The 115,343-nt window shown below is 57.3% G+C and carries 104 protein-coding genes and 2 pseudogenes (2 of these 106 running past the window's edge); 42 read left to right on the plus strand and 64 right to left on the minus strand.

Features of this window, described 5'->3' with window-relative positions:
* Positions 1–424, plus strand: partial view of an anthranilate phosphoribosyltransferase gene (locus ACZF99_RS24965; protein WP_483607571.1) — the final stretch only. Its footprint begins 656 nt before the window's first position; 424 of the gene's 1,080 nt are visible here — the last part of the coding sequence; its start codon lies off the left edge, out of view; the stop codon is at positions 422–424.
* Positions 425–691: 267 nt separating this feature from the next.
* On the opposite strand, the gene ACZF99_RS24970 is transcribed toward ACZF99_RS24965, so the two are convergent.
* The 20 genes and pseudogenes from ACZF99_RS24970 to rlmN form a co-directional block, all read right to left on the minus strand.
* Positions 692–1,675 carry an aldo/keto reductase gene (locus ACZF99_RS24970; protein ID WP_483607572.1) on the minus strand — a complete coding sequence of 328 codons (984 nt, stop codon included), beginning with the start codon at positions 1,673–1,675 and terminating at the stop codon, positions 692–694.
* Between the two features lie 184 nt (positions 1,676–1,859).
* Positions 1,860–2,197, minus strand: a pseudogene (locus ACZF99_RS24975) (alpha-glucuronidase); the annotation flags it as partial.
* A 35-nt stretch (positions 2,198–2,232) separates the two neighbouring features.
* Complete coding sequence (locus ACZF99_RS24980) at positions 2,233–3,801, minus strand: glycoside hydrolase family 43 protein (protein WP_483607573.1); 1,569 nt, start codon at positions 3,799–3,801, stop codon at positions 2,233–2,235.
* Positions 3,801–4,760, minus strand: a complete 960-nt coding sequence (locus ACZF99_RS24985) for a carbohydrate ABC transporter permease (protein WP_483607574.1) — start codon at positions 4,758–4,760, stop codon at positions 3,801–3,803. Before ACZF99_RS24985 ends, ACZF99_RS24980 begins: the two co-directional genes overlap by 1 nt.
* A 2-nt stretch (positions 4,761–4,762) precedes the next feature.
* Complete coding sequence (locus ACZF99_RS24990; protein WP_483607575.1) at positions 4,763–5,728, minus strand: ABC transporter permease; 966 nt, start codon at positions 5,726–5,728, stop codon at positions 4,763–4,765.
* A gap of 85 nt (positions 5,729–5,813) precedes the next feature.
* Positions 5,814–7,514 (minus strand): type 2 periplasmic-binding domain-containing protein, encoded by a 1,701-nt coding sequence (locus ACZF99_RS24995; RefSeq protein ID WP_483607576.1) that lies wholly within the window; start codon positions 7,512–7,514, stop codon positions 5,814–5,816.
* Between the two features lie 128 nt (positions 7,515–7,642).
* A complete protein-coding gene (locus ACZF99_RS25000) occupies positions 7,643–9,172 on the minus strand; it encodes a response regulator (RefSeq protein ID WP_483607577.1) in 1,530 nt (509 codons plus the stop codon).
* Positions 9,169–10,986: a sensor histidine kinase gene (locus ACZF99_RS25005; RefSeq protein WP_483607578.1), complete on the minus strand. Its 1,818-nt coding sequence runs from the start codon at positions 10,984–10,986 to the stop codon at positions 9,169–9,171. The genes ACZF99_RS25000 and ACZF99_RS25005 overlap by 4 nt, the downstream gene beginning before the upstream one ends.
* An 18-nt stretch (positions 10,987–11,004) precedes the next feature.
* Positions 11,005–12,573 (minus strand): response regulator transcription factor, encoded by a 1,569-nt coding sequence (locus tag ACZF99_RS25010; RefSeq protein ID WP_483607579.1) that lies wholly within the window; start codon positions 12,571–12,573, stop codon positions 11,005–11,007.
* Between the two features lie 227 nt (positions 12,574–12,800).
* Positions 12,801–13,412, minus strand: coding sequence for a flavin reductase family protein (locus tag ACZF99_RS25015; RefSeq protein WP_483607580.1), 612 nt, complete (start codon positions 13,410–13,412; stop codon positions 12,801–12,803).
* A 22-nt stretch (positions 13,413–13,434) separates the two neighbouring features.
* Positions 13,435–14,058, minus strand: coding sequence for an alpha/beta hydrolase (locus ACZF99_RS25020; RefSeq protein ID WP_483607581.1), 624 nt, complete (start codon positions 14,056–14,058; stop codon positions 13,435–13,437).
* 29 nt (positions 14,059–14,087) lie between these two features.
* A pseudogene (locus ACZF99_RS25025) lies at positions 14,088–14,684 on the minus strand (VOC family protein); the annotation flags it as partial.
* A 4-nt stretch (positions 14,685–14,688) separates the two neighbouring features.
* Complete coding sequence (locus ACZF99_RS25030) at positions 14,689–15,327, minus strand: nitroreductase family protein (RefSeq protein WP_483607582.1); 639 nt, start codon at positions 15,325–15,327, stop codon at positions 14,689–14,691.
* A 249-nt stretch (positions 15,328–15,576) separates the two neighbouring features.
* Positions 15,577–16,023, minus strand: coding sequence for a MarR family winged helix-turn-helix transcriptional regulator (locus tag ACZF99_RS25035; protein ID WP_483607583.1), 447 nt, complete (start codon positions 16,021–16,023; stop codon positions 15,577–15,579).
* Between the two features lie 285 nt (positions 16,024–16,308).
* Positions 16,309–16,704, minus strand: a complete 396-nt coding sequence (locus ACZF99_RS25040; RefSeq protein ID WP_483607584.1) for a cytochrome-c oxidase — start codon at positions 16,702–16,704, stop codon at positions 16,309–16,311.
* Between the two features lie 75 nt (positions 16,705–16,779).
* On the minus strand, positions 16,780–19,104 hold the full coding sequence (locus ACZF99_RS25045) for an ATP-dependent DNA helicase (RefSeq protein ID WP_483612964.1): 2,325 nt from the start codon (positions 19,102–19,104) through the stop codon (positions 16,780–16,782).
* A 133-nt stretch (positions 19,105–19,237) separates the two neighbouring features.
* Complete coding sequence (locus ACZF99_RS25050; RefSeq protein ID WP_483607585.1) at positions 19,238–20,800, minus strand: FAD-dependent oxidoreductase; 1,563 nt, start codon at positions 20,798–20,800, stop codon at positions 19,238–19,240.
* 100 nt (positions 20,801–20,900) lie between these two features.
* Positions 20,901–21,593, minus strand: a complete 693-nt coding sequence (locus ACZF99_RS25055; protein ID WP_483607586.1) for a copper homeostasis protein CutC — start codon at positions 21,591–21,593, stop codon at positions 20,901–20,903.
* Between the two features lie 300 nt (positions 21,594–21,893).
* On the minus strand, positions 21,894–22,118 hold the full coding sequence (locus ACZF99_RS25060; RefSeq protein WP_483607587.1) for a hypothetical protein: 225 nt from the start codon (positions 22,116–22,118) through the stop codon (positions 21,894–21,896).
* A gap of 130 nt (positions 22,119–22,248) precedes the next feature.
* Positions 22,249–23,304, minus strand: coding sequence for a dual-specificity RNA methyltransferase RlmN (gene rlmN, locus ACZF99_RS25065; protein ID WP_483607588.1), 1,056 nt, complete (start codon positions 23,302–23,304; stop codon positions 22,249–22,251).
* 364 nt (positions 23,305–23,668) lie between these two features.
* Between rlmN and ACZF99_RS25070 the strand changes: the two genes are divergently transcribed.
* The 4 genes from ACZF99_RS25070 to ACZF99_RS25085 all read left to right on the plus strand — a co-directional run bounded on the left by ACZF99_RS25070 (position 23,669) and on the right by ACZF99_RS25085 (position 27,926).
* Complete coding sequence (locus ACZF99_RS25070) at positions 23,669–24,814, plus strand: MGDG synthase family glycosyltransferase (protein ID WP_483607589.1); 1,146 nt, start codon at positions 23,669–23,671, stop codon at positions 24,812–24,814.
* 54 nt (positions 24,815–24,868) lie between these two features.
* The gene (locus tag ACZF99_RS25075; protein WP_483607590.1) at positions 24,869–26,092 is read left to right on the plus strand and encodes an MFS transporter; all 1,224 of its coding nucleotides are present in this window, start codon (positions 24,869–24,871) and stop codon (positions 26,090–26,092) included.
* A gap of 63 nt (positions 26,093–26,155) precedes the next feature.
* Positions 26,156–26,695, plus strand: a complete 540-nt coding sequence (locus ACZF99_RS25080; RefSeq protein WP_483607591.1) for a phosphatase PAP2 family protein — start codon at positions 26,156–26,158, stop codon at positions 26,693–26,695.
* A 637-nt stretch (positions 26,696–27,332) separates the two neighbouring features.
* Entirely contained in the window at positions 27,333–27,926 is a 594-nt protein-coding gene (locus ACZF99_RS25085) for a YkoP family protein (protein ID WP_483607592.1), read from the plus strand.
* Positions 27,927–28,137: 211 nt separating this feature from the next.
* Here ACZF99_RS25085 and ACZF99_RS25090 read toward each other — a convergent pair whose 3' ends face one another.
* The 4 genes from ACZF99_RS25090 to ACZF99_RS25105 form a co-directional block, all read right to left on the minus strand.
* Complete coding sequence (locus ACZF99_RS25090) at positions 28,138–29,832, minus strand: methyl-accepting chemotaxis protein (protein WP_483607593.1); 1,695 nt, start codon at positions 29,830–29,832, stop codon at positions 28,138–28,140.
* A gap of 116 nt (positions 29,833–29,948) precedes the next feature.
* Positions 29,949–30,227, minus strand: a complete 279-nt coding sequence (locus ACZF99_RS25095) for a hypothetical protein (protein WP_483607594.1) — start codon at positions 30,225–30,227, stop codon at positions 29,949–29,951.
* A gap of 37 nt (positions 30,228–30,264) precedes the next feature.
* On the minus strand, positions 30,265–30,858 hold the full coding sequence (locus tag ACZF99_RS25100; RefSeq protein ID WP_483607595.1) for a class I SAM-dependent methyltransferase: 594 nt from the start codon (positions 30,856–30,858) through the stop codon (positions 30,265–30,267).
* A 69-nt stretch (positions 30,859–30,927) separates the two neighbouring features.
* A complete protein-coding gene (locus tag ACZF99_RS25105) occupies positions 30,928–32,559 on the minus strand; it encodes a bifunctional metallophosphatase/5'-nucleotidase (RefSeq protein WP_483607596.1) in 1,632 nt (543 codons plus the stop codon).
* A gap of 180 nt (positions 32,560–32,739) precedes the next feature.
* Here ACZF99_RS25105 and ACZF99_RS25110 point away from each other — a divergent pair, with 180 nt between their 5' ends.
* The 4 genes from ACZF99_RS25110 to phnE (ACZF99_RS25125) all read left to right on the plus strand — a co-directional run bounded on the left by ACZF99_RS25110 (position 32,740) and on the right by phnE (ACZF99_RS25125) (position 36,297).
* Complete coding sequence (locus ACZF99_RS25110; protein ID WP_483607597.1) at positions 32,740–33,753, plus strand: phosphate/phosphite/phosphonate ABC transporter substrate-binding protein; 1,014 nt, start codon at positions 32,740–32,742, stop codon at positions 33,751–33,753.
* A gap of 107 nt (positions 33,754–33,860) precedes the next feature.
* Complete coding sequence (gene phnC / locus ACZF99_RS25115) at positions 33,861–34,661, plus strand: phosphonate ABC transporter ATP-binding protein (RefSeq protein WP_483607598.1); 801 nt, start codon at positions 33,861–33,863, stop codon at positions 34,659–34,661.
* Positions 34,661–35,488 (plus strand): phosphonate ABC transporter, permease protein PhnE, encoded by an 828-nt coding sequence (phnE, locus tag ACZF99_RS25120; protein ID WP_483607599.1) that lies wholly within the window; start codon positions 34,661–34,663, stop codon positions 35,486–35,488. Before phnC ends, phnE (ACZF99_RS25120) begins: the two co-directional genes overlap by 1 nt.
* Entirely contained in the window at positions 35,485–36,297 is an 813-nt protein-coding gene (gene phnE / locus ACZF99_RS25125; protein ID WP_483607600.1) for a phosphonate ABC transporter, permease protein PhnE, read from the plus strand. The genes phnE (ACZF99_RS25120) and phnE (ACZF99_RS25125) overlap by 4 nt, the downstream gene beginning before the upstream one ends.
* A gap of 264 nt (positions 36,298–36,561) precedes the next feature.
* On the opposite strand, the gene ACZF99_RS25130 is transcribed toward phnE (ACZF99_RS25125), so the two are convergent.
* A complete protein-coding gene (locus ACZF99_RS25130; protein WP_483607601.1) occupies positions 36,562–36,747 on the minus strand; it encodes a hypothetical protein in 186 nt (61 codons plus the stop codon).
* 140 nt (positions 36,748–36,887) lie between these two features.
* Complete coding sequence (locus ACZF99_RS25135) at positions 36,888–37,382, minus strand: glutathione peroxidase (RefSeq protein ID WP_483607602.1); 495 nt, start codon at positions 37,380–37,382, stop codon at positions 36,888–36,890.
* A gap of 606 nt (positions 37,383–37,988) precedes the next feature.
* Between ACZF99_RS25135 and ACZF99_RS25140 the strand changes: the two genes are divergently transcribed.
* From ACZF99_RS25140 to ACZF99_RS25160, 5 genes are all read left to right on the plus strand, one after another.
* Positions 37,989–38,423 carry a MarR family winged helix-turn-helix transcriptional regulator gene (locus ACZF99_RS25140; RefSeq protein ID WP_483612966.1) on the plus strand — a complete coding sequence of 145 codons (435 nt, stop codon included), beginning with the start codon at positions 37,989–37,991 and terminating at the stop codon, positions 38,421–38,423.
* Between the two features lie 62 nt (positions 38,424–38,485).
* Entirely contained in the window at positions 38,486–38,668 is a 183-nt protein-coding gene (locus tag ACZF99_RS25145; protein ID WP_483607603.1) for a DUF2524 domain-containing protein, read from the plus strand.
* Positions 38,669–38,947: 279 nt separating this feature from the next.
* Complete coding sequence (locus ACZF99_RS25150) at positions 38,948–39,790, plus strand: helix-turn-helix domain-containing protein (RefSeq protein ID WP_483607604.1); 843 nt, start codon at positions 38,948–38,950, stop codon at positions 39,788–39,790.
* 92 nt (positions 39,791–39,882) lie between these two features.
* Complete coding sequence (locus ACZF99_RS25155; protein ID WP_483607605.1) at positions 39,883–40,890, plus strand: ABC transporter substrate-binding protein; 1,008 nt, start codon at positions 39,883–39,885, stop codon at positions 40,888–40,890.
* A gap of 185 nt (positions 40,891–41,075) precedes the next feature.
* Positions 41,076–42,284, plus strand: coding sequence for an MFS transporter (locus tag ACZF99_RS25160; protein ID WP_483612968.1), 1,209 nt, complete (start codon positions 41,076–41,078; stop codon positions 42,282–42,284).
* Positions 42,285–42,310: 26 nt separating this feature from the next.
* Here ACZF99_RS25160 and ACZF99_RS25165 read toward each other — a convergent pair whose 3' ends face one another.
* From ACZF99_RS25165 to ACZF99_RS25200, 8 genes are all read right to left on the minus strand, one after another.
* Positions 42,311–43,270, minus strand: coding sequence for an ion channel (locus ACZF99_RS25165; protein ID WP_483607606.1), 960 nt, complete (start codon positions 43,268–43,270; stop codon positions 42,311–42,313).
* Positions 43,271–43,366: 96 nt separating this feature from the next.
* On the minus strand, positions 43,367–43,759 hold the full coding sequence (locus ACZF99_RS25170) for a DUF350 domain-containing protein (protein WP_483607607.1): 393 nt from the start codon (positions 43,757–43,759) through the stop codon (positions 43,367–43,369).
* Entirely contained in the window at positions 43,756–44,397 is a 642-nt protein-coding gene (locus tag ACZF99_RS25175) for a signal peptide protein (RefSeq protein ID WP_483607608.1), read from the minus strand. The genes ACZF99_RS25170 and ACZF99_RS25175 overlap by 4 nt, the downstream gene beginning before the upstream one ends.
* Entirely contained in the window at positions 44,398–45,600 is a 1,203-nt protein-coding gene (locus ACZF99_RS25180; protein WP_483607609.1) for a glutathionylspermidine synthase family protein, read from the minus strand. It lies immediately after the preceding gene.
* A complete protein-coding gene (locus ACZF99_RS25185; RefSeq protein WP_483607610.1) occupies positions 45,600–46,340 on the minus strand; it encodes a hypothetical protein in 741 nt (246 codons plus the stop codon). Before ACZF99_RS25185 ends, ACZF99_RS25180 begins: the two co-directional genes overlap by 1 nt.
* Before the next feature lie 30 nt (positions 46,341–46,370).
* The gene (locus ACZF99_RS25190; protein WP_483607611.1) at positions 46,371–46,574 is read right to left on the minus strand and encodes a hypothetical protein; all 204 of its coding nucleotides are present in this window, start codon (positions 46,572–46,574) and stop codon (positions 46,371–46,373) included.
* 1,536 nt (positions 46,575–48,110) lie between these two features.
* Entirely contained in the window at positions 48,111–49,529 is a 1,419-nt protein-coding gene (locus tag ACZF99_RS25195) for a hypothetical protein (protein WP_483612970.1), read from the minus strand.
* Positions 49,530–49,658: 129 nt separating this feature from the next.
* On the minus strand, positions 49,659–51,488 hold the full coding sequence (locus ACZF99_RS25200; protein ID WP_483607612.1) for a sigma-54 interaction domain-containing protein: 1,830 nt from the start codon (positions 51,486–51,488) through the stop codon (positions 49,659–49,661).
* A gap of 239 nt (positions 51,489–51,727) precedes the next feature.
* On the opposite strand from ACZF99_RS25200, the gene ACZF99_RS25205 reads away from it, so the two are divergent.
* The 6 genes from ACZF99_RS25205 to ACZF99_RS25230 all read left to right on the plus strand — a co-directional run bounded on the left by ACZF99_RS25205 (position 51,728) and on the right by ACZF99_RS25230 (position 62,191).
* Positions 51,728–52,642 carry a proline dehydrogenase family protein gene (locus ACZF99_RS25205; protein WP_483607613.1) on the plus strand — a complete coding sequence of 305 codons (915 nt, stop codon included), beginning with the start codon at positions 51,728–51,730 and terminating at the stop codon, positions 52,640–52,642.
* Between the two features lie 33 nt (positions 52,643–52,675).
* The gene (pruA, locus tag ACZF99_RS25210; RefSeq protein WP_483607614.1) at positions 52,676–54,247 is read left to right on the plus strand and encodes an L-glutamate gamma-semialdehyde dehydrogenase; all 1,572 of its coding nucleotides are present in this window, start codon (positions 52,676–52,678) and stop codon (positions 54,245–54,247) included.
* Between the two features lie 2,436 nt (positions 54,248–56,683).
* The gene (locus ACZF99_RS25215) at positions 56,684–57,946 is read left to right on the plus strand and encodes a Glu/Leu/Phe/Val family dehydrogenase (RefSeq protein WP_483607615.1); all 1,263 of its coding nucleotides are present in this window, start codon (positions 56,684–56,686) and stop codon (positions 57,944–57,946) included.
* A gap of 3 nt (positions 57,947–57,949) precedes the next feature.
* Positions 57,950–59,353: an NAD-dependent malic enzyme gene (locus ACZF99_RS25220; protein ID WP_483607616.1), complete on the plus strand. Its 1,404-nt coding sequence runs from the start codon at positions 57,950–57,952 to the stop codon at positions 59,351–59,353.
* 246 nt (positions 59,354–59,599) lie between these two features.
* Entirely contained in the window at positions 59,600–60,811 is a 1,212-nt protein-coding gene (locus ACZF99_RS25225; RefSeq protein WP_483607617.1) for a lysophospholipid acyltransferase family protein, read from the plus strand.
* A 12-nt stretch (positions 60,812–60,823) separates the two neighbouring features.
* Positions 60,824–62,191 (plus strand): sodium/glutamate symporter family protein, encoded by a 1,368-nt coding sequence (locus tag ACZF99_RS25230; RefSeq protein ID WP_483607618.1) that lies wholly within the window; start codon positions 60,824–60,826, stop codon positions 62,189–62,191.
* Positions 62,192–62,264: 73 nt separating this feature from the next.
* On the opposite strand, the gene ACZF99_RS25235 is transcribed toward ACZF99_RS25230, so the two are convergent.
* The 9 genes from ACZF99_RS25235 to ACZF99_RS25275 all read right to left on the minus strand — a co-directional run bounded on the left by ACZF99_RS25235 (position 62,265) and on the right by ACZF99_RS25275 (position 70,500).
* Positions 62,265–63,293: an HAAS signaling domain-containing protein gene (locus tag ACZF99_RS25235; protein WP_483607619.1), complete on the minus strand. Its 1,029-nt coding sequence runs from the start codon at positions 63,291–63,293 to the stop codon at positions 62,265–62,267.
* Entirely contained in the window at positions 63,271–63,627 is a 357-nt protein-coding gene (locus ACZF99_RS25240) for a PadR family transcriptional regulator (protein WP_483607620.1), read from the minus strand. The genes ACZF99_RS25235 and ACZF99_RS25240 overlap by 23 nt, the downstream gene beginning before the upstream one ends.
* A gap of 181 nt (positions 63,628–63,808) precedes the next feature.
* Positions 63,809–65,128 (minus strand): extracellular solute-binding protein, encoded by a 1,320-nt coding sequence (locus tag ACZF99_RS25245; protein ID WP_483607621.1) that lies wholly within the window; start codon positions 65,126–65,128, stop codon positions 63,809–63,811.
* Positions 65,129–65,167: 39 nt separating this feature from the next.
* Positions 65,168–66,328, minus strand: coding sequence for an efflux RND transporter periplasmic adaptor subunit (locus ACZF99_RS25250; protein ID WP_483607622.1), 1,161 nt, complete (start codon positions 66,326–66,328; stop codon positions 65,168–65,170).
* A gap of 18 nt (positions 66,329–66,346) precedes the next feature.
* On the minus strand, positions 66,347–67,219 hold the full coding sequence (locus tag ACZF99_RS25255; protein ID WP_483607623.1) for a carbohydrate ABC transporter permease: 873 nt from the start codon (positions 67,217–67,219) through the stop codon (positions 66,347–66,349).
* Positions 67,220–67,321: 102 nt separating this feature from the next.
* Entirely contained in the window at positions 67,322–68,239 is a 918-nt protein-coding gene (locus tag ACZF99_RS25260; protein WP_483607624.1) for a carbohydrate ABC transporter permease, read from the minus strand.
* Positions 68,240–68,358: 119 nt separating this feature from the next.
* Entirely contained in the window at positions 68,359–69,468 is a 1,110-nt protein-coding gene (locus tag ACZF99_RS25265; RefSeq protein ID WP_483607625.1) for a sensor histidine kinase, read from the minus strand.
* Positions 69,461–70,162, minus strand: coding sequence for a response regulator transcription factor (locus ACZF99_RS25270; protein ID WP_483607626.1), 702 nt, complete (start codon positions 70,160–70,162; stop codon positions 69,461–69,463). The genes ACZF99_RS25265 and ACZF99_RS25270 overlap by 8 nt, the downstream gene beginning before the upstream one ends.
* A gap of 167 nt (positions 70,163–70,329) precedes the next feature.
* Entirely contained in the window at positions 70,330–70,500 is a 171-nt protein-coding gene (locus ACZF99_RS25275; protein WP_483607627.1) for a hypothetical protein, read from the minus strand.
* A gap of 40 nt (positions 70,501–70,540) precedes the next feature.
* Between ACZF99_RS25275 and ACZF99_RS25280 the strand changes: the two genes are divergently transcribed.
* From ACZF99_RS25280 to ACZF99_RS25290, 3 genes are all read left to right on the plus strand, one after another.
* The gene (locus tag ACZF99_RS25280) at positions 70,541–71,116 is read left to right on the plus strand and encodes a DUF421 domain-containing protein (protein ID WP_483607628.1); all 576 of its coding nucleotides are present in this window, start codon (positions 70,541–70,543) and stop codon (positions 71,114–71,116) included.
* 94 nt (positions 71,117–71,210) lie between these two features.
* Entirely contained in the window at positions 71,211–71,690 is a 480-nt protein-coding gene (locus tag ACZF99_RS25285) for a DsrE/DsrF/DrsH-like family protein (protein ID WP_483607629.1), read from the plus strand.
* A 159-nt stretch (positions 71,691–71,849) separates the two neighbouring features.
* Entirely contained in the window at positions 71,850–73,382 is a 1,533-nt protein-coding gene (locus tag ACZF99_RS25290; protein WP_483612972.1) for an aminotransferase class V-fold PLP-dependent enzyme, read from the plus strand.
* Here the strand turns inward: ACZF99_RS25290 and ACZF99_RS25295 are convergent.
* The 4 genes from ACZF99_RS25295 to ACZF99_RS25310 form a co-directional block, all read right to left on the minus strand.
* Entirely contained in the window at positions 73,279–74,847 is a 1,569-nt protein-coding gene (locus tag ACZF99_RS25295) for a sigma-70 family RNA polymerase sigma factor (protein ID WP_483607630.1), read from the minus strand. The genes ACZF99_RS25290 and ACZF99_RS25295 overlap by 104 nt on opposite strands.
* A 75-nt stretch (positions 74,848–74,922) precedes the next feature.
* On the minus strand, positions 74,923–75,882 hold the full coding sequence (locus ACZF99_RS25300; protein WP_483607631.1) for a DMT family transporter: 960 nt from the start codon (positions 75,880–75,882) through the stop codon (positions 74,923–74,925).
* Between the two features lie 174 nt (positions 75,883–76,056).
* Entirely contained in the window at positions 76,057–76,935 is an 879-nt protein-coding gene (gene aguB / locus ACZF99_RS25305) for an N-carbamoylputrescine amidase (RefSeq protein WP_483607632.1), read from the minus strand.
* Between the two features lie 29 nt (positions 76,936–76,964).
* Positions 76,965–78,008, minus strand: coding sequence for an agmatine deiminase family protein (locus ACZF99_RS25310; RefSeq protein ID WP_483612974.1), 1,044 nt, complete (start codon positions 78,006–78,008; stop codon positions 76,965–76,967).
* Between the two features lie 449 nt (positions 78,009–78,457).
* On the opposite strand from ACZF99_RS25310, the gene ACZF99_RS25315 reads away from it, so the two are divergent.
* The gene (locus tag ACZF99_RS25315) at positions 78,458–79,537 is read left to right on the plus strand and encodes a bifunctional transcriptional activator/DNA repair enzyme AdaA (protein WP_483607633.1); all 1,080 of its coding nucleotides are present in this window, start codon (positions 78,458–78,460) and stop codon (positions 79,535–79,537) included.
* 130 nt (positions 79,538–79,667) lie between these two features.
* Here ACZF99_RS25315 and ACZF99_RS25320 read toward each other — a convergent pair whose 3' ends face one another.
* From ACZF99_RS25320 to pcp, 5 genes are all read right to left on the minus strand, one after another.
* Positions 79,668–80,885: an ABC-2 family transporter permease gene (locus tag ACZF99_RS25320; RefSeq protein ID WP_483607634.1), complete on the minus strand. Its 1,218-nt coding sequence runs from the start codon at positions 80,883–80,885 to the stop codon at positions 79,668–79,670.
* Positions 80,882–81,748 (minus strand): ABC transporter ATP-binding protein, encoded by an 867-nt coding sequence (locus tag ACZF99_RS25325; RefSeq protein ID WP_483607635.1) that lies wholly within the window; start codon positions 81,746–81,748, stop codon positions 80,882–80,884. Before ACZF99_RS25325 ends, ACZF99_RS25320 begins: the two co-directional genes overlap by 4 nt.
* Positions 81,724–82,473 (minus strand): hypothetical protein, encoded by a 750-nt coding sequence (locus ACZF99_RS25330; protein ID WP_483607636.1) that lies wholly within the window; start codon positions 82,471–82,473, stop codon positions 81,724–81,726. Before ACZF99_RS25330 ends, ACZF99_RS25325 begins: the two co-directional genes overlap by 25 nt.
* The gene (locus ACZF99_RS25335) at positions 82,466–82,927 is read right to left on the minus strand and encodes an RNA polymerase sigma factor (RefSeq protein ID WP_483607637.1); all 462 of its coding nucleotides are present in this window, start codon (positions 82,925–82,927) and stop codon (positions 82,466–82,468) included. The genes ACZF99_RS25330 and ACZF99_RS25335 overlap by 8 nt, the downstream gene beginning before the upstream one ends.
* Positions 82,928–83,116: 189 nt before the next feature.
* Positions 83,117–83,725 carry a pyroglutamyl-peptidase I gene (gene pcp / locus ACZF99_RS25340; RefSeq protein ID WP_483607638.1) on the minus strand — a complete coding sequence of 203 codons (609 nt, stop codon included), beginning with the start codon at positions 83,723–83,725 and terminating at the stop codon, positions 83,117–83,119.
* A gap of 313 nt (positions 83,726–84,038) precedes the next feature.
* Between pcp and serS the strand changes: the two genes are divergently transcribed.
* The 9 genes from serS to ACZF99_RS25385 all read left to right on the plus strand — a co-directional run bounded on the left by serS (position 84,039) and on the right by ACZF99_RS25385 (position 92,705).
* Positions 84,039–85,331 (plus strand): serine--tRNA ligase, encoded by a 1,293-nt coding sequence (gene serS / locus ACZF99_RS25345; RefSeq protein ID WP_483607639.1) that lies wholly within the window; start codon positions 84,039–84,041, stop codon positions 85,329–85,331.
* Between the two features lie 77 nt (positions 85,332–85,408).
* On the plus strand, positions 85,409–86,518 hold the full coding sequence (locus ACZF99_RS25350) for a C40 family peptidase (RefSeq protein ID WP_483607640.1): 1,110 nt from the start codon (positions 85,409–85,411) through the stop codon (positions 86,516–86,518).
* A 104-nt stretch (positions 86,519–86,622) separates the two neighbouring features.
* Positions 86,623–87,336, plus strand: a complete 714-nt coding sequence (locus ACZF99_RS25355) for a guanylate kinase (RefSeq protein ID WP_483607641.1) — start codon at positions 86,623–86,625, stop codon at positions 87,334–87,336.
* A gap of 155 nt (positions 87,337–87,491) precedes the next feature.
* Positions 87,492–87,956 carry a MarR family winged helix-turn-helix transcriptional regulator gene (locus ACZF99_RS25360; protein WP_483607642.1) on the plus strand — a complete coding sequence of 155 codons (465 nt, stop codon included), beginning with the start codon at positions 87,492–87,494 and terminating at the stop codon, positions 87,954–87,956.
* 60 nt (positions 87,957–88,016) lie between these two features.
* A complete protein-coding gene (locus ACZF99_RS25365) occupies positions 88,017–89,468 on the plus strand; it encodes an MFS transporter (protein WP_483607643.1) in 1,452 nt (483 codons plus the stop codon).
* Entirely contained in the window at positions 89,465–90,559 is a 1,095-nt protein-coding gene (locus tag ACZF99_RS25370) for a saccharopine dehydrogenase family protein (protein WP_483607644.1), read from the plus strand. Before ACZF99_RS25365 ends, ACZF99_RS25370 begins: the two co-directional genes overlap by 4 nt.
* A gap of 188 nt (positions 90,560–90,747) precedes the next feature.
* Positions 90,748–91,131: a GntR family transcriptional regulator gene (locus ACZF99_RS25375; RefSeq protein WP_483607645.1), complete on the plus strand. Its 384-nt coding sequence runs from the start codon at positions 90,748–90,750 to the stop codon at positions 91,129–91,131.
* On the plus strand, positions 91,121–92,017 hold the full coding sequence (locus ACZF99_RS25380) for an ATP-binding cassette domain-containing protein (protein WP_483607646.1): 897 nt from the start codon (positions 91,121–91,123) through the stop codon (positions 92,015–92,017). The genes ACZF99_RS25375 and ACZF99_RS25380 overlap by 11 nt, the downstream gene beginning before the upstream one ends.
* Positions 91,995–92,705 (plus strand): hypothetical protein, encoded by a 711-nt coding sequence (locus ACZF99_RS25385; RefSeq protein ID WP_483607647.1) that lies wholly within the window; start codon positions 91,995–91,997, stop codon positions 92,703–92,705. The genes ACZF99_RS25380 and ACZF99_RS25385 overlap by 23 nt, the downstream gene beginning before the upstream one ends.
* A gap of 569 nt (positions 92,706–93,274) precedes the next feature.
* Here ACZF99_RS25385 and ACZF99_RS25390 read toward each other — a convergent pair.
* A complete protein-coding gene (locus ACZF99_RS25390; RefSeq protein WP_483607648.1) occupies positions 93,275–93,988 on the minus strand; it encodes an ArsR/SmtB family transcription factor in 714 nt (237 codons plus the stop codon).
* 106 nt (positions 93,989–94,094) lie between these two features.
* On the opposite strand from ACZF99_RS25390, the gene ACZF99_RS25395 reads away from it, so the two are divergent.
* Positions 94,095–94,724, plus strand: a complete 630-nt coding sequence (locus tag ACZF99_RS25395; protein ID WP_483607649.1) for a flavin reductase — start codon at positions 94,095–94,097, stop codon at positions 94,722–94,724.
* Between the two features lie 86 nt (positions 94,725–94,810).
* Here the strand turns inward: ACZF99_RS25395 and ACZF99_RS25400 are convergent, their stop codons facing one another.
* The 3 genes from ACZF99_RS25400 to ACZF99_RS25410 form a co-directional block, all read right to left on the minus strand.
* Positions 94,811–95,872 (minus strand): LLM class flavin-dependent oxidoreductase, encoded by a 1,062-nt coding sequence (locus ACZF99_RS25400; protein ID WP_483607650.1) that lies wholly within the window; start codon positions 95,870–95,872, stop codon positions 94,811–94,813.
* Between the two features lie 497 nt (positions 95,873–96,369).
* On the minus strand, positions 96,370–97,518 hold the full coding sequence (locus ACZF99_RS25405; protein ID WP_483607651.1) for a glycerate kinase: 1,149 nt from the start codon (positions 97,516–97,518) through the stop codon (positions 96,370–96,372).
* Positions 97,519–97,531: 13 nt separating this feature from the next.
* Complete coding sequence (locus tag ACZF99_RS25410) at positions 97,532–98,551, minus strand: SDR family oxidoreductase (RefSeq protein ID WP_483607652.1); 1,020 nt, start codon at positions 98,549–98,551, stop codon at positions 97,532–97,534.
* Positions 98,552–98,881: 330 nt separating this feature from the next.
* Here ACZF99_RS25410 and ACZF99_RS25415 point away from each other — a divergent pair, with 330 nt between their 5' ends.
* On the plus strand, positions 98,882–100,204 hold the full coding sequence (locus ACZF99_RS25415; protein ID WP_483612976.1) for an MATE family efflux transporter: 1,323 nt from the start codon (positions 98,882–98,884) through the stop codon (positions 100,202–100,204).
* A 537-nt stretch (positions 100,205–100,741) separates the two neighbouring features.
* Here the strand turns inward: ACZF99_RS25415 and ACZF99_RS25420 are convergent.
* From ACZF99_RS25420 to ACZF99_RS25440, 5 genes are all read right to left on the minus strand, one after another.
* The gene (locus ACZF99_RS25420; RefSeq protein WP_483607653.1) at positions 100,742–100,918 is read right to left on the minus strand and encodes a hypothetical protein; all 177 of its coding nucleotides are present in this window, start codon (positions 100,916–100,918) and stop codon (positions 100,742–100,744) included.
* Between the two features lie 222 nt (positions 100,919–101,140).
* Positions 101,141–101,740 carry an NADPH-dependent FMN reductase gene (locus ACZF99_RS25425; RefSeq protein WP_483607654.1) on the minus strand — a complete coding sequence of 200 codons (600 nt, stop codon included), beginning with the start codon at positions 101,738–101,740 and terminating at the stop codon, positions 101,141–101,143.
* A 105-nt stretch (positions 101,741–101,845) separates the two neighbouring features.
* Positions 101,846–101,968: a hypothetical protein gene (locus ACZF99_RS25430; protein ID WP_483607655.1), complete on the minus strand. Its 123-nt coding sequence runs from the start codon at positions 101,966–101,968 to the stop codon at positions 101,846–101,848.
* 102 nt (positions 101,969–102,070) lie between these two features.
* Positions 102,071–102,592, minus strand: a complete 522-nt coding sequence (locus ACZF99_RS25435; protein ID WP_483607656.1) for a VanZ family protein — start codon at positions 102,590–102,592, stop codon at positions 102,071–102,073.
* A gap of 39 nt (positions 102,593–102,631) precedes the next feature.
* A complete protein-coding gene (locus ACZF99_RS25440; protein ID WP_483607657.1) occupies positions 102,632–103,519 on the minus strand; it encodes a M15 family metallopeptidase in 888 nt (295 codons plus the stop codon).
* A gap of 182 nt (positions 103,520–103,701) precedes the next feature.
* On the opposite strand from ACZF99_RS25440, the gene ACZF99_RS25445 reads away from it, so the two are divergent.
* From ACZF99_RS25445 to ACZF99_RS25465, 5 genes are all read left to right on the plus strand, one after another.
* Positions 103,702–104,409 (plus strand): winged helix-turn-helix domain-containing protein, encoded by a 708-nt coding sequence (locus ACZF99_RS25445; protein ID WP_483607658.1) that lies wholly within the window; start codon positions 103,702–103,704, stop codon positions 104,407–104,409.
* Positions 104,410–105,366 (plus strand): sensor histidine kinase, encoded by a 957-nt coding sequence (locus ACZF99_RS25450; protein ID WP_483607659.1) that lies wholly within the window; start codon positions 104,410–104,412, stop codon positions 105,364–105,366. It begins immediately after the preceding gene.
* Positions 105,367–105,467: 101 nt separating this feature from the next.
* On the plus strand, positions 105,468–106,400 hold the full coding sequence (locus ACZF99_RS25455; RefSeq protein ID WP_483607660.1) for an ABC transporter ATP-binding protein: 933 nt from the start codon (positions 105,468–105,470) through the stop codon (positions 106,398–106,400).
* On the plus strand, positions 106,384–107,079 hold the full coding sequence (locus ACZF99_RS25460) for an ABC transporter permease (RefSeq protein ID WP_483607661.1): 696 nt from the start codon (positions 106,384–106,386) through the stop codon (positions 107,077–107,079). The genes ACZF99_RS25455 and ACZF99_RS25460 overlap by 17 nt, the downstream gene beginning before the upstream one ends.
* A gap of 238 nt (positions 107,080–107,317) precedes the next feature.
* A complete protein-coding gene (locus ACZF99_RS25465) occupies positions 107,318–109,186 on the plus strand; it encodes a sialate O-acetylesterase (RefSeq protein ID WP_483607662.1) in 1,869 nt (622 codons plus the stop codon).
* A gap of 64 nt (positions 109,187–109,250) precedes the next feature.
* Here the strand turns inward: ACZF99_RS25465 and ACZF99_RS25470 are convergent, their stop codons facing one another.
* Both ACZF99_RS25470 and ACZF99_RS25475 read right to left on the minus strand, forming a co-directional pair.
* Positions 109,251–111,635, minus strand: a complete 2,385-nt coding sequence (locus tag ACZF99_RS25470; protein WP_483607663.1) for a GH36-type glycosyl hydrolase domain-containing protein — start codon at positions 111,633–111,635, stop codon at positions 109,251–109,253.
* A gap of 168 nt (positions 111,636–111,803) precedes the next feature.
* Entirely contained in the window at positions 111,804–112,196 is a 393-nt protein-coding gene (locus tag ACZF99_RS25475; protein ID WP_483607664.1) for a hypothetical protein, read from the minus strand.
* A 208-nt stretch (positions 112,197–112,404) separates the two neighbouring features.
* Here ACZF99_RS25475 and ACZF99_RS25480 point away from each other — a divergent pair, with 208 nt between their 5' ends.
* Positions 112,405–113,172 (plus strand): class I SAM-dependent methyltransferase, encoded by a 768-nt coding sequence (locus tag ACZF99_RS25480; RefSeq protein ID WP_483607665.1) that lies wholly within the window; start codon positions 112,405–112,407, stop codon positions 113,170–113,172.
* 104 nt (positions 113,173–113,276) lie between these two features.
* Complete coding sequence (locus tag ACZF99_RS25485; RefSeq protein WP_483607666.1) at positions 113,277–114,371, plus strand: GerAB/ArcD/ProY family transporter; 1,095 nt, start codon at positions 113,277–113,279, stop codon at positions 114,369–114,371.
* 5 nt (positions 114,372–114,376) lie between these two features.
* Here ACZF99_RS25485 and ACZF99_RS25490 read toward each other — a convergent pair whose 3' ends face one another.
* On the minus strand, positions 114,377–115,343 hold the 3' portion of the coding sequence (locus ACZF99_RS25490) for a Ger(x)C family spore germination protein (RefSeq protein ID WP_483607667.1). It continues 269 nt past the right edge of the window; only the last 967 of its 1,236 coding nucleotides appear in the window; the start codon falls outside the window, past its right edge; it ends in the stop codon at positions 114,377–114,379.

Consider the following 115,343-nt stretch of genomic DNA (forward strand, 5'->3'; position numbering starts at 1 on the left):
GAAAGTCTTAATCGTGCAAGGAGCGCAGGGCTCGGAGGACATGTTCATCGACCGGCCGACGCGAACGTATAGGGTGAGCGGCGGCGAAGCTAGGCTGCATGTGATCGACCCTGAAACCTACGGCTTGGACACCCCGCTGCCGGAGGAAGACGATACGGCCTGGACTGCGGCCAAGCAGCTGCGGGTCACCGAACAGGTGTTGCAGGGCCAAGCGCATCCGGCTTACGTGAATCAGGTGCTGTTGAACGGGGCCGTCCGCCTGGAGCTTGCCGGGCGAGTCGATTCCGTCGAAGAGGGAATCTATACCTGCAAAGCGCTGTTGGACGACGGCAGCCCGTGGGCCACGTACTGCAGTTGGCGCGATACCCTGCGCCTGGAGCAGGCGGCCGCCGCGGAACGCGCAAAAGCCCCCCATCAAGCCTGAATTCAGGCTGGTGGGAGGCTTTCCCGATAGCAACGCAACGGCCGAAATAGCGGTAAACTTTCACCTTATTTCGTGTAACTTGGCTCGTTGGCCGAAAATAACGCCATTTTATCATCTTATTCCCGGAAAAAGCGCCAAGTTAGCGGCCAGTGCCGGTAAATAAGGTGATTTCTTACCTCTATTGGGGCTTTCGGACGCGAATTGCGCGAAATAAGGACATTTCTTCACCTTATTTGCCCCGTCCGAACAGTGAGCGCCAGCCCAAGATCAGTAAGCTCCGCGAATGTGCTGCGCGACCTCGGATTGGTAGAACGCGGCCAGCCGCATCAACTCGGCTTCGCTGAACGAAGGCACGTCGATCGCGCCGAGATTGTCCTCGACCTGGCGCACGTTGCGGAAGCCGGGGATCACGCAGGTCACCTCCGGCTGATCGAGAATCCAGCGCATCGCCGCGCGGGCCATGTCGCCGCGGCCTTCGGCGATCCAGCCCAGCTGCGCCGCCAGCTCGACGCCTTTGGCGAACGGCAGGCCCGCAAACGTCTCGCCGACGTTGAATTGCTCGCCGTTGGCATTAAAGCTGCGATGATCGTCCGCGGCAAACGTCGTATCCGGCTTGAACTTGCCGGTCAGCAGGCCGCTGGCCAGCGGAAGCCGCACGAGGATGCCGACGCCGGTTTCCTGCGCCTTCGGCAGCAGTTGCGTCAGCGGCTTTTGGCGGAACAGGTTCAGGATCACCTGCAGCGCTTTAACTCCGGGCACGCTTAAGCAGAACAAGCCTTCTTCCACCGTTTCCACGCTGACGCCGTAATGGCGGATTTTGCCCTCGGCCTGCAGCTTGTCCAGCACCTCGAACACCCGGCCGTCCTTCAGTACGGACAACGGCGGGCAATGGATCTGGTACAGGTCGATGCGCTCGCGCTCCAGCCGTTTCAAGCTGGCTTCGCAGTAAGCCCGCACCCGCGCTTCCGAATACGTCTCCAGGTCATGGATATCGCCGGCGCGGCAAAATTTCGTCGCAATATGGATGTCGTCTTCCTTTCCTTTCGTCGCTTTGGCAAGCAGCCGCTCCGCATGCCCGTCGCCGTACACGTCCGCCGTATCGAAGAAATTGACGCCTTCCCCGATCGCTTTATCCAAGCCCTTCAAGGCCTCATCATCATTCGTATTGCCCCAACTGCCGCCGATGGCCCATGTGCCGAAGCTGACCTCGCTGACTTGCAGCCCCGTATTTCCGAGCTCCCGATATTTCATCGGTCTTCCCTCCTTGTATGGCTAAATGTCCAACAGGTCCTGCATGCTTCAAAAGAGGCCCTTCCAACCAGAAGGGCCTCTTCCTATTCTATACCGAAAACGCCCGTAGAATAAAGCGTTTTCCTTATTGCGATTTTCCTTTCGTAAATCGTTCCCCCCGTTCGTCCGGCACCCCGGATTTCCGAAGCAGCTCATCCGGACACTGCGCCAGCGAATCGTACATCTCCCTGTTGGGCTGAAATACTGCGACGTATACGTATATCCCGTCCCCGTTGCCATCGTCCGGTCGCCCCCAATTCCGTCCCGGTCGGCAAAGTGATACGTCTCCCAGCGCGAATACTCGTACCCATCCACTTCCGGTCCATAGTGAGTATGCGGCACCACCATCCAGCCCGCTCCAAGCGGCGCCGTGTAGCTCTCATAGATGGGCCAAGAGGCCATCAGCATTTCGCGGATCGGACCGGTCACCTCTGGATCGCAGCCGAAGGTTAAACGAGCCCATTCCTCGGCAATCGCCTCCGCTTCATGAATGGTCCCCTCCCCTTCGAATCACGGCCTCAGCCAACCTCAAACCAGTCGAAATAAGCCGGAGCTGCGCAGGGCTTGCCGTTGCCCGCAGCATATAAACCAACCACAACGCCGGTAAAGCATATCTTTCCCGCAACATCCTCGGGCGACAAGGCCAATGCGGTCTCCGCCGCCAATTCGGTCCACTGTCGACCGGCCAAGGAATAATAAAGCGTGTACCGCTTTTCGTCCGAGCGGATTTTCAAATACACATAGTCCGTATACACCGGCACGATCACCGCAATTCGCGTCTCTCCGTGAACCGTCAAGCGGGCAACCACCTTGTTTTGGCCATTGTCCCGCGTCAGAACCACCTCGTAATGAGCGGCCTCATCGCGGCGGGCACACAAGCCGGCCTCTTCGCCATCACGGATGCCCTTGAATTGCAGCAGCGTATTCCATTCCGCTTCGACCCGCTGCTGTCTCCGGCCGACAAAAGCGACCGGCGCCACATCGTTCAAACCCGCAGCCTGCCCGCGCAAGGCCAACCAACCCGGACGCTCGCTCAGCGACCAACTGTCCTCCGCCGGATTGCGCAGAAACGTCCAGGACGGCGACAGCAAATTCCCTTCGAAGTCGTCCTTCTCCGTAGGCGAAACCTTCCCGACGGCCTTCTGCCCCGAACCCGAACCCGAACCCAGCCCCGCCCCCGGCACCCTGGGCACACTCATTTCGAGCTGCACGAGGCCTTCGTTGTTGTCGATCATCGGCCAACCGTCCTCATTCCAGATGACCGGTGCAAGAAACGTTTCCCGGCCCAGCACGCTATAGCCGGAACCGACCAGCCGCACGCCGAGAAATACGGCCCACCAATCGCCGTTCGGGTCTTCGATCAGGTCCGCATGACCCAGATATTGAATCGGATGATCGAGGCAGCGGTGGGTTAGGATCGGCTCCGGATACAGTTCAAACGGCCCGTACGGGCCGGAGCCGCGGCCGATGATCTCCCGGTGCTCCTTGGCGGTACCGCCCGAGGCGCTCATGATGTAATACGTCCCGCGAATCTTGTACAGATGCGGACCTTCCGTCCAAGGTCCGCCGTCTCCCCGCCAGATCACCACCGGTTCGCTTAACGCTTGGCCGGTCGCGATGTCGATTTCGTATTGGATGGCGTGGGAATCGTCGTCGGCGCCCTGCTGTGCGGTCACGTACACCTTTCCGTCATCGTCGAAGAACAGCGACGGATCAATGCCGCCGTACGGAATCCGGATCGGATCGGACCAAGGACCCGCAGGATCGGTCGCCGTCACGTAGAAATTGCCGATTCCCCGCACATCGGTCGTAATCATATAAAACACGCCGTCATGATGCCGGATCGTCGGCGCATAAATGCCGTCCGAGCTTAACCGGTTCCGAAGGTCCAGTTGGCTGAGCCGGTCCAGCACATGACCAATCTGCTCCCAATGCAGCAAATCCCGGCTGTGAAAGATCGGAACGCCGGGAAAATACTCAAACGAACTGTTCACCAAATAAAAATCATCCCCGGCCCGAGTGACGCTCGGGTCGGGGTAAAATCCGGGTAAAATCGGATTCGTGTAAGATACAAGGGCTTTCACCATTATTCTTTGACACTCCCTACGTTAAGTCCTACAACGAAATATTTCTGCATAAACGGATACACGAGCAGGATGGGCACGGAAGCGACGACGGTGACCGCCGCCCGGATGGATAACGGAGTTACCCTCGACAAGGCGGCATCCTGGGTCATGCCCACCCCGGCCGCGACAGCCGGGTTACTGTTCGCATTCATACTGGAAGACAACAACTTCATGAGTTCGTATTGAAGCGTGCTAAGCTCCTGTCTCGAAGAGGTGTAGATGAAAGCGTCAAACCAGGAGTTCCATGCCCCTACCGCAACGAACAACGCGATCGTAGCCAATACCGGCTTGCACAGCGGAAAGATGATGGACCAGAAGATTTTGAAATCGCCTGCGCCGTCAATTCTCGCCGACTCGATCAAGCTTTCTGAAATCGTCCCGATGTAAGTACGGATGACGATTAAGTTAAATGCGCTGATCATCGAAGGCAGAACGTAAACCAGGAAGTTATTGAGCAAATGCAGGTCCTTCATCAGGAAATATCCCGGAATCAAGCCGGCGTTAAAATACATCGTCAAAACAAAGATCGTCGTAATCGGCTTGCGGAATACGTATTCGCGTCGACTTAGCGCATACGCCAGCATACTCGTCAGGAAAATATTCAAGATCGTCGATATTACCGTTCGGGCTACCGAAATCAGAAACGCATCGTAAATCGTGCCGGATACGAATACCGCCTTGTAGTTTTGCAGCGTAAATTCTCTTGGCCACAGGTAAATCCCGCCGCGGATCGTGTCATTGCCGGCATTAAAGGATACGACAACCGTATTTAAAAAAGGATATAAGGTGACAATCACCAGGATAATCATAAAAATCGTATTAAATGTATGAAAAAGAATCGGCTCGATTCGGCTTCTTCCCACTCTTCTATTGAATGCGGCAGCAGATACTCGCTCCGGGCTGATTGATTGATTTGCCATCTCTATAACAGCCTCTCTTCCCCTAGTCGTTTTGCCGTCCAGTTCGCGAGGAGCAACATGGTTATGCTAACGACCGTTTTGAATATTCCGCCGGCGGTTGCCAGTGAGTAATTGCCTTGAGCGATCCCGTATTTCAGCACGAAGATATCGATCGTTTCCGACCAGTCGACGACCAAGCCGTTGCCAAGCAGGTACTGCACCTCAAAGCCCGCTTCCAGAATATGGCCGATGGACATGATCAGCAGAATGACGATCGTCGGTTTGATGCCGGGGAGCGTCACATGGAACATTTTCCGGTAACGGCTTGCACCGTCAATATCCGCAGCTTCATAAAGGGCCGGATCAATCGCGGACATGGCGGCCAAATAAATGATTGTATTCCAGCCAACCTCTTTCCAAACGTGGGAGGCGCCAACGACACCCCAAAAATACTTGCCTTCGCTAAGCCATAAAATCGGTTCCTTGATCAGATGCAGTCTCATCAATACATCGTTGACGATTCCGTCCGAAGCCAGGGAAGTCGCGACAATCCCGGTGACGATAATCCAGGACAAAAAGTGCGGAAGATACGAGATGGTTTGAACGGTTCTTTTCCAGAACGTTTTCTTGATTTCATTCAGCAGCAATGCCAGAGCGATTGCGGTTACAAAGCCCAGCACCAAATTGATGATACTCATCCCTAGCGTATTGCGCAGCACACGGAGAAAGCTGTCGTCCGTAAACAGAAACTTAAACTGATTGAAGCCTACCCATTCCTGCTGGCCAAAGCTTCTGGCCGGCTTGTAATTTTGAAACGCCATCGTCCAGCCCCATACCGGAACATAAGCAAACAATATGATATAAGCCAATAACGGGACCGACATGAAAATCAACTGTCGTTGACTTTTGACGAGGGACCAGGTTATTCGCTGCCGCTTTCTTTTTTTCGCTTTCGGGACGATAGGTTCATTCGTTAAGGTCTCATCCATAATTGTTCTCCCCACAAAGCCTGTAATTTCAGAAAAGGAAGGCTAGAACGCCTTCCAGCCTTCCCTTTTCTGATTAACCCCTACCTTATTTCACGGTCCAGCTGTCGATTCTCCATTGCAGGACTTCGTTAATGCGGTCTTCGTAAGCTTTAATGTTCAGTTTGCGGATTTCCCCGACGTATTCATTCCAAACTTTGTCAAAATCGGCCGGTTTGGCCAAAATGGCTTGCGGCAGATATTTGGTAGACAGGTCGTTCTGCTTGGTGTTGACGATCTTGGCTTCGGAGCCTTCCACCAGATCGACGGACCATGCCGGATAATAAATCGGATTTTCCGGGGCCGGGCTGAAGAAATCTACGTAACTGTCGTAACCGTAAGCTTCAAGAAACTTCTTGTCGTATTCTTTCAAAGCCGCTTTGTATTCTTCAGGTTGTGCAGCCGCATCGGTGGCGTTGCCGTCGCTGAAGTAACCTTGCATTTTCGGGCTAAAGCTGTAGAGCGTATCCGCTTTGTTGCCCAGCTTCCAGGTTGCATCCGTAAATCTGTCGCGCTGCTCCTGCGTTTTCATGAAGCGGCCTTCTTCGTTAACGATATAATCCTCGCCTTCGATCCCCCAGGCAAGCACTTTTTGCCAATCTTCTTGGATCAGGCGGTCCCACAGCTTGAGGATTTTGATCGCCTTCTCTTCGCCTGCGTTCACGCTGATGCCGAAGCCGTTGTTCAGGTTCAGCGCAGGGCGGTCCAGGTAGTAGTCTTTTGTGCTGGTATCGTAGACCAGCGGCAGGCCGACATAAGTTCTTTCCTGCTTATCCGCCGTAATCAGCACGTTCTCGGCGGATTGGAAGTTCCAATGCTGATCGAACATCCCAAGCACGGCGCCGCTGGAAATTTTTGCTTGATATTGGTCATAGTTTTGCGTAAAAGTTTCTTTATCGATCAAACCTAATGCGTTCATTTCGTTCAGCTTCTGATAATATCTTTTGGCGTAATCCTTGTCCGCAAAAATTTCGGCTTTACCATCCTTAACGACAACGCCGCCGTCATTCGGGTGGCCGATCAAATGCTGCGGCGCATTGAACAAGCCCCAGTTTCTCCAGTCATAGTTCAGGATTTCAAAGCCGATCGTCGGTTTACCCTCGATGGTCGGATTCTTCTCCTTGTATTTGGCAATCAAGTCAAAATATTCGTCCAACGTTTTCACTTGCGGGTATCCGGCATCCTCCAACACCGCCTTTTGAATCCAGAAAGCCGGTCCCGAATACCAAGAACTGCTTACTTGGCCGTTATAGGCGCCGTAGTTCGGCAGCGTATAAATATGACCGTCGTTCGGGTCTTTCATCATGTTCCAGTATTTCTCATAATGCTTTTTCAGGTTCGGCGCATGTTCTTCGATGAGGTCTTCCAACGGAATAAACGCGCCTGCGGCCGTCAATTTCGTGTTGGCGGTCATAATGTCCGGGTAATCGGAGCCGGCGATCATTACGCCGAGCTTTTGGTTGATGTCGCCGGCAAGGAATTCGAATTTAAACGTTGCGCCAAGCTCATCTTTGATCTTCTTGTAGATCTTGTTGTCGGCCGTCGGCTGTTGACCGGCTTCGCCGATAAACGCGGTAATTTCTAACGGTTCAGCCTTATCGCCGGAATTGTTGCCCGTTGCCTGATTGGCGGTGTTGTTGTCGGCCTTGGTAGCGTTGTTATTTCCGCCGCCGCATCCCGACAGGATGACGCTGAGCGATAATAGCAGGATCACGCTTAGCCGGAGCACTGATTTTTTCTTGCCCCCCATGTAAAGCACCTCCGTAATGATTTGTTGACTTCAAGGGTTTCTGTAAGCCCTTTCATCAACTTACCTTTATTCTAAAAGCGCTCCCCGGCGGCAACTAGTTCACAATTAAAGTTTTAACCTTCAAAATCTCAGTTCCTGTTTCTGTATTCGTTAGGCGACATCTGTATTCTTTTTTCGAAGTGCTTGAGGAATTGGCCATAATTGGCGTAGCCGACCCGTTCGGCAACCTCGCCGTTGTTCAGTTTCCCGTCCTGCAATAGCTTCACGGCTTCTTCAATGCGCAGATCGTGGATCATTTCGTTAAAATGAACGCCGTTTTTCTTCTGCAGCAACTGCCCCAAATAGACGGGATGCAGGTAAAATACCTCCGCCAGCTTCTTAATCGTCAAAGGTTCGCGGAAATGCTCCCGAATATAAGCGTTGATGTTTTGGACGACGCCCTGGGAGCGCCGGGTTTTGTCCTCAAGAAGCAGATCGATGCATTCCATGCCGAAGGCATGCAGCAGACCCAGCAACTCCCGCAAAGTGCAGATGGCCGATACATTTCCGGGGATGTCGTATTTGCCCTGAAGCTCCGCCGCCTGATCCGGCATCTCTTTCAAATGTCCGAGCATCTGGTAAGACAAGTGGATCGCGAATTTACGCACGATATCCGGCGCAAGATAATGCCTCCGGAAGTGGTCCGCCGCCCTGACCAAAGCTTCCTCCAAGCCGCTTTTATCCAATAGCTGCAACGCCGCCACGACACCGTCCACCAGTTCCATCTGGTCGTACCGGCAACGGAACGAGAGCTCGGCCACTTCGCGGTAAGTCGTAATTCCGGTCCGGTCATCCGCATAAAATCGATGAAGCATCGCCGTTTGGGCCTGGCGGTGCGTCTCCGCGAGATCCTGCAGATTTGCCGCTCCTTCGCCTGCGGCCGCATGCGCCCTCAGGCGGCGGCACAAGCTCTCCAATTCGCGAATCCGGCGAAGGCCGTCCGGGCCGTCTCGTTCCATGTCGTACCCGTACACCAAAGCGAGGCTGCCGAAGTCCAGGTCGATCATATACATCGCTTCCCGTTCCTCGGCATAAGTCGAGATCTGTTCCCGAAGCTCCGCCGGACTGGCGCTACTTGGATGGATGAGGCAGACGTTCCAGGCCTCCCGAAGACCCGAAAGCGCAGCGACACGCTCGGGATCCCAAGGGAGATTGGACGGTGGATTGATCAATGCCTTGAGCAGAATGCCCGCTTCTTCGTAGGAAGCGATCCGATTGATGCGCTGACGGTCCCGTTCCTCCACTAGTTCCTTGTAAATCGCCCCCAACTCCTTGGCGGCAATCTCTTCGTCGATCGGTTTCAGCAAATATCGGGTAATTCCGAAGCGAAGCGCTTTTTGCGCATATTGGAACTCGCTGTAACCGCTGACGATGGCAAAACTGACCTGCCGGACATTTTGTTTCTGCCAAGCTTCGATCATTTCCAGTCCGTCCATCACCGGCATCCGCACGTCCGTCACGACCAGATCCGGCTGCAGTTCGCCGATCTTCTCCAGCGCCTCCGCGCCGTTGCTGCTGGTTCCGCAAATATCGAAGCCGAGCTCCGGCCAGTTGATCCACAGCTGCATGCCCTCCAACGCTGCCGGCTCATCGTCCACCAATAACACCTTGAATCTCATGCTGACCCCTCCCTGTTCATCCCATCCTGGTGTTCCAGCAGTTTGACCGGGATTTCGAAGGACACTACCGTTCCTTCTCCCGGCTTGCTGTGGATGTTGAATCGAACCTGATCGTTGTAATACAGCTCAAATCGGCGGTATACGTTGCGGATGCCGATGCTTAGCCCGGAGGTGTTCTCGCTTCGCACGGAGAGCAGCATTTCCCGCAGTTGCTCGGGTTCGATGCCTTTTCCGTTATCCGAAATGACGATGCGCAGACGGCCGTCCGCCACGCAGGCTTTAACGGTAACAAGCCCCGTGCCCTGAACCGTTTGGATTCCGTGCTTACAGGCATTTTCCACCAGCGGCTGGATGCTCATCTTCGGAATTTTATAGTGCAGCGCCTCCTCCTCGATGTCGAAGACGTATTCGAATTTGTCCCGGAAACGGAATTTCTCGATTTTCAAATACATGTCAATAAATTGGATCTCTTCCTCCAGCGTAACGAGGTCCTCCTTCCAGCGCAGCAGCCGGCGCAGCAGTCTGGACAGATTCTTGATGATGTCCGTCACGTCAGAGTAATTGTTTTTTGTGCAGACGACCAGAATGGCATTCAGCGTATTGAACAGGAAATGCGGATTCATCTGGCTCTGCAAGAAGTTCAACTCCGCCCGTACCCGCTCGGCCTCGAGGCTCTTCTGCTGGATTTCCAGCTTGTAGACGTTGTTGATCAGCGCGTTGATCCGGGCGGTCATCATGTTGAAATTGCGGATCAAGCCGCCGACTTCATCGCGGCCTTCATCGATGTTGATCAGATCGAATTTCTCGTTGGTGACTTTCTGCATGTGGCGGGACAACCGCTTCACTCGGTAATGGTACGATCTCAGCATCACGTAGATGAAAATCGACGTGAACAGAGTGATGGCAGCTACCATGATCCCGACGAACAACCTCATATCGAACATCGCTTTCGACACTCGGACGCCCTGCGGAATGCCAATCAGCCGCCAGCCCTTCACATAACTCGCGTTGCCGATCGCGAGCGATTCCACCCCCTTTTTCTCGTCCTCGGCGGACAATTCGAATTTGGAGTAACCGGCACTTGCGCCTTGCCGGTAGCCGCTGCCCGCCGACACGATGATATCGTCGTTTTCGTTGACCAGATACAGGTCCAGGTAGTCCTGCTCCCGTACGATCACGTCGTAGACTTTACTGAGGTCGATGTCGATCCGCAGCAGCTTGTCAAACGTATTATAGGAGTCATAGTAATCCATCTTCTCGATCACGCTGAAATAAGACTCAATGTTGGCCCGGTTATTCGCTTGAGAGGCACGGTACGCTGCGACGACTACGGGATTGGACGAGCTTTCCCAAATCTTGTACCATTCGCTGTTCCTCACCTCGTCGTCGATCAAATGATAATTCCCCCCGGGGATAATCGTCGGATTGGACGTGTAAATCCCGATCCGCAGAATCTGGTTGTTGACCGGAATGTAGCTGGTGACGCGGTTGCGCAACTGCTCGTCGAAGGTCTCGTAAAACTCGAGCGGATCGGAATACGTCTGATCCATCTTCTCGTAGAGCGTTTTATCCGTATTCAGAGCATGACTCACGGCCACCCCGCCGTCGATAAAATCATGAATGTCCTTTCGGGCGCGTTCCATGGAAATCTCCAGGTTTTGTTCCTCGCGCTCCTTAATAAAACCGGTCATCCGCTCCATAAACAGCAGGTTAATCACCAAAATCGGCAGCAGCACGCCAATGAGGTAGATCAGCAAAAATTTAGTGTTCAGCGGAATATCATTGATCTTTCCCCGGAATCTCCATCTTCTCATGCTTGCACCACCTCGGGCTTATTCGGCCGGCTTAAGCCCCGCCTCTTTCTTGGTAACGCCGTTCCTAAATTCGGATTTGTATACGGAAGGCAGCATGCCGGTCGCTTGCTTGAATTTGCTGATAAAATAATCCGTGTTCGGGTAACCCACCTGCTGCGCGATATCGGAAATTTTCATCGGGGTGCGCTTCAGCAGGCGTTTGGCCTCTTCGATCCGTTTCTCGTTCAAGTATTCGTTGAAGGCCTTGCCCGTTTCTTTTTTGAACACCTGACCTAAATACGTCGGGTTCATGTGGAACTTTTGGGCGAGGGTTTGCAGCTTCAGCCTGCTGCGGAATTCCTCATCCACGTGCTGAATGACTTGGAACATCGTGTTATTTTCATTTTCCCGCCGCAGCCCGGCCAGCAGCAGGGAAGCCTCCCGGCACAGCTTGTGCAGATAACGCTTTAACGCCGGATAGTCGCCCATGCCGCCCGAATTCGCTGCGTATGCCTGCATGCGGATCATAAAAGCGTCGGCGTCGCCGCCCGCTTTCTTGATCTTGCGGCATAACGTCAGCTCCAGATTGTCCGCAAACGCCCGGACGGATTCAAGGCCCGGACGACTGCAGGCGAAGAAGCCGAAAGTCTCTTCCACCGCCGCTTCTACGGCTTCGGGATTCCCTTGCAGCACAACGTCAAGCAGAAGCTCGCATTTTCCTTTGAACACGTCCTCCGTATTCCGGGGCTGCGGGGGACGACAGGGGAAGAAAAGGCCGGTTTTCCCTTGTTCGCGCTTGGCTTTCACGGTTTCCAGCGTTTGCTGGTACAACTCCCGGATGGAGCGGATGCCTTTCCCGGCGTCGCTGACGGCAATGACCGCCGGCCGTTCCAGATCCGAAAGCCCGCTGCGGATCGCCAGCCCGATCTCTTCCAGCCTCGTCTGCGGCACTTCGTCCGTCCGAACGATCACCCCGATCCGGCCCATGCCGTCCAGAAACGAACGATCCGTATGGCTGGCAAAAAAAACCAATACTTGTTGTTTCAATGCCGTCGGATAAATGCCGGCATCGATCAGCATGCACCTAAGCTCCGGTTCCCCTTCGAGTTGCAGGGCGGCTGCCGCTTCCCGTTCCAGTTGCGTTCCTTCCTCCCCTTGAATCAAGCGGTTCAGCATATTATTCTTAAACAAAGACTGTTTGCGGGACGAGGTTCGCTCCATTTCCCGTTCTTCGGCGATCGTTTGTCCGAGGCGGTCAAGAATCGCCCCGAACTCGTCCTCGTCGATCGGTTTCAGCAAATACTCCGCAACCCGCTGCCGCATGGCCGTAAGCGCATAGTTAAAATCGTCGTATCCGCTCAAAATGACGAACTTGGGCGGCTTCGCCAGCAGCCGCCTGCTCCGTTCGATCAGCTCCAGGCCGCTGATCACCGGCATATGGATATCCGTCACGACCACCTCCGGCCGAAGCTCCTGCATTTTGACCAACGCCTCCGGGCCGTTCAGCGCTTCGCCGCATACCCGAAAGCCGTGCTTTTCCCAATTCACCATGGTTCGAAGTCCTTCGAGCACCCAAGGCTCGTCGTCCACCAGAAGCACTTGCAGCATGACCGCGATTCCTCCCCTTCACGCGATTTCCCTATTTATATAAATGCCTGAACCCGCAATGTAAGCGTACTCATTTTTTATGCTAGCACACTTCTTTCGATAGTGGAAACTTAATTTATCCAACAAACAAAGGCAGCCCGGAGCGCTTTGCTCCGAACTGCCTTTCCCGGCGCCGTTAGGATCACGGCTTGGCCGATGATGTGTCCTGTCCGGTAATTCCCGGACTTTTACCTCGGCCGCTCTAATTCAAAAACATCCCCCAGCCGGGCGTAACCGTTCCCCGCCAAACGGCTGACCGGCCGCAAGCCGTGAGGGTCGATCCGCCCGTCTTCGTACAACGACTCTTCGATGTGAAACCGGACCACCCGGCCGATCAGCAGATCGGCCGAAGGACTCTGCTCCGTTCCGCCTAATGGGATGGAGCGTTCCAGCAGGCACTCCATGCGGATCTTGGCCTCGGCGATGCCGGGGACCGCGATCGCTTCGCTGGCCAAGGGCGTGAGGCCCGCAGCCCGCACTTCGCTCTCCTCGGGAGGAAGCGGCGCCGCCGTCAGGTTCATTTGGCGGAGGTACGCCTCATCGGCAATATGCACGACAAACGCCCCTTCCGCCGCGGCATTCCGGGCCGTATCCTTCGGTGCACCGTCTTTTCGCTGCACCGCCACCGACACCATCGGCGGATCGGCGGTCACGACGTTGAAGTAACTGAACGGCGCCGCGTTCAGCACCCCCTCCGGCGACAACGTCGTCACCAATGCGACCGGCCGCGGGATGACGCTGCCGATCAGCAGCTTGTAATTGTCCCTCTTGGTTTGGTGCTCCGGGTTGATCGTGATCATGGCGGCGAACCTCCCTCTTTGTTCATTTCTTCAGAAAATGGCTGCGAAACCACTCCGCCGCAGCCTCAACTTCGGTTTCGGTCAATTGATGGCCGTACGGCTCCCAATGCACGTTCACCCGGGCCCCGGCTCCGCCGAGCAGCTTCGCAAGCTCCTCGGTTTCCTCCGGCCGGCACATGGCGTCGTTCCGCCCCGCTCCGATAAAGACGGGAAGGTCGGCCATCTCCGGCAATGGCACGCCGCGCCGCGGCACCATCGGGTGGTGCAGGATCGCCCCGCCGAGCGCCTTTGCATGATGGAACAGCAGGCTGGCCGCGATATTGGCGCCGTTGGAGTAGCCGAGCGCGACGACGCGTTTGCGGTCGAAGCCGTATTGCGCGGACGCCTCTTCCAGGAAGTCGTACAGCTCTTTCGTGCGGAATACGAGGTCTTCCTCATCGAACACGCCCATCGCCAGCCGCCTGAAGAAGCGCGGCATCCCGTTCTCGAGCACGTTGCCGCGGACGCTCAGCACGGCCGAAGCGGGCGAGATCATCTCCGCCAGCGGCAGCAGGTCCCGCTCCGTGCCGCCGGTGCCGTGAAGCAGAAGCAGCGTGGGAACCGCTGCTTCGCCCCCTTCTTTGCCCGGATTAAAGATATGCTTCATCCCTTCCGATCCTCCTCCAGCACCCGGACCTCGAACGGGGCGTAGCTGCCGTCCTCGCCGTGCTTCCGCAAGCCCATCACGGTTTCGAGCAGCATGGCGGTCTTCTCCGGTGCCGCGCTGTAAAGCACGGCGCCACCGAAACCTTTGATCGCCTTGTCGGCCGGAACGCCGCCGAACGACCAGGTGCTTAGCGGGCCGGCGGCGCGTTCCACCAGCTCAAGCTGCAATCCGTCCTTGTCGCGGAAATGCAGATACGTTTCGCCGAACCGGCTCGCCTCGGTGGTGGAGATGCCGAATTGATGCAGGCGTTCCTGCCAGAAACCCATGGCGCCGACCGGAATGGCGAAGGTGGTGATGCCGACCTGACCGGCGCCGACCCGTCCGCGGCGGGAGCCCTCCGACGGGAAGAAGGTGATGATCGTTCCCGGGTTGCCGTCCTCATCGCCAAAGTACAGATGGTAGACCTCCGGCGCATCGAAATTGATCGTTTTTTTAACCAGTCGAAGTCCCAGTAATCCTGCGTAAAAATCGACGTTAGCCTGCGGATCGGTCGCGAATGCGGTAATATGATGAATCCCTGAAGTTGGATGTACCACGGCGATTTCCTCCTCGTTCTTATTGATCATACGCTCAGAAACGGTTATAGCTCACGAACTCGCCGACCGGTTTGCGGTAACCGCGCGGCCGGAAGCTCGAAGTGTCCTCTTTGCCGATCGCGATCAGCATTGCCGGGACATAATTGTCCGGGACGTTCAGCAGCCGGCGTATGGCCTCAGGATCGAACCCGATCATCGGGCACGTATCCCAGCCGCGGTCCTTTGCGATAAGCATCATCTGCATGGCCGACAAGCTGGCGCTGCGGATCGCTTCCTCCCGCATGAACGCTTCGCCCCGGCTTTCGTAGAAGCCGATCGTGTCGGATACGAGCTGGTCGTATTCCTGTCTGCTGAGTATGCCCAAATTCAGCAGCCCTTCGTTCATCGTTCCGGCGTCCTTGAGGGCGTCCAGCTTCCCCAACACCAGAATGACCGCCGAAGCCGTCCGGACCTTGTATTGTTTGGCCGCGGCTTCGTATACTTGTTCTTTCAGATCGGGGTCTTTGACCACCACGTAGTGGGTGTGCTGCAAATTGAACGCCGACGGCGCGAATTTCGTAAGATTAAAAATTTCGTCCAATTCCTTGTCTTGGATTTCCACGCCGGGGATAAATTTATTCGCCGAGCGGCGGGATTTGACGACCGTAGTAAAATCGTGTTCCTGTGTATTCATGGTTCATGTCCCTCCTGGGTAAAATGAAAAATGAAAATGGTGGATCAATCAGATCGGTTCGGTTCGTTCATCAAAACATGGGGTCGAGGGAATAAGTTCCTTTATATTTTCTCTAAATGTCGAGAGTCTCTATATTAAGATATTTGAACTGAAAAAAACGCCGTTTAACGCCTTTTCCCGTCGCCCTATCGAAAATCTTTCGTCTTTTTAGGTCCTCTTGCCGCTGCTCCGTTATCGTTCCGGCCGCCGCTACTTATAGCCGGTCTGCGCCGATTTCCCCAACTTTTTTAACAACATGGCGGCGATCTCCTTCTCCTCCGGCGAAAGTCCGCTGACTGCCTCTTCGATCATGCGGGCATGCTGCGGAAACACTTCGCTGATGAACTGCCTGCCTTGCTCGGTCATTTCCGCGTACACCAGCCGCCGGTCTTCCGGGCAGTTCTGACGGGTTACGAACCCTTTCTTCTCCAGTTTATCGACGACGTACGTAATGTTCCCGCTGCTCATCAGTACCTTGCTGCCGATTTGCTGAATCGGCTGGCGGCCCTTGTGGTAAAGCAAATCGAGCACGCCGAATTCGGTCCGGGTCAATCCGTATTGGCGGATCGCCCTGTCGCTGTGGGCATGGACCCATTCGCTCGCCCGGGACAATACGATAAACAAATGGAGCGCATCGTTTTTCTTTTGCTCCGTCATGGTCTTCACCTCCATATACCATCCTCGGAATGTTCAGCTTAGGTTAACCCGAAAGGACTTCGATAATTCTTAATTTGTTTTATCTTGACTTTAAGATATATGATATCGAGACAAATGTCAACCTAATTCCAATTGAATTTGAAAAAAGAGGGAGAGGAGGCAGGTGCCCCAAATTACGGAACTTGAACATGCGGCGGCGCGAGATACGTAAAAAACCGCCCCGGGATGCACGACTGCGCATCTGGAGCGGCCGTTAAGCCGTGCCGCCCGAACGGCGGGCGGCTTTTATTTTTTGCCCCGCGAAGACGCGCTGGTGCGTACGTTCGTCAGCACGTTGACCGCGAATACGAGCACGCTGATCACAACAAGCGTTCCGCCGATCGCCACCAAAGGCTCCAGCTGTTCGGAACCGGACAGCACCAGCGATAAGCTGATCATCATAACCGGCAGCCCGATGGAATACGTCCAGAACTGGATTTTGCTCAGCAGACTTTCCCCCGCTCCCGGAAACAGCACGTAAATCACGCCCGCCAGCGCGAAAGACGCCCAACCGAGCAAATTCACATGAGTATGCACGCCCGCCAATGTATAGTCATGCTGCATGGACATGTACATCCCTAGCAATACACCGATGACAAAATAAACGACCGAAACCTTAATAAACGAGATCCCCAAACCCATCGCTCCCCCTAAAATGAACAAGTTATCTTACATGTTCAAAATATGTCACAATGGATAGGAATATTCGAAGGGGTTCTAGCGCCATTCCTCCGGCAGCAGCCGCGCGTAATGCGGCTGAAGGTAACGATCGTCGATCAGGGCCAATCGGCCATGGTCGGTCTCCGAGCGGATCAGGCGCCCGCCGGCCTGCAGCACCTTGTTCATCCCGGGGAACACGTAGGCATAGTCGAAGCCGTTCCGCCCGTTTGCCTGGAAGTAGTCGCGGATCAAGTCGCGCTCCGGACCGATTTGCGGCAGCCCGACGCCCACGATCGCCACGCCCGTCAAACGGTCGCCGACAAGATCAATGCCCTCCGAGAACAGGCCGCCCATGACGGCAAAAGCGATGAAAGTTCGCCCCGGGGCGGGATTAGGCACAAAAGCGGCCAAAAACCGCTCCCGCTGCTCCTCGGTCATCCCGGACTGCTGCAGCAGCAGCTCCGTCTCTTCTTCCGCGACGGCGGCAAAATCCTCGTAAATCATGTTCATATAGGCGTACGAAGGGAAGAAGAACAGATAATTTCCCGGCCGGCCACGGGTCACCTCCCGTAAGGCACGAACAAGCGGGCCGCGCGTCTGTTCCCGGTCCTGATACCTTGTGGACAGCGGCACCACGACCACCTCCAACTGATCCCTGGAGAAGGGGGACGGCAACGCTACCGTATAATCATCCGGCCCCGCCCCCAGCATATCGCGATAGTAACCCAACGGCGATAACGTCGCCGAGAAATAAATGCGTGAACGAAACCCCTTGCTCATCTCTTTCAGCAAATGGGAGGGATCCAGGCAAAACAGCTTAACCCGCACGTCTTCCCGCGTGACCTCGGCATAGGTGACGAATCGTTCATCGTACAGCTTGCCGATCCGGCCGAAATGCAGGGCATCGAAATAAGTCTGGAGCAACAGCTCCCGCGCATCCGCCTCCGGACCGCCCGGAGTGCTCGCTTGCCCGGCGGCGGAAGGATCGATCGCCAGCTCCCGTTCGGCGGCCTCGGCAAAAGCTTCCACCCGTTGCAGCAACGGCTCCGGTGCGGCCGAGTCAACCCGGAACGTCCCTTCGGCCTGCTTCCGCAGCTCGATGAAAAAGGCGTTCACCGCTTTGGCCGCCGCCGCAACGGACGGGTTACTCCCTTTGTACGCCCGCTGCAGGGACAGAAAGCTAACTTTCCGCAGCTCGGCGGAATACATCTCCCTGGCCCGGTCAACCAAATTATGCGCCTCGTCGATCAACAACGCGGTTTCCTTCTTCTGCTCGGCGAACATGCGCTGCAGGGACACTTTGGGATCGAACACATAGTTGTAGTCGCAAATCGTGACATCGGCGGCATAAGACAGATCCAGTGAAAATTCGAACGGGCACACCCGGTGCTTCCGGGCATACGCCTCGATGACCGGACGGGCGAGTTGCGTCTCGTTCGTCAGGATATCCAGGATCGCCCCGTTGATCCGGTCAAAGTAGCCGTCGGCATACATGCAGTCCTCCTTGGTGCAGCGGACTTCTTCGCGGAAGCAGATTTTCTCCTTGGCGGTCAGCGTCGCCACCCAGGCATGCAGCCCCTGTGCTTCCATAAGCGAAAAGGCGCTCTCCGCCGCAGTGCGGGTAATCGTCTTGGCCGTGAGGTAATACAGCTGATTCAGCTTGCCTTCGCCCATCGCCTTAAGCGCCGGAAACGTGGTGGAGATCGTCTTGCCGATGCCGGTCGGCGCTTGGGCAAACAAACCGACGGCTTCCTTGATCGTCTTATACACCGCTCCCGCCAGCTTTCGCTGCCCCGTACGATACCCCGGGAACGGAAACGCCAGCTCCGCGATGCTCCGGTTCCGTTCGCTTCGATGGTCGCGAAGCCGCCTTGCGTAGGGCGCGTACTGCTTTACGACATCCTGAATGAACGTCTCCAGCTCCTCCAAACCGGCACGCGTCCGAAACTGCTTGCGCTCCCCCGTATCCAACTGCACGTAGGTGAGCTGAATCTCCATCTCGCTCATCCCGTTGGCTCTGGCGTACATATAGGCATAACATTTCGCCTGTGCCCAATGAACGGGGTACGTGTCCTCGCGAATCGCCGCCAGCTCGCCAGCGGTTGATTTAATCTCGTCCACGGTCAAGCTCCCGTCCTCGCCGGTCAACAACCCGTCACAGCGTCCGTCCACGACGAAAAGGAGATCCTCGCAGGGAATCTCCGCCTTTAAATACACTTCTTTCCGATCGCCTTCACCGTATTGCTTCTGCACCTGCTGATGCGCTTTCGTGCCTTCCGTCAGCGAAACCGCGGCGCGAAAGCCGCTATCGAGGCTGCCGCTGCGGAACACATACTCCACCAGCGGACGCACCGCTATCGTAACCGTAGACTCATTTGCCATTTTCCTGTTTGTCACCCGCCGATACTCCTGAGAACATTTGTTCCATAAGTATATCACGACGCAACGGGGATCGCCATGCACGGCGATTTGCTCCAGGTATGGTCGCCTTACCTCCATTAACCCGGGAATAGGGTCACTGGTCGATCCGAATCCCGTATTCTTTTTCCAAATAGGAATGAATTCTTCGAAAATCGGCCGGGGTCAATTCGTTTAACCGCTTATGACGCTGCTTCCATTCGCGGCCGAGCAGGATGCCCATCGTTTCCCCGGCCAAGGCGGTGGTGGGAATGATGCGGGCGCTCCCGTAGGCTTTGATGTCCGCGCCGATATTTTTGCCGGCCACCAGCACGTTATCGTACGACTTCAACTCGAAGGAACGAAGCGGAATCCCATACCGGTCCGGCTTGCCGTAACCGATGCCCTTTTTCACGATCCGGGTAGCCTGTAAATCCACGGGATATCCTCCAATCGTCACGTTGTCCCAAAACATCCGGCCCGACATCACATCCTGATCATTCAGCACATAATCCGTTTCATAACGGTTATAGTCGCGGATGTACAAATAATCGGGATACCCGTTCAGCTCGGCTTTGCCGAAGCCGGGAATATGCTTGCGCAAATACTTGGCGATATAAGGCGCTTCCGCTTTTGCCCTTGCCACGGCGGAACGGACCGATTGCGGATCGGCCGGGTCGACATCGTACACGAGCAAGCTGTTGATGATCACTTCGCCGTCCTTTTGATACGTCGCATTTAAGCCCCTGAGCATCAATTGGGAATCGCGCGGCCTGTACTTGTAGGTCAGGTTGCTGAAGCCGGTGGCGAAATCCCAATCCACGTAAGTATTGGCCCCGTATTTTTTGACGACGTTCGTTAACGGATAATCCTTCAGCACCGCTTGATGCAGCTTGCCCCAGTCGACGCCTTTGAACCGCAGCATATACGTAGCCGCCATATAATCCGGTTCTTTGCCGTTATACAAGCTTTCCATGCCCGGGATGCGTTTGTTGCCAAGATGGGAGGTAAGCGCGTTAAAATCGGTGTTTTCCACAAAATACCCCGCCTGTACCTGATACAGCTTGCCGTCTTTTGCGAGGTAGGTTAGTGATTCCAGCGTCTTCCCGTCCTGTTTCCCTTGCCCGTTCCCTTGCACGCCGACGGCTTCTACCTCCACTCCGTCAACGATAATGCCGCTGCGAAGCGGAATCCCCCGGATCAGCTTGCGATAATAGCTTTCAAAAGCCGGGAGCTTACGGATCGTTCCCGCCTTGTACTCGTCGTACAGGGGCTTTAATTCGCCTTGCACCAAGCTGCGCTTGCGGTTGTCGTTGGGCTCGTCCAGCACCAGCATCTGTCCCTGAATCAGCTCTCCGCCCGGCTGTTCGCGCGGGTCGAGAATGAGCACGCTTAACCCCGCCTCGTGCGCTTTCTTCGCCAACAGAACCCCCTCGATTTCGCTGCCGACTACGACGACGTCATAACGGGCGCACCCCGGCCCGCAGGATGCGGCCGGCACGGACGCCGCGGATGCCGTGGCTTCCATGGATGTCGTGGATGCAGCGGATGCCGCAGATGCCGTGGATGCCGTGGATGCCGAAGCTGGCACACCCGCCAATTCAAGCATCAGCCATGTACTTAGGAACACGATGAGCCATCGGTACGCCAAAGCCCGTTTCTTCTCATCATGAATTGGCATAAGTTCCGGATAACTCTCCTCGCTATGGGATATAGTGACATTCTATCTCCGGAAAAGGTTCGGTATCCAGAAAGTAACTAGTATTTTATGGGATTTGTTGTTAATTATTGGCATGCAACAGACGGGATAAGCTCAACAGCTTGGTCGGGTCGATAGGAGCCAGTCCATCCCCGCCCTTCCGAACGGCGGAACCGAAATGCACTTCGGTTACGCCCGTTTCCGCGACGAACCGCGAAATCGCCTCCAGGGTCAAGCCATGACCGGCCAAAATGCTTAGCGAGCTGCCGCTTGCGACCTTCACCAGCTCCCGAATCTCGGGAATCGCTTGCGGCGCCGGCCGGGGTCCGCCCGAAGTCAGTACCCGGTTCACCTGCGGATACCGCAGCAGCGTGCGCAATCCGGACGGCAGGTCGGCCAGTTCGTCAAACGCCCGATGGAATGTCACGTTAAGCCCGCCCGCCAGCGCCAGAATTCGTTCCAACGCGGCGACGTCGATGCTCCGCTCGCGGGTTAGCGCCCCGAACACGATTCCCGCCGCCCCCGTCTCGGCTATGGCCCGGACTTCCGCCTCCATCGTTAATACATCGGCTTCTTCATACACAAAAGACCGGCTATGCGGCCGGACCATGACGTGAACGGGAATGTCCACGGCCTTCACTACCTGCCGGACCATGCCGATGCCGGGCGTCAGCCCGCCTTCCGTTATCGCCGTGATTAGCTCAAGCCGGTCCGCCCCGTTTGACTTCGCGACGACGGCATCCTCAACGCAGGTTGCTATGACCTCCAAAATCATCAGGATTCCTCCATTGATTAATCATTCGATAATACCTTATATTAGCTTATCTATTATAATCTAACCTTGGTGCTGCACGCCTCTCCTTCCCACGAAATGCAAAAGTACATTCCATTCACTACCTAACCGGACTCATTCTTGATTCAAGTGCAAAAGTGCAGCTTATTTTTCTATGATCTACTAACATTTTCCATATCCCTCTTTTTCGGATGCACTTTTGCAGTCTATCGCCTGGATATTCGAGGAAAGGTTACCATCAGATGTACTTTTGCAGTTCATCGGGTTCCGGCTTCTAATTTGTCAAAGGATCGAGTGGACGCCAGCATCAGCATCAGCATCAACACCAGTACCAGCACCAACATCAACATCAACATCAACATCAACAGCAACAGCAACACAAACAGCAACAGCAACACAAACATCAGCAACACCTACACCTACACCTACACCTACATCTACATCTACATCAACACCTACATCAACATCATCATCATCAACATCAACATCAACAATCAACAGCAACACCTACACCCTACTCCAGCAACCTACTTCCAGCAAAATCAAAAGGACTTGGAGCATGTTTTCCAAGTCCTCTCATTCAAATTCTAGTTGTGTGCGTTCGCCGCCTTCAGTTCTTTGGTTCAAGCTCGTTGGCTCAGCTCGGCCGCTTCAACTGCTTGCTGCGCAGCTGACCGCAAGCCGCATCGATGTCCGCCCCATGCTCCAGCCGCACGCTGACACTGAGTCCGCGCTTTTTCAACACATCGTAAAAGGCCAGTACGGAATCTTGCTCGCTCCGCTGATATTGGCTGTGTTCATCCACCGGATTGTACGGGATCAGATTGACGTTCACGAACCGGTCCCCCAGGAGATCGGCCAATTCCTGCGCATGCGCTGTCCCGTCGTTGACGCCCTTCAGCAAAATATACTCGATCGTAAGCCGCCGGTTCGTTCGGTCCAGATAGTAGTCGATCGCCGCCATCAGCTTCTCAAGCGGAATCGCCTTGTTGATCTTCATGATCCGCGTGCGCAGCTCATTGTTCGGCGCGTGCAGAGACACGGCCAAATTCACCTGCAGGTCGGAATCGGCAAACTCGATGATCTTGTCCGCCAGACCGCTGGTCGATACGGTAATGTGGCGCGGGCCGATCGCGAGTCCTTTAGGGTCCTGAATGATCCGCAGGAAGTCGGCCATATTTTCGTAATTGTCGAAGGGCTCTCCAATTCCCATCACAACGATATGGGTCACTCTCTCCCCTTTGCCCTGCCGGTCCAGGTGCAGTTGCACCTTCACCACCTGCTCCACGATTTCCCCGCTCGTCAGGTCCCGGCTCTTCTTCAGCAGCCCGCTGGCGCAGAAGCTGCAACCGATATTACAGCCGACCTGCGTCGTTACGCAAACCGACAGGCCGAATTTATGGCGCATGAGCACGGTTTCGATCAGGTTGCCATCCTGCAGGCGGAACAGGAACTTGATCGTCCCGTCGACGGACTCCTGACGGATATGCTCCTCCAAAGTTTCGGCGGCAAAATGCTCTTCCAGCAGGGTGAGGCATTCCGGATGAACGCCTTCCATCGCCGCGAATTCGGTCACCCGTTTGCGGTACAAGCCGTCCCAGATCCGCTCGGCCCGGCCTCGTTTATGTCCACGGTCCAGCAGCCAAGCGGCCAGCTGATCCTTTGTCATCCCATAAATCGATTGTTTATTCATGCGTATCCTCTTTCTGAACGAACTTAAGTCATTTTTCAATTATACCTAATCCGCCATCCCCAATGCCACAGGTAAAATAACGAATCGCTTGCGCCTTCTCCGACGGGGCCGTTTTACACAGATTGCCTTCCCTTTTAAACGAAGTTAACATTATTGCCCTAAAGTGAAGATACATTACCTTCGGCCCTAACGGATTAAGCCCGGATTCACACGGCTGGTCCGGCCCGCAAACTGGACTAAGGTCGGAATCAAATCACGCCGCACGGCCGGTTTGATTCTTCCAGGCTTCCTATATACTGGAACTCGGAGTGAATCGACGGAACGAACCGTGCGTTCTATTTCGGTGGAAAGGCGGCTGCTAACCATGAAACAAAACTTGCACATCGTCATCCTGACCGCCGGTTACGGCAACGGACATATCCAGGTGGCACGAACGCTGGAGCAATCCTTGACCCGTTCGGGTGCCTGTTCGGTCAGTGTGATCGACCTGTACCGCGAAGCCCATCCGGGTATGAATTCCGTCTCCCGGCATCTTTATTTGTACAGCCCTTGGTTCTCGGCATACGGTCTGGACTATTACGGGTGGAGCTACTACGCGACCCGGGACCTCCGGCAGACGAGCGCCTTGGCCAAATGGGGCAATCTGCTCGGCATGAAGAAACTGGTCACTTTGCTCCAAAAACGCCGGCCGGACGCCATCATCACCACCTTTCCCTTCGGCGGGATCACGGATCAACTGCGAAAACACGGTATACGGGTGCCCGTCTTTACGGTTATGACCGATTTCAGCCTGCACAACCGCTGGTTATTCACGCGGCCGGACCGTTTTTACGTGGCGACCGAGGATTTGAAGCGGGTGATGATCGAACGCGGCGTACCTGCGGAAACGATTGTCGTCAGCGGCATCCCGGTCCGGGAGCCGTTTTACGAGCCGTTGCGCTCCGCGAATCCGCCTACGCCAGGCTCCGCAGGGGGAGCCCGGTCCATTCTGGTCATGATGGGAGCGCACATCCCCTTACCGGACATCCAGCTCATCATCACCAAGCTGCTGGCGCTGCCGGACGTTCGGGTGGAGCTCGTGTGCGGCGGCAACGATAAACTGCGGCGGCGGCTGGAACGGCGATTTGCCGGCCAAGAGCGGCTGCGCCTGTTCGGTTACGTCGAAGCAATCCACGACCGCATGCGTCAAGCCTCCTGCATCGTGACGAAGGCCGGGGGCATCACGTTGTCGGAAGCGATCCACATTCGCACACCGATCGTGGTCTACAAGCCGTTTTCCGGGCAGGAGCGGGAAAACGCGAAATATCTGGAGCGCAAAGGCGCGGCAGCGGTTGCCTCATCGCCGCGAGCTTTGGCGGAGCGAGTGCACGAGCTGATCGATTCCGAAGTCCTCAGAGCCCGGATGCTTCAGCAGTATGACGAACTGGCCGCAGGCTGCGCCACCGAGACGATTGTCCGGGACGTATTGCACCTGGCAGGCCGCCTGCCGGCCTTGGCGGACGGCCGTTGATCGCCTGCCGAGCCGCCGCCGGCGCACGAATACGAAGCAAGGAGCCTTACGAATATGAAACGTACTACCCGATGGATATCAGGAAATCATCTTACTCCCGCTTTTCTGCATTGCGCCGCCATTTTGTTTTTGACGGAAATGGCTCGCAGCGCCTTTCTCATCTCGTTTCTGCCCGCGTACGCCAAAGAACGCCAAATTACGTTGGCGGCGGTTGGCGTAGCCATCTCGGTCCACTATTTGGCCGATACGCTCATTAAAGTCATCGCGGGATACGTGCTGGACCGGTTCCCGGCCCGGCTGATCCTGAATATCTTCCTGATGCTCGGACTGCTCGGCCTCCTCGTCTGCTACGGCGTCACCGCTCCCTGGGCTATCGTTCTGGGGGCCGGTCTGATCGGAATCGGAGTATCGCCCGTCTGGCTCCTCTGCCTATCCGAGATTCGGGAGGACAGCCGCGGTTCGCAGATGGGCTCGGTCTATACGATATGGCTTGTTTCGCTGGGGCTGGGCCCGGTCGCCGTCAATTTCCTGATCGACCGCAGCTATGCCTTATCGTTCTGGTTGCTGGCCGGATGTTGGTCGGCCGGATGGTTGCTGGCCGCCTTTAAACGGATCGACTTCTCGGCCCGGCGCCTGCTGGCGGACACCGTTCCGTTTAAGCAGCAAATGCGGCAGATCGGCAGCAAGCTGGTTCAGATGAAGCCGCTCGTGCCCGGCATGATCGTACAGACGCTGGCCGCCGGCCTGCTGGTGCCCGTCCTTCCCAGCTTTGCGTCCGAATATTTGGCGCTGGATTATTCGGGATATTCCATTGTGCTGATGGCCGGAGGCTGCATGACTGTACTGCTGCTGATCCCGATGGGCCGGCTCGCCGACAAGTGGGGTCACAAGTGGCTGTTGATCGCCGGTTTCGGCGCCTTGGCCGCTTGCCTCGGACTGCTGATCTACTCCCGGCAGATGTTCAGCACGATGTTGCTTGCCGTCTGTCTTGGCGCGGCGTATGCCGCCGTGCTACCGGCATGGAACGCGATCCTGTCCCATTTCGTTCCCGACGAGCAAAAAGCGACCGGTTGGGGCGTTCTCTCCGGTATCGAAGGCATCGGAGTCATCCTCGGCCCGATCCTGGGCGGCTGGATGGCGGAAAGCTTCGACGTAACGGTTACGGTGGGGATCAGTGCGCTGCTGTTGTTCGGCATCATGCTGTTTTACTGGATCCGTCCGGTGCGACAGCACCCATCCGGTCAACCCGAGCGCTCGCTGGGACGAACGCATCGGTAACCGTTGCCCGAGCGGAGAAGCGGATAGATGCCCATCATTATTCAGGGGAGTGGAAGAATCGGTATGAGGCATCGCTATTATCTTTGGCTTCGCGAATACGACAACCGGCTGTTTCTATGGTGCAACCATTCGCTGAGTCATCCGTGGATGGATCGAATTCTGAAGAGGTTCACCCATTTGGGGAGCGCCCCGTTTACGATCGCATCAACCCTTTCGGTGGTCGTTTTCGCCACGGGCTCCTGGCAGCGGGCGGGCTGGCACAGCTTGATCGCCCTGACCCTCAGCCACCTGCTGGCGGTTCGGATCAAGAAGCGTTTCCAGCGCACCCGCCCCTATGAAGTGTTGCAGGGCGCAAGGATCTCGATCCATCCGCTCAAGGATCACTCGTTCCCGTCGGGGCATACGACGGCGGCCTTCTCCACGTTTATTCCGTTCTTGTTTGCAGCACCCGGGCTGGCGCAGCTCCTCCTCCCGCTGGCATTCATCGTTGGCCTGTCACGCATTTATCTTGGCGTCCATTACCCCTCCGACGTGCTGGCCGGCGGCCTGCTTGGAGCTGCGACAGCCCTTCTCGTTGTTTTGGGGGCCGGGATGGCATCATAGGAGAGGTGCAAACAAAACAGCGGTTCGCCGCCGGAAACACGCAGGGCGGGGAGTCAATAACTTGTCGGTGCGGGGTGGGGCTGTCTGCTACTCGCGAGGCTGGGGCGGAGGCGCGGCGTTTCAGCAAGCCTGGAGGTTGGCTGGTGGGCGCGGTGTTTCGGCTAGCCGCGATGCTGGCTCGTAGGCGTGGTGTTTCGGCTAGCCCTCGAGGCCAGTGCAGGAACGCCGTCTGCGAACCGCGATGCCGGTTAGAGGGCGTGGCGTTTCGTCCAGCCGCCAAAGCCGGTGCAGGAGCGTGGCAGCCGTAGAACTCATGTGAATGTGAGGTACCAGGCTCCAGCCCGCCGGTCTATCAGAAAATGTTGTATTTTATACAGCATTTTGCCCCCTCGCCGAGAGTTATCGCCAAAATGTTGTATTTCCTGCAATATTTTCGGCCCCATATCGCTTAGACCCGCCATAATGTTGTACATAATACAACATTTCGCCCATCCAAGACTCATGGCGTCGCAAAATGTTGTACGTTTTACAACATTTCTGCCAAAACGCCCGGGTGAGCGAACCAGAAATCCAAAACTACTATTCATAAGCGATGTAAGCGCTTGATTATGAATCTATTAAGAAAGCTGGGATACCGATGCAAGCCGGAACCTTAATCAAACAAGCAGTCCAAGGAATATGGATGGGCTGGGAGCGGGCGTTCGAGCTGTTTAGCCGCTTGCGCTCCAACTACGCCAGAGAGTTTGGCATCTGCAAAATGTTCGTCACCAAATATCGCGGAAAAGGCATGCAGTGCGAAGACGGCACGTGGATTCAGGACGGCGATTGGATCGGGGAATTGCACCTCGACAACCGTCAAATCCTCGCCATGCTGCGGACCAACGAGGAGAACCGCGTTGCCTTGATGATCGCCCGCCTTGCAAGAAGCGCCATGCGGCAAATTTGCGCCGAAATGCAGAAAAACCCGCAGCTCAGCCAAGTGAAGGCGCTGCAGGGCATTACTTTGCTGCACCGGGGCATCACGCACGGCCTGGGCTTCGAGACGCATCAGGTCGAACAAGGCACCTTCCGTACGTTGACAACCTCCTATTTGCGGTTACTGCTCACCGTCTTTCATCCAAGCAACCGAAAACGAATTACCGGCCATACGGATAAGCTGATTCCGATGAAGCTGGTGATGACTCGCACGACGTTGATCCAACGCTTTGGGACTGAGAAGGCGCTGGCCTAACAAGAGCCGAATGCCCTGATGTCTCCGATGCAATGATGCCCCCCAAATGTCCGCGATGCCCCAAGCCCAGTATGCTCCCAATGCCGAGACGCTGCGATGCCTCCGGTCCCCAATGCCCGCGCAGCAGCTTCTCCCCGAAGCCTGCCGACGCGGGCATCCGAAACGGGCATCCGGCGCGAACCGGTCGAAGCGTTCCGATAAACGATAGACCTTACCTCTTTACCTTAAACTCGCCCAATACCCGCTGCAGCTCGTCCGATACCGCCGAAAGCGAGGCGCAGGAGGCGTGGATGTCCGCGATCGCCGACAGTTGATTGACCGAAGCCCTGCTCACTTCCTGCGCGGCGGCGCCCGAGCTTTCGGCGATATCCGCGATGACATGAACAGAAGCCGTAACTTCCTCGATGCCGGCGGACATCTGCTGAGCCGTTGCGGCCAGTTGCTCGATCCGGTCGGCGATTTGACCGTTCGAGGCGGCGATGCCCGCAAAACTGCGGTCCGTCTCTTGCGTCAACGCCAGCCCCGACTCGACCTCCCCAATCACCCGGTCCATCGCTTCCAGCGACTGCTTGATGTCCGCATCAATCCGCGTCATCACCTCGGCGATTCGCTCCGACGAGGCCTCCGACTGCTCAGCCAGCTTGCGGACCTCGGAGGCCACGACGGCAAAGCCGCGCCCTTCTTCGCCGGCGCGAGCCGCCTCGATCGATGCATTCAGCGCCAGCAGATTCGTCTGCCGGGAAATCCCCCGGATCGCCTCGACCATCGAGGCGATTTCCTGCGACTTATCGTTCAGCAGACGGACCAGTGCACCGCTGGCTTGTACGGAACGGTCGATGAATTCCATCTGTGCGACCGTCCTGCGGACTTGCTCTCCGCCATCCGCAGCCTGCTGTCTGGATTGCCCCGCCAGCTCGGCGGCTTCGGATGCGTGCTCGGCGATATGCTGCACGCCGATCGCGATTTCCTCCATCGCCCGGGCATTCTCGGCGGTGCTCATCGTCTGGCTCTCCGCCCCCGCAGCAACTTGCTCGATCGAAGCCGCGATCCGAGCCGAATCCTCATTGGTTTGTCCCGCGACCGTCTGCAGCTTCCGGGCGGCCTCGTTCACCTTGTCCGAGGCGAGCAGCCCCTGCTGCACCAGTTGCTGGAGATTGGCGCCCATCCGATTGTAGCCGGCGCCGAGCAACCCGATCTCGTCCCGCGAATCGTCGCGCACGGTCGCCGTAAAGTCGCCAGCTCCGGCCTTCTCCATCGCCGAGGTCAACCGGCCGAGCCGTTTCTTCATCCCGCGCATATACGTTAAAATCAAAACGATGGAGATCGCGAGCGCAGCGGCAAAAACCACGGAAAAGTACCGGATAAACGTCCCGCGAATGGTCTCCATCAATTGCTGCGACGCCCCCACGTACAGTATGCCGATGATCTCGCCGCGATCCGATTGGATCGGTTGATAGGCGGCCTGGTATTTTTGGCCGACCACCACCGCTTCCCCGTAGTAGCTGCCGCCGCCTTTCAGCACGACGTCAGCCACTTTATCGGATACCTTCGTGCCTACGGCCCTTTCTCCTTCCGCCATGATGTTGGTTGACACACGCGTATCGCCCTGAAAAATCGTCACCGTGTCCTCCGTCAGTTTCCCGATCTCATCCACGACTTCGAAGTTCCCGTTCATGACCGTATCGCCTTTGGTCAATTGGTCTCCTACTATGCGCCAAGCACCGGGGTATTTGCTGTCCAGATAACGGTTGACCAGTTCGAGGTCACTCTTCGCTTTGGCGGTAGCGAACGTCTTGATGCCGCGCTCCATTTGCTCTACGGCGACAAGCCCAAAGGCCACCGATACGACGACCAGAATGCCGATCACAATCAAATTGATTTTTGTCCCGATGCTTCGAATGCGCATAGGTTTCGCCTCCTTATGACTTTGAGTAAATCATAAGGGGATTCGTTTGGTTTTTGTAGAAAAGGAAAGCCCAGCGCCCCCAGAAATTAGGGGCCCGGGCCATTTTTATTTTCCTCTTAATCGATGTATCCGGCGAGGCCGTGTTCGGTTAAATAATCCATTTCCAAATCGAGGATGGTCTCCACGGTCAATTCGTCAAGTTTCACATCGCTCCGGCTTAACACATAGTCCACCAATTCGTCGCCGTCGATCTCCACCTCATGCTCGGCGTTTTGCGGGGCCCGATTGATAAAATCCGCTTCATGCTTCAGGACCAGCCGGATGCTGTCCGGGCTTGCCTTCGATCGGTCGGCGATAAACTGGACCAGTTCCATCTCATTAACTTGATCGCTCACAAGGTTCACTCCTGCCATGTTAGGTTCCGTTTGTTTCCTAGTGTTTCTCGTAGATGTAAATTTTAGTCCGGTACAGATCCCCACAGGTGACGACCCTCATCGGCCGCCAACCGGGCAGGGCAAAGCAAACACTGACTACACGGGCTCCCGAAGCCAACCGTTCCCGAAACAGAGAATCGAGCCTCCGCATCGCTCCAGGGTACAAATAACAGACGATCGTGCCTGCAGTCTCATAAGGAAACTCATATAAATCTCCCCGCAAAAACCGCACCCGAAGACCGGCGCCTCTCCGCCAAGCGAGTCGCGAAAACAGCCAGGGGATGACGGAGTTCTCGATCCCGATGATTCGCCAATCGGGATTGCCCCCGGCGATGGCCCAAGCCAGCGTTCCCCAGCCGGCCCCCGCTTCCACGATAGGGCTGATTGCAACCGGCGCTGCCGTCCCCTCGGGAGCCGCGTCACGTTCCAGCCGCTTCAGTTCCCGGACGACGGCTTGCCGGACGAGAGCGGCAGCGGGCATCGGCGAAATGCCGTTTCGCCAGCTTCGATAAACAATCGCTAACACTCCCATCAAAAGAAGGAGCAAGAAGGCGGCGGACAAAAACGGGTACACGGCAGCGGCAGCGGGCATTTGGACATCTCCTTGGGCATTTCCTCGGGCATTGGGTTCGATGTCTGCATTGTACCAGAAAACTCGGGATCAAGGCGATCCTTTGATCACTCTCCAGTTTCCATTGCATGTGGCCCGCACGGTTCCGTGACGTTGAATATACTCCGCTACCAGCTCCGCCATGTCGGTCTGGATCTCCTTCATCACCGGCTTGCCCCGGTACATCCCGTAATCGCCGCCTCCGCCGGCTCGGTAATTGTTCATGACAACGTCAACCTCCGCCTCGTCTTGCAACGGCACACCGTTCCGGGTCAGCTTGACGACCCGCCGCCCTGCGGGTTTGGCGACGTCGAGCTCGTATTCGAGGCCTTCCCACATATCGTAATTGTAATGCTGCGCCTTAGGCCGGACGTAAGCCGGATTCACCTCGATTTCGCCATCCGCTCCCAGGACGAAATAGTTCGCCGTCTGCTCCAGCGCCTCTCGGATGTCCCGACCGGTCAAGCGCAGGACGGTCAAGGTGTTCGGATACATGAAATTCGTCAGCACGTCCCGCAGCGTAATGCTGCCGCGAAAGCCCTGGGATGCTTCGCTTAACAAAGCCGCATTCGACACCTCTACTCCGGCCGCCTCCATCTGCACCCGGTTAACGCATTCCATGAACGGATGATCCGCCAATCGGCAGGCGAGCGGACTCTCGATCGTCATGTCGCCTTCTACCCGGCCGATCGGCTGGTCCAGCCAGGCTTGCGTGGCCGATTCCAGCGGCCGCACCAGCTCCAGCACCTCGGCATCGGCCTCCACGCCGTCATCCGGAACGAGCAGCTCGGCCGTTTTCGCACGGACGCTCCAGCGGCCGTCCGGCCCGCGCTGAAAGCGGACGGCGATTTGGCCCAATGCCTGTCCGCCCGTCCCCGGCTGGATCACCGTCACTCCGCCGACTTCGTCCGCGATCATCCGGTGCTGATGCCCGGTAATCAATACATCGATGCCCGGCACCTCCAGGCACATCGCGTAGCCTTGATTTTCGCCGGTCAACCGCTCCGTCGGGGCTCCCGTCGCCAGCTCCCGCTCGAACCCGCCGTGATAGCCGACCACCAGCAAATCCGGCCGTTCCTCTTCCCGGATGCGGGGAACCCAACTTTTCACCGTCTCCAGCGCGTCTTGAAACGCCCAGCCGGCGATATGCCGGGGATGCTCCCAATGGGGGATATAGTGGGTCGTCACGCCTAAGATGGCGATTTTCACCCCCTCCGGAGTCGTCTTCACGAGGTACGGCTTGCCGAACGCCGGCCGGCCGGACTCGGCATCCACGATCCCCGCAGACAGCCATGGGAAGCGGGAATCCGTCATCGCCTTCCGCAACAGCTCCCGTCCGTAATTAAATTCGTGGTTGCCCGGCACCGCCGCGTCATACCCCAGCTTGTTCATGGCTGCAATCGCCGGATGTTCGCCGTCCGGGTGGTTTTTTACGTGGAACGTGCACAGCGGCGTTCCCTGAATCGCATCCCCGTTGTCGATCAGCAGCAGGCCTGGCGTTTGCTCGCGTTCGCGTCGAATGAGCGTGGCCAGCTTGGCCAGACCCAATGGACGCTCCTCGGTCGTACGGTAATCCGTCGGATAGATAAATCCGTGTACATCGCTCGTGACAAGGATTTTGCAGAAGGCTTCCTCCCGCTTCGCCGGTAGGGTCCGTTCGCCTAGGTTTGTACTATTATTCATGCGGTCCACCTCCGATTTCATTTCATTGCACTCCCATTCTAGCAACAAAACTCGAGAGTTATGTAAAAATACGAAAACCGCAATTTTACAAACTTCTACTTTGCTTCTGACGGCAGGTTAATAAATCTCTTTTATAGTAATCACGTAATCCAAAAATGAGAATAAGTGGAGGTCATACGCTTGAAAAAGATTGCCAAGTTAGTTTTGCCTTTATTTTTAATGCTGTCCGTGGTCCTGAGCGCTTGCGGAACCAACGCCCCGGCCAACACAAGCGGAAACGCATCTGCGGAAGGCGGTTCCAACGCTACTTCTGCTAACGCCGGCGCCAACGCGGCCGATAATGCAGCCGACACATCCGCCGACACCGGCTACGTTCCCGAAACGCTAACCGTGCAATTCGTGCCTTCGCAAAATGCCGATACGCTCGAAGCCAAAGCCAAACCGCTCGAGAAGCTGTTGTCCGATCGTCTCGGCGTTCCGGTGAAGGTCAGCGTATCGACGGACTACAATACGATCATCGAAGCCATGGCTTCCAAGCAAGTTGACGTCGGCTTCCTGCCGCCGACCGCTTACGTGCTCGCGAAAGAGAAAGGCGCGGCCGAAGTGATTCTGCAAGCGCAGCGCTACGGAGTGCAGGACGATACCGGCGCACCTACGGATGAACTGGTCGATTCCTACAAATCGATGATCATCGTCAAGAAGGACTCCGACATCAAGTCGGTCGAGGACCTGAAAGGTAAAAAAATCGCCTATCAAAACGTGACATCTTCCGCCGGCTATGTATGGCCGGCCGCTAAGCTCCAAGAAGTCGGTCTGGATCCGCTGTCCGACGTGCAAGCGATCACGGTGAAAGGTCATGACCAAGGTGTGATCGCCGTCCTGAACGGCGACGTGGACGCTGCCGCGATCTTCCAGGACGCCCGCAACACCGTCGTCAAGGACTATCCGAAGGTGTTCGAAGACACCCGCGTATTAACGTATACGGAGCCGATTCCGAACGATACGATTTCCGTCCGTTCCGACATGAACGCCGAATGGGTGCAAAAGTTGAAGGACGCCTTCATCGAAATCGGCAAAGACCCGGAAGGCCACCAAATTATCGCCGATATCTACACGCATGAGGGTTACGTCGAATCGAACGACAGCATGTTCGACATCGTGCGCGAATACAACGAGAAGGTCAAAACGGAATAGTCGGAGCGAAGGTTAACGGATAGACCGCAACAAGCCAGTCGGAGCGCCCCGCGCTCCCGGCTGGCTGTGCGTTTTTCCGGATTATTTTCCCAAAAAGGAGTCCTAACGTGATAGAACTGCGCAATGTATCCAAAACGTATCCGAACGGCACCAAAGGGCTGGACCGGATCAACCTGAAGATCGAGCCCGGCGAATTCGTGGCCATCGTCGGATTGTCCGGCGCCGGCAAATCGACGCTGCTGCGCTCCATGAACCGGCTGCACGATATTTCCGAAGGCGATATTCGGATCGGCGATAAGTCGATCACGAAGGCCGCGGGTAAGGAGCTGCGGATGATTCGCCGCGATATCGGCATGATCTTCCAAAGCTTCAATCTCGTGAAGCGCTCCTCCGTGCTGCGCAACGTGTTGGCCGGCCGGGTCGGCTACCATTCCACGCTGCGCACCCTGTTCGGCCGGTTTCCGGAGGCCGACGTGGAGTTGGCTTTTCAGGCGCTGGAGCGCGTGAATATCGTGGAGAAAGCCTACACCCGGGCCGACCAGCTCTCCGGCGGGCAACAGCAGCGGGTGGCGATCGCCCGCGTGCTGGCGCAGGAGGCGAAAATCATCCTCGCCGATGAACCGGTGGCTTCGCTGGATCCTTTGACGACCAAACAAGTCATGGACGATCTAAAGCGCATCAACGTCGAGCTCGGGATTACGACGATCGTCAACCTTCATTTCATCGACCTGGCGCGCGCGTATGCGACCCGTATCATCGGTTTGCGGGCCGGACAGGTCGTGTTTGACGGCCCGGTCTCGGAAGCGACGGATGAGCGGTTCGCGGAGATCTACGGCCGCGCCGTCGACCGGGAAGAACTGCTGGCCGGCCGGCTCTCGGGGCCGCAGGTGTTGGAGGCGCAGGCTTGATGAACACGAATCCGCGTGCCAATGCCAATGTCGTGAGCCATGCCGATCCGTCCGGGAATCGCCCCAAGGCGCCCAGCAAGCTTAAGCATTATTTAACCGCCTTGATCATCCTGCTCCTGCTGTGGGGCAGCGCAGTGGATACGGAAGCCACGCTCGGCAAACTGATCCTGGGCTCGCCCAACATGCTCGACCTGCTGAAGGAGATGTTCCCGCCGAAGTGGAGCTACTTCGACAACATCGTCCCGGCGATGCTGGAGACGATCCGCATGGCGCTCATCGGCACGACCTTCGGCGCCATCCTCGCCGTACCGGTGGCGCTGCTGTGCGCCGCCAACCTCAGCCGCAGCGCGTGGATCTACCAGCCCGTCCGCTTTCTGCTGAACCTGGTGCGGACGATCCCGGACCTGCTGCTGGCGGCGATTTTCGTCGCGATCTTCGGACTCGGACCGCTGCCGGGCATGATGGCGCTGACCGTATTTTCGTTTGGCCTGATCGCCAAATTGACCTATGAAGCGCTGGAGACGATCGACCGCGGACCGCTGGAGGCCATGACGTCCGTGGGGGCGACGCCGATCCAGCGCATTATCTTCGGCGTTGTGCCGCAAATTCAAGCTCACTTCATCTCGTACGTACTTTACACGTTCGAGATCAACGTCCGCGCCGCGGCGGTGCTGGGCCTGGTCGGCGCCGGCGGGATCGGCCATTATTACGAGGTGACCTTAGGGTTCCTGCAGTATGACAAGACGTGCATGATCATTTTGTTCACGCTCGCGGTCGTACTGTTGATCGACTATGCTAGCACCAAACTGCGGGAGAAATTGTTATGACGACAAACGCGAATACCTGGCGGCACAAAGTGCAGAAGCCGAAAAAAAACCGTTACCGCTGGCTCATCTACCTGCTGCTCCTTCTGCTTTATATCTGGGCATTTGCCGGCATTCCGTTTGACGGAATCAAGGAAACCGCCGGCCAGATTACGAAATCGATCCTCTCGGGGTTGTTCTCGCCCGATTGGGATTACGTTTATTTGCCGGACGGCGAGGATTTGCTGCGAGGGCTATTGGAGACGTTAACGATCTCCATCCTGGGCACGTTCATTTCCACGCTGGTCTGCCTGCCGTTCGCCTTCTGGTCGGCGGCCAATCGGAGCAAGCCGCGCTGGGTCTCCGGCTCCGGCAAAATGCTGCTCAGCTTTATCCGCACCTTCCCGGAGATCGTCATGGCCCTGCTGTTCATTAAAGCCGTGGGGCCAAACGCCTTTGCCGGCGTGTTGGCGCTGGGATTGCATTCGGTCGGGATGCTTGGCAAGCTGTTTGCCGACGAGATCGAGAACATGGAGCACGGCCCGACTGAAGCGCTCGTCGCCGCAGGGGCAAACCGTCTGCAAATTCTGTGGTTTGCCGTGCTGCCCCAAGTGTTGCCGGGGTTCTTGTCCTACACGCTGTACCGATTCGAAATCAATTTGCGTTCCGCGACGATCCTTGGCGTCATCGGCGCCGGCGGCATCGGAACCCCGTTGATTTTCGCCCTCAGTTCGCGGGATTGGGATCGCGTCGGCATCATCCTGCTTGGCATTATTGTGATGATCACCCTCGTGGATTGGATTTCCGGCTACTTGCGGAAGAAGCTGGTATAGCCTGAAGCCCCCCCTTAATCTGACCCGGCCTCACTTTGCCCTTTCAACGGCCTGTTCTATCTGTTTTTTCATATAGAACGGGCTGGTTTTCTTCTGGCCGCATAGAGCCGCATATATTTCAACTTCGTCCTGCCTCCGATGCCTTCAACCGAGACCTTGTTTCCGTCCTCCACCCTACCGATACCATGCCCCCAACCTTCTCCCTCTACCAACGTGTACAAGGTAAACTAGTTAATACCCACTTCACCGTCCCGTATCGCCTGGCTAGTTGGAAATCCTCCACTTAAATCCGGCCCATTTACCCAATTGGAGGATGCTAAGTGGATTTTCTCCACCTAAATTATGGAGATTTGCTCGAAAACGGTCATTTTGGGCAAAAAGAAGTGCTGGATTTCCAACTAATTTCCTCAAAACCTCACTTTTCGCTTGAAATAAATGTGCTTTTTCCACTTAATCTTTGCCTCCGCTGCCTCCGATTGAAACGCAAACGCGAAGTGGATTTCATCACGAATCCAGGTTAAAACAAAATGCCCCGCTTCTCTCCAATAATGGAAAAGAAACGGGGTAGACTGCCTCACGATGCTATCACATTACACTCGGACCGGCGCACCCAACAGCTCGCGGATCTGCCCTTCGATGCTCTCCGGTTCATCCGTTGGGCCGAAGCGCTTAACGACCCTGCCGCTTCGGTCAACGAGAAACTTCGTAAAATTCCATTTAATCAGCTTGGAGCCAAGCACGCCCGGCGCTTCCTTCGTCAGGTGCTTGAACAGCGGATGAGCGTTTTTCCCATTGACATCGACTTTGGAAAATAACGGGAACGATACGCCGAAATTCAGCTCGCAAGCCTGCGCCACCTCTTCGTCCGTCCCCAGCTCCTGGTTGGCGAATTGGCTCGAGGGGAATCCCAATACGGCAAACCCCTGATCCTTGTAAGTATCATGCAGCTTCTGCAGCCCTTTGAATTGCGGCGCAAACCCGCATTTGGTCGCCGTATTCACGATCAGCAGCACTTGACCGCGGTAAGGCTCCAACGTTTGAACCTGGCCTTGAATCGTTTTAACTTCAATATCGAATAATGACATCCACGGCACCTCCAGCACCCATTTAAATTAAGTGTAATTTAATTGTATGCAATCATTATCGGCGTGTCAATTTTCGATTGCTGTCCCTCGCCTCGCGGTGAAGGAAGGCATCCGTTCGGTCGTGTTGGAGCTGTGCCTATGCGGTCGGCTGGTTCGCTGCGGTCGGCTGGTTCGCTGCGGTCGGCTAGTTCGACTACGGTCAGCTACGATCGGATGCGATCGACTAGTTCGCTGTGTTCGGATGCGGTCGGGTCCGTTCGGCTCCGGTCGGCGCTAACGCTGGTGAGAAACGCTAATGCGGCCAATTTGCTGTTGTAGAAGTTCTAACGCTGCTGAGCCACTCTATTTCGAAGAAATCCCCCGAATTCTTCCGCAAAAAGGGGTAATAAGCTCTGTGATCCGCGTTAGAAGCGTAAACCGGTGATTTAGACTGAAATAAGCTTTGTGACAAGCGTTAAAGTCCGGGTCTCCGGGCAACTCCCTCCGTCTGCCGGGCTCCGGTCCGCCTCTTTACTCGAAATGCGGAGCAATGCTATAATGGCTCAACAATCGATAAATTGCGCACAATTAAATGGCAGGTGGATCTAAGTGAATACCGACGAATTGATGAAACTGGATAATCAGCTTTGTTTCGCTTTTTATACCTGTTCCCGTGAGATCATGAAGCTGTACCGGCCCCTGCTGGCTGAGTTTGGCTTGACCTATACGCAATACATCACGCTGCTCGCGTTATGGGAGCGGGACGGCGTCACCGTCAAGGAGCTGGGCGCGGTGCTGTACCTCGACTCGGGTACTTTAACCCCGCTGCTCAAGAAGCTGGAACAGATGAACCTGGTCACCCGGACGCGGGATAAATCGGACGAGCGCAGCGTCATCATCGAATTGACCGACGAAGGCAAAGCTCTGCGCGACAAAGCTTGTACCGTACCGCTGCGGCTGTTTGCCGGTACCGGCGCGGAGGTTGAGGACATCGCCGACATGCATCGGCAGATCAATGAGTTCCTTCGCAAAATCGGCGGCGGCTCCGTCCAGCCTGAATAAGTTCTCCCTAAACCCTCCATAATAGGGAACGATAACGGAGTAACCGATGGAGGAGGATCAGCATGCTGGATCATCTCGAGAGCGACTATGACTGCGCCCGCGCGGGCGAAGATCTGCACCGTTTGAAGCAAGAACTGGCCTCGATGCGAGGGTTGGGCCAAGCCGACCCGCAGACGCAGGAGCAAATCAACCGGCTCGAAAACCAAATCGCGTTCATCATGAACAAATGCGACATTCATCATTAAGCCGATAAAAACAAAACACCCGTCTCCGCCGCTTGTCAGTCAGCGCGCGGGATACGGGTGTTTTCGTTGCGGTCGGCAATTCCTCGGCGTAGCCTCCGTTATTTTAGGCCGGCCGGGTCAAAGCGCTCCGGGAGCTGTTTCCACGATTCCTGCGGCCACGCCGGTTGCCCGCTTCTTCCCCGTAATACGGCAATACGGCGTCAAAGCTTCCCTTTTCCCCGCGGGCTTGTCCGAGTAAAATAAATGAAGCGCGACTCCCCCATACCTACCGGAGAGCAGGTGATTTCCATCGTTGACTTGAACGAACTGGCCGGGCAGTTTGCTGCCGGCGCATTAACGATTCATGGCGTTTATTTATCGAGTCTCGAACCGGGGCAATACAACGGGCATTCCAAAGAACACCCCACACCGTATGCCGGTTTGGTATTCGCCTTGCAAGGGCAAGCCGAGTTCGCCTTCGACGGCACCCCTTGCGAGCTGGTTCCCGGGGTCGTTGCGCACGGCGCGCAAAACATGACGCTGCAATTGAAGGTGCCCGCTTCGGGTTTTGAATACGTCCTGATCCATTATACGCTTGAGCTGCCCGCCGAATGGAAGTACGCGTACCCTCGGACGCATTATGCACTGGAACCGGGAGAGAACCCCCGGATCGTGGAAATGCTGCGCCAGTTGCATGCGGCCGCGAACACGCCGGGTTCCCTGCAGGCGGTTCGCGTGAAAGAACTGTTCTACGGAACGATCGGCGAGGTGATCCGTTGCGCCCGCAACCGCTTGAACGTGGAGAGCCGCAGCGCCGTCGAACACGCGTTGGAGTATATTCACGCTCACTATATGGAGCCGCTCAATTTGCGGAAGTTGGCCGGCCTGCATGATTGGGACGTCAAAAAATTCGCTTACGCCTTCCATAAATACGTCGGCTTATCCCCGATCGATTACGTCATCCGGCACCGGATGGCCCGGGCCAGCGAGCTGCTGGCCACCAGCCGCTGCAGCGTTGGCGACATCGCGGAGAGCGTCGGTTACGGCGACGCCCATTATTTCAGCCGGCTATTCAAAAAGCATGTCGGCTGCGCTCCCAGCGAATTTCGGGCCCGAAACGGAAATGATCCACCTTCCCTTTGACAATTGTCTATTCTCAAGCCCGCCCGGTTTTGATTATAATTTGATTTGAAAATGAAAATCATTATCACTATACCGAAGCGGAGGAACGACAAGTGTTGCGACCATTCAAAAAAAGGGGACTGCTTCCCCTCCTGATTATTTTATTGTTATCCCTAGCGGCGACGGCCTGCGGAACGAATGCGAATCCGGCTGCTCCAACCGGCGAAAACATCGGCGGAACGGGTGAGGCGGCGGGGAGCGGTTCGGATGAGGCTTCCGGCAATGCGGCGCAGACCGCGAAATTTCCGATCACCATTCAGCACGACAAAGGCGAAACGGTGCTGAACGAAAAACCGAAGAAAGTCGCCGTCACCTATTTCCCTTATGCCGACCATCTGTTTGCGATCGGGGAGCAGGACGTCGTGGCCGGCGTTGTCGGCCTGAAATCGCTGCAGAATTTTCCCGTCTACGATGCCTACACGAAGCAGGACAAGATCGCCGATTTAGGCGATACGGCCAGCATGGAGAGCATCTTGGCGCTGGACCCGGACGTCATTATCGCCTGGGAGGACGACGAGAAGATTTATGACCAGCTGTCCAAAATCGCCCCCACGATCCTGATTCGCCAATCCGAAAACTGGCAGGATACGATCGGGAAAGTTGCCGCCGTTGTCGGGGAGGAAGCCAAAGCCGAGCAGTACATTGCCGACTACAATGGGAAGCTGGACGCGCTCGCGGCTAAAATGGACGAGACCGGCGCAAAAGGAAAAACGGCCATCTTCATGATGACCTGGGGCAAAGGCTTCAACTATTACGGCGGTGTTCGGATGGAGCCGTATTACGATCGCCTGGGCTTCGCCAAATTCGCTGGGATGGAGGACTGGGCGGAAATCAGCCTGGAGGGCGTGGCCGGCATTAACCCGGATTATATTTTCCTCGGGGAGGATTTCACCGGCGCCGCGGAGCTCACGTTGGAGGCGCTGGCCAATAACCCGGTCTGGAACGGGCTGAAGGCGGTCAAGAACGGCAACCTTCACGTGATCGACACGGAAATCGTCGGACCGCTGGCCATGGGCCAATCGAAAGGGCTGGACGTGATCGGGCAAATCATGGAGAAGTAGCCGCCGTATCCCTCCCGCAAACTGAGGATAGATAGGAGCTCGAAATTGTGTTACGATGTGGCTGTTCGTTTCATTCCATCCCATCGTGAACCTCAGGAGGGCATCTTTTGAAAGCGAAATCTCGACCTGATGCGGAGAGGGCGGCCGCACACGCCGCACCGTCCGCTTCCGTCAAACGGAATTACATCTTTCAACTGTTAACCGTCTTCATCGGTTTCTTTATTTTCGGCTTCTCGGAAAATATTAAAGGCCCCGCCATCCCGCGCATCCAAACGGATTTCGGCATCGACGAGATGCAGATCGGGACGCTGCTCTCGCTGAATTCGCTAGGGTATCTGCTGGCTTGTTCGTTTACGGCCTACCTGACCCGCAAATGGGGCGCCAAAGCGGTGACGATGCTTGCCTTCGGTTCGATGGCCGCGTCCGGAGTGCTCATCTTCGCTTCGCGCAGCTTCCCGGCGTTGTCGGGCTCCTACTTTCTGATGTACATCGGCAACGGGATGCTCGAAATCGCGCTGGCTATTCTGGCCGCCCGCATTTTCGTCGGCAACACCGGCACGATGATGAATCTCGCCCACTTCTTCTATGGGCTAAGTTCCACCGTGGCGCCGATGATCGCCTCGGGGCTGATGACCGTCTCGATCGGCGGGCATGTGCTCGATTGGCGCGGCATGTATCTCATTATGCTGTCCCTTTCGGTCATTCCGATGATCCCGACGCTACTGAGCCGGTTTCCGGGCGAAGAAGAACAAAGCGGCGAGCGGATTCCATTCACGCAGCTCATGCGCGATCCGGCCATCTGGCTGATCGTGCTGGTGCTCTCGTTCGGTGTTGTATCGGAGATGGCCGTAGGCGGTTGGCTGGTCAACTTTCTGGAGAAGGCCTACCACTGGAATACCACCAGCGCTTCAGGCATGTTGTCCGCCTTCTTCTTATGCTTTACGTTCGCGCGGCTGGCACTCGGACCCATTACGGATAAAATCGGCTTTACGCTCTCGCTGATTCTGTTCTCCGCCTTCTCGGGGGTCTGCACCTTGACTGCCATTTGGGCCGGTGAACCCGGGGCCTTCCTGTTCGCGGCGGCCGGTATCGGCATCGCTCCGATCTACCCGACCGTCATGGCGCTGATCGCCAAGAAATACCGCTCCTCCAGCGACTCCGCCATCACCTTCATCGTTACGCTGATGGGGGTTGGCAGCGTCGTCGGCAACTATCTGATCGGCGCGATCACCAACGGCATCAAAGAGCTCGTCGCCGGCGGCGCCGACACCGGGCTTGGCTTGCTGCGCGGCCTGCAGGCCGGATACGCGTTCATCGGCATATGCGCCTTGTTATGCGCGGTGTGCAGCCTCGTTTTGTTTGGCTATCTGCGCAAACGGAACGAACTGCTCTAACGCTGCCCTTCTGCCGTTGCTCGCGATTAAGACGATGAGCCGGCGATTCGCCGATACGTGGCATCGTCGGCCACGACGTAGAGCCGCGCCTCCGCAGGAATCGGCTGGTCCAGCTTGCGGTTGATGCCCAGATCGCCGCGGTCCGCCAGTAAGGTTGCCCCTTGCCGGAGCAGCGCCTCAAAGGCATCTCCGTACGTGCTCCAGTCCCGCTGTACCGGGACTTCATAAATATCGTCGCCGTATTGACGGCTGAGCAGTTGGCGAATTACTTCGGAGTTGCCCGCCTGCAGCGCAGATCGGACCGCCAATCGCGAAATGGCGTCATGAGACAGCACAAATTCGTTCACTTGAACGTGGCGGAAGTTCTGGATATGTTTTTCCTGCGTGATCTCCACGGTTGTATGTACCTGCGGCGCCAGGCGTTCGATGCTGGAGGCGATCAACAGCGATTTGCCGTCGATCAGCGAAAACTCCTCGATCCGCGTATCGGCAAAAATGATCGCCGCCTTCGCTCGATCGATGCCGGCTTTCATCAGGATGTCATCCGAGGCCGGATCGCCGCAGACGAAATGCACCTGATGCATATGCTCCAGCGGATGCCGATCCCCTTCGTCAATAATGACGATGCGGCTCTTGGGAGAGTAACTCAAAATTTCCTCCACCGCCGACTGCGCTTTTTTGCTCCAATTGATCAAAATGATCTGGTCTTCGCCCCGAAAGCTCAAAGCCCCCGCTCCTCTCTGCCGCTGAAAGCTCCCGATGGAATCGATCACTTTCCCGATCACCAAGCTCAGCAGCCCGATTCCGAAAATGTACAAAAACATCGTAAACACTTTTCCCTGCACCGTTTCGGTAAAATAATCGCCATAGCCTACCGTGGCCATGGTCGTCATCACCCAATACAGCGCGTTAAACCAACTGCCGAACGTAGCCGGCTCGAGTCCGTAAGCGATGGTAGCGCTTAGCGTTACGAATGTCAGGATCATGAGTATGATCGACGTTTTGCGCAAGCGCATCATCCGTGTTGTAATTCTGAGCAAAAAGTGCATTTGACTGCCCCTTTTTCAAAATTCATGTCCGTCTTAAATGATCAGGCTGCTGACGGCGAAGGCCATGCCGATAAACACCAGGCACAGCAGGGTGCCCACTGCGACATTGCCTTTCTTCAACTGATCGGAAATGTTGAATCCCGGCGTCACCAGTTCAAAGATCCAATAGGACGCCACGAGGCAGACGTACCCGACGGCAAACCACAGGATCATATGCATAATGGAGGTGTTCGTAAAAGCCGAAACCCCGAGGATGATCGCCGTACCGAGGAATTTGCCGCCCAGCGCCAGGGCGACGGCGACATTGCCTTTCTTGAGCTCTTCCATGTCGCGGTACGGAGTCATCCAATTGAACACCACCATCCCCAGCAATTGCAGCAAAATCATCACGACAACGCTAACCACAATATTCACTACGATCGTCACTTCGCCCACCCCCGAAATTTCGCAAATGCCAAATCATAATCGGCAAAATCATGCACTTCCTCCAGCACGACCGATGCCGTCTTCGCTTTCTCCAACGCCGCGTACCGCGCGTCGTCGATCGGCTGCTTGATCCGGTTTCCGGTCGGCAGCTCCAATACGGCGAAATTCCGCGTTTTGCCTTGATACTCCGTTTTGTACACGCCGACGAGATCGACGTCGGTCGTAATCGCCACCTTCAGTTCGGCCAAATCCTTCTCGGCGGAAGCCTGATCCGGATAAGACTTCAGCGTCGTCCAGGAGGACAAGCGTACTTCATTTTTCTGGTTCTCGTCCGTGGTCAGCTCGGCATCCATAAACTGCAGAATCCAGATTTTGTCGCCGGTTGCGTAATTGTTGTCGTTCGGCAGCAGGTCGTTGTCGGGCAGAATCGTCATGTCGCTGCCCACCAAATCGCCGACCGTCGCTTCCACGATTTTGTAATCCCAAGGAACGCGGGCGGTCGTTAATGCCGACTCCGAGCCGGCAGCGGTGGAGAAGACGCTGGACGTATTGCCGCAGGCGCCGAGTACGGCCACAGACACCGCCAGCAGCAATGTAACGAGGAACCGCCGCGCCCAAGGGGGCTTCGAATATTGCATTTATTTCACTCCTAACGCGATAAAATGACTGGTATTGCCGGTGATCGGTCCGCCGGCCCGCCCCAGCAGGCCGCAAGGCGTCCCGTTCAGGACGAACATGCCGGTCAGCAAATGGCGTTCGCCCACGACCGTTTCGATCCGCGCCAGCTCGGCTCTTTTTTGATATACCGTAGGAAACAAGACGCTGCTGTCGAAGCCCTCCCGGTCCTCCAATTCCAGCCGTCCCTCCTCGTCGAACAAGCGTACCGAACCGCCTTCGCGCCCGAACATCGACTTGGATACGAACCCGCCGGAGAAAACCGGTTTGTTATAGGTCGGCAGCATATACCTGGCGATCGCTTGCCGCTCTTCCTCATCAAACAGCAAACCCAACTCGTAAAGCCCCCAGACGGCGGCAAGCAACCCCTTGGATTGCAGCAAAATGCTGTGCGGCCCGTTGAAGATGGTGAGCCGGCCGGTTTCGATCGCGTAGCTCAACGCCTCGCCGGCATCGTCCACCGCCATCCATTCCTTCGGATATAATGCAAACAACCGCTCGATGACGCGGCCGTCTTTATTCTTGAGCGTCCCCTCGTCCACCCACAGCTCCAGGCAATCTTCGTAGTGGAGATCCAGTCCGCTGTGCCGACCCAAGGCTTCGATCGTGCCGGAATCCTCCAGATGCCAGCCGTAATCGACGCACGCTGCGGTATCCGGCCGCTCGATCGCCCAGGCTTCCGCCACCAGCTCTTTCATGCGCGCATTGGGCGAGGCGTAACCCGCTTGCTCCATCAGCCACGGGGTGGCGATCGAAGCTTCGACGTAACCCGTCGGCGTATCCGCGTTCAGTTCCAGCAGCTTGATCGTGCCATCGTTCGCGATGGCGAAATCGAACCGCGCGTAGCGGCTAATCACTCCCGGCTCCGGCATTGGCAGCTCGTCGAGCATCGTCCACAGGATCGGCGGAATGCCGATCAGCTCATAGAGATCAGGTCGGCGATGGACGTAGCGCACGGCCTTGTCGAGAATGTGCCACAGCGCGGCGGCGGCCTGTTCCATCTCCGCGTAGATCGCCTTCGGCATCAACACCAGTTGGTCGATCCAGTACTCCTCTTCCTCGAGATTCGCCCAAGTAAACCCCAGCTCAGCCAGCTTCGCGACCCGCTCGCTCCGGTCGGGATGCGGCCGGCCGACAACTTCAAACACCCGGCTGCTTCCGTCCATCATCCGCCGAAGCCTTTGCTGGAGCCGCCCGATCTCGAGCCGGAAATCGAGCTCTTGGACGAACTCGAGGAGGACGAGCCTAGCCCGCTTGATTTGCCGCCGATGCCGCCGGATTTCGACGAAGTGGAGCGCCGAACGATCGAACCGGTGGAGGAGGTCGATGTTTTGGGGCGGACCACGGAGCCGGCCATTTGTTTGTTCTGGAACGTCTCGCTGGAATACGTTTTCGGTTTATACGGTGTCGACGAACCCGCGTAGTACCCGCGATGGTTGTCGTGCCAGCGGCTGGACGAGTAGTTCGATCCGCTGTTGAACAGCAGGTGGTACAGCAGCATATCGTCCCAACCGAACCCGGAATGGTAGCCTCCGTAGTTGTTGACGACGGTGGTGCCGTCCGAGCCGCCGGACGCCTCGCCGGAGCCGGCCCCTTGTTCCTCCCCTTGCTCCGCGACCGGAAGCGGAATGTTCCAGTCCACGTTTTTGTCAAAATACTGTTTCACTTCTTCCGTCGACCAGGCGACCAGCTTCGGTTCATCCGCCGACGTGCCGCTCCCCGAGGCCGAAGCCCCGTCACTCGGAATCAGGAAAGCGTTGGCCAACAGCGCAATGCCAAGCGAAGTCGACAAGACGCGGATCGGCTTGCCCTCCGGAGTGAAAAACCTCGATGCGAACGGTTCCTTCGCCGCCGTATTTTGCGCGGCCGCCGTCTCCGTCCGTGTTGCTTCCTCTTCTTTTGCCAAAACCGATTCCCTCCTTACGAAAAAACCATCTTATTCGTGCGCGATTGGGACGAGCAGCAGTTCCAGCTTGCCCTCATCGACGTTGAGCCGTCCTTCCACCGTTTCAAACTCCCGGCTGCCGACAACCAGGTAGTTCACATGCTCCAACGCTGCCACCATATTGGCGCTCCAAACGCGCTCTTCCAGTTCTCGCAGCTCCCCGTCCGGTAACTTTTCATACAACTTTACGTTCATGCCGTTGTCCAATGCGATTCACCCTTTCCATGTACACACTATTTAATGTTACGCATCTGATTCCGCTTAGTTTCATCCAATGTGCAGGGAGAAACAGGGAACGGGCGGGTGGGCGGAATCGGACGGCCCGAATGCTCGGCTTGGTCGACATGGCTCCCGGCTTGGTCTGGCTGGGTCGACTTGGTCCGGCTTCGCCTGGCTCGGCCTGGTGCTGAACCCGTCGAACCCTAATATGGCAACCCCTTCTACGATAGATCCTCCCACCAGCTTACGTCCGTTGCCGGGGAAAAGCAATGCTCAAAAGGAAAGCCCCCCTCTTTGCCCGCAGCTTTAACCAGTTACTTAACCAGTTACTTAACCGGCTACTTAGGCGGCAAGCCTTGTGGCGGTCTGGCCGCTCTCGGCGACCCTTAGTGGCCCCGCGAAGCCTAGCACCCTGGCGGACTTCGGCGGACTTCGGCGGATTTCGGCGGACTTCGATGGATTTCGGCGAATTTAAGCGAGCACCGGGTAGTTCCGGTGGCCCTAGCGGACTTTGGCGCCCCGGCAAAGTGCTAAGTGGAAAAAGTACATCTATTTCGAGCGAAAAGTGAAATTTAGAAGGAATTAGTTGGAAATCCTCCACTTGTTTTGCCCATTTATAGCCGTTTTCGAGCAAATCCCCACATTTTAGGTGTAGAGAATCCACTTAGCAACCGCCGATTGGCTAAATGGGACAGATTTATGTGGAGGATTTCCAACTAGCCCTGCGATCTTCATCCAACTCGTCGATCCCTTGCCGTGCCGTGGTTACCTTTTTCATCACCTGGGCAGGTGGATTCGCAAAATGTCGGCCGAGGGAGATTCGTTTCAGCTTGATAGGTATGGTTTGCGGAGAGCGTAAGGTGTCTGGGGGACAGGGCGGCGATGAGGTGGGTGATAACTAGTTTACCTTGCACACGTTGATAGAGGGAGAAAGTTGGGGGCACGGTATCGGTAGGGCGGAGGACAGATGCAACGTTCCAATCGGAGGCATCGGAGGCAGAAGTAAATGGAAAAAGTACATCTATTTCGAGCGAAAAGTGAAATTTAGAAGGAATTAGTTGGAAACCCTCCACTTGTTTTGCCCATTTATAGCCGTTTTCGAGCAAATCCCCACATTTTAGGTGTAGAGAATCCACTTAGCAACCGCCGATTGGCTAAATGGGACAGATTTATGTGGAGGATTTCCAACTAGCCCTGCGATCTTCATCCAACTCGTCGATCCCCTGCCGTGCCGTGGTTACCTTTTTCATCACCTGGGCAGGCGGATTCGCAAAATGTCGGCCGAGGGAGATTCGTTTAAGCTTGATAGGTACGGTTTGCGGAGATTGTAAGGTGTCTGGGGGACAGGGCAGCGATGAGGTGGGTGATAACTAGTTTACCTTGCACACGTTGATAGAGGGAGAAAGTTGGGGGCATAGTGCGGGTGGGGGGCGACGGCGAACGGGAAATCTACACACACTAAAACAAGCAAAGGAGGCGGATCCATCGCCTCCTTCAGTAAAAAAGACGCCGTTACACCAGAAACATCGCCACCACGGTGGTTACGGCCAGGCCGATGAGCACCGGCTTCAGGTTGCGGCGGGCCAGCTCGAACGGACTCACGCCGCAAATGGCGGCGGCCGGGATGAGCGCCCACGGGATCAGCGTGCCGCCGCCGATCCAGATGGCGGCGACCTGTCCCAGCGCCGTCAGCACGGCCGTGCCGGAGCCGATGGCCGTGCCGAAGAGCTGGGCGATCGAGCCGGCCAGCGAAATGCCCGAGAAGCCGGAGCCGTCCAGGCCGGTGATCGCTCCCGTGACGGCGAGGGTCACGGCGCCGACGATGCCGTTCAGCGGGACGACGTCGGCCAGAGCCACGCCGAGGTCGTTCACGATCCCGTGCGACGTTTCGGGGAGCACCTGCCCGAACAGCTCCTTGATCGCCGCATCACCAAGGTAAAAGAACGCGGCGATCGGGATCACGGGGCCAAACACCTTAAAACCGAAGGTCAACCCTTCGATCAGGTACGAAGTGACCTTCTCCAGGCCCCGATTCCGGTGGGCCAGCAGCGTCACGCCAATCAGGATCAGTACCGCCGTGCCGCCCACCAGCGCCGTCGCGTCGCCGCCCTGCAAATGGAGCAGGAACATCGCGACGACGTCGGCGGCGAAGAGCAGCGGGATCAGGATAGCCAACCATTTCTTGGCCTGCGGAGAGATGGCTGCGCGGTCCTCTTTGCTTGCTGGAAGATCCTCGCCAAGCACGCCGCCCGTGCCCTTCCCGGCCACCAAACCGTCGCGCCACGTCCCGTTCCGCTGATCGCGGCGCATCAGCCAGAAGGCGCTGACCGTACTCACCAGCCCCATGACGAGGACCAGCGGAACGCTAGCCGCCATGACGCTGCCGACGGGCAAGCCCGCCGCATCCGCGGTCAGCTTCGGCGCCCCTTGGATGATATAGTCCCCGGACAAAGCGATGCCGTGCCCGAACAAATTCATCGCCACCGCCGCCCCCAGCGCCGGCAATCCCACGCGAATCGCTACGGGCAACAGGACGGCGCCGATCAGCGCCACCGCAGGCGAAGGCCAGAAAAACAACGAGGTGACCATCATGATGATCCCGATGCCCCAATAAGCCATCGATGGCGTTCGGATGAACCTCGTCAGAGGGGCAACCATCGTTTCGTTGATGCCCGTGCGGATCAGCACCCGGCTCATGGCCACGATGATCGAGATGATCATGATCGTTCCCATTAACTCCCTGGTCGCATAGATCAACGAGTTGAATATACCTGAAACCGAACCGCTAAGCGTTTCCGTCGCAAGCAGCCCCAGCGTAAAAATCCCCGCCACGCAAATCATCGTCGTGTCGCGCCGTTTGATCAGCAACGCCATGATCAATACAATGAACGCCAGATATACGTAGTGAATCGCCGACAACTCTATCCCTATCATGGAGTCGTGCCCCTTTTCCTGCAAATGTGCTATATGCTATGCAGGAGCCCAAGCAAGGGTTCGGCCCATGTCGAGGCAATTTGAGGGTCGGCGTCGAATTTTGCAATATTTTCTAGTTTGGGTCATCTATACCAAATTATAGTCGCGGATTTTTTTATAGAGCGTGCCGCGGGAGATGCCCAGCAGCTTGGCCGCATGGCTTTTGTTACCCGCCGTGCGCTCCAGCGCTTCCTTCATGAGCTCCATTTCCTCCTCGGGGGTGATCCTCGGACGCAGCATCTTGTCCAGACGATCCGCTTGCTCCAGGGGTGCCGGCCTTGTCCATTTGCCCGTCGCAAAACCATCATCGGCACCAACGTTCAACATACCGGCGTTGTCCGCTGCTGCGAAATCCAACTGGGCTTGCCGCCGCTGCAGCGCTTCCGGCAAATGCTCCAGCGCAATCTGTTCATTCTCGCTTAAAATGACGCACCGCTCGATCACCGCCCGCAGCTCGCTTACGTTTCCCGGCCAGTCGTAATTCGTGAACGCCAGCATCACCTCCGGCGAAACCGCCGGCAACGGCTTCTGGTATTGCAGCGAAAAGACGCGCAAATACATTTGCACGAGCGCGCCCAGGTCCTCCCTCCGCTCGCGCAGCGGCGGCACCTTCAGCGACACTACGTTCAGCGCGTAATACAAATCCGCCCGGAATTTGCCTTCCCGCACGAGCTGCTCCAAATCCTGGCCGGTGGCCGCGAAGATTCGCACCGATACCGGCACCGCCTCCGAAGCCCCGGTCCGCATAACTGTACGCCGCTTGAGGTACTGAGCCAGCTTCTCCTGTACGTCCGGCGGCAGGCATTCGATTTCGTTCAGGAAAATAGAGCCGCCGTCCGCCGCCTCCAACAGGCCGGCTTGCCCCGACGGCTGCCCCGAAAAGGCGCCGCCCTGATAGCCGAACAGCTCGGCTTCGGCCAGTCCCGCCGGTATGGCCCCGCAGCTCAGCGACAGGAATGGGCCCTCCGCCCGCGCGCCGGCCCGATGGATCACCCTGGCCAACTGCTCCTTGCCCGCCCCCGTCTCCCCGATCAGGAGCACGGCGGAGTCAGTTTCGGCGAGCTTTTTGGCCAGCTTGATCACCTTGCCCATGCTTTCGCCGCGCCCGCTGATCAAGGCAAACGGATCCTCGTCGTTGATCCGCTGGGTCAAAAGACGGGAAGCCGCAACCGTCAATTCGTCGTTCAGCTTCACCAGATGCGTAATATCCTGCTCGGTCGCCACGCCCCCGATGATCCCGCCACCCGGGTCCACAATCGGCGACGCGTTGATCAGCACATGCGTGCCTTCCCGCGGACGATGATAAGCCCCGCGCAACCGCCGGCCTTCATCCAAAATGCCCAGTAAAACCAGCGCATCGGGGTCGAAGTGCTCGCCGATCGTCCGACCGACGATATCCGCTTTGGCGATGCCGTACACTTCCTCCGCCACCGCGTTCCAGCCGATGACCGTCCCGTTCCGGTCGACGACGGTCACCGCGTCGCTGACCGTCTCCAGCAAGGCGTCGAAATACGCCTCCGCCCGCTGCTGCAGGACCGTCGCTATCTTCAGCAGGTCGGCCAACAGAAAATACCCGACAGCCGCTCCCTGCCCGTCATCCACAACCAATGCCGGCCGGCTGTCCGCGTTGGACCAACGCAACGCCAGTTCGCTGACCGGAAGGGCCAGCTCGGCCTCCCGGATTACGACCGAAACGGCAAACCGGGTTCCGTTACGCCGCAGCGCTTCGCCGATAGTCTCCCTACCGGATTCCCCAAGCAGGTCGACGTCATCCGGCGTCAACAGATACATCGATCCGCCCCATTCGACCGCCGCTGTCCGGCCGCCCCGCAACGCCGCAAGCAGCGCACTTTTCTCCGCTTCCGACTTGAAATGGATCAGATCTCGCCGGAACGCTATCCGTTCATGATTGAACATAATTACCTCGCCCGCAATGAAATTTTACTTGTAAATCTAACACGAAAGCGGGTGAGGTTCAATATTCCGACCGCATGATCAATCGCAAACTCGCTGCAAAACTCGCATTAACTGTTCGATATTGAACACTTTAAATTAATTTTAAATAATTAATGTTTATTTTTTAAACTCATATTGTTCAAAAATCTAAAATATTGTATATTTTGTGTACAATACGAAATGGAAAAGGATGGATGCCTATGGATGCGTTACTCCGAACTCTGTTTCAATCTTTCGCCAAAAGCCAATCCGTCGGCCGCATGGCCCGCCGATATGGTCTTCGCTTCGGTGCCGGCCGGTTTGTGGCCGGAGAAACTGTCGAAAGCGCGATCGATGCCGTACGCGCGCTGAATGCGACCGGCCGGGAGGCCACCCTGGATCATCTCGGTGAGTTCGTCTCGACGGAAGCCGAAGCAGAACTGTCCACGCGGATGTGCCTTAAGACATTGGACGCCATCGCTGAAGCTGGGGTTAAAGCCAATCTCTCGCTGAAGCTCACATCGCTGGGGCTTGGGATTAGTGAACAGGTATGTTTGAGCAACCTGACCACGATCCTGAACCGGGCCCGAATGCACGGTTTGTTCGTGCGTATCGACATGGAGGATTTTGCCCATTGTGAAAAAACGATCGCGATCTACAAACGGCTGCGCGAGCAAATCGACAACGTCGGCATCGTCATTCAAGCTTACCTTTATCGTTCTCTGGATGATATCGAGGGGCTCAAGTCTCTGAAGCCAAACCTTCGCCTTGTTAAAGGCGCCTACAAGGAATCGCCCAAGGTTGCCTATCCGGACAAACCGGACGTCGACGAAAATTTCAAACGCCTCATCTCCACCCACCTCAAGAACGGCGGTTATGCCGCCATTGCAACCCACGACTCCCGGATCATCGACTACGCCAAGCAAACGATTCAAAAGCTGGCGGTTCCGCCGAACCGCTACGAATTTCAAATGCTGTACGGCATTCGCGAGGATTTGCAGCTTGCGCTCGTTCGCGAAGGCTACAAGGTACGCGTGTACGTTCCGTTCGGCAACGACTGGTTCGGTTACTTTATGCGCCGCCTTGCTGAACGTCCCGCCAACGTATGGTTTGTATTGAAGAACTTATTCAAATAACCCGAAAATCCATTCGTAAAGGAGCACGCCCTTATGAGCACAACGGCAAAACCGGAAGTTTTCCGCAATGAACCGTTTACCGATTTCCGCCTGGAGCCGGCCCGGCAGGCGATGGAAGCAGCGATTTCCCGGGCGAAGTTCGGGGAGCTGGGACGGGAGATCCCGCTGAAGATCGGCGGCAGGGATATTTTTACCGATGCGAAAATTCGCTCGATCAACCCCGGCAACCTCGACGAAACGATTGGATACGTGAGCAAAGCTGATCGGGAACTGGCTGAACAAGCCATGCAGGCTGCACTCAAGGCATTTGAATCGTGGGAAAAAATTCCGCCCCGCGAACGCGCACAGTACCTGCTGAAGGCCGCCGAGCTCATGACCGAGCGCAAGCACGAATTCTCCGCCATGATGGTGCTCGAAGCCGGCAAGAACTACGCCGAGGCCGACGCCGATACGGCGGAAGCGATCGACTTCCTGAATTTCTACGCGCGGGAGATGATCCGCCTGAGCGAAATCAACGAAACGATGCCGCTGACGCCGGTGCCCGGGGAGCAAAACCGGCTGACCTACATTCCGCTGGGCGTGGGCGTTATCATTCCGCCGTGGAATTTTCCGCTGGCAATCTGCGTCGGCATGACCTCGGCGGCGATCGTTGCCGGGAATACCGTGCTGCTCAAGCCCGCCTCCAACACGCCGGTCGTCGCCTACAAGTTCGCCGCGCTGATGGAAGAGGTGGGCCTGCCGGCCGGGGTGCTGAACTTCATCCCGGGCAGCGGCGCCGAGGTCGGCGATCATTTGACGACCCATCCGAAGACGCGTTTTATCAGCTTCACCGGCTCGAAGGAGGTAGGCCTTCGCATCAGCAAGCTGGCGGCCGATCCGGCACCCGGACAAATCTGGATCAAGCGGCTGGTCGCCGAAATGGGCGGGAAAGACGGCATCGTCGTCGACGAAACCGCGGATCTGGAGGCGGCTGCGCAGGCCATCGTGGCTTCGGCTTTTGGATACCAGGGGCAAAAATGCTCCGCCGGATCGCGCGCCGTGATCGTCGAATCCGTCTATGACAAGGTGGTGGAAAAAGTCGTGCAGTTGACGAAGCAGTTGGAGATCGGCCTGCCCGAGCGAAACAAAGCGGTCGGACCGGTCATCGACGAAGCCTCCTTCCGCAAAATTCTCGCTTACATCGAAATCGGCAAACAGGAAGGGCAACTGCTTACGGGGGGCCGGCAAGCCGAAGGCAACGGCTACTATATCGAACCGACCGTATTCGCCGGGGTTGACGGGAAAGCCCGCATCATGCAGGAGGAAATTTTCGGGCCGGTGCTGGCCATCGGCAAAGCGAAGGATTGGCGCGAGGCGATCGCGATGTATAACGACACCGAGTTTGGGCTGACGGGCTCGTTTTTTTCCCGGGAGGAGGACCGCATCGGCGAAGCCCTGGAAACGATGCACTGCGGCAACCTGTACATCAACCGCAAATGCACCGGAGCGCTGGTCGGCGCCCATCCGTTCGGCGGCTTCAATCTGTCGGGGACCGACTCGAAAGCCGGCGGCTACGACTACCTGCTGCTGTTCACCCAAGCCAAGCTGACCTCCCGGAAACTGTAGGAAACGGGAGCAACCAGGCTGCCTGATGGGGGCCGCCCATCCACAGGTCATATGGCCGCGGGTCGCCTGACTGGGGTGTATTTGACCTGGCGCGCGGCCTGGCGGGTGGGTGCCCTTGCGCGGCGCGGCGTAGGGTCGCTTGAGCTGGATGTGCCTTGCTCCGTGTGCCGTTCTTGGCCGCCTGAGCAGGATGCGCCTTGCTCCACACCGTTCTCGGCTGTCCGAGCAGGATGCGCCTTGCTCCGCACCGTTCTCGGCTGTCCGAGCAGGATGCGCCTTGCTCCGCACCTTACCTAGCTGACGGTCGCTTGGCTAATGGTTACTTGCTGCCTCCTTCGTTTCGTCCGACCGCTTGGCCGCTGGCTGCTCTAACGCTGATAAGGAACGCTATTGTGGGGATTTCGCCCCAACTAAATTTCTAACGACGCTGAGCCACGCTATTTGAGCCAAATCCCCCCTTTCCACCAGCAAAATGGTTCAATAAGCTCTGTGATCAGCGTTAAAATCGCAAAGCGGCGATTTTAGCCCGTTTAAGGTTTGTGGCAAGCGTTAGCGGTACTACGGCGAGGTACTCCGGCGAGTTCGTTGGACTTGGTGACGAGCGTCAAAGCTACTGCGGCAAGTTTGGTTGGACCTGTGGTGAACGCTAGTGACTCGATGGCATGTTACTGATTGCTCGCTGATCGGCCGGCCCCCCCGCCCTACTCTAACGCTGATAAGGAACGCTATTGTGGGGATTTCGCCCCGACTAAATTTCTAACGACGCTGAGCCACGCTATTTGAGCGAAAGCACCCCTTTCCACCAGCAAAATGGTGCAATAAGCTCTGTGGTCAGCGTTAAAATCGCCAAGCGGCGATTTTAGCCGGTTTAAGGTTTGTGGCAAGCGTTAGCGGTACTGCGGCGAGGTACTCCGGCGAGTTTGTTGGACTTGGTGACGAGCGTCAAAGCTACTGCGGCAAGTTTGGTTGGACCTGTGGTGAACGCTAGTGACTCGATGGCATGTTTCTGATTGCTCGCTGATCGGCCGGCTCCCCGCCTGCTCTAACGCTGATAAGGAACGCTATTGTGGGGATTTTGCCCCGACTAAATTTCTAACGACGCTGAGCCACGCTATTTGAGCGAAAGCACCCCTTTCCACCAGCAAAATGGTGCAATAAGCTCTGTGATCAGCGTTAAAATCGCAAAGCGGCGATTTTAGCCCGTTTAAGGTTTGTGGCAAGCGTTAGCGGTACTGCGGCGAGGTACTCCGGCGAGTTCGTTGGGCTTGGCGACGAGCGTTAAAGATACTTCAGCAAATTTGTTGGACTTGGTGACGAGCGTCAAAGCTACTGCGGCAAGTTTGGTTGGACCTGTGGTGAACGCTAGTGACTCGATGGCATGTTTCTGATTGCTCGCTGATCGGCCGGCCCCCCCGCCCTGCTCTAACGCTGATAAGGAACGCTATTGTGGGGATTTTGCCCCGACTAAATTTCTAACGACGCTGAGCCACGCTATTTGAGCCAAATCACCCTTTTCCACCAGCAAAATGGTGCAATAAGCTCTGTGGTCAGCGTTAAAATCGCCAAGCGGCGATTTTAGCCGGTTTAAGGTTTGTGGCAAGCGTTAGCGGTACTGCGGCGAGGTACTCCGGCGAGTTCGTTGGGCTTGGTGACGAGCGTCAAAGATACTTCAGCAAATTTGTTGGACTTGGTAACGAGCGTCAAAGCTACTGCGGTAAGTTTGTTGGTCTATGTGACGAGCGTCAAAGCTACTGCGGCAAGTTTGGTTGGACCTGTGGTGAACGCTAGTGACTCGATGGCATGTTTCTGATTGCTCGCTGATCGGCCGGGCCCCCGCCCTGCTCTAACGCTGATAAGGAACGCTATTGTGGGGATTTTGCCCCGACTAAATTTATAACGACGCTGAGCCACGCTATTTGAGCGAAAGCACCCCTTTCCACCAGCAAAATGGTGAAATAAGCTCTGTGATCAGCGTTAAAATCGCAAAACGGCGATTTTAGCCGGTTTAAGGTTTGTGGCAAGCGTTAGCGGTACTGCGGCGAGGTACTCCGGCGAGTTCGTTGGGCTTGGTGACGAGCGTCAAAGCTACTGCGGCAAATTTGTTGGACTAGGTAACGAGCGTCAAAGCTACTGTGGCAAATTTGTTGGACTAGGTGACGAGCGTCAAAGATACTGCAGCAAATTTGTTGGACTTGATGACGAGCGTCAAAGATACGGCGGCGAGTTTTCGGTAGGTTAGCTTTGTGGCAAACGTTAGGCGACGCAGCGAGTTCGTTGGGATAAGCTTTCTGGCGGACGTTAGATCTAAGCGGACCCGGCTGCCTTCAGTTTGGCTCGGGAGTTCCCAAGTCTGCTTTGTAGTGGATGGATGTGCTTTTTGCTGAACTACTCCAAAAATCACCCCAATACGGGACGGAAGAAGGGTAACCCTTGATTATGGACGGGAAACAAAAGCTTTCGGACAATACGGACGTTTTGACCGGCACCCGGCAAGTGATCCGGATGGCGCTGGAGACGATGAACGAGCCGCCGGCCATGTTTGACCTGCTCAAAGAGCCGTTGCGGATGTTGACCGTGCGCATACCGGTGAAGATGGACGACGGCTCGGTCCAGGTATTTACCGGGTACCGCGCCCAGCACAACGACGCAATCGGACCGACCAAAGGCGGCGTGCGGTTCCACCCGGATGTCACGGCCGAGGAAGTGAAAGCCTTGTCGATGTGGATGAGCATCAAATGCGGCATCGTGTCGCTGCCCTACGGCGGCGGAAAAGGCGGGGTCGCCTGCGATCCGCGGACGATGTCGATGCGGGAGCTGGAGGCCTTAAGCCGCGGGTACGTCCGGGCGATCAGCCAGATGGTGGGGCCGGCCAAGGATATCCCGGCGCCCGACGTGTACACCAACTCGCAGGTGATGGCCTGGATGATGGACGAGTACAGCCGGATCCGCGAGTTCGACTCGCCCAGCTTCATCACGGGCAAACCGCTGGTGCTCGGCGGCTCCTACGGTCGGGAATCGTCGACGGCCCTTGGCGTGACGATCGTGCTCAAGGAGGCCGCAAAAATGGCCGGCATGGCGGTGGAAGGCTCGCGGGTCATCATCCAGGGCTTCGGCAACGCCGGCAGCTACCTGGCGAAGTTCCTGCATGACGCCGGGGCCGTCATCGTGGGCATCGCCGATGCGCGCGGTGCGCTGTACGATCCGAACGGGCTCGATATTCTGGAGCTGCTGGATCGGCGGGATTCTTTTGGCGCGGTAACCCACCTTTATCCCAACCGGATCACGAATCGGGAACTGCTGGCGAAGGAGTGCGACATCCTCGTACCGGCGGCGATCGAGAATCAACTTACCGAGCAGAACGCGCCGGACGTCCAGGCCAAGCTGATTGTCGAAGCCGCCAATGGCCCAACAACTTATGCGGCAACCGAAATCTTGTCCAAGCGCGGCATTCTGATTGTGCCGGATGTCCTAGCGAGTGCGGGCGGTGTGGTCGTATCCTATTTTGAATGGGTGCAAAATAATCAAGGTTACTACTGGCCGCTGGAGGAAGTGAACGCAAAGCTGGAGCAACTGCTGGTGGACGCTTTTCACAAGGTATATCAAACCTCGGCGACGCGCCGGGTGAACATGCGTCTTGCCGCGTATATCGTCGGGCTGAAGCGAATGACCGAAGCGGTCAAATGGCGGGGGTGGGTTTAAGTTATGGCACGTACATTAATTATTATCCGGTTGGAGCTCGACCATAAGCGGACCAGCTTCGGCGACGTTGCCGCTGCGGTGAGCGGTGCCGGGGGCGATATTACATCGATCGACGTCATCTCCTCGGCCAAGGGGTCGTCGGTGCGCGATATCACCGTCGATACGGGCGACCGGGACGAAACGGCGTTCGTGCAAGCGCTGCGGAAGCTGCACGGCGTCCGGCTGATCAACGTTTCCGACCGCACGTTCCTGATGCATTTGGGCGGCAAAATCGCCATTGAGCCGACCATGCCGATCCGTAACCGCGACGATCTGTCGCAGGTGTATACGCCCGGGGTCGCCAAAGTCTGCACGGCGATCCACGAGAGCCGAAACAAAGCGTTTTCGCTGACGATCAAACGCAACACCGTGGCGGTCATCACGGACGGCACCGCCGTGCTGGGGCTCGGCGATATCGGCCCTTACGCCGCAGCGCCGGTCATGGAAGGCAAGGCAATGCTGTTCAAGCAGCTTGCCGGGGTGGATGCGTTCCCGCTCTGCCTCGATACGAGCGATACGGAGGAGATCATTCGTACGATCAAAGCGGTTAGTCCGATTTTTGGCGGGATTAACCTGGAGGATATCAGCTCGCCCAGGTGCTTTGAAATTGAGCAGCGGCTGACCGAGGAGCTGGACATCCCGGTCTTCCATGATGATCAGCACGGAACGGCGGTTGTCGTCATCGCCGGGTTGATCAACGCGCTGAAGGTCGTCGGCAAAACGATGTCCGAGGTGCGGGTCGTAGTGAGCGGCGTCGGAGCGGCCGGTGTTTCCATCTGTAAAATGCTGCTCGCCGCCGGCGTAACGAAGCTCGCTCCGGTGGACAAGGAGGGGGCGATCGTCCGCGGCGGCACGTACCGGCATCCGATGTGGCAGTGGCTGGCGGAGCAGCCGCAGGTGGAGAGCCGGTCCGGCTCGCTGCAGGATGTCCTGCCCGGCGCCGATGTGTTTATCGGCGTCTCGGCAGGTGGCCTGCTAAGCGGCGAACACCTGCGAACGATGAATGGGCAGCCGATCGTATTTGCGCTCGCCAACCCGCAGCCGGAGGTCGACCCCGAGGTAGGGTTGGCGCATGCGGGCGTGTTCGCGACCGGCCGCAGTGATTACCCGAACCAGATCAACAACGTGCTCGTATTCCCCGGCGTGTTCCGCGGAGCGCTGGATTGCCGGGCGCGCGTGGTGAATGAGGCGATGAAGCTGGCCGCCGCGGAAGCCATCGCCGCCGCCGTCACCGACGAGGAGCGGAACGAGCAGTATATTATCCCGAGCATTTTTAATGACCAGGTCGTCCCGCTTGTGCGCAAAGCCGTCATCGAGGCGGCCATTGCCACCGGCGTCGCCCGGCGCATCCCGCCGGATTTCCGATAAAAGCAACGGATCGGAGCTTTCTTCCCTCCTTCCATGCGCATTCGGCTTACGATCATGCCGGTAACTATGTTGTTTCTTCGAGCATCACTATTGATCACTTTTGATTTGAACAAAGTATCCCCCAAGAACGGCTCCGGCCGTTCTTTTTTCCTTCCCGATAAGTTCTTCTTGCCGACGAAATAAACCAAATTGTGATATAACAATATTAATATGATTGATTCGAAAATGCCCCCAGGAAGTGAACTCGTGAGTATAGAGAAGAAACCGAAAAAACTCGTGCAGCGGGTAGTGTTATCCGTGGCGCACGCGATCATACGGAGCCGCTCCCGCATCGAAGTCGAGCGGAACGAAACGACAGGCCTGAAGCCGCCCTATCTCATCTTGGCGAATCATGTAACCAACTGGGACCCGCTGTACATCAACTGCTACGTGGACGAGCCCATCAGCTTCGTGGCCGGAGCCTCCCTGTTCCGCAACCCGTTGCTCGCCAAGCTGCTGAATTATACCGGGGCGATCCCCAAAACCAAATCCAAAAACGACACGCGAACGATCCGCGGCATGCTGAAGGCCAAGCAGCACGGACGGGTCATCGGCTTGTTCCCGGAAGGCAACCGGAACTGGGACGGGACGACCGAACCGCTCGTATACTCCACGGCCAAGCTGGTGAAACTGCTGAATCTTCCGGTGGTTGTCGCGACCATTTCCGGCGGCCACCTGTCGTTCCCCCGTTGGGCGGAGCGTCATCGCAGGGGAACCATTCGTTTATCCTTCATCAAAAAATGGGAGGCCGGCGCGCTCGCGAACCTTACGCCTGAAGCGATTCACGACTTGCTGACGGAGGCGTTGGCGCATGACGAGGCGCAATGGCAATCCCGTACCGGCGTCTCTTATTATGGCAAAGCCCCGGCTCATTATCTGGAGCGCCTGCTGTTCCTGTGCCCGCACTGCGAGACGCCGGGCCGCCTTCGCTCCGAACAAGACCTGTTCGGCTGCACGGCCTGCGGCTACACCGTCCGCTATACACCGCAGGGCAAGTTCGCACCGTTCACTCACCCTTTACGTTTCACGACCACGCGCGACTGGAACCGCTGGCAGCTTGAACGACTGGAACAAGCCGTGCTGGAACCGGAGCAACTGGCCTCCTGGGAACAAGTCATGCGCGATCCCGTACATCTGTATGTTTCGGAAGAAGAACAGCCCTTTCGTTCCCTAGGGACCGGACAGTTGCAATGGAGCGCGGATCAGGCAACCTCCCTTTCTTTTCATGGGGAGACCGGGCAAGCGTATTCCTTCCCGTTTAACCGGCTTGAGGGCTTGAACGTGCAGCTTCACCACAAATTCGAATTTTATTCCGGGGACAAGCTCTATCGGCTCCTGTTTTACCAACCGCGAACATCGGCTTACAAATGGCTCAAATTCATCACCGCGCTGGAACAGCGTGCACCACGGCACAACTAGGAGGTTCACCCTTTGGATAATTCATGGTCCTTCGTGATTGACTTTACGCTTCTCTCTCTGCTGATGGTCGTGTCGGCCATCCTTAAGGCACGCATTCCGCTGCTGCGCAGAATTATCGTCCCCACCTCCATGGTCGCCGGCATTCTCGGCCTGCTCGTCGGTCCGGAGGTGCTCGGCTGGCTCGGATTCGACATCGACCGCCTGGGTCAACTCGTCTACCATCTGATGGCGATCGGATTCATCGCCCTCTCCCTCAAAGAGAGGGAGGTGTCCAACAGCCCGGCGGTGATGAAATCCGGCATGCTGATCGTATCGACGTACCTTCTTCAAGGATTGGCAGGTTTCGGGCTGCTTCTGCTGCTGATGAAGTTCTTCTATCCCGACATGTTCCCTGGCATCGGGTTGCTGCTTCCCCTTGGCTATGGGCAAGGTCCGGGCCAGGCCTATTCGATCGGCAGCCGCTGGGAGGCGCTCGGACTCGAAGGCGGGGCGAACCTCGGCCTGACGATTGCCGGGTTCGGCTTTATATGGGCCGTGATTCCCGGCATCATCCTGATGAACTTTCTGATCCGCCATCCGAAATTTAAACAGACAACATCCGGCTCCCGCAAGGAACGGACCAAGATCACGGAAAAATCCGAAGAGGGCGAGGTTCCTCTAAGCGACGCGATCGACAAGCTGACTTACCAAATCGCGCTCATTGGCTTCATTTATCTTGTCACCTATATGACATTGCGCGGGCTCGAAGCGGTACTGACGCCGCTTGGTACCTACGGCGAGACGCTGGCTCAACTGCTGATCGGTTTCCATTTCCTGATCGGCAGCCTGTATGCGATGTTGTTTCGGTGGATTCTGAACCGCTGGAAGCAAGCGGGCTTCCAGTTGGAGCATTCCCCCAACAACTACCTGCTGCAGCGGATCTCCGGATTCTCCTTCGATTACATGATCGCCGCCTCCATCGCCGCGATCTCGATTTATTCGCTCAAGCAGTACTTGACGCCGGTGCTACTCTTGACGACGTTGGGCGGACTGGTAACCATCCTGTATATGATCCGGCTGGTGCCGCGGGTGCTGCCGGAGGATAAACTGCCAAACCTCCTCGGTTTTTACGGCATGCTGACCGGAACGATTTCCACCGGACTTGCGCTCGTCAAAGCCGTCGATCCGAAATTCCAGTCGAATACGGCGGATAACCTGGTCATGGGCAGCGCGACCGCGATCATGTTCGGGTTCCCGCTGCTGCTGATTTTGAACATCCCGATCGTCGGATACCTGCAAAATCAGCCGATCATGTACCTGTACACCTTTGCCGCTCTGTTCCTGTATTTCGTCATCCTGCTGGGCTTGCTTCTGTATCAGTCCCGTAAAACGGCAGCCTAAGCCGGGGGACACGCGTATCGTTGAAAATCCCCACCCTCTTCGCCGAGAGAGTGGGGATTTGTCATGATGACGGTCACTTCGCCGGTCTGGAGATGTTCGCTTTGCGGAACCCCTGATAGCTGTCGAGGACCGCAGCTAACATGCAGGCAAACAACGCCAACCACATGATCCATTCGGAGCCGAAGCCGGACACTCCCAATGGTTGAGGTCCGAAAATCTCCTCCATTTTCGCGACGAAACCTGGGGACAGCAGCTCCGGATTAGAGATCATGGCGCCGAACACCACCAGCGAAAGGACGTGGTTGGCCACGTTCAGGAATGCGACGGGCACAGTCCATTGGGAAACGACCCATTTGTAGATCGCCAGAGCAACGTCCAGCGCGAGAATCACCACGATAAACGGCCAATAGGAGAGCAGCACCTCTTGGTTAAAGACCGGAGTCGTCATAGCAAAACCGATTCGTCCGTTCTCATATACGCCAATCAACCGATCCGCATTAAAATAAACGCAGCCCCAAATCGCCGTCCACAACAGGCCAAAAAACACCTCGCTTTTCTTGATCACTTTTTCCTTCGGGATATCGCGCACATCGTATAGATCATCCGGCGTCCATGCCTTGAACTTTGCATTAAGCGGGAGCTCCTTGCCGGCCCCGGTGCGCTCCAAAATGACAAAAACCAGCGTAATCCAAAAGGCGACTTGAATCCCGGTTTCCAACACCCCCCAAATGGCCTTGCCGATGAAGACAGCCGCCGTATTAAACAGGGCCGTTTCGTCGGAATACGTAATGATTTGGTTGGCGATCAAGGAAAGGAGTGCAATGACAACCGCGATCGGGAGAACCATTTTCATCACTTGAATATAGGCGTCATAGAATCGCGGCCCGATCAGATATGCCGGCAGATCCCGGTACTCCGCGGCCATCGCCGCCGGGTCCCCCAGTTTTTCCAGCACCTGCTTCACGTCCGCTTCTCCATAATCCTCCGGCAGCATATCCTCAATCGTGGAGCGCAGCTCCAGCGCAATATCCTCCCGGCCCCGCTCCGGCAGCCTGCGGGTTACTTCCTGAATGTACAGGTCAATCAGTTTTGACGGATTCATCGCCCTTCTCCCCCTTTAACAACGTGTATAGCTCCTGGGAGGTCTTCTCCCACTCCAGCTTCAACTGCTCGAAAATTTCCACGCCAAACGCGCTCAGCACATAATAACGGCGCGGCCGGCTTTCCGACGTATCCCAACTGCTCGTCACCAGTTCCTGCTTCTCCAGCCGGCGCAGCAACGGGTAAAGCGTGCTTTGATCAATGACGATCCCGGACTGCTCCAACCGCTGAACCAGCGAATACCCGTATTGCGGCGTTCGCAATTGGCTTAACACGGCCAAGGTCAACGTTCCGCGGCGGAGCTCCGTGATCATCGAATTCAGTAAGTCATTCATCCTTCCACCTCGTTATTTAATACTGTTTCACATATACTGTGTATCGTACACCATGTTTTATACTATGCATCATACACTATTGTTCGACGTACATCAATAGGCACCACCGCCGGATATAAAGAAAAAATTCCCGCCTCATGAGAGACAGGAATCTCGGAAACTTAAGATTTTTCAGCCAGAGTTATTCGTTCAAAAAGGTCGTCGCGCGGTTCTGTAGCAGCTTTGCGGCTTCCTCAGCGGACTTCTGCCCACTGAAGAAGGCGAGCGACTCCTCGCCGACGATGGAGATCACCTTGGCGTCCAGCGAAGAATACTGGTCCACCGCCTCAAGCATCTGACGGAACCGGTTAAATTCCGCGTCCTCCGCCTTAACCGATGTTCCATCGGGCAGTTTATAGCTGCCGTCCGCGATCTGCTGCCGCATCTCGTCCAGCCTTTGATCGTTGACCGAGGAAAGCAGCGAGAAGCCGCTGCGCTCGGGCATCTTTTGCGCCTCCTCCGACAAGAGGAAGCGGAACAGCTTCCAGGCTTCGTCCGGAACCGGCGTTTTCGCCCGGATCCCGAACAGGGAGGCAGGAATGAGTCGCATCGTCCCGGATTGATCCGGGTTATGCGGCTTCTGCATGAAGAGCGGATGTTCAAAATACTCGTGCGGCACGTTGATGACGTCTTCCGGCTCGCGCAACACGGCGGAATAAAACAACTGCTTACCGGGTCCCGCCGACTCTGCGGTCATGACGCCGTCGTCATACATTTGCTTCACCTGGTGCAGCAGCGCCACGAATTCCGGGGAGTCGAACTTGGCTTTTTTGGCGTTCGTATCGACGTAAGTCTTATAGTTATCTACCGTCATTTCCTGCATCAGCATCTCCGGTGGATAATCCGCCATAGCAAAGGTCTTGTCTTTCCCCTGCGTCAACGTCTTCGCCGTCTCGGCAAAATCCTGCCAGGTCCAGGTCTCATCCCGGATCCCCGCCTCTTTCAACGCTTCGCCGTCGCCGATGAACGCTCTCAAGGAATAGCCGGCCGGAATGGCGTACAACCCTCCGTTCTCCTTCGTGGCGTCCAGGATATTTTGTTGAAGATCCTCCTTATTTATGGAGGAATCCCCACTTAGCAGCGAATCCATGTTCTGAAGCAAGCCCTTGGCGACATAATCGCCGGCCGGCAGGTTGCTCATTTCAATGACGTCAGGTCCCTGCCCCGAGAGCATTGCCGTGCTGACCGATTTGAAGTAGTCCTCCAATTCGCCGGCCTTCCATTCCTCTCCGGCCTGCTTATACGCCTGAATGGTCAGGTCGATGTCCGGGTATTCGGCTTCGAACTTTCGTTCCAACGCCGCGTAGAACGGGGTTGCCTCCTGTACCGACAAGGTAAGGACGGTTTTGCCCCCTTCCCCGACCGGTTTCTTCCCGGCGTTCTCCGTCCCACTGCCACATGCGGCCAAAACAATGGAAATCACGAGTGCCAATATCGATGTCATCCCCATCCGTTTTATCATGGGTTAACTCCTCCTAATTTTTCAAATTTCGCCTATCTTCTATTGCAAACGAATCCGGTTGCCGTCCTGCAGCGGCTCGCTGCTCTCCAGAATGATCCGCTCCCCCTCGTACAGAAGGTCCGCCGGAATCATCGTTGCTTCCTCATTCGTTACGCTCGCCTCGACCGGCACCTTGCGGGCCACAAACACGTTGCCCATCGCCCCGCGCTGCTCCTCTACCTTGAAAATAAAACGCGTGTTTCCTTCGCGATGAATCGCTTCGTTTGGGATCACCCAGCCCTGCTCGGAGGACGTCTGCTCCAGCTTGACCGACACTTGCTCCCCCCCTTTCAGGTCGGGAGAAATTACTCGGATGCGCAGCCGTTGTTGCCACATTGCCGCGGGCGTTCCGGCTTCGTTTTCAGGCGTTCCGGCGAGCCGCGAGCCCGCATCGGCAATTTCTTCGACCGTACCCTCCAGCCGGTGCATTGGCCGATCGCCTGTGGCGGCAACCTCGATCTCCACCGCTTGACCGGACACGATCCCCAGGTGATGGATCACCTCGGCATCGCCGGTGACCTCCAAACGATATCCCGCGCTGCCGTTTGAGACCACCACATCCGGAAGGCTGGCCGAAGCCAACCCCTCCACCGCGTTCACCTCCGCAACCACCCCATCAAACGGGGCGACCAACTCCCGCTGGCGGTTCAACTCCTCCCGCAGCCCCTCGATTTTCCGCTCCTGCATCTGGAGGTCGAGCTTGCGCGATTCCAGCTCGCGCTTCGCCTCCTTCCTTCCCGGTTCGTCTCCCCCGACCGTGGCCTCGATGAACCGATCCTGAACCGTTTCCAGCTCGATCCGCTGCTTCTTTAATTGAGCCAGCTCGTCTTCCAGCTCCCGCTCGGCGGCGGTGCTATCGTATAACACAAGCCTCTGCCCCCTTTTGACGGTGGCGCCCTTCTCCACAAGCACCTTACGTACCTTCCAGCCCGCCGCATTCACCAGTTTCGCCTGATTGGCCGGCTGTAGGATTCCGCTCCCCGTCAGCCTGTAGGTTAACCCGCCGGCCGTTGCCTGGCCCGTCCGCACCTTCGGCAAGGTCACGGATTGCAGCGTGTTGCTGAAAAAAGTGAAAAACAGCAATCCACCCATCAACGCCATAAAGACGGTTAAAATCATCTTTTTTCGTTTGCGATCGGTATGTTCCTTCGCCAGTTCCATGACGTCGCTTTCTCCTCCCTACCCCTTGATTCCGGACAGCTGCACGCCTTCGATGAAATAGGTTTCAGCATACAAGAACAGCAGCACCATCGGCGACATGTAGAGCATCGAGGCAGCAAAGGCGATCCCCCACTCGCCGCTTACTCTCGACAAGAACACCGACAGCGGCTGCCGAAGCGGTTCCAAAAAGATCACCGGTTGCTCGACCATATTCCAGTAATCGACGAACAGCAGAACCACCAGAGCGGCAAGTCCCGGCTTGACCATCGGGAGGATGATCGTCAGGAAAATCCGAGGATGGCCGGCGCCGTCCATTTTGGCGGCTTCGATGTAGGCATAAGGGATATGCAGCATGAATTGACGCAGCAGAAAAACCCCGAACGCGGCGAAGATCCCCGGCAGAATGACCGCCTCCGGACGGTGGATCAGTCCCAGCCAATCGGCCATGAGATAATTGGGGACCAGCGTCACCTGAAACGGCATCAGCATCGACAGCAGGTACACAAGAAAAATAGTGTCTCGGCCGCGAAACCGCAGTTTGGACAGCGCGTAAGCCGCCAACGCGGCCACCGCCGTCTGCCCGGCAATGATCGGCAGGACCAGCCCCACGGAATGCCAGAACATCCGTAAATAGTTGGGCGTATACACCAACAACCGGCCGTATTGCTCCAGGGTAACCTGGTCCGGCACCCATTTCAGATTGACGAAGGTTTCGGCTCCGGTTGAAGTTGCTTCCGTCAGTTCCCCGATCGGACCGTAATTGATTTCAAGCTCCTGTTCGCTCATGAGCGAGTTGGTGAACGTAATCACGATCGGGAACAGGAGCAGTACGGCAAATACGCCCAATCCCCCCGTCAACAAAACCCTTTGCAGCGTTTTGAGCGCCTGCACGTCCCACACCTCCTATATGCATGTTCTGTGTCGGTTTCCGGGACCGCGACGCGCGTTCTTGTCGGCTTTTCAGGACCGAGAAGGTTGGATGAAGCCGACCCTCTATTCCATGAATTGCCGGTATCGGCGTTCGAGCCCGAACAAGCCCTGAACGATCGCCAGAATGGCAACCACCATCAGAACCGCGGCAGCCGTCAATTTGGGGATATCCAGCGATACGAACATGTTGTTCATGTAATGCTGCAGCATATAGATGCTGTCGTGCGGATAATCGCCCGCGAGTAAATACGTTTCCCGGAATACTTTAAACGAATTGATGATCGACATGATGGTCACGAAAAACGTTGTTGTCGTTAAATAAACGAGCGTAATGCCGAAAAACTGGCGCACCGGCCCGGCGCCTTCCACCTGCGCGGTCTCGTAATAGTCCCGGGGGATCTGCTGCAAGCCGGCCAGGAACAAGATGACGTTGTAGCCGATGTTCTTCCACAAATACATCGCGATGACGACATACCGGGCCGCATCGGTCTTCATCCAGTCCACGCGTTCGATTCCAAAATGGCCGAATAGGTAATTCAAAACACCGTTCCAATCGAACACCATCTGCCAGATGAGAATCACCGAGGCTACCGGCACGACCAGTGGCAGCACGTATGAAGTGCGCAGCCATTTGCGCAGGTAAACTTGCCGATTTAACAGCAGCGCCAATCCCAGCGATAGACCCAGCAGCAACGGGACGCCAATCGCGCTGAAGTACAGCGTGTTGGCCGCTGCCTTTCGGAACGAAGCACTGGCCAGGAGTTCTTGGTAATTCGCCAAGCCGACGAAGCTTCCGCCGGAAGTGCCGCTTTGGAAGGAGTAGATGAGACTCATTCCGAACGGGATCAGATAAAAGACGGCAAATCCGGCTGCACTCGGCGCCAGAAACAACCCGGCCGCCGCGGCGTCCCCGCGCCACCACCTTGCGAACCCCGACGGGAACCGGATTTTGGGCAGACGCAAAAAACCCCACTTTTTCATTTCCCAATCCTCCTGCCCCTTAGCATAAGGCGGATTGTTTAAATCAAAAGTGGGGTAAATCTAAACTTTTCCTTAAGTCAGCTTTTCAAAGACGAAGTATTCCACTTATTGAGCCGATTTCAACTCCTGAGCTTCGGCAAACGGACCTCGAACTCGGTGCGGATCAAGTCGCTTTGCACCGCAATGGCGCCTTCATGCTGCTCCACGATGTTCTTGGCGATAAACAGGCCCAGTCCGGTGCTGCCTTCCTGATGGGTTCGCGCCCGGTCCCCGGTATAAAACATGTCAAACACATGGGGAAGCTCGTCCGGGGGGATGGAATCGCCGTAATTGACCACTTGAACGACGACTTGCCCCTCCTCCAGGCGGCCGCGAATATCGATGTATTCCCCGTCTTTGCCGTAACGGACCGCATTGGACAGCAGGTTCTCAAAGACGCGGGCAAGCAGGTCGCCGTCGCCGGAGATCATCAACTGCGGCTCGGTCTGCAAACGGGCGGTCAGTTGGTTTTTTTCAAAGACCGGATACATCTCTTCGGTCAATTGGATCAGAAGCTCGCTCAGGTCGAGCGGCCGGCGGTGGATATTCAGCTTGCCGTAATTCATCCGCGTTATTTCGAATAGCTCGTCGATCAGCTTCTCCAACCGCTGCGATTTCGTGTAGGCGATTGTCGTATAATGCTTCATTTGCTCGGCGGTCAAATCCTTGCCTTGAAGGATGAAATCCAGATACCCGATGACGGAGGTCAGTGGGGTCCGCAAATCATGGGCGAGGTTAAGCACCAACTGTTCCTTGCTGTTCTCGGCGAAATCGCCGCGCTCCACCGCCTGCTGCAGCTTCTCGCTGGCCAGGTTGATGTCCCGTGCAATCTCCCCGAACTCGTCGCCGGAAGGAACCTCGACCCGGTGCGTGAAATCTCCTCCCGCCAGTTGATTGATTCCCCGGGAAATCTCCCGGAAATAGGCGACGTATCGCCGGGTAAGCAGATAGAAGTATAGGAACGAGAGCGGAATAAAAATAATCAAAAATACGTTGACGTCGCCGATCTCACGCATGATCCGACGGACATCGTAAAGCGGGTCCTCACGCAGCAGCGTATGATAATACCCCCGCAGCGCCAGGTATATCAGAAAGGTCGTACCGGCTGAGAGCAGCATGCTGAGCCCGAACAACCGGATCATTTGGAAGCGAAAGCTGCGAAATTTCGGTTTGTCCGCGTAATTATCCATTGAACGTATACCCTACTCCCCAGACGGTTTTGATCAGCTTGTTCTTGTGCTGGTCTTCCCCCAGCTTCTTGCGCAGGGTCCGAATATGCACCATGACCGTATTCCCGCCTTCAAAATACGCTTCGCCCCAGACTTTCTCGAAAATATGCTCCGAGCTGAATACTTTCTTCGGATGGCTGGCCAGCAGCACCAAGATATCAAACTCCTTGGGCGTCAGCTCCACCGGTTCGCCGTACAGGAACACCGTCCGCTGCTCGGGATGGATCACGAGCCCTCCGGCCTCCAGCACCGGCTCGGCCGCCGGAGTGGCGACCGACGGGTTCAGCTGGATGAAGCGCCGCAATTGGGCATTCACCCGGGCCACCAGCTCCATCGGGTTAAACGGCTTGGTCATGTAATCGTCCGCCCCGCGTACCAGACCGGTGATTTTATCGAGATCGGTTGCTTTTGCGCTTAAGAAAATGATCGGCAGATGATGCTGCTCGCGGATTTGCCGGGTCACCTCGTACCCGTCGATCTTCGGCATCATAATATCCAGGATCGCCAGATCCACCGATTGCGTGCGGATGGCATCGAGCGCCTCTTGTCCGTCGGACGCTTTGATGCAGCGGTATCCTTCCCGGGCCAGATGCAATTCGATCAAATCGGCGATTTCCGCCTCGTCGTCCGCAATCAATACCGTTATGGATTTCATCGTTCAATCGCTCCTTTTCATGGACAGCATAACCGATGAGGGCTTACGATTTCAAATGTTCGTTCAGCACATCTCTTCCAGGACGTCATATCTGCCGTAAACCTTGCGGCGCAAAATGAACAGATGCCGTTCTCTTCGACTGCAAATTCGGCGACCGCATAAATGTCTTACGTACCGATCCGATCGATCCGGGTTTCGAAAAACTCATTGCTGTCCGTTCCCCTCATGCCGCGAACGACCGCGCTGCCCATTGCGGAAATCGTATTCACCCGGTTGCCCAAGCTGTCCACGAACCGCTCCGGCAAAGGAAAGACTGCATAAAAAATCGGGGGATGCACAAGTTACGGTTAATCGAACTCGATTGGGAGGTATTGCCTTATGGAACTGGACTGGATTTGGAAATCAGTCGTACTGGCGCTGGCCGGCATGGTGCTCTTGCGAATCTCCGGGAGAAAATCCATCTCCCAAATGACGGTCGCCACGACGGTCATCATGATATCGATCGGAACCACGATCGTTCAGCCGATCGCCAATCATGAAATGGGAAAAGCCATAGGTTCCGCGGGCATTTTCATCGTTTGCCTGATCATCCTCGAGTATCTCCAGGTCAAATGGGACGGATTGGAGCGGCTGTTGACCGGCCAGGCGGTTCCGGTCATCGAGAACGGCCAACTTCTAACGGGCAATTTGCGAAAAATGCGCCTAACCGTGGACCAGTTGGAGGTTCGGTTAAGGCAGCTTGGCATCGCTAACATCCGTGACGTCAAAACCGCAACCCTGGAAACGAACGGACAAATCGGCTACGAGTTGATGGAGCATGCCAGACCCGTTACGGTAGGAGATCTGGAGCGAATGCTGGGACTCAAACCGGGAATGTCTCTCGATCCCTCGGTGTTGTTCCAGGAAGTTCGGCAAAATCACCACCCCGTTCCCCTCGATCCTAAATTGCAGTAAATCGGGAGCAATTGATGAACCGGGGATGGGCGGCCGTCACGAAAACATACTAAATACCGGCTTTATCCAAACAACCAACGATGGAGGCTGACCTATGGAGCAAAAAAAAATGAGCCTGCTGATGTTCAGCGGGGAGTATGACAAAGCGATGGCCGGGCTGATTCTGGCAAATGCGGCGAAGGATATTGAAGTGGATGTCACGATGTTTTTTGCTTTCTGGGGGCTGACGCTGCTGCGGGATCCGGACAAGATGACGACCGAGGACAAATCCGTCTACGAAAAAATGATGTCCTGGATGACCCCGAAGGGACCGGAGGAGCTGCCCTTATCCCGAATGAATTTTGGAGGGCTCGGCAAGCTGATGCTGACCGAGATGATCGAGGATAACGAGGCGCCAAAGCTGATCCATTATCTGAAGGGCGCGCGGAAGAAGAACATCCGCTTTTATGCCTGCAAGCTGTCGGTTGAGATCATGGGCTTCAAGCCTGAGGAACTGATTCCCGAGCTGGAGATTGTAGATGCCCAGACTTATCTGCGGGATGCGCTGGAATCGGACATTCAGCTATTCATCTGAAAGTGACGCCTTCGCCTAAGGGCTACCTTGCCCGTCCCTCTTGTGGACGTTTTCCGAACTCTCTTCCTTAACCATAACGCCTCTAGGCGAATACACATAACCTAAAGCGTTATTAAGTTATTTAACAGGGGGAGACTCGGCTTGCTGGAGACAGAGGCAATGGAGTTCAAGATTTATCGGGAAAATACGATCGGTTACCGCCACCGATTTGTCACGCCGTACGGGACGCAAACGCTGCTGTATGCGGATTGGGCAGCCAGCGGCCGCCTGTACCGGCCGATCGAAGCCAAGCTGGTCCGGGAATTCGGTCCGCTCGCGGGCAATCCCCACACCTCCGCCAGCTTGACTGGCACCGTCATGACCGCCGCTTACGAGGAGGCCAAACGGATCGTCAAGCAGCACGTCCACACCGGCCCGAACGACATCCTGTTGTTCGAGGGGACGGGGATGACGGGGGCGGTGAACAAGCTGCAGCGGCTGCTTGGGTTGAAAGCCCCCGCCGCCTGGCGGGCGGCATACCGCGGCGGAATGGCCGGACGGGAACGGCCGGTTATTTTCGTCACGCATATGGAGCACCACTCCAACCACATCTCTTGGGCGGAAACGATCGGCGAAGTCGTAGGCATCCCGCCGGGGGCGGACGGCCGCGTCGATCCCGATCGGCTGGACCTCCTGCTCCGCCGCTACCGGGATCGTTCCATGAAAATCGGCGCGTTTACCGCATGTTCCAATGTGACCGGGTTCGTCCCGCCGATTCGCCAGCTCGCCCGGGTGATGCACCGGCATGGCGGCATCTGCGTGGTGGATTACTCCGCCAGCGCGCCGTACGTGCCGATCGACATGCATCCTCCGGGAGCCCCGGAGGAGCGGGCCGACGCTCTCCTCTTCTCCCCGCATAAATTTCTGGGCGGCCCCGGCACGGGCGGGGTGCTGGTGATGGATGCGGGGCTGTGCGCGGAGGCGTCGCCGGACCGCCCCGGCGGCGGCACGGTGTCCTGGACCAGCCCGTGGGGCGACGTCCGGTACCTGTCCGACGCCGAGGCGCGGGAAGATGGCGGCACGCCGGGGGTGATGCAGGCGATCCGTACCGCGTTATGCCTGCGGCTCAAAGAGCAGATGGGCATCGACCGCCTGCTGCGCCGGGAGCGGGAGCTGACGGACCGGCTGCTGTCGGAACTCGAAGCCGTTCCGGGCTTGAGCTTGCTGGGCGGGCGCAGCCGCGAGCGTCTGGGCATCGTCTCGTTCACGCTGGAGCCGATCCACTACAACCTGATCGTGAAGCTGTTGAACGACCGCTTCGGCATCCAGGCGCGCGGCGGTTGTTCCTGTGCGGGTACGTACGGCCATTATCTGCTCGGCCTCGACCAAGCCGCCTCGCAGCGGATCTCCCGGCGGATTGCCGGCGGCGACTTGGCCGCAAAGCCCGGCTGGGTGCGGCTCTCCCTGCATCCGATGATGACGGCGGACGAAGTCGCCTACCTCGGATATGCCGTACGGCAAGTAGCCGCCCATGCCCGGAATTGGTCAGAGGATTATACCTACGATCCCCGGACCAATGAGTGGTTCTACCTGCGGGGAGAACCCCGGCTTAACCTGGATGAATGGTTTCGCTTGCCGGATCCCAGCGCCACGGGCAAGGGAAGCCTTGCAGATGAAGCCCGCCGAACCATTCGTCCGGGGGTCTTAACGTAGCCCAATCTTCCGCTCCTGCCAACACCTTGTGCCCCAGTTCGGTTAAGTCCACGCTGCTGTCGGCATACGCCGCCAGCGGCCGTTCCATATCCAACCGTTCCTCCGCGGCCTCAATACTCAGTAACGCAAAGGGTTCCTGCGCCAACGCCGCCAAGCGGCAACGGAACTCCAAATCTCCCAGGCCAAGGATACTCAGCCGGCGGCCAACCTGGCGGAACAGGTCGAACGGGCGATGGATCCCCTCCGCAATCAGTTCCAGCACGGCTTGCTCAACGCAGCCGAGCCCATTGATCGTCGAGGGCAGCCGGGAGAGGTGTCCTTTCATCGCTTCGCGCATATAAGGCAGCGGGGACAGGTCCTCTTCAAGGAGAGCGACAAGGTCCCCGGGGTCCGCCGAAGCGTAAGCCTCCCACACCCGGCGGCCCAATTCCATCTCCCGCGGGCCGACAGCTTGCCAGGTCCCGGTTAAGGCTCCCAACTGCTCTAACGATAATTGCCCGAGCCCGCGGAAATCCTTGATGCCTGGATAGGAGCCGATACAAAGCAGGCTCAGCCGGGTGTCCCCGAGCGATGGCTGCTTGGCGAACCAATGGAGCAAGAAAGCAAGCATCGTCTGGTCGAACAGGTCGTGCTCGAACCATAATACGATCTCCCGGTATTTGCGAAAATCCTGCAGCCTTCGTTCCTGGGCCTTGCAGTTTTCCAAGTAATGCTGCCGCGGAATCCCCAACCTGGATTCCAAATAGACGGCCCGGGGCCAAAGCGATTCGCCTGCAGTCATGTTCCGGAACACGGGCCCTGCCGGATAAATCTCTCTCCACACCCATATTTCTCCCTGAACGACCCCTTGCCGAAGCTTATCGGCCATCACATCGCCGTTTACCACATGCAGCATCGCTTCTCCTCCTTCGTAAAGATCGCGGTACATCGACAGGAGGTTCGCCACAGGCAAGGATTTTCTTAGCTTGTAGCGGGCGTCGAAGAGCCGTTTCTTCATCGCGGATACGGTAGTCCCCAAAGTTTCCGCCACATCCCGTACCGGCCGGCCCTCGATATAAAACAGCTGCACCGCATCCCGCAAGCGAACCGGCAAGCTTTCCATTGCGGCTTTTACCTGCCTTTGCAGCTCTTTCTGTTCGAAAATCACCGCCGGGTCGGTTCCTTCCCTGATCGAGAAGGACGCGATATCCTCCACAGGTGTTGCGCTCTTCGCATAGCTTGCCAGAAGCCGGTAGCACTTACGCTCGACGATGGTTCTTAACCAGCCGGGGAACGCCTCGGCCGACCGCAGCTTGCCCAGTTGAAGAAAAGCTTCGGCAAACGCCTCCTGCACCGCGTCCTCCGCCAGGGCGGCATCGTTTAACTTGGCCCGGGCAACGGCGAGCGCCATCCCTCTATAGCGGCGAACGATTTCCTCGAAGGCGTTCGCATCTCCCTTCCGGGCATCCTCGATCCACTGTTCCATGCCGAACCTCCTATATTCATCCATGTCCGCTATGAAGTGCAGCATTACGGGAAAAAGGTTACTTCGACGAGGAGGTTACCGAGGCGGTTTGGCAGGGAGGGCCGCCGCTTCCGGATTGGAGCCGGCCGGACTCTTCCGTCGCTCGGCTCTCTGCCCGGGGGTGCGCGAACCGTTCCGGTTCGCCAAATACACCCCGGCGAGGATGAACACCAGCCCGGCCAACAGCCGCCAGCTCACCGGCTCGTTCAGCAGCGTAAAGCCCCATAGTATGGCGCTGGCCGGAACGAGATACGTGACGGTGGTGGCGAATTGCGGGGTTCCTTTTTGCACCATGAAGTAGAACAAGATATAGGCCACCCCCGAACCGAACACGCCCAGCCCGATAACGGCACCCAGAGTAGGGAGCGAAGCGAGCGGCGCCAGCGAATCCCGCTCGACCGTCAGCGCCATAAGACCGCTGCCGGCCATCGCGCTGATCAACGTGCCGAAGGTCACCTGATACATCGATAACCCGCCGGATAACCGCTTGGACAGGTGCGTGCCGACGGCATAACAAAGCGTTGCCGCCAACATACAGGCGAATCCAAGCAAATCCACGGAGGCGAGCGAGGTCGGGCTGACGCCGACGAGCACGAGCAAACCGAGGAAGGCGATTCCCATCCCCGCCCACTGCATGCGGTTCGTGGCGACGCGGAAGAACAAGACGCCCACCACCAGCGTCCAGAGCGGGGTTGTGGCGTTGAGCACCGACGCCAGGCTGCTCGTCAGCCGCGTCTCGCTGAAGCCGATCAACGCCCACGGAATCGCCGTGTTGATCAGCGCCATAATAACCATCGCCAGCCAAGGGATCGAACGGAACCCGAACGGCTTGCGCAAGACGAGCATCACGCCCGTAATCGTCGCCAGCCCGAAGGCGGAACGCAGGAACGCCACTGTCCAAGGCCCGAAGTCGGGCAGCAGGATTTTGATGAAGAAAAACGAACCGCCCCATATCAAACTAAGCAAGATTAAGGCAAAATACAGCGAACGTCCCACTCTAATCCCTTCTTTCTATGATCTATCGGGCATATTAACGATCTTGATTGTATCACGGGGATGCCTCGATCTTCATCGAAACATGCCTGTCAGTGCCCGCCGCATCGGCAAAAGCCCCCAATCACAAGGTACGGTGGAATTGGGGGCTGCACGATCTGGCGTTGCCTATGCGGTTTAGTCGATGCGAAGCTCGCCGTCGTAAGAGGTGATGATCTTGTACAGATCCGGACGGCGGTCGCGGAAAATGCCCCACTCGATGCGCTGCGTCTCCAACTGATCGAGGTCAAATTCCGCTACGAGCACGGTCTCTTCCGTACGGTCGGCTTCAGCGACCTTGTTGCCTTGCGGCCCGGCGATAAAGGACGAGCCGTAGAACGTGATGCTTGAATCTTCGTCGGTTTCCATACCGACGCGGTTGGAAGCGATCACCGGCACCAGGTTCGAGGCGGCATGCCCCAGCATGCACATCTGCCAGTGATCCTTGGAGTCGATCGAGCCGTCCTGCGGCTCGGAGCCGATCGCCGTCGGGTAGAACAGCAGCTCGGCGCCCATCAGCGCCATGCAGCGGGCCGCTTCCGGGTACCACTGATCCCAGCAGACGCCGACGCCGATTTTGGCGTAACGCGTCTTCCACACTTTAAACCCGGTGTCGCCCGGATTAAAATAAAACTTCTCCTCATACCCCGGCCCGTCCGGGATATGGCTCTTGCGGTAACGGCCCAGCACTTCGCCGTCCGCGTCGATGACGGCCAGCGAGTTGTAGCGGGCGTTGTTCTTTTTCTCATAGAAGCTGATCGGCAGGACCACTTCCAATTCCTTGGCGACCTTGCGGAAATGCTGGATGGCCGCGTTCTCCTCGAGCTCGGTCGCGTAGACGTAGTAGTCGGACTTTTCTTTTTGGCAGAAATAAGGGGTTTCGAACAGCTCCTGCAGCAAAATAATCTGCGCTCCCTGCCGAGCCGCTTCCCGTACCAGTTGATCCGCCTTGGCGATATTTTCTTCTTTATTGGACGAGCAGCTCATTTGCGTTGCCGCTACTTTTACGTTTCTCATGTCGTTGGTCGAACCCCCTTCATTATCGTTTATGGGCGTCTAGCCGCCATTTGCTGCGTTGTGCAGTGTACGTTGCCGCCTTCGCGGATGATGGCCATGCCGTCGACGGTGCGGATCTTGCGATCCGGGAACGTCTCGCTCAGCACCTCCACGGCCTGACGGTCGGTTTCCGCCGCGGCCCCGCCGAACACCGGCAAAATGATGCCGCCGTTGACGAAGTAAAAGTTCAAATAGCTCAGCGTCAACCGGCTATCTTCGTAGAACGCCTGCGGCGGCTGCGGAATCGGAATAATCTCCAGCTTGCGGCCTTGAGCATCCGTCGCTGCGCTTAGGATGGCGATATTTTCCTGCGTGATCCCATAGTTGTCGTCGCTCGGATCGTCGCACACCTGCAGGATCACCTTGCCCGGCGCCGCGAAGCAAGCGACGTTGTCGACGTGTCCGTCCGTCTCGTCCCCGCTTAGACCGCGTTTCAGCCAGATGATTTGGTCGACGTTCGTGAAGTTTTTGACCGCCGCTTCGATTTCTTCCCGGCTCATGTGCGGGTTGCGGTTCTGGTTCAGCAGGCACTCCTCGGTGGTCAGCAGCGTGCCTTCCCCGTCCGTATGGATGGAGCCGCCCTCCAGCACCAGCGGGGCGTCAAAGCGTCTAACGTTCATGGCTTCGAGAATTTGCGGCGCCACCGCATCATCCAGATCCCACGGCGAATATTTCCCGCCCCAGGCGTTAAATCCCCAGTTCACTCCGGCCAGCTCGCCTTCCGGATTAACGAGGAACGTTGGCCCGTTGTCGCGCAGCCAGGCGTCGTTATGCTCGATCGGCAGATAGGCGATGCGATCCGCATTCGGGTCCTGCTCGAAGCGGGCTTGAACCTTTTGCAAATCGTCCGGATTCACGACGACCGTAATCGGTTCAAACTCGGCAATCGCCGTAATAAATTCGGCATACCCGTCGCACACCTCGGCATACCGGTCAGGATAGACCATGGACGCCTGCACCGGCCAGGAGGTGAAAGTACGTTCATGCGGCGCCCATTCGGCCGGCATTTTATAGTTTAAGTCTTTCGGATACATCGTTTCCCCCACACCCATAATGATTATCGTTTTTAAGCTCAAACCGAAACGCCCTCATGCTCTAACGCGGATGAGAAGCGCGATTAAGCCGATTTCCCCGCTACGCAAATTCTAACGACGCTGTGGATCGCTATTTCGATGAATCTGCCTCAGATCGCCTTGAAAGTATAGGATAAGCACGGTGAGCAGCGTTAACCTTGCAAATACGGCGATTGGGGCTGACTTAAGCGCTGCGGCAAGCGTTAGGCTCGCGGGCAACCCCGGAATGCTAGCGCGTTCACCCAATTTACCATGATATCATATAACAAATCTCCCTCGCCTACAATGGAAGTCTTGACCGGATCCTGCCGGGATCGCACAAAAAAATCAATGCCCGATTTTCGGCGGCATCGACTTGTTGAGGACGGTACAATAAGGTCACAAACTGAAGCCAAGGAGGCCCCGGCCGCATGATTCCCGCAGAACGGAAAGAAGAATTCTATCAAGCTTTATTGGAGAAAAAGACGGAATATGAAGGCGTGTTCTACGTCGGCGTCAAAACGACCGGCGTCTTCTGCCGCCCAACCTGCCCGGCGCGCAAACCGAAGTTCGAAAACTGCGAGTTTTACGAGACCGCCAAGGAAGCGCTGCTCGCCTCGTTCCGGCCTTGCCGGCGCTGCCGTCCGCTGTCCCATCCGAACCACGTCTCCGACCTGGTGCGGCAGCTGGTGGAAGCGGTGGAAGCCAACCCGGAGAAGCGCTGGAGGGACGAGGACTTTCGGCAGCTGTCCGTCGATGCGTCCACGGCGCGCCGCCAATTCAAGAAGCGCTTCGGCATGACCTTCGTGGAATACGCTCGTTCCCGGCGCATGGGGCTGGCGCTTGGGAACATCCGCTCCGGCCTGCCGGTCATCGACGCCCAGCTCTCCACGGGATACGAATCGAGCAGCGGATTCCGGGACGCTTTTTCCCGGATCATGGGAGCCGCCCCGACTCGCCTGGAAGAAAGCCGGGTGCTGCGGGCTTCGTGGATCGACACCCCGCTGGGGCCCATGATCTCCATCGCCGATGAAGAAGCGTTGTACCTGCTGGAATTCGTCGACCGCCGCGGGCTCGAACGCGAAGTGGAACGGCTCCGGCTCCGGACGAAATCCGCGATCATCCCCGGCGTCACCGGGCCCATTCGCTCGATCGAGCGGGAGCTCGCCCTGTACTTCGACGGGCGGCTGACCGCATTCGCCACGCCTTTGCGACTGCTCGGCACGCCGTTTCAGCAGCAGGTTTGGGCGCGGCTGCGGCAAATCCCGCCCGGGGAGACGCGCTCGTACGCCGAACTGGCGGCGGAGGTCGGCCGTCCGGCGGCGTTCCGCGCCGTCGCCCAAGCCAACGGGGCCAACCAACTGGCCCTTGTCATCCCCTGCCACCGAGTCATCAACGCGAATGGCGATCTCGGGGGCTACGGCGGCGGACTGTCGCGCAAAAGCTGGCTGCTGAATCACGAGAAACACGGAGGAGGAACGCAGGATGCCGCAACGAACCAAGCAACTTGAACAAGCCCGCGCCCTGGCAGAGGCGTCGCCCGCGTCAGTTACGGGGCCCATCCTTACCTGCGGCTGAATGGACGCTTTGAAGGAAGCCGGGCGCAAGGTGCTGCGGTTGGAGGCGAAATAACCGGGGCGGCTAAACGATCTGATGGTGCTTGAAGGCAAGGTAGCCCAGCGGCGCAAGCAGGATGCTTACTACGGCGGCAAACAACGGCATGAACACGTACGGGCGGACAACCAATCCAAGCGTTTCATACTGGATCGGGCTGGTCACGGGACCAAAATCCATCATGTACGTCGGCAGAAGATGGACAAGATTGGATAGCCATACGGGATCGTACGATACCTGGATGAACATGGGTACGACAAGCAACAGGCTGATCAGAACGATGACGCCGAACGGAGACTTTAGTTTTGCGGACAAGAGCATCGTAATCGCCGCGGTCAGCAAACAGGCGAACAAGATGCAAATCGATAAGAGCAGCGCCGTCTGCCCCATCGTCAGCGGATAGGGCGACATGGGGGAGTAAAGCTGCAGCGGCGCGTTCCCGCCGTCAAAGCCGAAGGTGAGCATCGACAGGAAATAACTCAACGCGGTCAGGGTCAGGGTTATCGCGGCCGCCAACGAAAAGCCCGTAAATAATTTGGCTTGAATCAACCTGCGTTTCCCGTGCTTCGAAGCGAGGATGAGCTGATCGGCTCCGGTGGCGTATTCGGCCGAAAACAGCGGAGCGATGCAAATCGCCATCACGAACGCGGCCATCAAGCCTTCGGAGTACATCAGGGTAAAGAAACGCGTATAGCCGTCGGTATAAGAAAAAGCAAACGGCGTTTTTACCCGATCGTCCAGCGCCAGCACTGCCTCCTTGCTCTTATCGCTCATCTGCGTCTGTTCTACGGCCAATGTCTGTTTTTCCCGGCGCAAGGTGTAGAAATCGTCAGCCTGTTTCTTCGTCAGGACTTGAAAATCCTCCATATTGAACCGCCGTGAGTCGGTGTTGTAAATCGCGCGGCTGATGGAGTAAATCCCGCTGTACTTCCGGGCCAACGTCTGATATTCCTCGGTCCCTTGATACAGGTTAGCTTCCGGGATCTTCGCATAAGCATGGGCCGCTTCCAGGATCAATCCCGCGTCGATCTCCCGGCCGGCAAGCGACCGGGCGTAAGTCCGGTCCTTGACCATGCCTTCATAATGGGACTCGAACCGCTTGCCTTCGATGTAATAGTTGCCGAGCAGCGTCCCCCAACAACTGATCAAGGATAAGATAATCGCCAGCAGCAAGGTAATAACCACGCTTTTTTTGCGCAATATTTTTCGATATTCGAAACCGACCAGGCTCCAAAATCCGTTCATCGCTCGCTCACCTCGCTGAAATAATAAAGATAAAGATCCTCCAGCGTAGCTTGTACGGGGACCGCCAAGTCGCCGGGCTTCTCCTCGCACACCAGACGCAAGAACACGTCCGCTCCCTCTTGCCGCAGATTAACGACCAGATGCTTATCGCACAAAACATCCGCCGACGCTTGCGGAATTGTGCATTCCCACACTTTGCCCTCTATGGTTCGGATAATCTCCTCCAAGGTCCCCTGATGGATGAGCTGGCCGTCTTTCATCACCAGGATGAGATCCGCAATGTGTTCCACGTCCGAGACGATATGGGTGGATAACAGGACGATACGATCCGCACCAAGCCGGGAAATTAAATTGCGGAAGCGCACCCGTTCTTTCGGATCGAGACCGGCCGTCGGCTCGTCCAAAATCAAAATCCTGGGGTCATTCAACATCGCCTGCACGATGCCAAGCCGTTGTTTCATGCCTCCGGAGAAGGTTTTGATCTTCTTGTTTGCCTCCTTCTCCAGCGAAACCAGTTCCAGCAATTCCCGCGATCTTTCCAGGGCGCGCGGCTTGGGCAGCCCCTTCAGCGTGGCGATGTAGAGCATGAAATCAAGCGCCGAAAATTCGGGATAATAACCGAATTCCTGCGGCAAATATCCCAATGCGTCGCGGTAATCCTCGTGGCTGACGTCGATGCCTTCATAAGCGATGGTGCCGGACGTCGGGGCCAGCACCCCGCACATCATGCGCATCAGCGTCGTTTTGCCGGCGCCGTTGGCGCCCAGCAGGCCGTACACGCCGGGACGAAGCGTAAGAGAAATCCGGTCGCAGGCGATTTTGGGGCCGTAGTGCTTGGTCACTCGGTCAAGAATAAGTCCCATGTTCTCTCCTCCGTTCGTTTATGCAAATCGCGCAGCTGAAGACCGATGAACAAGCTGCTTGCGGCAAACAGAAGCAGCCAGTAGCCCAGAAACGCATTGGTATAAAGAAACCGCAGCGCGCTTGCGGCAACGACGTTCGTCATGCTGACGAGGCAGGCCGCCGCGGCGCAGCCGTAGACGCTTTCCCGTCCGCGCACCCGGTTCACGATCCACAGGCTGACGCCGCAGGTCATAAGATAGGGAACGAGCAGGTAGGTCGCAGCTTGCAGCAAGCCATAGGACGACCTCTGGCTTATCAGGGTCAGAAGCAACGCCAATATAAGGAAATTCCCTCCGCCTAAAATAGCGGCCCGCGCCATAACGACCTGCGGCAGGCCGAACCGGCAGCTCAATTCCAGCTCCGCCATGCGACAGCCCATGGAGCGCGACAGCTCCGTAGCCGTCAGCAAAGCCAAGAACGGCAGGAGGGCGGAAAGGGTCCAGAGCCGGCCCGCTTCCGCATGCCAAAGATTGGCCTGCGGCGAAGATAGGGCAACGGCCCAGCCCATCGCCGCGATCAGGGCGGAAAGCGCCCAGACCCGTTTGCGAATATAGCGGAACTGGCTGAGGAAGAAATCCGCACCGGAGATTTTGGGATAACGAAGCGTTTTTAGGAATCGCTCTTTATCCTCGGGTTTCGGTGCTTCAAACGCGGTTTGCAAGGCGTTTTTCCATCGGTTAGTCAAGAGCATCCTCCCCTTTCAGCATGGCCTTCAGAGCAGCCAGCGCAGAACTTGTCTTCCGGTAGACCGCGAAACGGGAAAGTCCCGTAATCGCCGCGATTTCACCGACGGCAAGCTCGTTGGCGTATCGCAATAGCAACAGCTCCCGTTCCAATTCCGGCAGCGTTGTTAAGGCCTGCCGGACGACGATTTGAAGCTCCAACCGGTCTAACGAATCCGTGTCGGGCAGCTCTCCGGCCAGTTGTTCCGGCTGTTTTTGGCGGAACGTGTCCATGCAGAGATTTCGCGCGATGGTGTAAAGGTAGGCCAGCGGCTTCCCGCGTTCGATGTATGAGTTCTGCGCAAAGTACTTGAGGCAGGTTTCCTGGGTCAGGTCTTCCGCCAAAGAGGCATTGCCGACCTTATAGTAGCAATAGCGATAGATTTTGTCGTAAAGTTCTTCGATGTCGACCGACACATGAAAACCTCCCCTCACATTGCTTAACGGACTTAGGCGAAGAGATGTGCGGCGGAAAACGGGAAAGTTCACGGTTTGTCCTCAAACCCGCGGTTAGATACGAAAAAAAGCCCGCCGAGGACCGTATGGCCTGTGGCGGGACTGCCTTATTGGACTTGCAACGGCTTCAAACCTGCCGATAGCTGACATCTACTCCGTCATCGCTCGAATCGCCTGTTCCAACCCCTCCACCATCTGCTCCAGCGCCATGCTCGGGGCGCCGGGATGCCGCTCCGCCTGTTCCGGCAGGTAAGGGACATGGATGAACCCGCCCCGGATCGGCTTGCCGCTGACGGCGAGGTGGTGCATTAGCCCGTAAAATACATGGTTGCACACAAAGGTGCCGGCCGACAGCGAAAGCGACGCGGGAATTCCCTCGTCCTGCAGCCGTTCCGCCATGCGCTTGACCGGCAGCGTGGTCCAATAAGCCGCCGGACCCTCCGGTATGACCGGTACGTCGACTGGCCGATATCCCGCATTGTCGGCGATGACGGCGTCGCTTAAGTTGACGGCAATCCGCTCGAACGAGATCCCCACTCGTCCGCCGGCCTGGCCCAACGCGATTACCGCCTCGGGTTCGGTTTCCTTGATGCAGGACAACAAGCGCTCGATGGATGGGCCGAACACCGTCGGAAGCTCCAGCCCTACGACCTCAAAGGAGCCGATCCCACGGCCCTGCAGCCGGCGAACCGCTTCAACCGCCGGATTGATCGGTTCGCCGCCAAAGGGTTCGAAGCCGGTGAGCAGCAATTTTCTCATTTAACGTTTCCCTCCCTCTTGAAAATCCCGGGTCACTTACGCTATACTGCTATACAAATCAAATTTCGGAATCATGCCTATGAAGAGCATCCAACTCGGAGGCGTTTTCGTCAAGGGGAACCCGCGCAACAAACGCGCATGAAAATCTCCCTCCTAAGTTAACCGGGTCCGCCCGTTACCGCGGAACTAAAGGGGATTGAACCGGCCCTGCCGGTTTAGTCAATTTGGGTGGCACCGCGAGCATACAGCGCTCCTCGTCCCAATCGGACGAAGGGCGCTTTTTGTATTCTCATACGTAAAGGAGCGGATCACCATGCTAGACGTGAAATGGATTCGGGAGCATCAGGAACAGGTTCAAACGGTGACGGGGGAAAAAGGGATCGACTTATCGGTCCCGGAGCTATTGCATTGGGACGACCAACGCCGGGCCTTGCTGCAGGAAACGGAACGGCTGCGGCAGGAGCGCAACCGGCTGACGCCTAAGATCGAAGCGCACATCCGGGAGCAAGGGCCGGACGCAGCCGCCGCGTTGAAAGAAGAAGTCAAACAGCTGAACCGGCGGCTGAATGGGCTGGAGAAAGAGCTGGAGGAAGCCGAACGCGAATATCGGCGGCTGATGCTGCTCGTCCCTAACCCGGTCTCGCCGGATACCCCCAAGGGCCGGTCGGATCTCGACAATGTCGAGGTCAAGCGGGCCGGCGAACCGGCGGCATTCGGGTTTGCGCCGCGGGACCACGTCGCGTTAGGCGAGCTTCATCGGATGATCGACATCCCCCGCGGGGTCAAAACAGCCGGTGCGCGCAACTACTACTTGAGCGGCACAGGGGTGCTGCTGCACCGGGCGGTGCAACAGCTGGCCGTGGATCTCCTCGCGGCAAAAGGATTCACCTTGCTGGAGGTCCCGTTAATGGTGCGCTCGGAGGCGCTCGTGAACACCGGATTCTTCCCGCTGGGAGCGGATCAGACGTACCGGATGGCCGAGGAAGACCGCTGGCTGGTCGGCACCGCCGAGGTCCCGCTCGTGTCGTACTTCGACCGCGAGATCGTCGACGTTATCCATCCGGTGAAGCTAGCCGCCGCTTCGTTATGTTTCCGCAGCGAGGTCGGCTCGGCGGGCCGGGACGTGCACGGCTTGTACCGCGTGCATCAGTTCTCGAAGGTCGAGCAGGTGGTGCTGTGCGAGAACGACCTGGAGCTGTCGGAGCGGCTGTTTCAGGAAATCACGCAAAACGCCGAGGAGTTGCTTCAGCTTCTGGAGCTCCCTTACCGGGTGATGGCGGTGTGTACCGGAGACATGTCGCAGAAAACGTATAAGCAATACGACATCGAAACGTGGATGCCAAGCCGCGGGGCTTACGGGGAGACTCATTCGTCGTCGCAGCTGCTGGATTTTCAGGCGCGCCGTTCGAATATCCGCTTCAAAGACCGGGACGGCAAGCTGCAATACTGTTACACGTTAAACAACACCATGGTCGCCTCGCCGCGGATTCTGATTCCATTATTGGAAAATCATCAGGAAGAAGACGGTAGCATCCGGATTCCGCATGCACTTCGCAAGTACATGAACGGCTTGGATCGCCTGACACCGCTGGTTTCGCAGGGATAGGAAACATTTCCCACACAACTAAATGACCTCGGTTTCGTCCAACTATATAAATCCATCCAGAAAATAGGTGATTTGTTATGACGAAACCACTCAACCCTAAAACGCTCGGACTCGCCTGGCTGCTGACGGCCTCCCTCGCGCTGTCCGCCCAGGCGGGAACGGTCGGCGCGGAGCCTGCGGGCGGCGCGGCTTCGGGGGCTTTGACGGCGGCGGTTCCGGCCCCCCCAACCGCCTCCACGGGCCGCATCGCGGTCGAACTCGACGGGCGGCCGCTGCAGACGGAGACGCCGCCGGTCCTGGTGAGCGGCAGCGTCCTGTTGCCGATCCGCGACGTATTTGAGGCGCTGGGCGCCAAGCTGGTCTGGGACGACGACAGCAAGACCGTCACGGCGACTCGGGGACAAATGACGCTGGTTTACCGGATCGGCGACCCCACGGCACAGCTGAACGGGCAGACCTTAACGCTGCCGGTGCCCGGGCGGATCGCGGACGGCGGTTATGCGCTGGTGCCCCTGCGGTTCGTAAGCGAAGCGCTGGGCAGCGACGTAGTCTGGGACGGCGACCGCCGCACGGTACGGATCGCTTCGGCGTTTACATACGAAACCACCGTCGCGTGGGGCGTCAACCTGCGCAGCGCGCCGGATGCGGATAGCGAAACGGTCGGCAAGGAGCTGCTTCCCGCCGGCAGCAAGCTGCATGTCGTTCGCGAGGCCGGCGCGCTTTGGCTGGAGGTGCGCACTGCGGACGGTCGCTCCGGTTATGTATCGGCCAAGCCGAAGTACACCGACTATCGGAGCGACGCCCTCGCGGACAAGCAGGCGGACGAGCTGATCGCGTATGGCAAAACGTTCGAAGGCACGCCTTACGAATTCGGCGCGTCGCCGGGCCAGACGAACACGTTCGACTGCTCCTCTTTCGTGAAACGGGTGTACGAAGATGTACTTTCGATCGAGCTTCCGCGCGTTTCCTACGACCAAGCCAAAGAAGGCACAGAGGTTAGTCTGGACAAGCTGCGCAAGGGAGACCTGCTGTTCTTCAGCGCGCGCGGGCTGGATATCGGGCACGTCGGGATCTACATCGGCGACAACCGAATCCTGCATACCTATTCCAAGGAGCAAGGGGTCCATGTCGAAGCGTTCGACGGTCAATGGAAGAAGCGGTTTGTGACCGCACGGCGGGTGTTCTGAGGAAGCGGCCGGAGGAAATGCGGAAAGCTCTGGAGTTAAGCCGGAATTCATTCATTTTTTTCCTCTTTTTGCCGACATAGGAAGTAAAGACGTTCGCGAAGGAGGTGAATCCGTGCGGTTCTGCCGGCGGCATCCCGCTTAAGCCGGATAACGCGCACGGAGACGCGATGTGGAAATGGCTGAAAGGCTCGAAAGCAACCTCTGACCCTACTCGCAACGAGAGCGGAACCCTCGGCCAGGCCGACGCGGCCCTGGCGGAAGAACGCGTACCGCAGCCCAAGGTGATCATCATCACCGGTACGAGCGGCTCCGGCCGAAAGAGCATCGCCAAGCAGCTAAGTACCGAGTTGGGCTTTCCTTATGTGCTGCCTTACACGACCCGCGCCTTGCGCAAGGGGGAACGGGACGGCGAGCACTACCGTTTTATCGCGGAAGCGGACTTTCAGGCGATGCTCGGCAGACAAGAGTTCAGCCAAAGCGTCCGCCTGGAGCGCGGCAGCTACGGAATTGCGGAACGCGAGTTGAGCGAAGCCTTGGAGCAGCGTGGCGCGGCGATCGTCGTCGTGAATCATGACGGCTTGCAGGCGCTGCGGAAACGGTTTGGACCGCGGGCGATCCGGATTTTCCTGTACGTGACGAAGGAAGATATCCGGCTGCGCGAGGAACGGGAAGGCGCTCCGCCCGAAGTCATTGAAGAGTACTTGCGGAACTACTCCGAGCAGGTCATTTACAAGAAAGAGTCCGACTATTTGCTGCAAAACCTCGAACCGGCGGAAACCCTGGCGAAGATCAAGGATTTTTTGCAGGACAAAATCTAAACGGAAGCGGGCCCCCCGGTCGTATGGCCGCGGTGGCCCGTTTTTATGTGCGTCAGGTCCCAACGAGTGGAGGGACTCCCGAGCGGGATACGGTCGGAACTTCTTTTCTTGACGGCAGCTTGACAATTATTTAGTTTAGAAACTATACTAATTGCATGAACACGAACCGCTCTACCCCACCCAACCCTTCGAATCATTCGAATAGCGGCAGCCGCAGCATCGGTCGCCTAATCATGCAGCTCCGCCGGCTTGAGCGCCAGCCGCTTCCTTTCGGCGATGCCGGGACGTTAACGCCCAGCGAGATCCATACGATCGAGGCGATCGGTATGGAGGGAGGCGTTCTCATGAGCGAATTGGCTTCACGCCTGGGCGTCACCAAAGGAGCCATTACGCAGTTGGTCGCCCGTCTTTCGGCGAAGAACCTGATCCATCGCACGCAGCATCCCTCCGACTCGCGGGGAAGCTTGATTTCGCTTACCCGGAAAGGGCAAGAAGCGTTAACGGCTCATGAAGAGCTGCATCTTCGCTTCTACGATCAGCTTCGTGCCCAGTTAAGCGAGCAGGAAATCGAAGTCTTCGAGCGTTGCATGGATAAATTCGCCGACTTCTTGGAGAAGTAATTTTTTTTAGCCAATTGGTATAGTTACTAAACTAAATGAGAATCAGAAAGCGAGTTGCTTATGAGATATCGATCGTTTCTTCGTTCGGATTCGGCCGGATTTCGCCGATTTTGGATGATGACCGCCATCTGTACGGGGGCTTTCCTTTCGCATTTTACCGCCGGCGTAGTTCATGTTTCCCTGCCTTATTTGGCCGAGGTCTTTCATACGAATCTGGACACGGCCCAATGGATAACGACCGGTTACTTACTCGTCATCGCCTTATTGCTTCCGATCATGGGCAAGCTAGGCGACCGCTACGGCCACCGGCGCATCCACAATTTCGGATTCGGCTTGTTCAGCGTCGCTTCCGTCCTGATCGCGGCTTTCCCCCACCTTGTGGCACTGCTTGGGTTCAGGATGCTGCAAGCCGGGGGCGCCGCCATGTTCCAAGCCACCAATATCGCGCTCATCACCGTGCATGTCCCCCCGGAACGACGCGGGCGGGCACTCGGTACCGTGAGCACGGCCGTGGCTCTCGGCGCGATGTTCGGACCGATAGCCGGGGGCGCAATCGCAGAGTGGCTGTCTTGGCAATGGCTGTTTATGCTTCATGTCCCGGTTGCCCTCATCGCCACCTGGCTGGCCTTCCGCTACATCCCCGTTCGCGAACGGGAGCGGACCCCGGCACCTCCCGATCCCGTTGGGGCCTTTCTGTTTATCGTGTCGGTCGGCTCCGGCGTGATCGGCCTAACCCACGCACAGACGCAAGGCTGGTTCGCCCCCGGAACGATCGTCATCCTGTCCCCCGTCCTCCCGCTGCTCCTTCTGCTCCTGCTTTGGGAGCTGCGGCGCCCCTCTCCCTTTTTGCCGGTCAGGGCTTTGGGGATTCCGGCCGTGGGTTCCGGGTTGATCCTTAGCTGCGCTTCGTTCGCCATGGCCAATATCGTGCTGGTTACCTTGCCGTTTTATTTGTCCGGGGAGTTCGGCTTATCCCCGTCCCTTGTCGGGGGGATCATGACCGCGTATCCACTCCTGCTGGCCGCCGCCGGGCCGGTCGCGGGCCACGGGTCCGACGTCTACGGCTCCAGACGGTTTATGCTGCTTGGCTTATGTACAATGGGCGGCGGGCTCGCCCTGTTCGCCCTCTATTTAAACCGGTTGCCGCTCATCGGCGTAACGGCGGTGCTGGCGTTGATCGGGTTGGGCATGGGACTCATCGCCTCGCCCAATAACAGCTATATCATGCGCCATGCCCCGCAGACGCAGGTCGGGGCGATCGGAGGCATGGTTGCGCTGACCCGCAATCTAGGCATGACCTTCGGTGCGGCCCTCGGGCTGGGGGCAATGGCGAATCCGGGGCAAAATCCCCGGACCGGGGAGATTCCGGCTGCCTTCGGGAACGGCTTCTGGATTGCCGCAGCGGCTCTGCTGATCTTCGGAGCCGGCGCTTATTGGGAAGCCCGCCGAAACAATAACAAAGCGGCCGACATCCATCAAAATCGCCGAACAAGGAAGGAGAAATCAAAATGAATATAAGAGATCGCATCGTCGTCGTGGGAGGTTACGGCCAAGTGGGCCAAACGATTTGCAACGGGTTAAGCAAACTTTATCCGGGTAAAGTGTATGCGGCGGGAAGAAGTCTGGAACGTGCGGAGCAGTTCAGCCTTGCTACCGGAGGTAAAGTGAAGCCGTTAAAGCTCGATGTCCGCGGCGAACTCGACCCGCATATCCTGGAGCGGACCAAACTCGTCGTCATGTGTCTGGACCAAACGGACACCCGCTTCATTCGCGATTGTTTCGCGAATGGCATTCATTATGTGGATATTTCCGCCGACTACTCCTTTCTTGCCCAAGCGGAACAATGCCATGCGGCAGCCATCGACGGCCGGGCATCGGCAGTGCTGAGCGTCGGGCTGGCTCCGGGTCTGACCAACCTGATGGCGCGTCACGCCCAAAGTCTCTTGGATCGCGCGGACCGCCTGGACATTTCCATCCTGTTGGGATTGGGAGACCGGCATGGCCGGGCGGCCATCGAATGGACGATCGATAACCTCAACGGGAAGTACAAGGTAGTTCAAGGGGGCGGGGAACGGGAGGTCGCCAGTTTCACGGACGGCAGAACAACGGACTTTGGAGCAAAATTAGGACGCCGCAAAGCATACCGTTTTAACTTTTCCGACCAGCACGTGCTCCCGCGAACGCTTGGCATTCCCTCCGTCTCCACGCGACTTTGCTTCGATTCGGCGGCAGTCACCCGGGGGCTCGCCGGGCTGAAAGCGACGGGAGTGCTGCGGTCACTGAAGTTTGGGCCTGTTCGCCAAGCCGCCATAGGGGGCTTCGGCCGGATTCGCCTGGGGAAAGACGGGTTTGCCGTCAAGATTGACGTAGGCGGGGTAAAGGAGGGCCGGCAAATGATGGCCGAGTGTCTGGTTCAAGGGCGGAATGAAGCCGCATTTACCGGCAGGATCGCCGCCGCCGTCGCTGCCGCGCTATACCGCTCCGAGTACCCGCCCGGCGTTCATCATATCGAGCAGTTGTTCGAGCTCGAATCCGTACTGGACGCCATGGGCGGGACCGATACTGCGGAGACCAAGCTGTCCGCAGCGGACAGCCTGGTTTAGAGCAGCGGACTTCCGGCTATGTGAAAACGGGCTGTCCCGGTCGTTGCGGCCGGGCGGCCCGTTTTTTTTGCGATCCGGACCCGATTAAGCGGTTATGGCTTGACGAAGGGAAAGTTTATTTATATAGTTATATACATAACTATATAACCATATAACCAATAACCAAGGGACACGGAGGTGATTTCCCGTTGAGTCCGTCTTTTGACGACAAGAAGCCGATATTTCTGCAGATCAAAGAGCTCATTGAGGACCAGATCGTGAACGACCAATTGAAGGAGCACGAGCAAATTCCTTCAACGACGCAGCTGGTGCAGTTTTACAAAATCAATCACCTGACGATCGCCAAAGGGATCAATCTGCTGGTAGACGCCGGCATTTTGTACAAGAAGAGAGGGGTTGGCATGTTTGTGGCCGAAAAGGCAAAGGAAATGCTGCTGATGCAGCGTAAGGAGCGCTTTCTCGACGAATACGTCCTGCCGATGATGCGGGAAGCCGCGAAGCTGGGCATTGCCGAGGGGGAAATGAATCGGCTGATCACAATAGCAAAGGACGGGATCAAAAATGAGCCTTGACATTACGCTGGAGCAGGTGAGTGTGAACTACGGCGGCCACCGCGCACTAACGGATATTACTTTGGAGCTGGAAGCCGGGAAAATTTACGGTCTGCTGGGCAGAAACGGCGCGGGCAAAACGACGCTGCTCTCCCTGTTGGCCTCCTATATGGAGCCGACGGCAGGACGGGTGCGCATCGGCGGCCGGAACCCGTTCGAGCATGCCGAGACGATGGCCCAGGTCAGTTTCGTCTATGAAACCAACTACAGCGAAGAAGGCGAAAAAGTGAACGGCATGCTGAAGGTAGCCGAGCGATACCGCCCTTATTTTGACCGGGCTTATGCCGACGAGCTGGTACGATTGTTCGGCTTGCCGGGGGACGTGCCGATCAAGAAGCTCTCCAGCGGGATGCAGTCGGCGCTCAATGCCGTCATCGGACTGGCCAGCCGGACCCCGGTGACGATCTTCGATGAGGTCTACCGCGGGATGGACGCACCGACCCGGGAGATTTTTTACAGGCAAGTGCTGGAGGATCAGACGGCTCACCCGCGTACGATGATCCTGTCGACCCATCTCGTTTCGGAAATGGATTATTTGTTCGAGGACGTAGTGATTTTGCACAAAGGCCGGATGCTTCTGAAGGAGCCGATCGACCGGTTGCTGGAACGCGGCGCCTCCGTCACCGGAGCGGCGGCCGACGTCGATGAGTTCGTGCGGGGCATGAAGGTGCTGGACGTTCAGCAGCTTGGCGGGACCAAGGCGGCGATGGTTTATGGGGAAATCGATGAGGCCCGGCGCAAAGCCGCTGCGAACAAAGGCCTCGACATCGGACCGGTTCCGCTGCAGAGTTTGTTCATCCACTTAACCGGGGAGGAGGGATACCATGAAGGCCAATCCGAGCTTTAAAACCCAGCCCATCCGCAATGCAAGCCGCGCCCTTCGGGTCGCTGCGGAGATGTCCCGGTTCCAGTTGACTTGGTCCGCCTGGTTTATCAGCTTCGTCATTCTGGCTTATGCGTTGATTGAAATCAATGCGCAAAACTTCATGACGTTCGCGTTCCAACCGTCCAAGGTGTTTATGCTCGTCATCGGGATCATTTCGGTATCCGGCTTCCTGAGCTTCTACGCTAGATTTGGGGTCACGCGTAAAGCTTATTTCTACGGTTCCTCTCTGGCCGCTGTGATAGTGGCTATGGTATTGATGGGGGGTGTAGGGGTGCTCGGCAGCTTGCAGTACCTGCTGTTCCCCGCACCCGAGAAGGCGTCCGTGCTGGGGGAGAACGCCTCCTGGCTGCTTACCGGGATCGTCTACATGTTGAATGGCCTGGTTTATTATTTGGCGGGGAATGTGATCAGCGCCGGCTTTTACCGGTTCGGCAAGCTCGGCGGCATGCTGTACATCGTCCTGGCCCTGGGTGTTCTGCTTGCTTCCGAGGCCATGTGGGATTTGGAACTTAAGGATCTCCTTAACCGCGTCGTCTATATTGGCCATTTGCCGGTTTGGGGTTCCTTGCTGGGTTCATTGCTGCTGGCCGGGATCGCGCTGGGGATCATTTGGACCACGACGAAGCGCGTGCGCATTAAATTAAAGTAACGCAAAAAAACCATCTCTTCCGGACGCCGGACCAGAGATGGTTTTTCGTTTGAACTTCTTTTCCGTTCCCCTATCTTCGAACGTTCGTTATATCCGGGTTGTTCGACTAGTTGGCAATGGCCAAGCTAGTTGGAAATCCTCCACTTCAATCTGCCCCATTTAGGCGATCGGCAGATGCTAAGTGGATTTTCTACACCTAAATTGTGGGGATTTACTCACAAACAACTATAAATGGGCAAAATAAGTGAGGGATTTCCAACTAATTCTCCAAAATCTCACTTTTCACTCGAAATAGATGTGCTTTTTCCACTTAGTCCTGCCTCCTAGCCGTCCGATGCCATTCGATTGGAACGGTACTTCCATCCTCAAACCTATCACATACCATGCCCCCAATCATCTCCCTCTACCAACGTGTGTAATGAACTAGTAGAGTGCTCCTGAAATACCGCGAGCATGGCGAAAGACTGAAGCGAACATATAGCCGAAGAAATGGCTGCTATTTTAGGAATTCGCTACTTTTGCACGCTATTTTTGCATGCTATTTTCGAACGTTATATCGCGTTGTTCGACTAGACCGACCTTTCCTCAACATCCATATCCACCGCAAAAGCGTCCCATAACCCCGTTCGCCCCTTCGCGGTAAGCTTGACGGCCCGGCTCTGCGCACTTCGCTCCACCCATCCCAATTCGATCATCCGCTCCATCAGCGCGTTGCCGAGCGCCCCGGCCAGGTGATGGCGCCGTTCGCTCCAATCCAGGCATTTGGGGGAGAAAGCGCGGCGTTTCCGTTTGACTCGATCGACGTCGACCCCGAAACGGCGCAGAACCTCTGCCCCCCCGGCGGTAAGTTCGAACCCCCCGTCGCCTTCGGCGAGGACTCCTGTGCGGACCAAGCTTTGCGTCAGGCGGACCCCGAGACTCCCCGCCAAATGATCATAACAGGTTCGGGCATACCGCAGCGCCTGGTCCTCCACCGCCTGCCGCAACGACCGGATGGGAGCCGGCGGTGCGATCGACAACAAAGACTCCAGGACCCGGGCAACTTCCTGGTTGGCGATACCGTAATAGCGGTGGCGGCCTTGTTTCTCGACCGCAATCAGGCCGGCCTCCGTCAGCTTGGCCAGATGAAAGCTGGCCGTTTGCGGCTGAATCCCGGCCATTCGCGCCAGTTCGCCGGCGGCATGATACCTTCCGTCCAGCATGGCCGTTAGAATCGCCGACCGGCTGGGGTCGCTGATCAGCGAAGCGATGACCGCCGCTTGCCGATTGGCTGCTGCTCTCATTGCTCATTCCTCCCTTTGGGGGATGACATCCATATTTCGATGTCCATGGTAATGTTGTCATTATACAATGAACGGGAATCCACTGAAAACCAGGGAGGGAATTCGATTGTATTCTTCAAAAGCAACAACTCCGCCGGACGACACCTTGCTCATTCAGCCGAAAATTCTGTATTACGGGACGCCCGTCGTCCTGCTCACGACTCTAAACGAAGACGGAAGTTCCAATATCAGCCCGATCTCGTCCTCTTGGGCGCTGGGCGACCATCTTGTCCTCGGCATTGGGCTGGGCGGAAAAGCCGCCGAAAATCTGCAGCGCTGCCCGGAGTGCGTGATCAATCTGCCCGATCCGTCCATGTGGGAGCAGGTCGAGCGGCTAGCCCCTACCACCGGACAAAACCCCGTGCCGGATGAAAAAGCAGCACAGGGTTTTGTTTATCGGAAAGATAAATTCGCGGTCGGCGGCTTCACCCCGCAAGCTTCCCGGCAAGTGCAGCCCGTACGCATCCGCGAGTGCCCGCTGCAGATCGAAGCCGTCGCGGCGGACTTCCGGGTGCCGGACGATGCGCCCTACTTCGCGATCGTCGAAACCCGGGCCGTGGCCGTGCACGCCCGGCATGACCTCGTCATCGACGACCGCCACATCGACCCTCTCCGCTGGAGCCCGCTGATTTACAACTTCCGCCACTACTTCGGCCTCGGCGAACCGCTTGGGAAGACGTTTCGGGCGGAAGTGTGAGGGGCAAGGCTAGCGACGGAGGGCGGGACAGGGCAGGAACAAGACCTATTACCGTCGAAACTGCTCGTCTGCCGCCGCTTCGCCCTTTACTCTGCGTCCTCGCCGGCTGCTTCCCAACGGGCGATTTCCTCGCGTACCCGCGGGGCAACTTCGGTTCCGAGCAGCTCGATGGCCCGCATGACGTCCTCATGCGGCATGGTGCCCAGCGGACAATGCAGGAAGAAGCGGGTGATGCCGACGTTTTTGCGGAGGTGAATGATCTTGTTCGCCACAGTCTCCGGATCGCCGACGTACAGCGCGCCTTCCAGGCTGCGTGCGGCATCGTAGCTGGCCCGCCCGTAATGACCCCAGCCGCGTTCGCGGCCGATGATGTTCATAACCGCCTGCGTAGAAGGGAAAAACTTCTCTACGGCCACGTCGTTTCTTTCGGCGACAAAGCCGTGCGAATGGGAAGCGACCGTCAGCTTCGAGACATCGTGCCCGGCCTGGGCTGCGGCTTGCTTGTAGATCTTCACGAGCGGCGCAAACTGTACGGGGCGGCCGCCGATAATCGCCAGCACCAGCGGCAAACCAAGCGCTCCGGCACGAATGACGGACTCGGTGTTGCCGCCGCTGCCGATCCAGACCGGAAGCGGGTTCTGCACGGGACGCGGATAGACGCCCAAATTGTTGATCGCTGGACGGTGCTTGCCTTGCCAGGTTACTTTTTCCGACTCGCGCAGCTTCAGCAGCAGATCCAGCTTCTCCTCAAACAATTCCTCATAATCGTTCAACTCGTATCCGAACAGCGGGAAGGACTCGATAAAAGAGCCGCGTCCGGCCATAATCTCCGCACGTCCGTTCGAAAGGCCGTCCAGCGTCGCGAAGTCCTGGAACACCCGGACCGGATCATCGGAAGACAGCACGGTTACGGCGCTCGACAACCGAATGCGCGTTGTCTGCGGCGCTGCCGCGGCCAACACCATCGCCGGTGCGGAAGCGGCATAATCCTGACGGTGATGCTCCCCTACGCCAAACACGTCCAGCCCGACTTTGTCGGCCAGGACGATTTCCTCTACCACCTCGCGCAGCCGCTGCGCATGACTGATCAATTCGCCAGTGACGACGTCCGGCGTCGTTTCCACGAACGTGCTGATTCCGATTTCCATGTTTTGTTCCTCCGCTTCATCTTATTAACATTAACTATATTTTTGTATTTTACTATACTTTTGTCATATGGGCAAAAGAAAAGCTTATAGACCTATCCATAAACTGTGCGCATCATGCTCCACCTATACCTGTGGCTCGCACATGCCGGGGGCTGCTCCGAAATGTTGCACAAACTGCACAAACTGCAACATTTCGGAGCTGTAGGCGGCCGAGGCAGCGAAATGTTGTATAGAGTACAACATTTATAAGCAAGACGGCCGCGTGAGGGTGAAAATGTTGTAGTTTATGCAGCATTTGCCCCGCAGGGGCAATGAAAAAGGGAGAAATGTTGTAGGAATTACAACATTTCTCCCTTTGGGCCGGCGGAGCGGGCGAGGGACCGGGGCGCGGCTGAGTATGGCCCGGCAGAGCGCCTGGCGCAGCCGTAGCCGCGCCGCTGGCCCGCTGTCGCGCGTCGGCCGGGGCACGGCAGCCGCAGGCCGCCCCGCGCGGGCAGTCAACCCCGCCGCAGCAGGCGGCCGATGCTCTCGCAGGCGCGCTCCACGTTGCGCGGCCCGTCGGCGAGCAGCTGCGGCAGAGCGGCCGGCCCGGGGGCGATGCCGAAGATCGCATCGATCCCTTCGGCGTACAGCGCGTCCGCACCCTCGCCGATCGTGCCGGCGATCGCGATCACCCGCTTGCCGGCGGCCTTGGCGACCCGGGCTACCCCACAGGGCGTCTTCCCGAACTTCGTCTGGAAATCGATGCTGCCCTCGCCGGTGAACACCACGTCCGCCGCAGCCGCCTTCTCCCGCAGGCCGGTATAGTCGATCACGATCTCGACGCCCCTGCGCAGTTCGGCCTGCGTGAAGAGCAGCAGCCCGGCGCTGAGGCCGCCGGCCGCCCCCGCCCCCGGGACGTCCCGCACGTCCCGGCCAAGCTGGCGCCGCGCCGTCTCCGCGTAATGCGCCAGCGCGGCGTCAAGCTGCTCCGCCAGCGCGGGAGTGGCGCCCTTCTGCGGCCCGAACACGCGGGACGCGCCGCGCTCGCCGCAGAGCGGGTTGTCGACGTCGCAGGCCACGATCAGCCGCGTCCGCCGCAGCAGGGGATCCAGCGCGGACACGTCGATCCGCGCCAGCTCCCCGAGGCTGCCGCCGCCGCGCGGCAGCGGACGCCCCGACGCGTCCAGGAAGCGAGCGCCAAGCGCCTCGGCCATGCCGACGCCGCCGTCGTTCGTCGCGCTGCCGCCGATGCCGACGATGATCCGGCGTACGCCCCGGTCGAGGCAGGCGCGGATCAGCTCGCCGATGCCGTACGTCGTCGCCCGCAGCGGGTTACGCCGCTCCGGCGGCACCAGCGGAAGCCCGCTGGCCGAAGCCGTCTCGATCGCCGCAGTCTCTCCGTCGCCCAACAGCCCATACTGCGCCGTGACCGGTTCCCCGAGCGGACCCGTCACCTCCAGCGAGTGCAGCCTTCCGCCCGTGGCGTCGACCAGGGCTTGAACCGTTCCCTCCCCGCCGTCGGCCATCGGAGCATGGATATAATGCGCATCCGGAAACGCTTTGCGCAGTCCTTTTTCCATCGCCAGACACACTTCCTTGGCGGTCATGCTCTCCTTGAACGAATCCGGTGCCAACAGAAACGTGGTTTGCCGTGCCGAGGTCATGGGGATGGCCCGCCTATTCGCGCATCCGCTTCGCAGCGGCTTCCAGCGCCCCGATCACCCGATCGCACCAGGCGTCAAATTCCGGATCCGCTACCTGAAGCTCAGGATGCGACAAAATATGCTCCACCGTCCGTTTGATGCCTTGATCCACGCGAACCGTTGCCGTATAGCCGGGCACCAGCCGCTTCAGCTTGGCATTGTCGAAGACGACCGTATTCGCCTTATCGCCCAGCAACCCGCCGCGGAAATCGTACGGACCGCAATCGGCCAAAAAGTCGGACGCGACATGCACCGCACGCAACTTCACGCCCAGGGCATCCGCGATGATTTCATAAATTTGATTCCAGGTCAAGCTTTCGTCGGACGTGATATGAACCGATTCGCCAATGGCATGAATATTGCCCATCAGCCCGATAAAGCCTTTGGCAAAATCGCTGTTATGCGTCAACGTCCACAACGACGACCCGTCGCCATGGATGAGAACCGGCTTGTTCTCCAGCATCCGCCGGGCCACTTGCCACGATCCGTTGTGGCCATGAACGCCCAGCGGAATCGACCGCTCATCGTACGTATGGCTTGGCCGCACGATCGTAATCGGGAACCCCTGCTCGCGATACTGCTGGAGCAAATATTCCTCGCAAGCGATTTTGTTGCGGGAATAAGCCCAATAAGGATTGGACAGCGGCGTCCCTTCAGTGATTCTGTAATCCGACAGAGGGGTTTGATACGCCGAAGCCGAGCTGATGAACATAAACTGCTTCGTCTTCCCGGCAAACCAACGAACATCCCGCTCCAACTGTGCCGGCTCGAAGGCGATGAAGTCCGCCACCACATCGAAGGTGTGACCTTCGAGCTTCGCGGCGACCTCGGCTTCCTGACGAATATCGGCCTCAATGACATGCACGCCGGGCGGCAATTCCCCGTTGCGAGTCCCCCGGTTCAACAGATACAGCTCCCAGACGCCGTCTTCCGCCAACTGTCTGGTAATCGCCGAACTGATCGTCCCCGTGCCTCCGATAAATAGCGCTTTCAAAACAATCCCCTCCCAAGTCAAATTCACCCAATCCCCTTCATCGTATCACCTCCCGCCGCATTTTCCAAATAGCCCCACCCGCAGCCGGTTTTCGCCGGAACGGGATGCGCAACCGCATTGACAGCGCTCTTCCGAAAATGGTATCTTCAACCCTACCCGGCCTCCGAAAGCCGAGGTTGGCCTATTGCTTTAGACTTGTCGCGAAATGTCCGATAATATGGAATAAAGTGTTTACTAACTATACGGAAAAGAATGTGATGTCGATTGAAGCCGATTCACGCGCGTCTACAAACTAACGCCTTGCTGGAGAAGCACTTGTCCGGCGAGTCCATGGACTACCGGCAGATCTTCGCTTTATTTCTGCCGATCCTGGTCGATCAGGCTTTTATCATCGGCCTTAACCTGGTCAATACCGCCATGATCAGTTCATCCGGCGTCGCCGCCGTCAGCGCAGTCAACATCGTCGATTCGCTGAATATCTTCCTGATCAGCGTGTTCGTCGCCGTCGCGACCGGCGGTACCGTGGTGGTCGCCCAGTACAAAGGCAGCGGCAACGACCGCAACGTCTCCCGCGCTGCCGCGGCGACGGTCACTTCGGTGACCCTGCTCGCCGTCGGGATCGCCATGCTTCTGATCGGCTTTCATAATCCGATCCTGAAGCTGCTGTTCGGCGCCGCGTCCGCCGACGTACTGGACAATGCCCGCGTCTATCTGATCGGCAGCAGCATCTCCTACGCCGGATTAGCCGTAGTCCAGGCGGTTTGCTCCGCGCTGCGGGGCATCGGCAAAACCCGGGCTTCATTGTCCCTCTCACTGATCATGAACCTGCTGTACGTGCTGCTGAACATCGTACTGATCACGCTCCTGGATATGGGCGTCCTCGGCATGACGCTGGCGATCAATGCTGCCCGGTTCACGGGTGCCGTCTGCGCACTTTACTATCTGTTCAAAATGGAAGCGTCCTTGCGCCTGCATTTGCGCGACCTGTTCCGCTTCCCGCTTGAGATGCTGCGCAAAATCATGTTCATCGGGATTCCGTTCGCGGCCGAGCAGCTGTTCTTCAACGGCGGCAAGCTGCTGACCCAGGTGTTCATCGTCAGCCTGGGCACCTACGCAATCGCAACGAACGCGATCGGAGGTTCGCTCGCCGGGGTGTTCCAAATTCCCGCCAGCGCCCTGTCACTGACGATCGTAACTGTCGTCGGCCAATGCATCGGCGGCGGGAACGTTAGCGACGCGCGGAAGTTCATCAAGTCCTTCCTTTGGCTCGCCTCGGGATCGCTGGCCCTGATCAGCCTGATCCTGTTGCCGTTGTTCCGGCCGCTCGTGAGCATTTTCTCGCCGCCAACCGATATCGTCGGCGACATCTTCCTCGTGCTCCTGGTGAGCTCCATCGCCCAGGTGCCGCTCTGGCCGATCAGCTTCATCCTGCCGTCCGCCCTGCGGGCAGCGGGTGATTCGCGCTTCACTTCGATCACCTCGATGCTGACGATGTGGCTGTTCCGGGTCATTCTCGGCTACATTCTCGGTATCGTGCTTAACCTCGGCATCCTGGGCGTTTGGCTGGCGATGTGCAGCGAATGGGGCGTGCGCGGAGCCCTCTTCCTCTGGCGTTTCCGCGGAAAAAAATGGTATGCGCATAAGTTGATCTAGTGCCACGAACCCAAAAGTGTCCCCAAAACCGCAATGCGGTCGGGGACACTTTTGAGTATCTACGCAATGAATTATTGCGCGTCCGTCGGCGATGGGTCCGTTGGCGGTTACTTGAACGGGCGGGCACCCGCCCTGCGGCCTGATGCCGCCACACCCACCTTCGTGCCGCCCGGCCCGTATACTTCCCGTCCGATGTCCGCTGTCCCATGCGCCCCCCAGGGGGAAGCAAACTGCTTAGACTTTAACGCTTGTCCCAATGCTTATTTCAGCCGAAATCACCGTTTTACGACTCTAACGCGGATCACAGAGCTTATTGCCCCTTTTTGCGGATGTACTCGGGGGATTCCGTCGAAATAGCGTGGCTCAGCGTCGTTAGAGTTTCTACAACCGCAAATTGGCTACATTAGCGTGTCCCACCAGCGTTAGCGCCGAACGCATAGGCACAGCTCCAATATGTGCATCTCCCCCGATAAAAAAAGAAGGCGCCCCCATGCCAAGATTTATGGCGAGGACACCTTCTTTGTTCATGTCGCCGAGTTAGCCGATATACCCTTTTTCCTTCATGGCTTCATACGCGGCTTGTTCGTTCTCATCCTTAATTTGATATTCCAGCGTTCCGTCTACGATTTTCGCGCAGCGTCCGCCAAACGGCTTGAGGGACTCCTTGATCTCTTTGAGATCCGCGGTTCCCTTCAATGGATAATTGACTTTCATCGTCATCCACCTCCTAAGGTACAATTAGCAAAAGCAAAGGCTTGGTCGATATGACAAATATCACAGTCACTCCTTTTCGCCACGCGCCCACTAAAGTACCCGACTCTTCCACCCCACAACTAAAGCTAGTTATCGGAATCCGTCCGGAGGCTGATCATCCTAATCCTACGCAAAACAACCCCCGCGCCTTATGGATAAGGTACGGGGGTTGGGACTTAGAACTTAACGCAGCGTCTTCAACGCGCCGCTCCAAGCGAGCACTTGGTCCAGCATGTCGTTCAAGTTCTTCAGGTGCAGATCGGCCGGCTTAAATACACTGAAGTTCTCGAAGTCGGTGAACAGCGAAAGCGCTACGTGCACGCGCACGTCGGCAACCATCAGTTCGCCCAGGATGCCGCGCAGGTGCTCTGCCGCACGGGCGCCGCCCACGGAGCCGTAGCTGACGATCCCGGCCGCTTTGTTGTTCCACGCTTCGCGCGCATAGTCGAGCGCGTTCTTCAAGGCGCCGGTGATGCTGTGGTTGTATTCTTGCACGATGAATACGAAGCCGTCCAAGTCATTCAGCTTGCTGTTCCAAGCGGCGGCTTGCTCGCTTGCGTCCGCTTCGCCAAGCAGCGGCAGTTTGAAGTCGGCGATGTCGATGATTTCATAGTTTGCGTCGCCGCGGGCATCCGCATGCTTCTTCACCCATTCGCCCACTTGCGGACTGACGCGACCTTCGCGCGTGCTTCCCAAAATAATCCCGATATTCAATTTCGACACGATTTTTTCCTCCTTGATTGTAGTAGTTCCACTACCAAATAATTTACCCCAAAAACCCATCAGTCACACCACCAAGCATAAATCGCAAACTTCTCCAATATCCTTAATTTGGATTGTTTGAATATGTGATAATAATAGGCTTTTCGGTTCCTTTTGTCAAGTAGCTTACGAAAAGTTTGTTAAGAAAAAAAGGAGCGAATCCCGCAGGATCGTTCCTTGTTGCCGGATGACCGAGGCGACTTTCGTCGCCAGCCATTCGATCGCTTTGGCCGCCTCGGCGTAAGGCATACGCCGATGTCATATCCAGTTGCATGATGTAGCCGTGTGCCCCGACTAAACAGCTGTATCGGCGATTGGCACTTCCATCGGTTGTTGCGCCGCAGCGCGCCTCTATACCGCCCCGCCATCCGTCCGCACCGCGGCATGTGGCCTTGGAGACGCGGCGAGGAGGCGGTACAGGAAGTACCCGAGCAGCGCCCCTCCCGCATTCAAAATCAGGTCGTCCACATCAAACTGACCGATCGCCAGCAGCAGTTGGGCGCTTTCCAAACCCAGGCTGACCACAAGCGCATAGAGGATCGTCTCGATGCCGGAAATGCCGTTCTCCCGGAACATGAACCCCAGGAAAATCCCGAACGGAATAAAAATCGCCACATTTCCAACGACATTAACAAGGTCATGCGTCGTCAGGATCTCCAGACTTCGGGTAATTTCCTTCAGCGGAACCAGATTGCCTCCCTGTAATCTCTCGTAAATCCTGCCCGGATAGCGCAAGCTAAACTGCAATTGTCTCCAAAGAAACCCCAGCCCGTAATCGTTAAACTTGAACAGGATGATTTTCACCAGGAGACCCAGATACAAGACAAACAGAACCCGTACGCTTGCGTATTTCAGCCAACTTTCCGTTTTCATTCTTCCCCCCGCTTTCCCGATGCCCGTTTTGCCGCCAGCCTACTCGCGTACGGTCACGATAACTCCATCCATGTTGTTGCCGGAGGTTTCATATTCTCCCTGTGCCGGCACGCGGAGCTTCCGATCCTTCGAGACCGGATAGTAAAACACGTGATAGTTTTGGCCTTGTACGGTCAGACTCACCGACTTTTGCTCTTTCAAATAATCCAGGTATTGTTCCAGCACGAACCCGTTCTCTTGGATAATGGCGCTGTGCGGCAGGCCGACGTAGCGGAAATGCCAAGGCTCGAACTGGATGCCCGTAATCGCCGTTTTATCCTCCGGATATCGCAAAATAAATCCGTGTTTCCATGCGTTCTCCTTCAACCATTGGCCTTCGGGCGCGACATTCATCTCCGCTTGGGACGATCCGATGTCCAACGACAGCCCCAGGTTGTGCTCGCTGTATCCGGCGGGCAGGGCCAGCCTCGAGCCCATCTCGCGGTAGAGCTCATCTTGCTTCTGCTCGTCCCGGTACCCGCTGGTGATCAGGAAATGGTTGATCCCTTCCTTCCCGGCGGCCTTAACCATCGCCCCGAATCGTTCCGCCAGCCGCGGCGACAACATGACTTGGTTGTCCAGCACTCCAAACCCGTCGATCAGTTCGGCGTTCCGAACCAGACTGACGGCTTCGGTCTCGGGATGCAGCCCCTTCGGGACGGGATGATCCTTGTTCACCAGCAGCAAATCGCCTTGATACACCATCTCCTTGGTGACATTGATCGTTAAACCCTCGACGGCCGCGGACGATTCCGGGACGTCCTCTTGTTCCTCAATCTGTATTGGCTGCGTCGCGTTCTGCGGCGTCTTTACCGTGGCGGCTTTAAATTTCGCAACCCCAAATCCCAACAGCGCCAGGACCATCAGGCAAATCATCCACTTTTTCACGTTTGGTTCCTCCTAGCTTTTGTTCCTCTTCAGCATAGGTAATATTGCTTAAGAAGAAGGGGGGCAAAAAATAAAGTTTTTCTTAAATCGTGGTTCCTCCCCCCGCGTGACCGGCCCTTTCTTGTGGAATAGAAGGTCCTGGCTTAGAATAGGGGGTAAATTCCACGAGGAGAGGCGAAACCATGGAAGGCAATCTGTTAATGATCGAGGACGATCCGGCCATCAGCACGATGGTCCAGGATTATTTGGCCAAAGAGGGTTACAATGTCACCGTCGTCCATGACGGCGAGCAAGCGCTTCGACAATTCGCATCCGCCAGTTATCATCTGGTGTTGCTGGATCTTATGCTGCCCAACCGAAGCGGGCTCGACATCCTGGAGCATATTCGAAAAGAGAGCAGCGTCCCGATCCTGATCTTGTCCGCCAAGGACAGCGAAGTCGATAAGGCGCTGGGCCTGCGGATCGGTGCCGACGATTACATCGCCAAGCCGTTCTCGCTCATGGAGCTGGCCGCACGCGTGCAAGCTTCCATCCGCCGGGCCACGTTATACTCGAACCCGGACGAGGGCGGGCATGAGCCGGACTTCCAGCCATTGTCCATCGGTGACTTGACGGTGGACCCCGGTAATTTTACGGTGACCAAACGGGGGAAGGAGATTCTGCTGACACCCAAGGAATTTCAAATTCTGAAGCTGTTCCTTCAGCATCCGACACGGGTATATACGAAGGCCATGCTCTATCAGCAGGTGTGGAATGAAGAGTACTACAATGACGATAACGTCATTAACGTACATATGAGAAGGCTGAGGGAGAAGATTGAGGACGATCCGTCCCATCCCCGATATATCCGCACGTTGTGGGGAATCGGTTATCGGCTGGGGGAAGGGTAAATGACCGGTTACGGGTGGTTGCTGCTGATCCCGATCGCCGCGCTGGCGATATTGTACATAAATGAACGCGGGACAAACCGCGCTCTTCGCAAAGAGTTAGCTTACATCAACAAGAAACTGGGGCCTCTAACCGATCCCCGGCGTCCCTTAACAACGGAACGCATCCTTACGCTGACAACCCTTCCCGAACTGCGGGAACTGCTGCAGGCGATCAACGGCTTGCTTGACCGGGCCGTTCAATCGGCTGCGGATTATGCCGGCACGGAACAGGCGATGCGCAGGATGTTGTCCAACGTTTCTCATGATTTGAAGACGCCGCTGACCGTCATCATGGGGTATGCCGAGATGCTCTCGCAGCAGGCCGACCTCCCGGAAGAGGAACGCAGGCGAATGCTTGGGGAAATTCATAAGAAGACCGCACAGGTCCATGAGCTGATCAATGCCTTTTTCGATTTGGCCAGGCTGGAATCGGGCGATCTGGACCTCCCTTTGTCGGTGATGGATGCCGGAGAAATCTGCCGCCAGCGGGTCCTGGCGTATTTCGATCTCCTCTCCGAGCGGGGATTCCAGGTTGATCTCGATCTGCCCGAGCAGCCGGTGTGGATCTATGCCAATGAAGAAGCGTTATCCCGTATTCTGGACAACTTGTTATCCAACGCGATGCGGTATGGAGCGGAGGGCCGATATTTGGGCTTGTCGCTCCGGCCTTCGGGGAACCAAGTGCACCTCCGGGTGATCGACCGGGGCCGCGGCATCTCGAGAACGGAGCAATCCCGGGTGTTCGAGCGAATGTACACCATGGGGGACTCGCGGAACCGGAATATGCAGGGCAGCGGGCTGGGCCTGACTATCGTCAAGCGGCTGGTGAAGCGATTGGGCGGCAGCATCGAACTGGAGAGCACGCCGGGTGTCCGCACTTGCTTTACCGTCACCCTGCCCCGTTCGGAGCGGGCCTGATGCCGAAACGTTCCAAAGTAAGAAATAAGTAAGATTTGTGACATAAAAAAGAGAGTTTCCCCCATTACGATAAGGGAAGAAGAAAACAAGGGAGTGAAACCATGAAAGACATCGTAAGGACGCACCAGCTTACCAAAACCTTCGGAGGGGCGGAAGTGGTGTCGGGCGTTAACATGACCCTGCGCCGGGGCGAGATCTACGGATTTCTCGGACCTAACGGGGCCGGCAAATCGACGGTCATGAAGATGCTGCTGGGGTTGGTCAGACCAACCGGCGGCGAGATCGAGCTGTTCGGGGAGAAGCTTATCCCCGGTGCCACGGAGCACCTCAAACGCATCGGCCATTTGATCGAAACGCCGGTGTTCTATGAGAAGCTAACGGCGGAGCAAAATCTGGAGTTGCATGCCGAGTACATGGGTTATTACAAGACGGATGCCATTCGCGAGGCGCTGGAGATGGTGCAGCTGATCGGCACCCATGACAAGCCGGTCAAACAATTCTCCCTCGGCATGAGGCAGCGGCTGGGAATCGCGCGGGCCATCTCCACCCGGCCGGAGCTCCTGCTGCTGGACGAACCGATTAACGGTCTCGATCCGGAAGGCATTCAGCTGATGCGCCAATTGTTTCGCCGGCTGCGCGACGAATGGGGAGTCGCGTTGCTGATTTCAAGCCATTTGCTCGCGGAGATCGAACAGGTTGCCGACACCATCGGCGTGATCGATAGCGGACGGTTGCTCCGCGAAGTTTCTATGGAAACGGTACATGCTTCCACGACCGAATACGTGGAAATCGTGACCTCGAACGTGAATTTGGCCGCTTTTGTTCTCGTCGATACGCTGGAGGTCGAGAACATCAAGCAAATCGGCGACAACATCATCCGCATTTATGATGCGAAGTTGTCCCAGGAAGAGTTGGCCAAGGGGCTTATCGCCAACGAAGTGCCGATTCAATCGATCAACCGCAGGCATCATAGCCTGGAGGAATATTTCTTCGATATGGTTAAAGGAGGCGATCGTCATGCTTCAGCTTATTAAACTGGAAATGAAGAAAGGCCGCCTGGCCAGCTACCTTTGGGGGGCGCTCCTCGCTTACCTCTTCATCGCCGGCATGATGTTGCTCATTTATTTTGTCGACGGAGCCAATATCGAGGAGCCCGCGTTTCGGGATCACGCCGACTTGCTGTCCATGATCGATCTGCTCGTTCGAGCCACCTTCATCGTGTATGCCTCCGTGTTGTTATCGAAGCTGATCATCGGCGAATTCAAAGATCATACCATCGCCCTGCTATTTGCCTATCCCGTTAGCCGGAAAAAGCTGATTTTCGCCAAGCTCGCCATGGTGTTCGTCTGGACCTTCGTCAATGTGATTGTGGCCAATCTGCTTGTTGACCTCATTTTGATCGGGGCCAATTCGGTTGCGGGCTACCTGACCGACCCGCTGCAGGCGGAACTGCTCTTCAACCATGGCCTGAACGTGCTGATACAAGCCTTCGGGGCCGCCGGGATGAGCTTGCTCCCTCTGGTCGTCGGTTTGCGCAAAAAATCCGTCCCTAGCACCATCGTATCGTCCATCGCCATCGTGGCGGTCGTTTGCTCCAACAATCTCGGCTTCAGCCTCAGTTCCATCATCGCGGTCCCCCTATCCCTTGCGGCGCTGGGCATCATAATTACCTACCTCAGCTTTCGCAATATTGACCGGGTGGATGTCGGCTAAAGCCCCAATCCAAAGACTTTCATACAAAAGTCCGGCATAGAACCGTCCGCCGGGGTCCCGAAGGTAAACTTGGAGACCCCTATAGACACGGATCAGACCTACCTGCCTTCGGGCAGCCCTGCGCCCTTTTCGCAATATGTGAAATTTTAAAGCAAACGGCTTTGAAAAAGGACTAGTCCTGCCGGACGCCCCATAGTTATGATGGATGGGAAAGACACTTCGGAAAGGATGAACACCTATGAAATTACCCGGTATCTTCAGCGATGGCATGGTATTGCAGCGAGAGGCCCAGGTGGTTCTGCGGGGGCAATGCGACGGTGGGCGGACAGTACAGGTCGCTTTCCGCGGGATCACCCGCAGCGCCGAATCCGATCCCGACGGGAACTGGGAGGTGACGCTCGCAGGGCTGACCCCGGGCGGGCCCGACGAGCTTGTCATCACCGCCGGCGAAGAGAGGATCGTCCTTCGCGATGTGCTGGTGGGGGAGGTATGGGTGCTGGCTGGCCAATCCAATATGGAATTGCCGGTACGGCGGACGCTGGATTTGCTGGCGGACGATATTCGCGGGGTAGACCTGCCGATGATCCGCCAGTTTGCGGTGCCGCAAAGCTATGACTTTCACGGACCACGGGAGGAGCTGGACGGCGGCGCATGGATTCCGGCCACCCCGGAGGGGCTGCTCGGGTTCAGCGCGGCCGGTTTCTTCTTCGCGAAGGAGCTTCACGAGCGGTACGGCGTACCGATCGGCCTGATTCAGACGGCGATGGGCGGCACGCCGATCGAGGCCTGGATATCGGAACCGACCTTGCGGCGGATCGGCGGTTACGAGGCGACGCTGGAGCAATGCAAGGACGACGCCTATGTTCGGGCGACCCAACAGCGGGACGAGGAGCGGAACGAGCAGTGGTACGCCCGGCTAAACGGGGCCGATGCCGGTTTGCGCGAAGGATGGCATCAGGCGGAATGGGACGCTTCCCGGTGGAGGGAGTTCGAGGTACCGGGGTCCTGGACGGGCAACGAACTGGAGCCCCTACGCGGAGCCGTCTGGTTCCGCAAGGAGATCGAAGTTCCGGCTGCGATGACGGAAGGCGATGCGCAGCTTGCGCTCGGCACGATCGTGGATGCGGACGATACGTATGTGAACGGAGTCCTCGTCGGGAACACGGGGTACATGTACCCGCCGAGGCGGTATAACGTGCCCCAAGGCGTGCTGAAGCCGGGGAAAAACTCCCTTGCGGTACGAGTGATCACGCCCCATAACACCGGGGCGTTCGTTCGCGACATGCCTTACAAGCTGAAGGCCGGCGGCTATGAGCTGGACCTACGCGGACCGTGGAAGTACCGCGTGGGCGCGGTAACGGAGGCGCTGGAGCCGCAGACGTTCTTCCAATACATGCCGGCCGGCAACTTCAACGGCATGATCGCGCCGCTGCGGCGCTATCCGATCGCCGGGGTCTTGTGGTACCAGGGCGAATCGAACACGAGCCGGCCCGCGGGTTATGCCGAGCTGTTCCGGGCTATGGTACAGGACTGGCGCGACACCTGGGGGATCGGCGAGTTCCCGGTGATCGCCGTCCAGTTGGCCAACTTCGGACCGGAGGGCGAACAATACACGGACTGGGCGGAGCTGCGGGAGGAGCAGCGCAAGGGCTTGGCCGTTCCCAACACCGCGCTGGTGGCGGCGATCGACCTCGGCGAATCCAACGATCTGCACCCGCAGGACAAGAAGACGCTGGGCCAGCGGTTGGCTTTATGCGCCCGCCGGCTCGCCTATGGAGAAGCGGCGCTGGTGGCGAGCGGGCCGCTGTTTGCACGGATGGAGCGTGAGGGGAATGCGCTGCGGCTATTTTTCACCGAGGTTGGCGGCGGATTGACCACACGGGACGGGAACGTGCTGCAGGGGTTCAGCGTCTGCGGACCGGACGGCGAGTTCGTATCGGCAGAGGCCGTGATCGACGGCGATGCCGTGGTTGTGCGGCACGAGCAGTTGAAACGGCCGGTCCATGCGCGGTACGCCTGGAGCAACAACCCGGCCAAGGCAAATTTATACAACCTGGAAGGCTTACCGGCCTTTCCGTTTACAACGGAAGCTGGCGGCAACGCGTAAATAAAAGCGCAAGCGCAAAGGGATCATTCCCTCGCGCTTGCGCTTTTTGCTATTGCCGAGGCGATTACGCCCCGCCCGGCAGCTTCACCTGCACGCGGTAGGTCTTGCCCGGCTGCACCTCGCGCAGTACGCCGTCCGGCAGCAGCTCGCCTTCCGCGTACACCTCCGTCCGCGCCGCCGCCGCATCCCGCCGGATCTCGACGTGCAGCGTGGCCCCCCGGAATTCGCGCGTGACATCCGCTTCGTTCCAATGGCCCGGCAGCTGCGGGTTCACGCGGATGCCGTCCTTCGTCCCCTGCAGGCCAAACAGCCCGTCGATCAGGCAGCGGTATACCCACGGCACCGTCCCCGTGTTGAACAGGTGGCTGGAACGCCCTGCCGTGCGCGGGAACTGGCGATAGGCGCCCCGGTAGTAGTTCGGGATGAACACGGGAAGCTGCCCGCGCTGCACGATATCCCGGGCATCCGGGCCGGGCAGCATTTTGCGCAGCAGCCGGAACGCGTCCTCGCGCTCGCCCACCGCGTACAGCGCGTAGATGTAGAAAGCGGCGGCATGATTGTACACCGCCCCGTTCTCCGCCGAGCCCGGGTGCTTCTGCGTCACCCGGCCGACGTCCTCGCGCATCGCCGTGTAGGAAGGGGCGAGCTTCTCCACGCCGTACGGCGTCTCGAGCTGCTCGCGCACCGCCTGCATCAGCTTCGCGCGTTTCTCGTCATCGGCCGCACCGCTCAGCATGGACCAGCCCTGCGGGTTGATGAAGATCCGGCCTTCCCGGTCCGTACTGACCCCAAACACGACGTTATCGTCGGTAATGCCCCGCGCATACCACTCGCCGTCCCACAGATAGCGGTTCACCGCATCGTTCGTCTCCTCGGCGGCCGCTCGGTAAGCCCGCGCCACCTCCGGCCGCCCGCTGTTCTCGCAAATGCCGGCCCACACTTGGAACGCATACGCCGTGGCAATGGTCAGCCAACCGGACACGCCCTTGCCTTTGTAGCCGACCATGTTCATCGGGTCGCACCAGTCGCCCTGGTTGATATAGTTCAGCCCTCGCTCGTCGCGGTCGTTCATCAACCAGGACATCGCCTTGTCCACATGAACATAAACGGGCTCGGCCTCCCCGCTGTCAGCATAAGCCACCTTCTCCTCCAAAATGGAGTAATCTCCCGTTTCGTCCAGATACGTGCTAAGGCAAATCGGCAGCCAGACGCAGTGGTCCGTATGCGGCACCTGGTTGATGTATTTCAGCTCGGCGTCCGGATGCAGCACGATCCCGTCGGGCATGGCGCCGTTCGCTTTCTGCTGGCCGAGCGCCGTCAGGAACGAAGCCCGCGCCACCTGCGGCTTGATATAGCTCATGCCCATGTGGTCCTGCAGATAATTGCGGGTTTGCGGATCGGTCGTCAGACGGTTCGTCTGTCCATGATAATAAATTTGCCGCGGCAGCCAGCGATTGACGAACAGATCGAGATCCTTATCGGGGGTAGAGATCGTCAGGCAACCCCGCCCTTCCCGGATATACCGGTCATATTCGCGTTCAGCCGCCAGGAAGCCGTCCTCACCCGACTCGCCGGCCTTGCCGAAGTACGTCTCCCGGATCTGCGCAATTTCCCGCTCATCCCGGGCCGGTCCGAACAAGAAGCGGTATTCCCGCGTTTCGCCGGCCGCCAGCTCCATCCGGTATTGCATGACCGCGACCGGCGTTTCGTAACGCGCATCTCCCTTCGCCAGCTCCGGTTGGTCCAGCGCGGACGGCCGTGTGATCCCGCCCTCGCCCTCGAACGCCTCCTGGTTCACCTCCCAGGCAACCGGAGCTTGATCGGCGATCAGGAACGTTTTGTCGCGGAAAAATTTGATTTTGTCGTAATCCTGATATTTCTGATACGGCGTCACCGAAGCGCAGACGATCGCCTTCAGGTCCTCGCGGTATTCGCCGGATTGATTCATCCAAGACATATAACCGACGGTAAAGTAAGGGTAGACGCTCAGCTTCCGCGCCCGCGGCGACACGTTCGTCACCTTGACGCGCCAGAGCTCAAGCGGATCTTCCTTCGGCAAGCCAAGGCTCATTTCAACCAGCACGCCCTGATGCTCCACCTTCCAAACGATGCGGCTCTGGCCCAACGCAAAGGAGTAGCTGTCGGTCATCACCCGCATGGGTTCATACGGGGCCGAAAACACGCTTTCGTTCTCCTCATCCTTCACAAACACGAAACGGCCCGGGTGGTGCGCATAATACGGCTGTTCCGGCTGCATGAACGTCTTCGCTTCCAGATTCGGCGCATGCGAATACTTCGCCGGCTCCGGCTGCATGAACTGGGCAACCGCATATCCGCGGCAGTTCATGTGGATCATCATCGTCTCGTTCCATAGGAATCCCGACGCCTTGGGCAAGAGCGTAGGGCTCAGCAATTCGTAAAATTCCTGGTCCTCCGTGGCTCTGAACATGGTTCAACCTCTTTTCCGCGTAATCTTGTCTACTTGTCTACAACTATGTTCATTATACAACGGAACCCCGTTTTTTAAAGCGTTTTCTCAACATTCGATATAAAAAAAGAGCCGAATTTCGCGTAAAACGAAATTGACTCCGATGGCCGCATGACGGCACAAGCTTCTTTAGATAAACAGAAACGGGATCAGGAACAACAATGCAAGCGCCGCCCAATCAAACGCATAAGCGCCGTAACCATAGCCCGGATATCCCCCGTAGCCCGGATACCCCGGCCCGTACCCAAACGCCTTCGTTTGCGCCTGGGGATGGGCTTTGATTACAGCTTTATTCGCGCCTTTGCTCTTGGACTTCAACTGCTGCAGCTGTTTCTTGGCCTTGGCGGGCTGGGTGGAGAGAACATTGGCTTCCGAAGCGTATCCCCCATTCAGTTGGATACCGTTCTCGTTGACGTCCGTGATCGTGCCGATGTAATAGCGCCCGTCCCGCAGTACGGCGCATACGGTTTTGCCGATGTGCGGTTTGCAAGTGTCTACGCCAAGCGGATAAATCTGCTGCATGGACTCGTGCCTCCCCTCTCGAATGCTCATTTATCCTATTCGCGGCCCGAGCGTTTGCACAGGGCGGATGTCCCGGTCCTTGAAGAAATATGCTCCGGCGAAGTCTCCCCCGGGTTGAACGCCTATCTTAATCGCGCCGGAGACGCAGCGGCATATTCTGCTGATGAGAGGAGAGGCGGAGCTTCATAGAAGGAGGGGCAACAAAGGGATGAATTATCACGAAATCATCGCCGCCGTCGGGGAGGGGTCGGCGCATCCGGGGGGCTACCGGGGAACCGTCGACTTTATCCGGTCCGTCGGCATCGCGCCAGGCTTGCAGGTGCTGGAGGTGGGGTGCGGGACGGGCAGGACGGCCTGTCTGTTGGCCCAGTTGGGAGCGCATGTCACGGCGATGGATCAAAGCCTCGTCATGCTGGCAAAAGCCGAACGCCGGGCACAGCTCCAGCAACTGCAAATCGAATGGATTCAAGGCGATATTACGGCCATTCCGCTGCGGTCGGACACTTACGATGCGGTCCTTGCCGAATCGGTGACGGTGTTCGCCGCCGACCCGGCGAGGGCCTTCCGGGAATATCACCGCGTCCTGCGCAAAGGCGGGCAGGTGTGGGACCGCGAGCTGTTCCGGACGCAGCCCCATCCGGCGCTCGAGCGGGAAATGCGCGAGCTGTACGGTAATCCGCGTTTGCCCGATGCGGACGAATGGATGCGGATGCTGCGGGAAGCTGGTTTTCGGAGCGTCCGGCAGTGGGAGCCGGAGAACGCGGCCGGCGAAGGCGAGAGCCGGAACCCAGCAAGCCAGGGCCAGAGCGGGGTTTCGTCCTTCGATTGGCAGAACGCCGGGGACCCGCACCGTATCCTCGACCTGGAGGTGCTGCAGGATCCCGCCGTCCGGACGTTTTTCAAAGAAAACGAATCCTTCCTGCAGCGCTATCAGGCGCATTTGTCCTACGGCGTGTTTATAGCGGAGAAGCAGTAGCTCCCTGCCATTCCCCCTAACGTATCGGGTTTGTACCCTAACCCTGTTGGTTACAATGGATAGCATCCTTTTGATCTGAAACGGCTGCTTAAGGGGGAGGGGAGATGGGCTTTAAAATTTCCGCGTACCAATTATTTTCGATCACCTTCGTTTTTCAACTGGGAACGACCATTATCTTCGGTTTCGGCAGCGCGGCCGGCCGGGATGCGTGGATCGGGGATCTCATTGCGTTGGGGCTTGGGCTGGGCGTGGTCGGCGTATACACGGCCTTACGGCACCTGAACCCGGAATTAACTTTGGTGGAATGGTTTCCGGCCCAGTTGGGGCGCTGGCTTGGCACGCCGATCGCGTTTCTGTACCCGCTTATGTTTTTGTATCTTACGGGGCGCATCATCGCGGACATGAGAGATATGGTTTCGACGGCCATTTTGCCCAGCACGCCGCTGGTCGTCATCGCGGGGGTATTTGCCCTCATCATCGCCTTCTGCTGTTACGGCGGCATCGAGGTCGTTGCGAGGATGGGCGAATTGATTTTTCCCGTCGTCGTTATCATGTTCCTAACGGAAACCGTTCTGCTCATCGGCTCGGGCGTTCTGCATTTCCATCATATTCAGCCGGTGCTGGATAAGGGGTGGGGCCCCGTCTGGGAGGTCGTTTATCCGAACGGAATCACCCAGCGCTTCGGCGAGACCCTCGCCCTCGCCACGTTCTGGCCGGACGTCAAAAACCAGGGGAAGATCACGAAAGTCACCCTGCTTGCCACGTTGCTATCCGGGTGTATGATCACCGGCTTTGACGTTTTGGCCATTTTGGTTTACAGCGATCTGTTTTCGCGGTTTATCTATCCGCTATATACCTTGCTGAGCGTAATCAGCGTGGGCAATTTCGTCGAAAACCTGCAAATGTTCGGAGTCCTTTACTTTTTTGCAACGGCTTTGCTGAAAAGCGTGATCAATATGCTTACCGCACTCCAGGGCCTCCAGCGGTTGACGAAGATGAAGGATTACCGCATTTTGATCATCCCGGCGGTGACCGTTGCCTTAATCCTAGGGCTGACCATGTCCAAAAACATTGTCGAGCATATATATTACGATCACTTGAAAATCCTGGTTCCCTATTTCTGGGTGCCGATGTTTTTAATTTTACCGACCCTCCTGCTCGTCATCGCGTGGATCCGAAACCAGGCACGGAAGAACTGACCGGATTATTTTTGGATGTTCCGCTCCTTCAAATGCAGCGGAGGCCCCGTTACGCCGATTTTCCGAATCACCAGCTCCGCCTTGACGGAAACCTCCGCTTTCCGGAACTCCCGGTCCCAGTCGTCCTTTAAGGATGCCCAGCGAGTCGGATATTTGCGGTGAATGGCCCCGCCGAATTCGAAGACGTCAGCCCCAAACTTTTCTTGCACTTTGGCGATGATGCGATCCGCGCTCGCCTCGATCTGTTTCTCCAGCACTTCTCGGACAAGCGCGAGATTATGCGGCTGCGACAGATCCAGTCGCGTATTGTTTTCGCGAACCATTCCCTGCCCCGTTAACTTGACCTGAAACTTGATTTTATCCCCTTCGAAGATCGGCCGGGTCTTACTGTTCAATTTGTTCAGGTCCATGCTGATGCTGCCGCCCTGCTCCGGAATATCGCCCGTCACGATCAACTTGCCCAACTCCCCTTTAATCCAGCGCAGCAGCCTGCCCTCACGCGTATCGATGTATCCCAGCAACTTCAGATCATTGCCGAAAATCGAGGTCCCGTTAATGCGAAAGCCCTTCTCGCCGGAGGCATTCCCCTGCGTTTGCGCTTCCCCTTCTTGCTCCCCCGTGTCCATCCCCATCGCGATGACCGGCAAAGCCGGGCAATTTCCGTCGCTGATCGCCGATATCATCAGGTTGATCAGACCCATTTCCTTGAGCGCGCCAATCTGGTCATACTCTTTTAGAGCACCCAGCCCGGGAATATCCTCGAGCGGATATGCCACATTCAAGAACGCTTTGGCCGTTCCCCCCTTCACGATAAAAATATCGCTGCGCAGCTTGAGGTTCGGATCGCGGCTGTACGTATCCAGCACCTCCTGGAGTCCCCTTCTGGCCAGCGCCTCTCCAATCACGATGACGCGTCGGTGAGCGCGGAACACTTGCCGCGACAGCCCGGTTTGCATTTGCTGCACCGCATCG

It is taken from the genome of Paenibacillus sp. JL3B1040, assembly GCF_057063165.1.

Bases quoted from the DNA above. Each gene is read 5' to 3' on its own strand.
- ACZF99_RS24970 (WP_483607572.1), bottom strand. From the start codon at position 1,675: ATGAAATATCGGGAGCTCGGAAATACGGGGCTGCAAGTCAGCGAGGTC.
- ACZF99_RS24980 (WP_483607573.1), bottom strand. From the start codon at position 3,801: ATGGTGAAAGCCCTTGTATCTTACACGAATCCGATTTTACCCGGATTT.
- ACZF99_RS24985 (WP_483607574.1), bottom strand. From the start codon at position 4,760: ATGGCAAATCAATCAATCAGCCCGGAGCGAGTATCTGCTGCCGCATTC.
- ACZF99_RS24990 (WP_483607575.1), bottom strand. From the start codon at position 5,728: ATGGATGAGACCTTAACGAATGAACCTATCGTCCCGAAAGCGAAAAAA.
- ACZF99_RS24995 (WP_483607576.1), bottom strand. From the start codon at position 7,514: ATGGGGGGCAAGAAAAAATCAGTGCTCCGGCTAAGCGTGATCCTGCTA.
- ACZF99_RS25000 (WP_483607577.1), bottom strand. From the start codon at position 9,172: ATGAGATTCAAGGTGTTATTGGTGGACGATGAGCCGGCAGCGTTGGAG.
- ACZF99_RS25005 (WP_483607578.1), bottom strand. From the start codon at position 10,986: ATGAGAAGATGGAGATTCCGGGGAAAGATCAATGATATTCCGCTGAAC.
- ACZF99_RS25010 (WP_483607579.1), bottom strand. From the start codon at position 12,573: ATGCTGCAAGTGCTTCTGGTGGACGACGAGCCTTGGGTGCTCGAAGGA.
- ACZF99_RS25015 (WP_483607580.1), bottom strand. From the start codon at position 13,412: ATGATCACGATCAACCCGGAGCACCAAACCAAGAGGGACAATTACAAG.
- ACZF99_RS25020 (WP_483607581.1), bottom strand. From the start codon at position 14,058: ATGAAGCATATCTTTAATCCGGGCAAAGAAGGGGGCGAAGCAGCGGTT.
- ACZF99_RS25030 (WP_483607582.1), bottom strand. From the start codon at position 15,327: ATGAATACACAGGAACACGATTTTACTACGGTCGTCAAATCCCGCCGC.
- ACZF99_RS25035 (WP_483607583.1), bottom strand. From the start codon at position 16,023: ATGACGGAGCAAAAGAAAAACGATGCGCTCCATTTGTTTATCGTATTG.
- ACZF99_RS25040 (WP_483607584.1), bottom strand. From the start codon at position 16,704: ATGGGTTTGGGGATCTCGTTTATTAAGGTTTCGGTCGTTTATTTTGTC.
- ACZF99_RS25045 (WP_483612964.1), bottom strand. From the start codon at position 19,104: ATGGCAAATGAGTCTACGGTTACGATAGCGGTGCGTCCGCTGGTGGAG.
- ACZF99_RS25050 (WP_483607585.1), bottom strand. From the start codon at position 20,800: ATGCCAATTCATGATGAGAAGAAACGGGCTTTGGCGTACCGATGGCTC.
- ACZF99_RS25055 (WP_483607586.1), bottom strand. From the start codon at position 21,593: ATGATTTTGGAGGTCATAGCAACCTGCGTTGAGGATGCCGTCGTCGCG.
- rlmN (WP_483607588.1), bottom strand. From the start codon at position 23,304: ATGAATAAACAATCGATTTATGGGATGACAAAGGATCAGCTGGCCGCT.
- ACZF99_RS25070 (WP_483607589.1), top strand. From the start codon at position 23,669: ATGAAACAAAACTTGCACATCGTCATCCTGACCGCCGGTTACGGCAAC.
- ACZF99_RS25075 (WP_483607590.1), top strand. From the start codon at position 24,869: ATGAAACGTACTACCCGATGGATATCAGGAAATCATCTTACTCCCGCT.
- ACZF99_RS25080 (WP_483607591.1), top strand. From the start codon at position 26,156: ATGAGGCATCGCTATTATCTTTGGCTTCGCGAATACGACAACCGGCTG.
- ACZF99_RS25085 (WP_483607592.1), top strand. From the start codon at position 27,333: ATGCAAGCCGGAACCTTAATCAAACAAGCAGTCCAAGGAATATGGATG.
- ACZF99_RS25090 (WP_483607593.1), bottom strand. From the start codon at position 29,832: ATGCGCATTCGAAGCATCGGGACAAAAATCAATTTGATTGTGATCGGC.
- ACZF99_RS25100 (WP_483607595.1), bottom strand. From the start codon at position 30,858: ATGCCCGCTGCCGCTGCCGTGTACCCGTTTTTGTCCGCCGCCTTCTTG.
- ACZF99_RS25105 (WP_483607596.1), bottom strand. From the start codon at position 32,559: ATGAATAATAGTACAAACCTAGGCGAACGGACCCTACCGGCGAAGCGG.
- phnE (WP_483607599.1), top strand. From the start codon at position 34,661: ATGAACACGAATCCGCGTGCCAATGCCAATGTCGTGAGCCATGCCGAT.
- phnE (WP_483607600.1), top strand. From the start codon at position 35,485: ATGACGACAAACGCGAATACCTGGCGGCACAAAGTGCAGAAGCCGAAA.
- ACZF99_RS25135 (WP_483607602.1), bottom strand. From the start codon at position 37,382: ATGTCATTATTCGATATTGAAGTTAAAACGATTCAAGGCCAGGTTCAA.
- ACZF99_RS25140 (WP_483612966.1), top strand. From the start codon at position 37,989: ATGAAACTGGATAATCAGCTTTGTTTCGCTTTTTATACCTGTTCCCGT.
- ACZF99_RS25145 (WP_483607603.1), top strand. From the start codon at position 38,486: ATGCTGGATCATCTCGAGAGCGACTATGACTGCGCCCGCGCGGGCGAA.
- ACZF99_RS25165 (WP_483607606.1), bottom strand. From the start codon at position 43,270: ATGATCCTGACATTCGTAACGCTAAGCGCTACCATCGCTTACGGACTC.
- ACZF99_RS25175 (WP_483607608.1), bottom strand. From the start codon at position 44,397: ATGCAATATTCGAAGCCCCCTTGGGCGCGGCGGTTCCTCGTTACATTG.
- ACZF99_RS25180 (WP_483607609.1), bottom strand. From the start codon at position 45,600: ATGGACGGAAGCAGCCGGGTGTTTGAAGTTGTCGGCCGGCCGCATCCC.
- ACZF99_RS25190 (WP_483607611.1), bottom strand. From the start codon at position 46,574: ATGAACGTAAAGTTGTATGAAAAGTTACCGGACGGGGAGCTGCGAGAA.
- ACZF99_RS25200 (WP_483607612.1), bottom strand. From the start codon at position 51,488: ATGTTCAATCATGAACGGATAGCGTTCCGGCGAGATCTGATCCATTTC.
- ACZF99_RS25205 (WP_483607613.1), top strand. From the start codon at position 51,728: ATGGATGCGTTACTCCGAACTCTGTTTCAATCTTTCGCCAAAAGCCAA.
- pruA (WP_483607614.1), top strand. From the start codon at position 52,676: ATGAGCACAACGGCAAAACCGGAAGTTTTCCGCAATGAACCGTTTACC.
- ACZF99_RS25215 (WP_483607615.1), top strand. From the start codon at position 56,684: ATGGACGGGAAACAAAAGCTTTCGGACAATACGGACGTTTTGACCGGC.
- ACZF99_RS25220 (WP_483607616.1), top strand. From the start codon at position 57,950: ATGGCACGTACATTAATTATTATCCGGTTGGAGCTCGACCATAAGCGG.
- ACZF99_RS25235 (WP_483607619.1), bottom strand. From the start codon at position 63,293: ATGAATCCGTCAAAACTGATTGACCTGTACATTCAGGAAGTAACCCGC.
- ACZF99_RS25240 (WP_483607620.1), bottom strand. From the start codon at position 63,627: ATGAATGACTTACTGAATTCGATGATCACGGAGCTCCGCCGCGGAACG.
- ACZF99_RS25245 (WP_483607621.1), bottom strand. From the start codon at position 65,128: ATGATAAAACGGATGGGGATGACATCGATATTGGCACTCGTGATTTCC.
- ACZF99_RS25250 (WP_483607622.1), bottom strand. From the start codon at position 66,328: ATGGAACTGGCGAAGGAACATACCGATCGCAAACGAAAAAAGATGATT.
- ACZF99_RS25260 (WP_483607624.1), bottom strand. From the start codon at position 68,239: ATGAAAAAGTGGGGTTTTTTGCGTCTGCCCAAAATCCGGTTCCCGTCG.
- ACZF99_RS25265 (WP_483607625.1), bottom strand. From the start codon at position 69,468: ATGGATAATTACGCGGACAAACCGAAATTTCGCAGCTTTCGCTTCCAA.
- ACZF99_RS25270 (WP_483607626.1), bottom strand. From the start codon at position 70,162: ATGAAATCCATAACGGTATTGATTGCGGACGACGAGGCGGAAATCGCC.
- ACZF99_RS25280 (WP_483607628.1), top strand. From the start codon at position 70,541: ATGGAACTGGACTGGATTTGGAAATCAGTCGTACTGGCGCTGGCCGGC.
- ACZF99_RS25285 (WP_483607629.1), top strand. From the start codon at position 71,211: ATGGAGCAAAAAAAAATGAGCCTGCTGATGTTCAGCGGGGAGTATGAC.
- ACZF99_RS25290 (WP_483612972.1), top strand. From the start codon at position 71,850: ATGGAGTTCAAGATTTATCGGGAAAATACGATCGGTTACCGCCACCGA.
- ACZF99_RS25295 (WP_483607630.1), bottom strand. From the start codon at position 74,847: ATGGAACAGTGGATCGAGGATGCCCGGAAGGGAGATGCGAACGCCTTC.
- aguB (WP_483607632.1), bottom strand. From the start codon at position 76,935: ATGAGAAACGTAAAAGTAGCGGCAACGCAAATGAGCTGCTCGTCCAAT.
- ACZF99_RS25310 (WP_483612974.1), bottom strand. From the start codon at position 78,008: ATGTATCCGAAAGACTTAAACTATAAAATGCCGGCCGAATGGGCGCCG.
- ACZF99_RS25315 (WP_483607633.1), top strand. From the start codon at position 78,458: ATGATTCCCGCAGAACGGAAAGAAGAATTCTATCAAGCTTTATTGGAG.
- ACZF99_RS25320 (WP_483607634.1), bottom strand. From the start codon at position 80,885: ATGAACGGATTTTGGAGCCTGGTCGGTTTCGAATATCGAAAAATATTG.
- ACZF99_RS25325 (WP_483607635.1), bottom strand. From the start codon at position 81,748: ATGGGACTTATTCTTGACCGAGTGACCAAGCACTACGGCCCCAAAATC.
- pcp (WP_483607638.1), bottom strand. From the start codon at position 83,725: ATGAGAAAATTGCTGCTCACCGGCTTCGAACCCTTTGGCGGCGAACCG.
- serS (WP_483607639.1), top strand. From the start codon at position 84,039: ATGCTAGACGTGAAATGGATTCGGGAGCATCAGGAACAGGTTCAAACG.
- ACZF99_RS25350 (WP_483607640.1), top strand. From the start codon at position 85,409: ATGACGAAACCACTCAACCCTAAAACGCTCGGACTCGCCTGGCTGCTG.
- ACZF99_RS25360 (WP_483607642.1), top strand. From the start codon at position 87,492: ATGAACACGAACCGCTCTACCCCACCCAACCCTTCGAATCATTCGAAT.
- ACZF99_RS25365 (WP_483607643.1), top strand. From the start codon at position 88,017: ATGAGATATCGATCGTTTCTTCGTTCGGATTCGGCCGGATTTCGCCGA.
- ACZF99_RS25370 (WP_483607644.1), top strand. From the start codon at position 89,465: ATGAATATAAGAGATCGCATCGTCGTCGTGGGAGGTTACGGCCAAGTG.
- ACZF99_RS25380 (WP_483607646.1), top strand. From the start codon at position 91,121: ATGAGCCTTGACATTACGCTGGAGCAGGTGAGTGTGAACTACGGCGGC.
- ACZF99_RS25385 (WP_483607647.1), top strand. From the start codon at position 91,995: ATGAAGGCCAATCCGAGCTTTAAAACCCAGCCCATCCGCAATGCAAGC.
- ACZF99_RS25390 (WP_483607648.1), bottom strand. From the start codon at position 93,988: ATGAGAGCAGCAGCCAATCGGCAAGCGGCGGTCATCGCTTCGCTGATC.
- ACZF99_RS25400 (WP_483607650.1), bottom strand. From the start codon at position 95,872: ATGGAAATCGGAATCAGCACGTTCGTGGAAACGACGCCGGACGTCGTC.
- ACZF99_RS25405 (WP_483607651.1), bottom strand. From the start codon at position 97,518: ATGACCTCGGCACGGCAAACCACGTTTCTGTTGGCACCGGATTCGTTC.
- ACZF99_RS25415 (WP_483612976.1), top strand. From the start codon at position 98,882: ATGGACTACCGGCAGATCTTCGCTTTATTTCTGCCGATCCTGGTCGAT.
- ACZF99_RS25420 (WP_483607653.1), bottom strand. From the start codon at position 100,918: ATGAAAGTCAATTATCCATTGAAGGGAACCGCGGATCTCAAAGAGATC.
- ACZF99_RS25425 (WP_483607654.1), bottom strand. From the start codon at position 101,740: ATGGGTTTTTGGGGTAAATTATTTGGTAGTGGAACTACTACAATCAAG.
- ACZF99_RS25430 (WP_483607655.1), bottom strand. From the start codon at position 101,968: ATGCCTTACGCCGAGGCGGCCAAAGCGATCGAATGGCTGGCGACGAAA.
- ACZF99_RS25435 (WP_483607656.1), bottom strand. From the start codon at position 102,592: ATGAAAACGGAAAGTTGGCTGAAATACGCAAGCGTACGGGTTCTGTTT.
- ACZF99_RS25445 (WP_483607658.1), top strand. From the start codon at position 103,702: ATGGAAGGCAATCTGTTAATGATCGAGGACGATCCGGCCATCAGCACG.
- ACZF99_RS25450 (WP_483607659.1), top strand. From the start codon at position 104,410: ATGACCGGTTACGGGTGGTTGCTGCTGATCCCGATCGCCGCGCTGGCG.
- ACZF99_RS25455 (WP_483607660.1), top strand. From the start codon at position 105,468: ATGAAAGACATCGTAAGGACGCACCAGCTTACCAAAACCTTCGGAGGG.
- ACZF99_RS25460 (WP_483607661.1), top strand. From the start codon at position 106,384: ATGCTTCAGCTTATTAAACTGGAAATGAAGAAAGGCCGCCTGGCCAGC.
- ACZF99_RS25465 (WP_483607662.1), top strand. From the start codon at position 107,318: ATGAAATTACCCGGTATCTTCAGCGATGGCATGGTATTGCAGCGAGAG.
- ACZF99_RS25470 (WP_483607663.1), bottom strand. From the start codon at position 111,635: ATGTTCAGAGCCACGGAGGACCAGGAATTTTACGAATTGCTGAGCCCT.
- ACZF99_RS25475 (WP_483607664.1), bottom strand. From the start codon at position 112,196: ATGCAGCAGATTTATCCGCTTGGCGTAGACACTTGCAAACCGCACATC.
- ACZF99_RS25480 (WP_483607665.1), top strand. From the start codon at position 112,405: ATGAATTATCACGAAATCATCGCCGCCGTCGGGGAGGGGTCGGCGCAT.
- ACZF99_RS25485 (WP_483607666.1), top strand. From the start codon at position 113,277: ATGGGCTTTAAAATTTCCGCGTACCAATTATTTTCGATCACCTTCGTT.